This is a genomic window from Acinetobacter sp. FY683 (assembly GCF_059515885.1).
Genome location: NZ_JCAKNA010000007.1, coordinates 1 through 115343 on the forward strand (window position 1 = coordinate 1; position 115343 = coordinate 115343).

The 115343-nt window shown below is 37.3% G+C and carries 102 protein-coding genes, 6 tRNA genes, 1 other RNA gene and 1 riboswitch; of the genes, 51 read left to right on the top strand and 58 right to left on the bottom strand.

The annotated features are described in order from the left end of the window. The first annotated feature begins 192 nt into the window (after window positions 1–192). The 5 genes from hsdR to AC5YDH_RS05325 are packed head-to-tail and all read left to right on the top strand — an operon-like array spanning window position 193 to window position 8023. Entirely contained in the window at window positions 193–2565 is a 2373-nt protein-coding gene (hsdR, locus tag AC5YDH_RS05305) for an EcoAI/FtnUII family type I restriction enzme subunit R (protein ID WP_496117381.1), read from the top strand. A gap of 56 nt (window positions 2566–2621) precedes the next feature. Next, on the top strand, window positions 2622–4097 hold the full coding sequence (locus AC5YDH_RS05310; RefSeq protein WP_496117382.1) for an N-6 DNA methylase: 1476 nt from the start codon (window positions 2622–2624) through the stop codon (window positions 4095–4097). A gap of 15 nt (window positions 4098–4112) precedes the next feature. Then, window positions 4113–5753 carry a restriction endonuclease subunit S gene (locus tag AC5YDH_RS05315; RefSeq protein ID WP_496117384.1) on the top strand — a complete coding sequence of 547 codons (1641 nt, stop codon included), beginning with the start codon at window positions 4113–4115 and terminating at the stop codon, window positions 5751–5753. Then, the gene (locus tag AC5YDH_RS05320; RefSeq protein WP_496117385.1) at window positions 5753–6658 is read left to right on the top strand and encodes a protein NO VEIN domain-containing protein; all 906 of its coding nucleotides are present in this window, start codon (window positions 5753–5755) and stop codon (window positions 6656–6658) included. Before AC5YDH_RS05315 ends, AC5YDH_RS05320 begins: the two co-directional genes overlap by 1 nt. After that, window positions 6659–8023 carry an AbiJ-related protein gene (locus AC5YDH_RS05325; RefSeq protein WP_496117387.1) on the top strand — a complete coding sequence of 455 codons (1365 nt, stop codon included), beginning with the start codon at window positions 6659–6661 and terminating at the stop codon, window positions 8021–8023. Between the two features lie 460 nt (window positions 8024–8483). Here AC5YDH_RS05325 and AC5YDH_RS05330 read toward each other — a convergent pair whose 3' ends face one another. The 3 genes from AC5YDH_RS05330 to AC5YDH_RS05340 all read right to left on the bottom strand — a co-directional run bounded on the left by AC5YDH_RS05330 (window position 8484) and on the right by AC5YDH_RS05340 (window position 12986). Then, window positions 8484–9767: a ribonucleotide-diphosphate reductase subunit beta gene (locus AC5YDH_RS05330; RefSeq protein WP_496117389.1), complete on the bottom strand. Its 1284-nt coding sequence runs from the start codon at window positions 9765–9767 to the stop codon at window positions 8484–8486. Window positions 9768–9918: 151 nt separating this feature from the next. After that, window positions 9919–10050, bottom strand: a complete 132-nt coding sequence (locus AC5YDH_RS05335; protein ID WP_496117391.1) for a hypothetical protein — start codon at window positions 10048–10050, stop codon at window positions 9919–9921. 104 nt (window positions 10051–10154) lie between these two features. Next, window positions 10155–12986 (bottom strand): ribonucleoside-diphosphate reductase subunit alpha, encoded by a 2832-nt coding sequence (locus tag AC5YDH_RS05340; RefSeq protein WP_496117393.1) that lies wholly within the window; start codon window positions 12984–12986, stop codon window positions 10155–10157. A 593-nt stretch (window positions 12987–13579) separates the two neighbouring features. Between AC5YDH_RS05340 and bfmR the strand changes: the two genes are divergently transcribed. Both bfmR and bfmS read left to right on the top strand, forming a co-directional pair. Further along, window positions 13580–14296: a response regulator transcription factor BfmR gene (gene bfmR, locus AC5YDH_RS05345; protein WP_154772953.1), complete on the top strand. Its 717-nt coding sequence runs from the start codon at window positions 13580–13582 to the stop codon at window positions 14294–14296. A 38-nt stretch (window positions 14297–14334) separates the two neighbouring features. Continuing rightward, window positions 14335–15996, top strand: a complete 1662-nt coding sequence (gene bfmS / locus AC5YDH_RS05350; RefSeq protein WP_496117395.1) for a sensor histidine kinase BfmS — start codon at window positions 14335–14337, stop codon at window positions 15994–15996. A 111-nt stretch (window positions 15997–16107) separates the two neighbouring features. On the opposite strand, the gene putP is transcribed toward bfmS, so the two are convergent. The 5 genes from putP to AC5YDH_RS05375 form a co-directional block, all read right to left on the bottom strand. After that, window positions 16108–17598, bottom strand: coding sequence for a sodium/proline symporter PutP (gene putP / locus AC5YDH_RS05355; protein ID WP_496117397.1), 1491 nt, complete (start codon window positions 17596–17598; stop codon window positions 16108–16110). Window positions 17599–17815: 217 nt separating this feature from the next. Beyond that, on the bottom strand, window positions 17816–18670 hold the full coding sequence (locus AC5YDH_RS05360; protein ID WP_496117399.1) for an SPFH domain-containing protein: 855 nt from the start codon (window positions 18668–18670) through the stop codon (window positions 17816–17818). 1 nt (window position 18671) lies between these two features. Further along, window positions 18672–19157: an NfeD family protein gene (locus AC5YDH_RS05365; RefSeq protein WP_496117401.1), complete on the bottom strand. Its 486-nt coding sequence runs from the start codon at window positions 19155–19157 to the stop codon at window positions 18672–18674. A 112-nt stretch (window positions 19158–19269) separates the two neighbouring features. After that, window positions 19270–20187, bottom strand: coding sequence for a patatin-like phospholipase family protein (locus AC5YDH_RS05370; protein ID WP_496117403.1), 918 nt, complete (start codon window positions 20185–20187; stop codon window positions 19270–19272). A gap of 64 nt (window positions 20188–20251) precedes the next feature. Further along, window positions 20252–20878: a 1-acyl-sn-glycerol-3-phosphate acyltransferase gene (locus tag AC5YDH_RS05375; protein ID WP_496117405.1), complete on the bottom strand. Its 627-nt coding sequence runs from the start codon at window positions 20876–20878 to the stop codon at window positions 20252–20254. 130 nt (window positions 20879–21008) lie between these two features. On the opposite strand from AC5YDH_RS05375, the gene AC5YDH_RS05380 reads away from it, so the two are divergent. From AC5YDH_RS05380 to AC5YDH_RS05395, 4 genes are all read left to right on the top strand, one after another. Beyond that, window positions 21009–22262: an MFS transporter gene (locus tag AC5YDH_RS05380; RefSeq protein ID WP_496117406.1), complete on the top strand. Its 1254-nt coding sequence runs from the start codon at window positions 21009–21011 to the stop codon at window positions 22260–22262. Window positions 22263–22432: 170 nt separating this feature from the next. Continuing rightward, window positions 22433–24112: a phosphoethanolamine transferase gene (locus AC5YDH_RS05385; protein ID WP_496117407.1), complete on the top strand. Its 1680-nt coding sequence runs from the start codon at window positions 22433–22435 to the stop codon at window positions 24110–24112. Window positions 24113–24115: 3 nt separating this feature from the next. Further along, window positions 24116–24793 (top strand): response regulator transcription factor, encoded by a 678-nt coding sequence (locus AC5YDH_RS05390; RefSeq protein ID WP_496117409.1) that lies wholly within the window; start codon window positions 24116–24118, stop codon window positions 24791–24793. 9 nt (window positions 24794–24802) lie between these two features. Beyond that, window positions 24803–26119, top strand: a complete 1317-nt coding sequence (locus AC5YDH_RS05395; RefSeq protein WP_496117411.1) for an ATP-binding protein — start codon at window positions 24803–24805, stop codon at window positions 26117–26119. Between the two features lie 45 nt (window positions 26120–26164). Here AC5YDH_RS05395 and AC5YDH_RS05400 read toward each other — a convergent pair whose 3' ends face one another. From AC5YDH_RS05400 to AC5YDH_RS05435, 8 genes are all read right to left on the bottom strand, one after another. Beyond that, window positions 26165–26956 carry a serine/threonine protein kinase gene (locus AC5YDH_RS05400; RefSeq protein WP_496117413.1) on the bottom strand — a complete coding sequence of 264 codons (792 nt, stop codon included), beginning with the start codon at window positions 26954–26956 and terminating at the stop codon, window positions 26165–26167. Between the two features lie 103 nt (window positions 26957–27059). Continuing rightward, window positions 27060–27755 carry a phosphatase PAP2 family protein gene (locus AC5YDH_RS05405; RefSeq protein WP_496117414.1) on the bottom strand — a complete coding sequence of 232 codons (696 nt, stop codon included), beginning with the start codon at window positions 27753–27755 and terminating at the stop codon, window positions 27060–27062. 147 nt (window positions 27756–27902) lie between these two features. Then, window positions 27903–28631: an amino acid ABC transporter ATP-binding protein gene (locus AC5YDH_RS05410; RefSeq protein ID WP_496117603.1), complete on the bottom strand. Its 729-nt coding sequence runs from the start codon at window positions 28629–28631 to the stop codon at window positions 27903–27905. 14 nt (window positions 28632–28645) lie between these two features. After that, on the bottom strand, window positions 28646–29329 hold the full coding sequence (locus AC5YDH_RS05415) for an ABC transporter permease subunit (RefSeq protein WP_496117416.1): 684 nt from the start codon (window positions 29327–29329) through the stop codon (window positions 28646–28648). Beyond that, entirely contained in the window at window positions 29329–30072 is a 744-nt protein-coding gene (locus AC5YDH_RS05420) for an amino acid ABC transporter permease (protein ID WP_496117418.1), read from the bottom strand. Before AC5YDH_RS05420 ends, AC5YDH_RS05415 begins: the two co-directional genes overlap by 1 nt. Before the next feature lie 71 nt (window positions 30073–30143). Then, a complete protein-coding gene (locus tag AC5YDH_RS05425; protein WP_496117420.1) occupies window positions 30144–31088 on the bottom strand; it encodes a transporter substrate-binding domain-containing protein in 945 nt (314 codons plus the stop codon). A gap of 501 nt (window positions 31089–31589) precedes the next feature. After that, the gene (locus AC5YDH_RS05430; protein ID WP_496117422.1) at window positions 31590–32246 is read right to left on the bottom strand and encodes a YadA family autotransporter adhesin; all 657 of its coding nucleotides are present in this window, start codon (window positions 32244–32246) and stop codon (window positions 31590–31592) included. A 348-nt stretch (window positions 32247–32594) separates the two neighbouring features. Then, window positions 32595–33125, bottom strand: coding sequence for a hypothetical protein (locus AC5YDH_RS05435; RefSeq protein WP_496117423.1), 531 nt, complete (start codon window positions 33123–33125; stop codon window positions 32595–32597). Between the two features lie 161 nt (window positions 33126–33286). Between AC5YDH_RS05435 and AC5YDH_RS05440 the strand changes: the two genes are divergently transcribed. Further along, a complete protein-coding gene (locus tag AC5YDH_RS05440) occupies window positions 33287–34318 on the top strand; it encodes a molecular chaperone DnaJ (protein WP_496117425.1) in 1032 nt (343 codons plus the stop codon). A gap of 197 nt (window positions 34319–34515) precedes the next feature. Then, window positions 34516–34890: an endonuclease domain-containing protein gene (locus AC5YDH_RS05445; RefSeq protein WP_496117427.1), complete on the top strand. Its 375-nt coding sequence runs from the start codon at window positions 34516–34518 to the stop codon at window positions 34888–34890. A 98-nt stretch (window positions 34891–34988) separates the two neighbouring features. Here AC5YDH_RS05445 and AC5YDH_RS05450 read toward each other — a convergent pair whose 3' ends face one another. Both AC5YDH_RS05450 and AC5YDH_RS05455 read right to left on the bottom strand, forming a co-directional pair. Then, window positions 34989–36062, bottom strand: coding sequence for a hypothetical protein (locus AC5YDH_RS05450; protein WP_496117429.1), 1074 nt, complete (start codon window positions 36060–36062; stop codon window positions 34989–34991). Between the two features lie 86 nt (window positions 36063–36148). Next, a complete protein-coding gene (locus AC5YDH_RS05455) occupies window positions 36149–39043 on the bottom strand; it encodes a valine--tRNA ligase (protein WP_496117431.1) in 2895 nt (964 codons plus the stop codon). 183 nt (window positions 39044–39226) lie between these two features. Between AC5YDH_RS05455 and AC5YDH_RS05460 the strand changes: the two genes are divergently transcribed. Together AC5YDH_RS05460 and AC5YDH_RS05465 are read left to right on the top strand one after the other, a co-directional pair. Beyond that, a complete protein-coding gene (locus AC5YDH_RS05460; RefSeq protein ID WP_496117433.1) occupies window positions 39227–39895 on the top strand; it encodes a hypothetical protein in 669 nt (222 codons plus the stop codon). Between the two features lie 17 nt (window positions 39896–39912). Next, window positions 39913–40719: an SDR family NAD(P)-dependent oxidoreductase gene (locus tag AC5YDH_RS05465; protein WP_496117605.1), complete on the top strand. Its 807-nt coding sequence runs from the start codon at window positions 39913–39915 to the stop codon at window positions 40717–40719. A 43-nt stretch (window positions 40720–40762) separates the two neighbouring features. Here AC5YDH_RS05465 and AC5YDH_RS05470 read toward each other — a convergent pair whose 3' ends face one another. Continuing rightward, complete coding sequence (locus AC5YDH_RS05470) at window positions 40763–41203, bottom strand: YbjQ family protein (RefSeq protein ID WP_496117435.1); 441 nt, start codon at window positions 41201–41203, stop codon at window positions 40763–40765. Between the two features lie 6 nt (window positions 41204–41209). After that, on the bottom strand, window positions 41210–41566 hold the full coding sequence (locus tag AC5YDH_RS05475) for a YbjQ family protein (RefSeq protein WP_496117437.1): 357 nt from the start codon (window positions 41564–41566) through the stop codon (window positions 41210–41212). Between the two features lie 107 nt (window positions 41567–41673). Here AC5YDH_RS05475 and AC5YDH_RS05480 point away from each other — a divergent pair, with 107 nt between their 5' ends. Further along, on the top strand, window positions 41674–42957 hold the full coding sequence (locus AC5YDH_RS05480; protein ID WP_496117439.1) for a tetratricopeptide repeat protein: 1284 nt from the start codon (window positions 41674–41676) through the stop codon (window positions 42955–42957). Window positions 42958–42999: 42 nt separating this feature from the next. Here the strand turns inward: AC5YDH_RS05480 and adeK are convergent, their stop codons facing one another. From adeK to sdsA, 5 genes are all read right to left on the bottom strand, one after another. Beyond that, window positions 43000–44463 carry a multidrug efflux RND transporter AdeIJK outer membrane channel subunit AdeK gene (adeK, locus tag AC5YDH_RS05485; RefSeq protein WP_496117607.1) on the bottom strand — a complete coding sequence of 488 codons (1464 nt, stop codon included), beginning with the start codon at window positions 44461–44463 and terminating at the stop codon, window positions 43000–43002. Then, window positions 44463–47642, bottom strand: a complete 3180-nt coding sequence (locus tag AC5YDH_RS05490; protein WP_496117441.1) for an efflux RND transporter permease subunit — start codon at window positions 47640–47642, stop codon at window positions 44463–44465. The genes adeK and AC5YDH_RS05490 overlap by 1 nt, the downstream gene beginning before the upstream one ends. A 12-nt stretch (window positions 47643–47654) precedes the next feature. Then, entirely contained in the window at window positions 47655–48884 is a 1230-nt protein-coding gene (locus tag AC5YDH_RS05495; RefSeq protein WP_496117443.1) for an efflux RND transporter periplasmic adaptor subunit, read from the bottom strand. A 761-nt stretch (window positions 48885–49645) separates the two neighbouring features. Then, the gene (locus AC5YDH_RS05500) at window positions 49646–51691 is read right to left on the bottom strand and encodes a site-specific recombinase (RefSeq protein WP_496117609.1); all 2046 of its coding nucleotides are present in this window, start codon (window positions 51689–51691) and stop codon (window positions 49646–49648) included. Between the two features lie 46 nt (window positions 51692–51737). Continuing rightward, entirely contained in the window at window positions 51738–52715 is a 978-nt protein-coding gene (gene sdsA / locus AC5YDH_RS05505; RefSeq protein WP_496117445.1) for an All-trans-nonaprenyl-diphosphate synthase, read from the bottom strand. 421 nt (window positions 52716–53136) lie between these two features. On the opposite strand from sdsA, the gene rplU reads away from it, so the two are divergent. The 8 genes from rplU to AC5YDH_RS05545 all read left to right on the top strand — a co-directional run bounded on the left by rplU (window position 53137) and on the right by AC5YDH_RS05545 (window position 59531). Continuing rightward, on the top strand, window positions 53137–53448 hold the full coding sequence (gene rplU / locus AC5YDH_RS05510; RefSeq protein ID WP_496117447.1) for a 50S ribosomal protein L21: 312 nt from the start codon (window positions 53137–53139) through the stop codon (window positions 53446–53448). A gap of 19 nt (window positions 53449–53467) precedes the next feature. Next, window positions 53468–53722: a 50S ribosomal protein L27 gene (gene rpmA / locus AC5YDH_RS05515; protein WP_005097774.1), complete on the top strand. Its 255-nt coding sequence runs from the start codon at window positions 53468–53470 to the stop codon at window positions 53720–53722. 232 nt (window positions 53723–53954) lie between these two features. Beyond that, window positions 53955–54653, top strand: coding sequence for an outer membrane lipoprotein periplasmic chaperone LolA (gene lolA / locus AC5YDH_RS05520; protein ID WP_496117450.1), 699 nt, complete (start codon window positions 53955–53957; stop codon window positions 54651–54653). A 159-nt stretch (window positions 54654–54812) separates the two neighbouring features. After that, the gene (locus AC5YDH_RS05525; protein ID WP_496117452.1) at window positions 54813–55595 is read left to right on the top strand and encodes an RsiV family protein; all 783 of its coding nucleotides are present in this window, start codon (window positions 54813–54815) and stop codon (window positions 55593–55595) included. 124 nt (window positions 55596–55719) lie between these two features. Beyond that, a complete protein-coding gene (gene serS / locus AC5YDH_RS05530; protein ID WP_496117454.1) occupies window positions 55720–56991 on the top strand; it encodes a serine--tRNA ligase in 1272 nt (423 codons plus the stop codon). 74 nt (window positions 56992–57065) lie between these two features. Next, window positions 57066–58442, top strand: coding sequence for a siroheme synthase CysG (cysG, locus tag AC5YDH_RS05535; protein ID WP_496117456.1), 1377 nt, complete (start codon window positions 57066–57068; stop codon window positions 58440–58442). A 35-nt stretch (window positions 58443–58477) separates the two neighbouring features. After that, window positions 58478–58957, top strand: a complete 480-nt coding sequence (locus AC5YDH_RS05540) for a tRNA (cytidine(34)-2'-O)-methyltransferase (RefSeq protein WP_496117458.1) — start codon at window positions 58478–58480, stop codon at window positions 58955–58957. A gap of 208 nt (window positions 58958–59165) precedes the next feature. Continuing rightward, complete coding sequence (locus AC5YDH_RS05545; RefSeq protein ID WP_496117460.1) at window positions 59166–59531, top strand: hypothetical protein; 366 nt, start codon at window positions 59166–59168, stop codon at window positions 59529–59531. Window positions 59532–59595: 64 nt separating this feature from the next. On the opposite strand, the gene AC5YDH_RS05550 is transcribed toward AC5YDH_RS05545, so the two are convergent. From AC5YDH_RS05550 to rpoD, 6 genes are all read right to left on the bottom strand, one after another. Continuing rightward, window positions 59596–60984: an APC family permease gene (locus AC5YDH_RS05550; RefSeq protein WP_496117462.1), complete on the bottom strand. Its 1389-nt coding sequence runs from the start codon at window positions 60982–60984 to the stop codon at window positions 59596–59598. Between the two features lie 263 nt (window positions 60985–61247). Then, complete coding sequence (locus AC5YDH_RS05555) at window positions 61248–62432, bottom strand: iron-containing alcohol dehydrogenase (protein ID WP_496117464.1); 1185 nt, start codon at window positions 62430–62432, stop codon at window positions 61248–61250. A 2-nt stretch (window positions 62433–62434) separates the two neighbouring features. Next, a complete protein-coding gene (locus AC5YDH_RS05560; RefSeq protein WP_496117466.1) occupies window positions 62435–62968 on the bottom strand; it encodes a hypothetical protein in 534 nt (177 codons plus the stop codon). Window positions 62969–63049: 81 nt separating this feature from the next. Then, the gene (gene lipB / locus AC5YDH_RS05565) at window positions 63050–63706 is read right to left on the bottom strand and encodes a lipoyl(octanoyl) transferase LipB (RefSeq protein WP_496117611.1); all 657 of its coding nucleotides are present in this window, start codon (window positions 63704–63706) and stop codon (window positions 63050–63052) included. 118 nt (window positions 63707–63824) lie between these two features. After that, a complete protein-coding gene (locus tag AC5YDH_RS05570; protein WP_496117468.1) occupies window positions 63825–64112 on the bottom strand; it encodes a YbeD family protein in 288 nt (95 codons plus the stop codon). A gap of 112 nt (window positions 64113–64224) precedes the next feature. Then, window positions 64225–66111, bottom strand: a complete 1887-nt coding sequence (gene rpoD, locus AC5YDH_RS05575; RefSeq protein ID WP_496117470.1) for an RNA polymerase sigma factor RpoD — start codon at window positions 66109–66111, stop codon at window positions 64225–64227. Window positions 66112–66483: 372 nt separating this feature from the next. Between rpoD and AC5YDH_RS05580 the strand changes: the two genes are divergently transcribed. Together AC5YDH_RS05580 and AC5YDH_RS05585 are read left to right on the top strand one after the other, a co-directional pair. Beyond that, entirely contained in the window at window positions 66484–66687 is a 204-nt protein-coding gene (locus tag AC5YDH_RS05580; RefSeq protein WP_496117472.1) for a PA3496 family putative envelope integrity protein, read from the top strand. Window positions 66688–66753: 66 nt separating this feature from the next. After that, complete coding sequence (locus AC5YDH_RS05585) at window positions 66754–67278, top strand: YecA/YgfB family protein (protein WP_496117474.1); 525 nt, start codon at window positions 66754–66756, stop codon at window positions 67276–67278. Between the two features lie 98 nt (window positions 67279–67376). Here AC5YDH_RS05585 and AC5YDH_RS05590 read toward each other — a convergent pair whose 3' ends face one another. From AC5YDH_RS05590 to trhO, 4 genes are all read right to left on the bottom strand, one after another. Then, a complete protein-coding gene (locus tag AC5YDH_RS05590; RefSeq protein WP_496117476.1) occupies window positions 67377–67790 on the bottom strand; it encodes an ABZJ_00895 family protein in 414 nt (137 codons plus the stop codon). A gap of 35 nt (window positions 67791–67825) precedes the next feature. After that, on the bottom strand, window positions 67826–68443 hold the full coding sequence (locus AC5YDH_RS05595) for a DedA family protein (RefSeq protein WP_496117613.1): 618 nt from the start codon (window positions 68441–68443) through the stop codon (window positions 67826–67828). A 42-nt stretch (window positions 68444–68485) separates the two neighbouring features. Further along, complete coding sequence (locus tag AC5YDH_RS05600) at window positions 68486–68758, bottom strand: FUSC family protein (RefSeq protein ID WP_496117478.1); 273 nt, start codon at window positions 68756–68758, stop codon at window positions 68486–68488. Window positions 68759–69033: 275 nt separating this feature from the next. After that, on the bottom strand, window positions 69034–69966 hold the full coding sequence (gene trhO, locus AC5YDH_RS05605) for an oxygen-dependent tRNA uridine(34) hydroxylase TrhO (protein ID WP_496117480.1): 933 nt from the start codon (window positions 69964–69966) through the stop codon (window positions 69034–69036). 169 nt (window positions 69967–70135) lie between these two features. On the opposite strand from trhO, the gene AC5YDH_RS05610 reads away from it, so the two are divergent. Further along, complete coding sequence (locus tag AC5YDH_RS05610) at window positions 70136–70624, top strand: DUF1289 domain-containing protein (RefSeq protein ID WP_496117482.1); 489 nt, start codon at window positions 70136–70138, stop codon at window positions 70622–70624. Window positions 70625–70671: 47 nt separating this feature from the next. Then, window positions 70672–71283, top strand: coding sequence for a LysE family translocator (locus tag AC5YDH_RS05615; protein ID WP_496117484.1), 612 nt, complete (start codon window positions 70672–70674; stop codon window positions 71281–71283). A gap of 51 nt (window positions 71284–71334) precedes the next feature. On the opposite strand, the gene ribB is transcribed toward AC5YDH_RS05615, so the two are convergent. From ribB to AC5YDH_RS05675, 12 genes are all read right to left on the bottom strand, one after another. After that, the gene (ribB, locus tag AC5YDH_RS05620; RefSeq protein ID WP_496117486.1) at window positions 71335–71994 is read right to left on the bottom strand and encodes a 3,4-dihydroxy-2-butanone-4-phosphate synthase; all 660 of its coding nucleotides are present in this window, start codon (window positions 71992–71994) and stop codon (window positions 71335–71337) included. Between the two features lie 114 nt (window positions 71995–72108). Next, window positions 72109–72266, bottom strand: a riboswitch (FMN riboswitch). 147 nt (window positions 72267–72413) lie between these two features. Continuing rightward, window positions 72414–72794 (bottom strand): aspartate 1-decarboxylase, encoded by a 381-nt coding sequence (panD, locus tag AC5YDH_RS05625; RefSeq protein ID WP_153372096.1) that lies wholly within the window; start codon window positions 72792–72794, stop codon window positions 72414–72416. Between the two features lie 146 nt (window positions 72795–72940). Next, a complete protein-coding gene (gene pth / locus AC5YDH_RS05630; protein ID WP_496117489.1) occupies window positions 72941–73522 on the bottom strand; it encodes an aminoacyl-tRNA hydrolase in 582 nt (193 codons plus the stop codon). Window positions 73523–73541: 19 nt separating this feature from the next. Next, on the bottom strand, window positions 73542–73838 hold the full coding sequence (gene rplY, locus AC5YDH_RS05635) for a 50S ribosomal protein L25 (protein ID WP_496117491.1): 297 nt from the start codon (window positions 73836–73838) through the stop codon (window positions 73542–73544). Window positions 73839–73937: 99 nt separating this feature from the next. Continuing rightward, window positions 73938–74891, bottom strand: coding sequence for a ribose-phosphate pyrophosphokinase (locus AC5YDH_RS05640; protein ID WP_496117493.1), 954 nt, complete (start codon window positions 74889–74891; stop codon window positions 73938–73940). 36 nt (window positions 74892–74927) lie between these two features. Next, a tRNA-Gln gene (locus AC5YDH_RS05645) sits at window positions 74928–75002 on the bottom strand. 91 nt (window positions 75003–75093) lie between these two features. Beyond that, window positions 75094–75168, bottom strand: a tRNA-Gln gene (locus AC5YDH_RS05650). Window positions 75169–75187: 19 nt separating this feature from the next. Further along, a tRNA-Gln gene (locus tag AC5YDH_RS05655) sits at window positions 75188–75262 on the bottom strand. A 28-nt stretch (window positions 75263–75290) separates the two neighbouring features. Then, window positions 75291–75365, bottom strand: a tRNA-Gln gene (locus AC5YDH_RS05660). Continuing rightward, window positions 75364–76194, bottom strand: coding sequence for a 4-(cytidine 5'-diphospho)-2-C-methyl-D-erythritol kinase (gene ispE, locus AC5YDH_RS05665; protein ID WP_496117615.1), 831 nt, complete (start codon window positions 76192–76194; stop codon window positions 75364–75366). The genes AC5YDH_RS05660 and ispE overlap by 2 nt, the downstream gene beginning before the upstream one ends. Window positions 76195–76206: 12 nt before the next feature. Beyond that, on the bottom strand, window positions 76207–76785 hold the full coding sequence (lolB, locus tag AC5YDH_RS05670; RefSeq protein ID WP_496117495.1) for a lipoprotein insertase outer membrane protein LolB: 579 nt from the start codon (window positions 76783–76785) through the stop codon (window positions 76207–76209). A 7-nt stretch (window positions 76786–76792) separates the two neighbouring features. Further along, on the bottom strand, window positions 76793–78505 hold the full coding sequence (locus tag AC5YDH_RS05675; RefSeq protein ID WP_496117617.1) for a tetratricopeptide repeat protein: 1713 nt from the start codon (window positions 78503–78505) through the stop codon (window positions 76793–76795). Window positions 78506–78581: 76 nt separating this feature from the next. On the opposite strand from AC5YDH_RS05675, the gene hemA reads away from it, so the two are divergent. Continuing rightward, window positions 78582–79865: a glutamyl-tRNA reductase gene (hemA, locus tag AC5YDH_RS05680; protein WP_496117497.1), complete on the top strand. Its 1284-nt coding sequence runs from the start codon at window positions 78582–78584 to the stop codon at window positions 79863–79865. A 39-nt stretch (window positions 79866–79904) separates the two neighbouring features. Here hemA and AC5YDH_RS05685 read toward each other — a convergent pair whose 3' ends face one another. Together AC5YDH_RS05685 and AC5YDH_RS05690 are read right to left on the bottom strand one after the other, a co-directional pair. Continuing rightward, window positions 79905–81794, bottom strand: a complete 1890-nt coding sequence (locus AC5YDH_RS05685) for a DNA primase (RefSeq protein WP_496117499.1) — start codon at window positions 81792–81794, stop codon at window positions 79905–79907. 205 nt (window positions 81795–81999) lie between these two features. Beyond that, on the bottom strand, window positions 82000–83016 hold the full coding sequence (locus AC5YDH_RS05690; protein WP_496117501.1) for an outer membrane protein assembly factor BamD: 1017 nt from the start codon (window positions 83014–83016) through the stop codon (window positions 82000–82002). A gap of 71 nt (window positions 83017–83087) precedes the next feature. Between AC5YDH_RS05690 and rluD the strand changes: the two genes are divergently transcribed. The 4 genes from rluD (at window position 83088) to AC5YDH_RS05710 (ending at window position 85815) form a co-directional block, all read left to right on the top strand. Further along, complete coding sequence (gene rluD, locus AC5YDH_RS05695; RefSeq protein ID WP_496117503.1) at window positions 83088–84140, top strand: 23S rRNA pseudouridine(1911/1915/1917) synthase RluD; 1053 nt, start codon at window positions 83088–83090, stop codon at window positions 84138–84140. A 35-nt stretch (window positions 84141–84175) separates the two neighbouring features. Beyond that, window positions 84176–84916 carry a peptidoglycan editing factor PgeF gene (gene pgeF / locus AC5YDH_RS05700; protein ID WP_496117505.1) on the top strand — a complete coding sequence of 247 codons (741 nt, stop codon included), beginning with the start codon at window positions 84176–84178 and terminating at the stop codon, window positions 84914–84916. A gap of 39 nt (window positions 84917–84955) precedes the next feature. Then, window positions 84956–85507 carry a flavodoxin family protein gene (locus tag AC5YDH_RS05705; protein WP_496117507.1) on the top strand — a complete coding sequence of 184 codons (552 nt, stop codon included), beginning with the start codon at window positions 84956–84958 and terminating at the stop codon, window positions 85505–85507. Window positions 85508–85593: 86 nt separating this feature from the next. Then, entirely contained in the window at window positions 85594–85815 is a 222-nt protein-coding gene (locus AC5YDH_RS05710; RefSeq protein ID WP_496117509.1) for a hypothetical protein, read from the top strand. Between the two features lie 102 nt (window positions 85816–85917). Here AC5YDH_RS05710 and smpB read toward each other — a convergent pair whose 3' ends face one another. Continuing rightward, the gene (smpB, locus tag AC5YDH_RS05715) at window positions 85918–86391 is read right to left on the bottom strand and encodes an SsrA-binding protein SmpB (RefSeq protein WP_496117511.1); all 474 of its coding nucleotides are present in this window, start codon (window positions 86389–86391) and stop codon (window positions 85918–85920) included. A 188-nt stretch (window positions 86392–86579) separates the two neighbouring features. Here smpB and coaD point away from each other — a divergent pair, with 188 nt between their 5' ends. The 4 genes from coaD (at window position 86580) to AC5YDH_RS05735 (ending at window position 87889) form a co-directional block, all read left to right on the top strand. Next, window positions 86580–87071 (top strand): pantetheine-phosphate adenylyltransferase, encoded by a 492-nt coding sequence (gene coaD / locus AC5YDH_RS05720; RefSeq protein ID WP_496117513.1) that lies wholly within the window; start codon window positions 86580–86582, stop codon window positions 87069–87071. Window position 87072: 1 nt separating this feature from the next. Continuing rightward, window positions 87073–87336, top strand: a complete 264-nt coding sequence (locus AC5YDH_RS05725) for a YfhL family 4Fe-4S dicluster ferredoxin (protein WP_496117515.1) — start codon at window positions 87073–87075, stop codon at window positions 87334–87336. 26 nt (window positions 87337–87362) lie between these two features. Further along, an RNA gene (gene rnpB, locus AC5YDH_RS05730) (RNase P RNA component class A) lies at window positions 87363–87740 on the top strand. A gap of 72 nt (window positions 87741–87812) precedes the next feature. Continuing rightward, window positions 87813–87889 (top strand) — tRNA-Met (locus AC5YDH_RS05735). A gap of 39 nt (window positions 87890–87928) precedes the next feature. On the opposite strand, the gene AC5YDH_RS05740 is transcribed toward AC5YDH_RS05735, so the two are convergent. Beyond that, window positions 87929–88345, bottom strand: coding sequence for a hypothetical protein (locus AC5YDH_RS05740; protein ID WP_496117517.1), 417 nt, complete (start codon window positions 88343–88345; stop codon window positions 87929–87931). Between the two features lie 178 nt (window positions 88346–88523). On the opposite strand from AC5YDH_RS05740, the gene AC5YDH_RS05745 reads away from it, so the two are divergent. After that, window positions 88524–88600, top strand: a tRNA-Met gene (locus tag AC5YDH_RS05745). Between the two features lie 114 nt (window positions 88601–88714). On the opposite strand, the gene AC5YDH_RS05750 is transcribed toward AC5YDH_RS05745, so the two are convergent. From AC5YDH_RS05750 to gltA, 5 genes are all read right to left on the bottom strand, one after another. Beyond that, window positions 88715–90340: an NAD+ synthase gene (locus AC5YDH_RS05750; protein WP_496117519.1), complete on the bottom strand. Its 1626-nt coding sequence runs from the start codon at window positions 90338–90340 to the stop codon at window positions 88715–88717. Window positions 90341–90613: 273 nt separating this feature from the next. Next, the gene (locus AC5YDH_RS05755) at window positions 90614–91081 is read right to left on the bottom strand and encodes a hypothetical protein (protein WP_496117524.1); all 468 of its coding nucleotides are present in this window, start codon (window positions 91079–91081) and stop codon (window positions 90614–90616) included. A gap of 202 nt (window positions 91082–91283) precedes the next feature. Continuing rightward, on the bottom strand, window positions 91284–93077 hold the full coding sequence (locus AC5YDH_RS05760; protein WP_496117528.1) for an aminopeptidase P family protein: 1794 nt from the start codon (window positions 93075–93077) through the stop codon (window positions 91284–91286). After that, window positions 93077–94621, bottom strand: a complete 1545-nt coding sequence (locus AC5YDH_RS05765; protein WP_496117529.1) for a peptide MFS transporter — start codon at window positions 94619–94621, stop codon at window positions 93077–93079. The genes AC5YDH_RS05760 and AC5YDH_RS05765 overlap by 1 nt, the downstream gene beginning before the upstream one ends. A gap of 243 nt (window positions 94622–94864) precedes the next feature. Next, window positions 94865–96139: a citrate synthase gene (gltA, locus tag AC5YDH_RS05770; RefSeq protein WP_496117531.1), complete on the bottom strand. Its 1275-nt coding sequence runs from the start codon at window positions 96137–96139 to the stop codon at window positions 94865–94867. A gap of 1010 nt (window positions 96140–97149) precedes the next feature. Here gltA and sdhC point away from each other — a divergent pair. From sdhC to sucD, 9 genes are all read left to right on the top strand, one after another. After that, window positions 97150–97548, top strand: coding sequence for a succinate dehydrogenase, cytochrome b556 subunit (sdhC, locus tag AC5YDH_RS05775; RefSeq protein ID WP_496117533.1), 399 nt, complete (start codon window positions 97150–97152; stop codon window positions 97546–97548). Then, window positions 97548–97910: a succinate dehydrogenase, hydrophobic membrane anchor protein gene (sdhD, locus tag AC5YDH_RS05780; RefSeq protein ID WP_496117619.1), complete on the top strand. Its 363-nt coding sequence runs from the start codon at window positions 97548–97550 to the stop codon at window positions 97908–97910. Before sdhC ends, sdhD begins: the two co-directional genes overlap by 1 nt. A gap of 12 nt (window positions 97911–97922) precedes the next feature. After that, the gene (gene sdhA, locus AC5YDH_RS05785) at window positions 97923–99821 is read left to right on the top strand and encodes a succinate dehydrogenase flavoprotein subunit (protein ID WP_496117535.1); all 1899 of its coding nucleotides are present in this window, start codon (window positions 97923–97925) and stop codon (window positions 99819–99821) included. Between the two features lie 14 nt (window positions 99822–99835). Further along, the gene (locus tag AC5YDH_RS05790; protein WP_496117537.1) at window positions 99836–100546 is read left to right on the top strand and encodes a succinate dehydrogenase iron-sulfur subunit; all 711 of its coding nucleotides are present in this window, start codon (window positions 99836–99838) and stop codon (window positions 100544–100546) included. A gap of 721 nt (window positions 100547–101267) precedes the next feature. Next, window positions 101268–104087: a 2-oxoglutarate dehydrogenase E1 component gene (locus AC5YDH_RS05795; RefSeq protein WP_496117539.1), complete on the top strand. Its 2820-nt coding sequence runs from the start codon at window positions 101268–101270 to the stop codon at window positions 104085–104087. Between the two features lie 18 nt (window positions 104088–104105). Further along, window positions 104106–105314 carry a 2-oxoglutarate dehydrogenase complex dihydrolipoyllysine-residue succinyltransferase gene (gene odhB, locus AC5YDH_RS05800; RefSeq protein WP_496117541.1) on the top strand — a complete coding sequence of 403 codons (1209 nt, stop codon included), beginning with the start codon at window positions 104106–104108 and terminating at the stop codon, window positions 105312–105314. Between the two features lie 68 nt (window positions 105315–105382). Then, complete coding sequence (gene lpdA / locus AC5YDH_RS05805; RefSeq protein WP_496117543.1) at window positions 105383–106813, top strand: dihydrolipoyl dehydrogenase; 1431 nt, start codon at window positions 105383–105385, stop codon at window positions 106811–106813. Window positions 106814–106982: 169 nt separating this feature from the next. Next, window positions 106983–108149 carry an ADP-forming succinate--CoA ligase subunit beta gene (gene sucC, locus AC5YDH_RS05810; protein ID WP_496117545.1) on the top strand — a complete coding sequence of 389 codons (1167 nt, stop codon included), beginning with the start codon at window positions 106983–106985 and terminating at the stop codon, window positions 108147–108149. Between the two features lie 12 nt (window positions 108150–108161). Continuing rightward, the gene (sucD, locus tag AC5YDH_RS05815; protein ID WP_496117547.1) at window positions 108162–109052 is read left to right on the top strand and encodes a succinate--CoA ligase subunit alpha; all 891 of its coding nucleotides are present in this window, start codon (window positions 108162–108164) and stop codon (window positions 109050–109052) included. A gap of 476 nt (window positions 109053–109528) precedes the next feature. On the opposite strand, the gene trpS is transcribed toward sucD, so the two are convergent. Next, a complete protein-coding gene (gene trpS / locus AC5YDH_RS05820; protein ID WP_496117549.1) occupies window positions 109529–110542 on the bottom strand; it encodes a tryptophan--tRNA ligase in 1014 nt (337 codons plus the stop codon). Between the two features lie 279 nt (window positions 110543–110821). On the opposite strand from trpS, the gene AC5YDH_RS05825 reads away from it, so the two are divergent. From AC5YDH_RS05825 to AC5YDH_RS05840, 4 genes are all read left to right on the top strand, one after another. After that, entirely contained in the window at window positions 110822–111745 is a 924-nt protein-coding gene (locus AC5YDH_RS05825) for a DUF808 domain-containing protein (protein WP_496117551.1), read from the top strand. Between the two features lie 68 nt (window positions 111746–111813). After that, a complete protein-coding gene (gene ypfJ, locus AC5YDH_RS05830) occupies window positions 111814–112719 on the top strand; it encodes a KPN_02809 family neutral zinc metallopeptidase (RefSeq protein WP_496117553.1) in 906 nt (301 codons plus the stop codon). 200 nt (window positions 112720–112919) lie between these two features. Then, on the top strand, window positions 112920–114419 hold the full coding sequence (locus tag AC5YDH_RS05835) for a cation:proton antiporter (RefSeq protein ID WP_496117554.1): 1500 nt from the start codon (window positions 112920–112922) through the stop codon (window positions 114417–114419). Window positions 114420–114425: 6 nt separating this feature from the next. Further along, entirely contained in the window at window positions 114426–114734 is a 309-nt protein-coding gene (locus tag AC5YDH_RS05840; RefSeq protein ID WP_496117556.1) for an MGMT family protein, read from the top strand. Window positions 114735–114779: 45 nt separating this feature from the next. Here AC5YDH_RS05840 and AC5YDH_RS05845 read toward each other — a convergent pair whose 3' ends face one another. After that, window positions 114780–115220, bottom strand: a complete 441-nt coding sequence (locus tag AC5YDH_RS05845; protein WP_496117557.1) for a universal stress protein — start codon at window positions 115218–115220, stop codon at window positions 114780–114782. Window positions 115221–115343: the final 123 nt, after the last annotated feature.

Below are 115343 nucleotides of genomic sequence, written 5' to 3' on the forward strand. Positions count from 1 at the left end.
TTTTATTGGTTGAGTTTTTAAATTAAAAAAGAAAAGAAATACTAGTTTTTTAATTGATTTATTGTTTATTTGTTATTAATGGTTTGGGAAATTTATGTATATTTTTTATTTATGAAGAAATTTTATTAAATCTTTGATTAATATTGAAAATTTTATTATTCTAATGATAATAATTAAATGTGTGGCTTTAAAATGGATAAAAAGAAACTTTCCGAGCGAGATATATGCAGTAAATTTATTAATCCAGCATTAGAGTTAGCTGGTTGGAGTGCACATCAAATTCGTGAAGAAGTCACTTTTACCAAAGGTCAAATCATGGTTCGTGGCAAATTGCATACACGTGGTGAAACCAAACGAGCTGATTATATTCTTTACTATAAAAAGAACATACCGATTGCTGTGATTGAAGCCAAAGACAATAAACATACTTTAGGTGCAGGTATGCAGCAGGCTTTGGGTTATGCTGATGCCTTGCAAACACCATTTGTATTTTCAAGTAATGGCGATGGTTTTTTACTGCATGATCACACAGGCTTATTTCAGCCAAAACAAGTTGAAACTGAGTTAGGTTTAGACCAGTTTCCATCACCTGAGTGTTTATGGACACTCTATCAACAGCATCACGGGATTGTGAGCGAAGAAGCAAAAGAAATTATTGAATATCCTTATTATGATGATGGTTCAGACCGTACGCCACGCTATTATCAAACCAACGCCATTAACAAAACATTAGAAGCCATTGCACGTGGTCAAGACCGTGTTTTATTGGTCATGGCGACAGGCACAGGTAAGACATATACCGCCTTCCAAATTATTTGGCGCTTATGGAAATCAGGTGCGAAGAAGCGCATTTTATTTTTAGCCGATCGTAATATTCTGGTTGATCAAACTAAAAATAATGACTTTAAGCCCTTTGGTGACAAGATGACAAAAATCACCAAACGCTCGATTGATAAAAGTTATGAAATCTATTTGTCGCTGTATCAGGCGGTCACAGGTTCAGAAGAAGAAAAGAATATTTATAAGCAGTTTAGCCCTGAGTTCTTTGATCTGATTGTGATTGATGAATGTCATCGTGGCAGTGCCAAGGAAGATTCGGCTTGGCGTGAGATCTTAGAATATTTTAGTGCTGCGACTCATGTGGGTTTAACCGCAACACCTAAAGAAACAAAAGACACCTCTAACATCACTTACTTTGGTGAGCCTGTATATACATACACCTTAAAACAAGGGATTCAAGATGGTTTTCTTGCACCTTATAAAGTGATTCGTATTGATATAGATAAGGATTTGCAAGGGTGGCGACCAGCTAAAGGGCAAAAAGATAAACACGGTAATGAAATCGAAGATCGTATCTTTAACCTAAAAGATATGGATAAAACACTTGTCCTCGAAAAGCGTACAGAGTTAGTCGCTAGAAAAATTACAGAGTATTTGAGCAGTACTGACCCGTATTCCAAAACCATTGTATTTTGTGACAATATCGACCATGCAGAACGGATGCGTCAGGCATTGGTCAACCTGAATCCTGACAAAATCAAAGAAAACCGTAAATATGTGATGCGGATTACAGGCGATGATGAAGAAGGCAAGGCTGAGTTAGATAGCTTTATTAATCCTGAAGAACGTTATCCTGTGATTACGACGACATCCAAGCTTATGACCACAGGTGTTGATGCACAAACCTGTAAATTGATCGTGTTGGATCAACACATTCAATCCATGACTGAGTTTAAACAGATCATTGGTCGTGGTACTCGTGTCAATGAAGATTTCGGTAAGTCGTGGTTTACCATCATGGACTTTAAAAAAGCCACTGAGCTGTTTAGCGACCCTGCATTTGATGGTGAGCCTGTAGTGATCTATGAACCGAAAGGTGATGATCCTATCGTACCACCAGAAGAAACAGAGGATTCTGAAGGCGGTGATGACACAGCGCCAAAACCTTTTGATCCACCATCAGGTGGGGATGAGGACGATGATACTGAAGGTGAACCACCGAAAAAATATGTCGTGAACAATGTGCCTGTCAAAGTCATAGGCGAGCGTGTTCAGTTCTATGATAATGATGGCAAGCTTGTTACCGAATCCCTGAAAGATTACACCCGTGAGCATATTTTGAAGGATTATGAATCCTTAGATACCTTCTTGAGAAAATGGAAAGGTGCAGAAAAGAAATCACTGATTATTGACGAATTTCAAAAGCAGGGTGTGATTTTTGAAGCATTGGAAGATGAAGTCGGCAAGGACTTCGATGCGTTTGATTTAATTTGCCATATTGCCTTTGATCAGCCAGCATTGACCAAAAAAGAACGTGCTAACAATGTCCGTAAGCGCAATTACTTTACCAAATATAATGAGCAAGCCCGTCAAGTCTTAGATGCACTACTTGACAAGTTTGCTGACCAAGGCATTAAACCAATTGAAGATGTACAGATTTTAAAAGTGCCACCGTTTAATCAGATGGGGTCATTGATAGAGATTATTCAATCGTTTGGCTCGGTTGAAGAATATACAAAAGCACTGAAAGAACTGGGTAATCAACTTTATGATGATGTGTCTTAAGGACGCATTCTGCTACACTCATCTGCAAATTTAATCTAATGATTTGAAGTCGAATTATGAGCATTTCGGGAACAATTAAGTCTATTCAAGATACCATGCGTGAAGATGTGGGCGTGGATGGTGATGTACAACGTCTAGGTCAGTTGGTGTGGATGTTGTTCCTGAAAGTGGTGGATGACCGTGAGACTGAAGCAGAAACTTTGGCGCTCTTAGAGGGTCAGACCTTTAAGTCTCCAATTCCTGTAGAATTTCGCTGGCGCAATTGGGCAGCCAACGATGAAGGCATCACAGGCGATGCTTTAAAAGACTTTATTGATAATCAACTGTTTCCACGCTTACAAAATCTAGCACAAGAAAGTGATGACCCACGTGCCCGTGTGGTTCAAGCAGTCTTTGCCGATGCCTATAACTATATGAAGTCAGGTGGTTTAATCCGTAAAGTGATTAACCAAATCCAAAAGGGTTTTGACTTTAATAAATCATCTGAACGTCACGCTTTTGGTGATATTTACGAGCAATTGTTGCGTGATCTGCAAAATGCCAAAAACTCAGGCGAGTTTTATACCCCTCGTGCAGTCACCACGTTTATGGCACAGATTATTGATCCAAAATTAGATGAATCTGTGCTTGATCCTGCATGTGGTACAGGGGGATTTTTAACCTCTGCTATTGAGCATAAGCGTGAGCAATATGTAAAAAATGCCGATGATGAAAAAGTCTTACATGACAGCATTTACGGCATTGAGAAAAAACCTTTACCGCATTTGCTTTGCACCACCAATATGATTTTGCACGGCATTGATGTGCCTGTAAAAATCCGTCGTGACAATACCTTATCTTATCCATTGATTTCATGGACAGCAGATAAGCGTGTGGATGTAATTCTGACTAACCCACCATTTGGGGGGACGGAAGAACAAGGCATTGAGAAGAATTTCCCGTCTAAGTTCCAAACCCGTGAAACAGCCGATTTGTTTATGGTGCTGTTGATTCAGCTTTTAAAAGCCAATGGTCGTGCAGCCGTGGTTTTACCTGATGGCTTTATGTTTGGTGAGGGGATTAAAACTGCCATTAAAGAAGAGCTGATGGAGAAATGTAATCTGCATACGATTGTACGTTTACCGAAATCTGTTTTTGCACCGTACACTTCCATCAGTACCAATATTTTACTCTTCACCAAAGGCAAAAAGACCGAAGATATTTGGTTCTATGAGCATCAACTACCACAAGGCGTAAAAGCGTATAACAAGACCAAGCCGATTCAACTCAAAGAATTTGATTCATTAAAAGCATGGTGGGGCAATGAGGCTGACGGTTTTGCCAGTCGTGTTGAAAATGAACAGGCGTGGAAAGTTTCTAAGCAAGAGATTTTAGATCGTAACTACAACTTAGATATTAAGAATCCGCATCAAGCGGAAGAGGAAGTCAAAGACCCTGAGGAATTGTTGGCGCAGTATGCGGATTTACAGGCTGAGATCAGCAAAATCCGTAATCAGCTAAAAACGATTTTAGATGAAGCGTTAAGCCAATAATTTAGGGTGAATGAGATGACCAATGTAAAACAGCTCATTACAGAGCATTTGGATATTTGGCTGACTGCGGAAACAGAGAAAAAGTCAGGGCGTGGGCGTAGTTCGGGTTCGAGTGATACGATTTATGGTGTGCAGAAATTAAGAAATTTGATAGTAAACTTAGCAACAAATGGCAGATTAGACACTCATAATGTTAATGAAAATGCAGTTCGTCTTGATTCTTTAAATTTGGATTTTTCTTCTAAAAACAAGTATAAAAAAACGAAAGATGCAAAAGTTACTCCACCACATAAAAATTGGATAACAGCTTCTTTAGGTGAAGTTATAAAAATAAGTTCAGGAGATGGCTTAACAGCCAAGCAAATGAACCAAGAAGGTAAAATTCCTGTATATGGTGGCAATGGTATCACTGGATATCATGATCATTATAATGTTTGCAAACCGACTCTAGTCATTGGTCGTGTAGGTTACTATTGTGGTTCTATTCATATAACTCAAGATCAAGCTTGGGTAACTGATAACGCCTTTATTACGCAGTTTTCAGAAGAATGTTTTACTATTAGTTATCTAGATCTTTTACTAAAATCAATTGATCTGCAAGAAAATTCTAGTGCTACTGCTCAACCTGTAATTTCAGGCTCAAAGATTTATCCACTTGTGATCCTTATACCACCAATCGAAGAACAACACCGTATCGTTGAAAAAGTTGATGAACTGATGCAACTGTGCGATCAGCTTGAGCAACAACAAACTTTAAGCAGTGATGCCCATGCCACATTGGTCGATACTTTGCTTAAAGCCTTAACCGAATCGAGCGATGCCGATGAGTTTCAAGACAACTGGCAACGCATTGTGGCAAATTTTGATGTGCTATTTACCACGGAATACAGCATTGAGCAGTTAAAACAAACTGTTTTACAGCTTGCTGTGATGGGTAAATTGGTGAAGCAAGACCCAAGCGATGAGCCTGCAAGCGAGTTACTTAAAAAAATTGCTGATGAAAAAGCCAAACTGATTAAAGAAGGGAAAATTAAGAAGTCGAAGCCTTTGCCTGAGATTGCTGAGGATGAAAAGCCTTTTGAATTGCCTTGCTCTTGGTTATTCAGCCGTTTTGTAGAGATTAATGACATTCGTTCGGAGTTAGTGAAATCTACTGAGTTTTTGAGTAGTTATCAAATTGCTCCTGATATTATTGAAAAAAATACAGGAAAACTATTAGCTACTCGTACAGTAAAAGAAGCAAAAGTTACTGGACCAAATAATAAATTCTATAAAGGGCAAATCATCTACTCTAAAATTCGTCCTTCTTTAAATAAGGTGGTGATTGCACCATATGATGGTTTATGTAGTGCAGATATGTATCCAGTCAATACATTTATTAATAATGATTTTATGTTGTTATCTATTCTATCTGCACCATTTTTAGAACAAGTCAAACAGCATGAAAATCGATTGAAAATGCCAAAACTTAACTTGGACAGCCTTAATTCTTTTGTTGTGCCTATTCCACCATTAAATGAGCAAAAACGTATTGTAGAAAAAGTAAATCAACTTTTTTCTATGATTGAACAGCTTCAAGCTTTACAAAGTAAATTACAGAAAACCAAGCTCCATTTAGCAGATGCTTTGGTGGTGAATGCAGTGGAGGGAGTGTGATGAGCTGTCCTTCTAGCTATACACAATTTAAACGTGAAATGCCTGAATCAAAAGACGTGATAACATTGCTAAATTACGTTGAAGATGAATTAAAGGGAAAGGTAATCCATCATAGTGGGCATGGTGATGAAACGAATAAATTTGAAGGTGCTTTGACTTATCTATTTCCTAATGATACTGCGGTCATGATTGCTTTAAATAAAGGTTTACCAAGCCTTTATGTAAATAAGATTTTGCCGAACAAAGAATTGTTGCTAAACCAACTTACTTTTACTTTAGAACCGAAAAAGGAATACGTAAAACGAATTTCAAGTAAAAATAAAGGTTATCATGAACATTTAGATCATCCCGATAATCGTGATCTATTAACACCTTCGGAGAAAAATCCTGTATTGCTCCTTAGTAATTTGTCTGTAGTACAAGCAAAGCAAATCGTCGATGTCATTGCGAACGGTAAAGTGATAAAGCCTATTTCACCTAAAGATTTAGAAAAAATTCTGGATGAAAAAAATAGAATTGGACTTGATGGTGAACTCTTTGCACGTGAATGGGAAATTCAACGATTAATGAAAGATGAAGGTGCAACACGTGAAGAAGCAGAGACTGCTGTTGAGCATGTTGCCTTAGAAGATTCTAGTTTGGGCTATGATCTCAAGTCAGGGTACAAAGGCAAAAAAAGATTCATTGAAGTTAAAACAACGGAACGAAACAAAGAAGCTGATTTCTTTTTTACGATTAATGAATTCAATGTTCTTAAAGACTTGAATGCTAACGCATACATTTATCGTGTGACGCTCGGTGAAAAAGAGCCTGAAATCATCCGAAATCCTTTCGGTTCAAAAAAGACAGATGCTTTTGAAGCGATTGCATTTAAAGCCAGTTTGAAAGATTTTGAGAAAAAATAAATGGAACGTGGCGAACTTATAAAATCTGCTGCTCATTGGTTAAATTGGTTTGAAGATGAGGCAAGTACAGTTGAAAATTTAAGAAAGTTCCTTTGGAATACAGGTTACCTCGACCAATGGCTTATAGTAGATAAGCATAAAAAAGGGATTTCTAGTAATAAGATTAATCGTATTCTTAGCTCTTTAAAATGGGAACATTGTCTTAAGTTTTGTCTAGAAATGTCTAGAAAAATGCCTGAGCCAGCTCTATATAACAATGTTATGTTTTTTTATGATGAGGATATTCCAGCAATTAGTATCGATTCGCGTAAAGAAATTATAGCGAATTTACCTGAAGAGTTTTGTGGATCCAATTCTAAGATCAATTTTTTAAGAAAGTACTTTTTTATCTCTCCTTATCAAAACTACATGGTTAAAGATCCTGAGCCATCAGTTTTCGATAAATTGATAGAAATTGTAGATGAAAAAAATGAATGGTCCTATGAAAAATTATTTGAACGTATAGGAGCTTTTAATTGTGCGACTCGAACTTTTAGAAAAGTGATTTTAGGTATTCTAGATCCTAATTTTAGAACAGAAGAAGAAAACACTAAATTAGTCAAAGTGTTCAATGAAATATTGAGTAAAGATAGTTGTGCATTAGTACCAGATAAAGAGAAATCAAAATATCGTACTCGATATAAATTTACTGAAGTTAGAAAAACTACAAGTAAAGCTCCACAACGCTTAATTTTTGGTGCAAAAGGTGTAAAGCCAAATTTTGGCATAACCGATGTAATTGATGGAGACATTAATCTAGTAGTTAATGATGGCGAAGCACTTATTTATGATCAAAAAATTGAAGATCGTTTAAATTGGTCTGAACTGTTGGAATGGTGGGAAGATTACAACTTAGATTCCAAACTTTCTCTTAAAAAACGTTTAATTGAATCGTTGGATTCTGAGCCTGAAATTCTGTTTTTTAAATCATATTTCCAAAATTTTTATTCCCAACTCGGTGAAGAACTACCTGCGCTAATACCACAAGTCTATGTGGCGTATGACCCAATTTCAGCGAAAGAACTTCCAAATGGGAAAACACGGATTCGTCAGCGTATCGATTTTCTTATGATCTTACCGAATCTTAAACGTGTGATTATTGAAATTGATGGCAAGCATCATTATGCACGTGACGATGGTCGTGCAGATACTAAACGATATGCTGAAATGGTGAGGGTTGACCGTGACTTACGTTTAAGAGGTTATGAAGTTTATCGCTTCGGTGGTGCAGAGTTCTATAACGATCAAAATACACCCGAAGATAATGCGGTATCTGTTGTAAAAGACTTCTTTACCGCATTGTTTAAACAACATGAAATTTTATAATTTTAAAAAAATGAAAGCTATATAGATGTATCTATATGATTTTTAAATACTATTTTTTCTTCCTAGGCATTGGTAGGCTAAATGCAGTTCAATGCTTGTAGGAGTTTAATAAATTGATTAAGCTAGATTTTATAGCGTTAGCAGTTGTGAAATAGTTGTTTGCGTAGATCTGGTATATGTCGGTTAAACTTGCTTAGTTTCGGAGCAGGAGAGACAGCCTAAGAATTTAGGCAAGTAAAATATACAAGTCATAAATCCTTTTCGATAGTGTTTCTCTTGTACACAGGCGATACAAGAACAATCAGTCCAGTTTAACTGGGCTGATTTTTTTTCTAAGAGAACAATAAAAAATAGAGCCTAATGGCTCTATTTTTATTGAACAGTTGAGTAAATTTGTAACAATCTCGTAATATGTGTCAAAAATCTCATATCAACTGTCATTTAACGTCTTGTTCTTTTATTACCAGCTTAACGCGCCACCAGTTTGGTAATCCGTTACGCGAGTTTCGAAGAAATTCTTCTCTTTACGTAAATCCATCATCTCAGACATCCACTGGAATGGGTTATTCACACCAGCAAACTGCTCAGGTAAGCCCAATTGGCTTAAACGACGGTTACAAATAAATTTCAAGTATTCTTCCATCATCGCAGCATTCATGCCCAATACACCACGTGGCATAGTGTCACGCGCATATTCGATTTCAAGCATAGTACCTTCAAGAATCATTTGAATGATTTCTTCTTGGAACTCAGCAGTCCAAAGGTGAGGGTTCTCAATCTTGATTTGGTTAATCATATCGATACCAAAGTTCAAGTGCATAGACTCATCACGTAAGATGTATTGGAATTGCTCAGCAACACCGTTCATCTTATTACGACGACCCATAGACAAGATCTGGCTGAAACCACAGTAGAAGAAAATACCTTCAAGTACGCAATAGAATGCAATCAAGTTACGAAGTAAGATTTGATCGTTTTCAGGTGTACCCGTTTGGAAAGTAGGATCACTTAAAGACTGAGTATATTTCAAGCCCCAAGCCGCTTTACGAGCTACTGACGGTACTTCACGGTACATGTTGAAGACTTCGCCTTCATCCATACCTAAAGATTCGATACAGTATTGGTAAGCGTGAGTATGAATTGCTTCTTCAAATGCTTGACGAAGAATATACTGACGGCATTCAGGGTTTGTAATATGACGATAAATTGCAAGAACCAAGTTGTTTGCAACCAAAGAATCGGCAGTAGAGAAGAAACCTAAAGAACGCATTACGATAGTACGCTCATCTTCAGTTAAGCCATTTTCAGACTTCCAAAGTGCGATATCGTGGTTCATGTTAACTTCTTGAGGCATCCAATGGTTTGCACAACCGTCTAGATACTTTTGCCAAGCCCATTCGTATTTGAATGGTACAAGCTGGTTCAAGTCAGCACGACAGTTAATCATTGCTTTATCATCAACTTGTACACGCTGAGCACCCATTTCAAGCTCTTCTAAGCCAGGTGCAACATCTAAAGTTTCTAGAGCGTTAGATGCTCTTGCCAACGGATCGGCTGGATCTGTTGATCGGCTTGCAACGGTTCGAGTGAGTTGTGGAGCTGCCACACTCGACGATTTGTTGCTTGCATGAGATACCACTTGCGAATCAGTCGCTTTTTGCGGTTCGACGGGCGCAGACTGCTGTGTTGATGCAGTTTGTTTCGGTTCATCATCTTCGAAATCGTCCCAACTAAGGATAGACATATTAATTCTCTCTTCGTTGCTTTATATCTTTTATTTAGACATCTAACTTACGAAGTTCAGATGTCCCTACTATACGCTTAATTTGTGTAAGCAAAATTAAGTTTTACCAAACTTTGTTTTAATCTTGTTCGAAAACAAGCAAAGTTCCACACTACTTATTTTGATTACGCTGTTGTTTTCTTACTTTTACCCAAATGTAACCTAGTGGGATGTAAAACAAGACAATAAAGGAAACAACCAAGGCAACGAGCCCTAACATGTAGTTATGCGTCATATGTTCCATGAGTGTTTCCTTTGTTTGTATTTTTTAATCTCCCTAAATCCCTCTTTAAGAAAGAGGGACTTTTCTCCCTCCGTTAAAAAGGAGGGTCGGGGAGGATTATCTAATTATTGACAAGCCTCACAATCAGGATTGTCAATTGAACAAGCCATCGGTACTGGAGCTGCTTGACCAAAACCTTCTTCTTCGACAGCTTCAGGTTTTGTTGCTTCTACTACAGGTGCTGCAACAACAGGAGCCGCAGTTGCAGTTGCTTTAACAGCATTCAACGCGCCAGTGTTAATTGTAGATTTCTCTGCAGAAGTTGCACCCAATGCACGAAGGTAATAAGTTGTCTTAAGACCACGTAACCACGCCATTTTGTACGTCATATCCAATTTCTTACCATTTGCACCAGAGATGTAAAGGTTAAGAGATTGTGCTTGATCGATCCATTTTTGACGACGTGATGCAGCATCAACAATCCAACGTGGCTCAACTTCAAATGCAGTTGCGAAGATTGCTTTTAATTCGTCAGGAATACGAGAAATCTTCTGAACAGAACCTTCGAAGTGTTTAAGATCGTTCACCATTACAGAATCCCAAAGACCACGATCTTTTAACGCACGTACTAAGTACGGGTTGATCACTGTAAATTCACCTGAAAGGTTAGATTTTACATAAAGGTTTTGGAAAGTCGGTTCGATAGACTGAGAAACACCACAAATGTTAGAGATTGTCGCAGTAGGAGCAATCGCCATTACGTTTGAGTTACGCATACCATCTTTTTGAACTTTAGTACGTAAAGTATCCCAGTCCAAACGAGTTGTACGGTCAACCTCGAACATACGTTCAGGACGTGATTTAGCAACAAGGTCTAAAGAATCAATTGGTAAGATCCCTTGATCCCACAATGAACCTTTAAATGTTTCATAAGCACCACGTTCAACAGCTAAATCGCTAGATGTTGAAATTGCGTAGTAAGAAATCACTTCCATAGACTCATCGGCAAAATCTACCGCTTCATCTGAACCGTAAGCAATTTGCATTTCGTATAAAGCATCTTGGAAGCCCATGATACCCATACCAACTGGACGATGTTTCAAGTTCGAGTTACGAGCTTGTTCAACAGCGTAGTAGTTGATGTCAATTACGTTATCTAGCATGCGAACAGCAGTTTTTACTGTGCGAGCAAGTTTTTCACGGTCTAAAACACCGCCTTGAACGTGTTGTACAAGGTTAATCGAACCTAAGTTACAAACTGCGATTTCGTCTTGGTTTGTGTTTAACGTAATTTCTGTACATAAGTTAGATGAGTGAACTACGCCAACATGTTGTTGCGGTGAACGTAAGTTACAAACGTCTTTGAATGTGATCCATGGGTGACCTGTTTCAAACAACATAGAAAGCATTTTGCGCCATAAATCTTTAGCACGTACTTTCTTATGAAGCATGTCAGTTTCTTTAGCAATTGCTTCGTAGTGTGCATAACGCTCAGCAAACTCAGCACCTGTTAAATCATGAAGATCAGGCGTTTCAGATGGTGTGAATAAAGTCCATTCAGCATCTTCAAATACACGTTGCATGAATAAGTCAGGAACCCAGTTCGCTGTGTTCATGTCATGTGTACGACGACGATCATCACCAGTGTTCTTACGAAGCTCTAGGAATTCTTCGATGTCTAAGTGCCAAGTTTCTAAGTATGCACAAACTGCACCTTTACGCTTACCACCTTGGTTAACAGCAACAGCAGTATCGTTTGCCACTTTAAGGAATGGAACAACACCTTGTGATTTACCGTTTGTACCTTTGATGTACGAGTTCAATGCACGAACAGGCGTCCAGTCATTACCTAAACCACCTGCCCATTTAGAAAGAAGGGCATTGTCACGCATAGAACCATAAATGTTGTAAAGGTCATCTGCGATGGTTGTTAAGTAGCAGCTAGAAAGCTGTGGACGTAAAGTACCTGAGTTGAACAACGTAGGCGTAGAAGCCATGTAATCAAAGCTAGACAATAAGTTATAGAACTCAATTGCACGTTCTTCACGGTTTTCTTCATTTAATGACAAGCCCATTGAAACGCGCATGAAGAATAATTGCGGTAATTCAAAACGAACGCCATCAGAGTGAATGAAGTAACGGTCAAATAAAGTTTGAAGACCTAAGTATGTAAATTGGTTTGAGCGTTCTGGTTGAATCGCTGCAGCCAATTTAGCAAGATCAAATTTTAATAATTCTGGAGAAAGAAGCTCAAGTTCAACACCTTTTTTTAAGAATGTTTCTAAAGCATCACTTTCTAAAGTTTCTGTCGAAAGACCTAAGAACTCAAGACCTGTTGCAACTAAGTTGTCACGTAATAAACGAGCTGTTACATAGGTATAGTTTGGCTCTTGTTCAATACGAGTACGCGTTGCCATCATCATTGTTGTAGAGATGTCAGTCGCTTTTACACCGTTATAAAGGTTTTTAACTGTTTCATCGATAATCGCTTGAACGTCAATACCTTCTAAACCTTCACTTGCTTTTTCGATAGTCGCTTGAAGACGGCTTAAATCTAAAGGTGCAAGCTGACCATCTGTTCCCGTAATTTGTAATGTAGGATGGTGATGTGCATTTGTTTGCTTACGTGCTTCAGCGCGTTGTTCGCGATAAATAACATAAGAACGTGCAACTTTTTGTTCCCCAGTACGCATAAGCGCAAGTTCTACTTGGTCTTGAATCTCTTCAATATGAATAGTACCGCCAGAAGGCAAACGACGCTTGAAGGTATTTAATACCATTTCTGTAAGCTGAGAAATACGATCATGAATGCGGCTAGAGTCTGTGCTCTGTTGACCTTCAACTGCTAAAAAAGCTTTACCAATCGCAACGGCAATTTTTTCTGCATCAAAAGCAGCAACATCGCCAGTGCGTTTAATCACCTGAATTTGACCGGGTGTTGATGTGATTACGCTCATTGTCAGCATAGCTCCATATGTCATCTATTTTTATGTTTATGGACCATTTGAACTGGGCAGAAAATAGGCCACAGTGTATGAGGGATAAACACAAGACTTAGTGGTTTAGATTTGATTTACACACAAGATACGGGAAAAAATAGCTTAGATCAATATTGACATTTCTCTTTTTTCTTTCTTGCTTTTCTAATCTTTATTTACAAAAAAATTCCATAATTTTTGTATTGCTTAATGATGCCTTATGGCACAAGGGCATAGCATAGCAAAGCTGAGATTAAGTGCTTATAGATAAACTTGTGGATAACTAAAAAAGGTTTAGAACAAGCAGACAGTTTCTGATCAAACAATGAAATAGATCAAATTTAATACTAATTGTAACTTTTTGTGTTATTTTTTGAGGCGAAAAATTGTCGTAAAATGAAAATTTCAAATAATTCAATACGTAAAAAAATATAACAAATTGCTACTTTGATGTATCTGTTTCGTGAACAGAATCTTGTTTACAATGTAAACGTGTGTATATTGCAGTGATATATTTAAGCGTATCTCTTGGATTTATAAAGAATACGTTATGACTAATAAAGGGGCATCTAATGAGCCAAGAAGAAAAGTTACCTAAAATTTTGATTGTTGAAGACGATGAGCGTCTTGCGCGTCTGACTCAAGAATACTTAATCCGTAATGGACTAGAAGTTGGGGTAGAACCAGATGGCAACCGTGCCATTCGTCGAATTATTGCAGAGCAACCAGATATGGTTGTGCTTGATGTGATGTTACCTGGTGCAGATGGTTTAACCATTTGTCGTGAAGTACGTCCGCATTATCATCAACCTATTTTAATGCTTACAGCACGTACAGAAGATATGGATCAAGTTCTTGGTCTAGAAATGGGCGCAGACGATTACGTTGCTAAGCCTGTTCAACCACGTGTGCTTTTAGCGCGCATTCGTGCATTACTTCGTCGTACAGACAAAGCACCAGAAGATGAAGTTGCTCAACGCATCGAATTTGACGACTTAGTCATAGATAATGGTGGTCGTTCAGTGACATTACATGGTGAACTTGTTGACTTCACAAGTGCTGAATATGATTTGCTATGGTTATTGGCTTCAAATGCAGGTCGTATCTTATCTCGTGAAGATATTTTCGAACGTTTACGTGGTATTGAGTACGATGGTCAAGACCGTTCAATTGATGTTCGTATTTCACGTATTCGTCCAAAAATTGGTGATGATCCTGAAAATCCTAAACGTATTAAAACAGTACGTAGTAAAGGATATTTATTCGTAAAAGAAACAAATGGTATGTAAGTAAATGAGCTTTATCTGGTCTAGCATAGGACGCTCTCGTGTTTAAACACCGTATATTTTTGCGCATATATGGCGGTTTAGTCGTATTGGTAGTTTTGGTCGCACTCTTTGGTTATCTATTGGTGCAGATCATTAACTATCAACGTGCGCAAGAATATCGAGAGTCTTTAACTGATGGTCTTTCTTACATTATTACCGAAGGTATTGATCGACAGGCTAATCAGCAACAAAAGTTAGACTGGATTTCTGATGCATCTGATTTATTGCAACTACCGATATATTTTGTAGATGCAGATAAAATTAGCTTAACTCGAACAGAGAAAAAGCGAATAGATGAGCAAAAAGCAGTTGTCCGTTATGATGCAAGTAATGCTGTTACTTATGTCATATTAGGTGTTAAAGATAATCCAGATCATTATATTTATATCCGTATAGATAGTTTTAATGAGCGCCAAATGAAAGCTTTACCCGTTTTCATTATGGATTATCTTGTGTATTACCCTGGACAAGAAAAAGAATATCTACAAAAGCTTCAAACTAGATTTTCATATCCTGTAAGTATTGAAAATATTCAAAACTTGCCTCTAGATTCTGAACAGATTGGGCGTTTACGTTTAGATCATAGTATTGTGCTGTATCGTGATAATGCGAGTACACGTGGTACCAATGTTTCAATTGTATCGCCTATGACCAACTCGCATTCACAAGTTTTAGTTTTAGGACCTATTCCGCTGTTTAACTGGATGCCATTCCAATTGGCGGCTGGTATTACCTTGCTAAGTTTGTTTGTTTTAAGTCTGGGTGTTTATGGCTTACTTATACCTATGCAGCGTAAAGTGAGACAAGTAAATCAGGCTTTAAATGGAATGAAAGCAGGGGATATGAGCATTCGACTTCCTGTGGAAGGTTCAGATGAAATGGCAAGTTTGGCTTCTAGCTATAACAATATGTCAGATCATATTCAGCGCTTAATTGAATCACAACGTGAATTGATGCGTGCTGTATCACATGAGTTAAGAACGCCCGTTGCTCGAATTCGTTTTGGTCTAGAAATGCTTGCAGAAGACGATGATTATAATAGTCGTCTGCAACAAGTAGACATGATTGATAAAGACATTGAAGCACTCAATAATCTTATTGATGAAATTATGACCTATGCTAAATTGGAGCAGGGTACACCATCATTTGATTTTGAAAAGATTGTTCTGCTTGAAGTTTTAGAGCAAGTGGTGACAGAAACAGAAGCGTTAAAAACGAAAAAAGAAATTGTGTTACAAGCACCAGCCGAGTCTTTAGTGGTAGATGCAGAGCATCGCTATTTACATCGTGTAGTACAAAACTTAGTGGGCAATGCTGTTCGTTATTGTGACGATAAGGTTGTGCTAAGCGGTGGTATTAATAGTGATGGTAAAGCATATATTTGTGTTGAAGATGATGGTGCGGGTATTGCCGAGCAAGATCGAGCACGAGTTTTCGAAGCATTTTCGCGTTTAGATGACAGCCGTACACGTGCATCGGGTGGATATGGTTTGGGGCTTTCAATTGTCAGCCGTATTGCATACTGGTTTGGTGGAGAGGTTAAGGTAGATTCAAGCCCATCACTAGGTGGTGCAAGGTTTATTATGACATGGCCTGCAAGACGCTTTAAGAAAGCCAGAAAAAATTATTTAAAAGGTATGATAGAACATAAATCTGAATAGTTTAACTTTAAGCGTTTACCTATTGAGGCGTGCAATAGAGTGCATTTGAATAGAGTATAAAAAAGCCAGTTTTAAAACTGGCTTTTTTATGTCTGAATAATGGATGCTGAATTATTTCATTGCATCAGTATATAACTGATCAGCTTCATTGAAGCGATCTGTAATATCTTGGCTAGGTTCTTTATCTAATAAACTCACGACAATAATGGCAATGAATGAGAAGATAAAGCCTGGAATAATTTCGTAAAGACCCGTGTCTCCGAAGAAGTTTTTCCAGATAATAACAATAGCAGCACCTGAGACCATACCAACTAAAGCACCATTTAAAGTCATGCGTTTCCAGAACAACGATAAAATAATGAGTGGACCAAATGCAGCACCAAAACCAGCCCAAGCATAAGCAACTAAACCAAGTACTTTAGATTCAGGGTTGCCTGCTAACCAAATTGCAAGAATAGCAATAAGTAGAACCATTAAGCGGCCCACCCAAACTAATTCTTTTTGAGATGCCGTTTTACGAATAAAGGTTTTGTAGAAGTCTTCGGTTAAGGTACTTGAACATACAAGTAATTGGCAACTTAAAGTACTCATAACAGCTGCTAAAATTGCAGCTAACACAACACCTGCAATCCATGGATTAAATAAAATTTTTGTTAATTCCATGAATACAGTTTCAGGGTTTGCATTTACAACTGCTGCCAATTCAGGGTTTTGTTGGAAGTAAGCAATACCAATGAAACCTGCAGCAACTGCACCACCTAAACATAAAATCATCCATGTCATACCAATACGACGTGCATTTGGAATAGATTTTACAGAGTCAGCTGCCATAAAGCGGACAAGAATATGTGGTTGACCGAAGTAGCCTAAACCCCAAGCAAGTAATGAAATAATAGCGACAAAGCTTAAATCACCCATAATGTTCATTGCTTGTGGGCGCGCAGCTTCAAGCGCTAAAGTCACTTGAGAAAGGTCGGAGAATGTTAATAATGCAACAATTGGAGTAAGTAATAGTGCAAAAATCATTAAGCCTGCTTGAATTGTATCAGTCCAGCTTACTGCTAAGAAGCCTCCAATAAATACATAACTAATGGTTGCAATTGCACTGATCCATAAAGCTGTACTATAAGACATGTCAAACATGCTTTCGAATAAACGAGCACCTGCTACCATGCCAGAAGCACAGTAAATAGCAAAGAAAATAAGAATGATGATTGCTGATGCAATACGCAAAATTTTCTTATTGTCATTAAAACGGTTGGCAAAGTAATCTGGTAACGTTAAAGCGTTATATTGTACTTCGGTATGTACGCGTAAGCGTCCTGCAACTAAGTACCAGTTGATCCAAGCACCAATAATTAGACCAATAGCAATCCAAGCTTCTGAAAGACCTGAAAGGTAAATAGCACCTGGCAAACCCATAAGTAGCCAGCCACTCATGTCAGATGCACCTGCTGAAAGCGCGGTAACAAAACTACCTAAACGTCTACCACCCAGAATGTAGTCAGAGAAATTGCTTGTTGCGCGGTATGCCATTAAGCCAATGAAAACCATGGCGACAATGTAAAATAAGAAGGTAATAACTGTGGGATTTAAATTCATAACTATGTCCATGTCAGGATGAATTGAAACATTGCTTTAAGATGAATTTTGTAAGGCTTTTAGTTAAGTTCACTTAAAACTTGCTTCTTAGTCATATATAAAACAAAAAATAAAGCGTTATTTTATACGTAATTTATTAATAATTGCTGTTTTATCGTAAGTAAAAAAAATATGGGTAGCAAATTTGCTACCCATATTGTGTGAAAAATCTTTGAATTTAGTTACTACGACCCATAATTCCACGAATCGTATTTAATACATCGGCAGGAAGAACAACAGTTTTAGCATTGTTCGACTTCGCCATGTCTTGCATTGCTTTTACATACTGTTCACCTAAAAGGTAAGCAACAGGAATCTCTTTATCACCCACAGCTGAAGACACCATTTCAATTGCACGTTGTGATGATTCTGCTAATACAACTTGAGCTTCTGCATCACGACGAGATGCTTCTAAACGACCATCTGCTTCAAGAATTGCTGCTTGTTTTTCACCGTCTGCTTTCGTTACTGTTGCACGACGTTGACGTTCTGCAGCCGCTTGTTCTTCCATGGCAGATTGCATAGTGTGAGATGGTTTAATATCTTGAATTTCTACAGTTTTAAGCGTAATACCCCAGTCTGCAATATCATCTGAAATAGCAGCTTTAAGTTTCGCTTTAATATGATCACGTGAAGATAGGGCATCATCTAAGTCCATTTCACCTACAATTGAACGTAGTGACGTTTGAACCATGTTTTGAATTGCCCATGTGTAGTTTTCAATACCATAAACCGCTTTTTCAGGTGTGGTTAAGTTGATATATGCTACGGCATTCATTAATAAAACAGCATTATCACGTGTAATCACTTCTTGTGATGGAATATCAAGTACGATGTCTTTTGTTGTTACTTTATATGCAACTTCATCAATATAAGGAATAACAAAGTTTAGACCAGGACCAAGTGTTGTGTGGTATTTACCTAAACGCTGTACAATCCATTTATAACCTTGCGGAACAATGCGAACACCTTTAAAAATTGTTACTGCAACAAAGGCTAAAAATGCTAAAACAATAATAGAACCAGCTGCCATTTTATTTACTCACTTTTTCATTTTCATAATTGCTAGTGTGTACTTGAACAACTAAATCGTTACCCAAAATATCGATCACACGAACACGGTCACCCACTTGTACATAAGATTGAGTGCGGCAATTCCACTCATCTGCACCTAAAATAGGCATAGGGAATCGGACTTTAATTTGGTCATGCTCTAAATTAGTTTGAATAACCATTCCAACTTGACCAATGGTGGCTTCACGAGATAACCCAGCTTTGGTTTTATCTGTAGAAAGAGGTTTGATGTATTTAAACCAAAACACGGTTGCAAGAACAGAAAGAATAATCCATGTAATTAGTTGAGCAACTTGCCCCATAGATGGAAATAGCCAAAGCAAGATACCAACTAAAACTGCACCAATGCCAAACCAAAGTGCAGCAAATGCTGGAAGCAATAATTCGGAGAGAATTAAAGCTACACCTAATACGAACCAATGCCACGGTTCCAAGATAAATTCCATACATTTTCTCTTTGTATTAGTAATGAATAAGGAAATGTTTGATATAGATGAAAAATCATCTATATCAATTTAACAGATGAAAACCTATGTGGATATAACAAATTTCTTGATTTTAAAATTTCGCTTTAGGTGCAGGTTTTAATGCAGCAGGTGACTTTTTGAAATCTGCAATGGCTTTATTAATTGCATGAATTTTAAATTGAGTCGCTTTCTCTCCAGCCATAATGGTTTCATGACTTGCTTTTAGGTCGAGTGTACCTATATGTCCAACTTTGGGTTGAATAACAATATTGGCTTGTTTGAGTTCTTCATTAATACTTTGTTGCCCCATAATATTGATGGTTTGATCAAGTAAACCAAACATACTTGTGGCTTTACCCCCTTCAGGGCGTGCAGAAATATCAACTGCAATAATAATATCGGCACCCATATCGCGAGCTGTTTTTACAGGGATCGGGCTAACCAATCCACCATCAACATACTTTACGCCTGCAATAGTGGCAGGTACAAATACGTTTGGAATACTGCAAGATGCGCGAACAGCTTGACCTGCATTACCTTTAATAAACTCAACTTTTTTACCATTATCTAAACGTGTAGCTACGGCAGCAAAGCGAATTGGAAATTGTTGCATAGGTTTGTTGGCAACATTTTTATTGACATAGTCTTGCAGCTTTTGACCTAATAGAATGCCTTGTCGATTCAGTGTTAAGTCACGAATATCAGATTCTTTGAAGTTTAATGCGATTTGCTGTAATTGATATGGAGATTTTCCACTTGCATATAAGCTACCAACAAAGCTACCTGCACTGGTACCCGTTACAATTTTGGCTTTAATACCATGAGATTCAAGTACTTTTATGACACCAATATGAGCAAAGCCTTTTGCACCACCACCGCCAAGCGCAAGTGCAATAACGGGTTCACGAGCTTTGATTGCTGTGGTTTGAGTTGGTGTTTTGGTTGCTTTATCACAACCTAATAGGCTTAAGCCAAGTACAGCAAGGAGAGGGAGATGTAATAACTTCATAAATTGAATATAAAATAAATTAAACAAATAATGAGCACATATCACCAAAAAGTAGACTATTTTGCTAGTCTTTTTTCCAATGCTTTTGTAACGGCTTTGCTAACCATTTTTCATGTTTAGGTGAAAAATTACCTTCGTAAGCGTTTAATATGCTTTCTAAGTCTTTTTTATATTCGCCTGTTGTTTCAAATGTGCCTAAAATTTTAATTATTTTATTTTGATAATCAAATGCAAACATAACAATTGGAATTTGCGCTGCATGAGTAATATGATAAAAACCACTCCGAATTTTTTCAGCTTCTTTACGAGTCCCTTCAGGCGCCATGCCGATCCATATTTGCTCTTTAGCTGCAATAATATTGGCAATTTGTTGCGTTTGTCCCTGAGGGGTGTTTCGTACAACGGGAATAACCCCAATCCATTTTAAAATTGGCTTGAGGGGTGTTTTAAAAAGTGTATTTTTCCCGAAAATTGTAATTTTTATATTTAATCCTAATAAAGCTAAAAAACCATGCCATGCATCAATATTCGATGTATGAGGGGAAATGATTGCAACAGCTTTGGCTAGGTTTGGAAACTCACCATGCATTTCCCAGCCTTGAGCAAGAAAGACTTTTTTAAAGAAACTCTGTGTATAAGTGCTTGAATTTCTGTGTGGCACTAAAGGCGGTAAAGTTGGAAATTTTTTCATATTATTTTTGTCTAGAATAGAAAATGAATGTTAATAAAAAATATTAAGCTTTAATATCAGGATGATCATTGGCAAAATAATATATGTCATACGGATATAAGTACAAAAATATCATTTGCTTAGGAAGTTTATGTCTAATTTACGTAATGTTTATCTTATTTTGTTTTCATTATATTGGGCACAAGGTTTACCTGTAGGTTTTATGACACATGCTTTACCTGTTATTTTACGAGCACAAGGTGTGTCACTCGCTCATATTGGTGGTTTTGGATTATTGATGTTGCCATGGTCAATTAAAATATTTTGGGCACCTTTGGTCGATAAATTTGGATATCAAAAATTTGGGCATTACAAAACGTGGATTATTCCAACACAGCTACTTACTGTTTTTGTACTCATTGCACTTTCATTTATTCCAATAGAGTCTTTAAATCAGCCTACATATTTATTGGCATTTTTTGTTGTTTTGCTCAGTATGAATTTAATTGGAGCAACACAAGATATCGCAACCGATGGCTTGGCAGTCAATGTTTTAAAAAATGAACAGCAGCATTGGGGGAATACATTTCAAGTTGTAGGTTCTAGATTGGGCTTTATTGTCGGTGGTGGGGCTATTTTGTGGGCTTTGGACTGGCTGAATTGGCAAATGACATTTTGGGTTTTGGCGGGTTTAGTGGCTTTAAATACGCTCCCTATTTTATTCACCAAAGAATCAAAGCATTTAGATAAGTTAACTCAAAACAATAAAACCAAACTTGAATGGGGCAATATAAAAGTATATTTATCATATTTTACAAAAACGCCAGTGTTGATGTCATGGCTGATTGTTTTAATTACTTTTAAAATTGCAGATGGACTGTCAGGACCATTATTAAAACCATTAATGGTTGATATCGGTTTAAGTTTTTCACAAATTGGTATTTATGTCACGATGCTAGGTGCTTGCGCTGCGTTGATGGGTGCGGGATTAGCAGGACTATGTTTAAAGTATATTTCTAGGGTGCAGGCATTACTGGGCTTTTCGGTTTTAAAGGTAGTTAGTTTATTGGCATACGTATGGTTAGCGCACTTATTTGAAGCAAATATAAATATTCCTCCATGGGTAATTTATAGTGTGAATGCGATAGAAGATATGGCGTCTTCCATGCTTTTAGTGGTGATGCTGACGCTGATTATGCAATATAGTCGTAAAGAGTTTGCAGGGACTGACTTCACCTTCCAAGTTGCTATTATGGCAACTGTCAGTGGTGCTCTATATAGTTTGAGTGGTTTATTGGGGGATGAATTAGGTTATAAATTATATCTATGTATAATATGTGGTATTGCAGTATTTGCAATAATTCCTATTATAAAATGGTCAAAATTAGAAAAATTATATGATTAATAATTTAATTCTGTGATTGTAAATTTTATAAAAAATAATATTTATCAAAAAATTAAACTTAAAAATACGATTAATGACTTAAATAAAAATAAATACATTTCAAATTTAAGTGTTTTTTAAGTTTCAACTTTTACTTTAAAGGCATTGGGTTTCCCCGTGATTGAATTTTTATGCAAAATTTAAAGTCAAAATTATGTCAGCTAAGAAATAAAATTAAACCTATAAGCTTAGGTACTTTCAATTTGTTGGTTGCTGTATGGCTAGGTATTGTTCTCAATACTGGCTTTTATGAAAAAATCAGCGAGCTTACGCCGTATAGCGGTTTTAAAGCAGTTTTGTTTATGGCTGCAACAGTTTGTATTGTGATTGCATTTTATAGCTTAATCATGCAAATTTTTTCTTGGAAATGGACAGCCAAGATATTTGCAATTATTTTGATTGTGATTGGTGGATTTAGTTCATATTTTGTGAATAGTCTGGGTGTTATTATTACTTCAGATCAAGTCCAAAACATGATGCAGACCGATGTAAAAGAAGTGAAGGATTTATTGTCACTTCACCTTTTAACATGGGTTATTGGTGTAATTGTTTTCCCTATTTTTGTGATCTGTTTTATTCGATTAAAGAAAGAAGCGACCAACTTTAAAGTACTTCTAAAAAAGCTCATATACAGCATTGCATCTTTGGCTGTTGTTGGTGGATTAGTATTTAGTTTTTATATCGATTTTGCATCTATATTCCGTGAAAATCGTGACTTAAAAGGAATGATTTCACCTCAGAATGCTATCGCATCAACGACATCATATTTTCATAAAAAGGCACCTAAAAAGAATTTACCATTGGTGACTTATGGTGAAGATGCACATTTGACAGAAAAAGTAGGTGGTACCAAACAACCAAAATTGATGGTTCTTGTTGTGGGTGAAACAGCACGTGCAGAAAGCTTTTCACTTAATGGTTATGCAAAAAATACCAATCCAAATTTATCTAAACAAGATATTGTTAATTTTAGTCAAGTGAGTTCATGTGGTACGGCAACAGCAGTTTCGGTGCCTTGTATGTTCTCTGGTATGCCAAGAGAATCGTATGATGAGGAATTGGCAAGTCATCGTGAAGGATTATTGGATATTGCTAAACGCGCAGGATATAAAGTGACATGGATTGATAATAATTCAGGGTGTAAAGGTGCGTGTGATCGGGTTGAACAATATGAAATTCCAAAAGAATTGAAACAAAAATGGTGTGATGATTCTGGTGAATGTTTAGATGGAATATTAGTTGATAGCTTGAATCAGTTTATAGCTCAAATTCCTGCGGATGATAAAACACCACGCTTGATCGTGTTACATCAAATGGGAAGCCATGGTCCAGCATATTTTAAACGTACGACAGATGAGTTTAAAAAATTTACACCAACGTGTGAAACGAATGCGATTCAAGGGTGTAAGCCTGAGGCTTTAGTTAACTCTTATGACAATACAATTTTATATACAGATCATGTGTTAAGTGAATTAATTGATACACTTAAACAAAATGATAAATATGAAACTGGTTTTTGGTATTTATCTGATCATGGTGAATCTACAGGTGAAAAAGGGTTGTATTTGCATGGTGCTCCATATGCGATTGCACCAAGTCAACAGACACATATTTCGATGTTAATGTGGTTTTCACCGCAATGGAAAAAATCAATTTCTGGTGAGTTGAATTGTTTAAATCAGCAAAAAGATCAACCATTTAGTCAAGATAATTTATTCCCAACAATGTTATCTTTACTTGGAATTAATACAAAAGTATTAAATCCTAATCTAAATATGTTTAATGAATGTAGTGCGAAACCTAGAGCATAAATTATGAGCAAGATTCTCATCATTGAAGATGATTTTATGATTGCAGAATCCACTCAAACTTTATTGAGATATCATCAACATGAAGTGGAGTGGGTAAATAATGGTATTGATGGATTAAAATATCTGCAACAGTGCAAATTTGATATTGTTTTGCTTGATCTGGGTTTACCAATGATGGATGGAATGCAGGTTTTAAAACAAATACGACAAAACTTTGCTCAATTGCCTGTGCTCATTATCTCTGCAAGAGATCAACTACATAATCGGGTAGAGGGTTTAAATCAAGGAGCAGATGATTATTTGATTAAACCGTATGAGTTTGATGAGTTACTTGCTCGAATTTCTGCATTATTACGTCGAGCTGGTAGTTTAAATTCTACTTTAGAAAATAGTCATATTCTAAAATATGGTGATTTAGTTTTAGATGTTGAACAGCATTTGGTGAAGTTTAAAGGAGAGTATCTTGAACTCTCAAATCGTGAGTGGGCGATTCTTTTACCTTTGGTGACTCATCCGAATAAAATTTTTTCTAAAAGTAATTTAGAAGATAAGTTGTATGATTTTGATACGGAAATTAGTAGTAATACTATAGAAGTTTATATTCATCATTTGCGTAATAAGTTGGGTAAGGATTTTATTCGTACAATTCGTGGTTTAGGTTATAGATTGGGACAACTTTAGGAATCATAAATGCAAGGTCATTACTCTTTAAAAAAGCGCCTAATCGTTTATGTATCTGTATTTAGTGTAGTTCTCGGATGCTTGTTAATTTACTCTGCTTATCGAATTGCACTTGAAGAAATTGATGAAATTATAGATGCCCAAATGCAAAATTTGGCTGAGCGTGTGGCAGATCATGAGCCTCAACCAATACGAAGCGATTTTGATGTGCATAAGCATTATCATGAGGAAGATTTATTTGTTGATGTGTGGGCTTATGATCAACAAGACAACGTGAATGATAAGCTTAATTTATTGGTAGGACCTGTTAAGGAAAAAGGGTTTTATTCACATAATACGGAAAAAGATGAATGGCATACTTATATTTTGCCATTAGATAAGCTTCAAATTCAGGTGAGTCAGCAAAATTCTGTACGTCAAAGTTTGGCTTTTGAGCTTGCGCTGAGTATGTTTATTCCTTACGTATTATTTTTACCCTTTGCTTTATGGGGATTAATTTGGCTCATTCGTAGAAATCTTAAACCTTTAGATGACTTTAAGGATGAATTAATTAAGCGGGGAGCTTATGAGTTAACGCCTATTCAAGCAACTCAATATCCTGTAGAAATTACGCCCACTATTCAAGAAATGAATCATCTTTTTGAGCGAATTTTATTATCACAACAAGAGCAAAAGCAGTTTACAGCCGATGCCGCACATGAATTAAGAACACCTATTACTGCGTTAAATTTGCAGACAGAAATTTTATTGCAACAATTTCCTCATGACCCATCCATTAAAAACCTAAGTAAGGGACTTATTCGAGTACAGCATTTAGTCAGTCAGTTGTTGAGTTTAGCAAGGCAAGATGCGTCTGTTTATAATGTAGATGAATCACGATTATTTGATCTAAATGAGCTTGTTGTTAGTTGTGTTGAGCAACTCATTCAGTTTGCGTTGCAAAAAGAAATTGATTTAGGCATGGATGAACAACAGAAAATTGAAATTTTTGCACAAGAGCATGCGGTACATTCAATTGTTTATAATTTAATTGATAATGCGATTAAATATACCCCTCCAAAAGGCATTATTAATGTTTCGGTTTCAATAGCTGGAGATAACGCTGTCATTATTGTTGAAGATAGTGGAGCAGGGATTGATCCATCAAAATTCAATGATATAAAGAAAAGGTTTTACAGAATTCATAATCATGCTGAAATTGGAAGTGGTTTAGGTTTATCTATTGTTGATAAAGCCATTCAGCATTTGCGCGGTCATTTAGATTTTTGTAGAAGTGAAACTTTGGGTGGGCTTAAAGTTGTGGTTGTATTACCAATTAAGCGATAAAAAACGGGTATTTTGCCCGTTTTAAAATTTAAACATATATTTAAATTAGTGCTTTTTATTGAGTATTTTTAGTAGATAAATACATTTTTTTAGACGTTTACCATCATTGCCCAATTTTTCTGGTTTTATTGCCAATAGCCATATCAGTTTGCGTCCAACACGACAAATATCTTGGAAAGCTTGCGGATGTAATCTTAAAGCATCTACCAGTAATTCCGCTGCTTGATCTAATTCATGCTCTTCAAAGCGATGAGAGGTAGAAAAAATAAAGCACAGCCAATCGCGTGTATGGCAGTCCTCTAAGCTCAAATATTGTCCAGGATCTGTTTCAAAATCGATAAAAGAAAAGTTTTGTTCACTGTCTACTAAAATATTTCGTGCGAATGCTTCACTTAAATAACTTTTTTGTAGGTGGATATCTTCAAGTGCATCAATTGCTTTATGAAATAAGGCTAAGCGTTGCTCTGTGGTTGGTTGAATGGAAAGAGCACTTTCAAGCTGAATGACTGCTTTGCCATTTGGTGAAGCATCTTTTAATAAAAATGCATTATTTTGAGATGCAAGAAGGTCAGGTACGGCTACCCCTAGCTTTTTTAAAGTTTGAATGCGGTTTATTTCACATGCGATTGCATCCTCTCCACCTTTGTTGGGTACAGGTGCGAGCATACTGAGACCAAGTAATTTAGAGAACCATTGTAAAGGGAGATAAATCCAAGTTGAATGGCGTTGAGCTGCTTTTTTTAACCAAACTTTTTGATTATTAATATTATAAGATTGGACAGGTTCTACTTGTTTTAAAGCATTTTCCTGCAAAAAATCAGCATAAATATCAGACACTATTTCGCTCTATGTATATTCAATTAAATTGTATTCTAACTAAAATATGCGTATAGGTCACAGAAATATACATAAGCTCATAATTTGAGTGAATAGCATTCCTTTATATATTTGAAGCCATACTTTTTTGTTTAAGCGTGTAATAGCACTGAATGAACATATAGACTATACAATTAATAAACCAAGTAATCCAAGCGGTCCATAAGTTGTGGCTAAGGAAATGTGCACCACGCATCATTTGAGCCCACCCCATAGCAAAACCAAGAATAAGTCCTGAAATTAGAAAAAAATATGCACGTTTAGTATTTGATTTTAAATAGACAAAATAGCCTGTCATTAAAGCAAAACCTGTTGATGCGTGACCACCAGGAAAACAATGACCATCTGTTGCTGTAAAATTCCATGTAAAACCTGAGGTTGTGGGCGTTGTCATATCCCAAGGGCAGGCATGTGCTGAATGTGCTTTTATTAAGCCAATTAAAATAGTACATAACATAGATGCAAAGAAGAAGTAGGCATATTCATGGCGTAGAGGCTTTAATTTTTGAAATTTGAAAGATGCAATCCATGTAAAAAAGTAGAAGCAGTAGATTAAGATAATAATATTTTTAACATAGCGATGATTGAGGGTTGCTAAAGACCAAGAATCTTTAAAAGGGAATTGTCCCGTTGAGTCAATCCAAGGTGAAATAAGTGTTAAATCTAAAGTGCCACCTACAGGTATATAAAGCCATAGAATGAAAAAACTTGTAATTAAAATAGCACTTTGTAATAAAGAAAATTGTCTCAGATTTTTCATAACATCAATGAAAATAAATAAGATGTATTAAATAAAAACAGCCTTAAAGAATACTTAAAAAGGTGAATTAAAAAACATAAAGCAATAGATAAATTTAAGAGTAAAAAAAGCAGATCATTTGATCTGCTTTTTTTTGCTTAGATTCAATTAGTGAAGAATTTTATCTAGGAACTGTTGAGCACGATCACTACGTTTTGTGGTGAAAAACTCATCTTTTGTACAGTCTTCTACAATTTTTCCTTGATCCATGAAAATGACACGATTTGCAACTTGACGAGCAAAGCCCATTTCATGAGTTACACACATCATAGTCATGCCTTCTTTAGCAAGCTCGACCATTACATCAAGTACTTCATTGATCATTTCAGGATCTAGAGCAGACGTTGGTTCATCGAATAACATCGCAATAGGGTCCATACTTAAAGCACGTGCAATAGCAACACGCTGTTGTTGACCACCTGAAAGTTGAGAAGGAAATTTATGGGCATGTGCACTTAAACCAACGCGGTCTAAGTAAGCTAAGCCCTTTTTCTTTGCTTCATCTTCAGAGCGACCAAGTACTTTAATTTGAGCAATGGTTAAGTTTTCCGTAATGCTAAGGTGAGGGAACAACTCGAAATGTTGGAACACCATGCCTACGCGACTACGCAATTTAGTTAAGTCCGTTTTAGGGTCATTGATGGCAACACCATCGACCAAAATTTGACCTTGTTGAAATGGTTCTAAGCCATTTACTGTTTTAATGAGTGTCGATTTACCTGAGCCAGATGGACCACAAACAACGACAACCTCACCTTGGTGAATTTGAGTCGTGCAATCAGACAATACCTGAAAGTCTTTGTTGTACCATTTGCTCACATTTTGGAGGTCAATCATTACTTTACTATCTGTCATACACTTAACCTCCTTTGTAATTTTTTAACGGCATAAGTTGCGATCATACTTACAGTGAAATAAACCAAGCCCGCAAATAAAATGTATTGCGTAAGAAGTGCCATAAGGTCACCACGGACATAGTTTGTACGGAAGAAATCAAGCAAGCCAATGGCATAAACCATCGTTGAATCTTGGAATAAAATGATGGTTTGCTGTAATAGCAAAGGAGTCATTTTACGGAATGCTTGAGGGAGGATAATTAATCGCATAGATTGCCCATAAGTCATTCCTAATGCTTGAGCTGCGGCTGTTTGTCCACGTGGGATAGATTGGATACCTGCACGAACAATTTCAGAGAAATATGCAGCTTCAAAGAGCATGAATGCGACAATACTTGATACCAAAGCAGTATCGATTGCTAAATAATTTCCTGTAATTGCAGTATAGAAAAACGGTACTGCAAAATAGAACCACATCAATACTAAAAGTAGAGGAATGGAACGGAATAAATTTACATAACTTTGGGCAATGAAATTTAATACTTTATTTGAAGATAGTCGCATTAACGCAAGGATTGTACCAATAGCGATACCCCCCACAGTTGCAATAACAACAACTTTTAAAGTAATTGAAAAACCATGCCACAACGCTGGTGCTGATAATTGAAGGTCAGTTAAAAATGCAGTGAGCCATTCCATTATTTATCTCCTGCAATTAAACCTGGAACACGCAAGCGTTTTTCAAGTATTAACATTCCTTTTAATAGGCAAACGTTAACGACAATGAAAATGAGGGTGATGAAGGTGTAAATTTCGATGGTGTTTTGAGTATATTCACTGATTGTTTTCATTTGAGAAATAATTTCAGATACACCCACCAAAGAAGCAACCGAAGTATTTTTTACGCAGTTAGTTAGTTCAGAACTTAAAGGCGGTAAAATAGTACGAAACGATTGAGGGAGAATAACGTAACGGTACAACTGGAATGTGCTAAAGCCCATCGCATAACCCGCATTAATCTGACCTTGAGGTAATGCTTCAATACCTGTACGAACTTGCTCACATACACGAGCAGCCGTAAACAAACCAAGACCAATACTTGCAGAAATAAGGGCAGTAGTATTTGCACCTAAGTCACTGACCCACCAAGTGTGGATTGGACCTGGTAAAAAATTTGGCACAACATAGAACCAAATAAATAATTGTATTAACAATGGTACGTTACGAAAAAGCGTAACATACGCCGCACCAATGTTTCGTGCAGTTTTATTGGGTAAAGTACGCATAATCCCTAGGATGCTACCAAGCACCATAGCAATAGACCATGCAACAATGGCAATTACAACTAACCAGCCAAGTCCTGTAAGAACCCAATCTAAGTAGGTTGTACTACCAATGCCAGTGGACTGAAATAAAACTCCCCAGTTCCAACTATAATTCATAATGACTCCGCAAATAGTCAGGCAAAAATTACTTTTTGCCTGATGTATTTATTCATTTATTATTTTAAAACTTATTCGTCTCGGTCATGTGGATTGCTAATCAATGATTTTAATTGATCAGACATTTGGAAATTCAAGTTGATATTTTTTGGTGGAACAGCTGACTGGAACCATTTTTTGTACATATCGTTGATTTCGCCAGATTTGTAAGTTTCAGTGATTGCACCATCAACAATTTTCTTGAAGCCTGTGTCGCCTTTACGCAGCATACAACCATAAATTTCTTGAATTGGAGCAGTACCTACAATTTCCCATTTTTCAGGATTAATTGCTTTAGATTTTTCACCAGCAAGCAAGATATCATCCATCATGAATGCAGCAGCACGACCGTTTTGAAGCATTAAGAATGATTCTGCATGGTCTTTAGCAGAAATAATTTCGCCAATGCCTAATTCTTTTTCATGTTGACGGATATAGCGTTCAGATGTAGTACCTGCAGTTGTTACAAGCTTTTTACCTTTAAGATCAGAGAAATCTTTAATGCCTGAATCTTTAGCTGTAAGTAAGCGTGAACCTACTTGGAAGAAACCTACAGAGAAGTCAACTTGTTGTTGGCGTTCTTTATTGTTTGTAGTTGAACCACATTCTAAGTCAACAGTACCATTTGAAACCAATGGAATACGGTTTTGACTTGTTACCAAGTTATAGCGAACTTTAAGATCTGGCATGTTTAGATCTTTTTTAAGCGCTTCTACAACTTTTAATTGTAAGTCATGTGCATAACCAACAGGTTGTGTTGGGTTGTCTGCGATATAAGAGAATGGGATAGATGAGTCACGGTAGCCAAGAACAACTGTTCCTGATTTTTTAATTTTTTCTAATGTGCCTGAAGTAGCAGTAGCATCTGAAGAAGCAGATTCTGTTGATGCAGGAGCTTTGTCATTGCTACATGCGCTTAAACCAAGCATTAATGCGCCTGTACAAAGAACCGATAGGGTAGTGTGTTTGAACTTCATGTATAAACTCCGTTTCTATAATTATTGCTATTTTGGTTTTGCTTTATTAAATACACAGTTTGTATTAAATATGTATTTAATATTGTCAAAAAGTAACCCGTATTTATCTTATGCGAGATTTACTACTTTGCTCAAGAAAAATAATTTCAAGGATTTTTGGGGGCTAAATAGTGATCAAGTTATCATTTTTTTTTGCAATAACCCTTAACTTATATGCCTTCCATGACAATTATTTTTCAAAGATCATTGTTTGAATATACATAAAATTGTGTACAAATACACCATTACAGAGGGGGTGTTACATTTTGTAACCATTATATTTGGGCTAAAATACAGTTAAAATAGGTACGAATTTGTATATTTTGACTTTAAATGAACAACATAGTTTGAATTAAATAAATATTCTTATCGTTTTTTTGTATTAATAAATTATTTAGAAGTATAGAAAATATTCACTATTTTTACTAATTCTGTCAATTTTGTCTGTTTTATTTAGCTGGATTACCATTGATAGCCCATTGATACAGCTCCACCTGAGTTTCGGTTACTATCGAAAGATGCACCTATTTTCCAGATTATTTTGTCATTTTCACTTACTGAACTAAACCCAAATGCTGCCGCTGAATGTCCTTTATATGTCCCCATACCACCACTAATCATATTTTTTCCAGGTGACGAAGGTTGTGGCAGATTCCCAACAGCAAGTGCACCAGCAATACCAGCATATGCGCCTTCTTTTAGATCATTCATGTTTTGATTAATTTGTTTTATTTCCGAATCGTACCCAGCCATTTGTCTTTTGTACATAGAGTTAATTGCATCGTAGGCTGCATAAAGTTGAGAGCCATTAACAGCATCTGTAGATGTTGCTGAAACTTGACCTGCTGCAACAGATTGAATAATACGTTCTTTACCCGACTCACCGACAGCGACAGCACTCGTTGGATTATTGCCAGCATGATTATAAGTATTTCCTGCAACTGTCGAAGATGCTGTTGCTAGTACGGCAGTGGTTTTCGAATTATTACCTAATGCAACATCATTTGAATTTAATGTTTGTGAGTTTTTGCCAAGAACAATTGAATCGCTAGCCGCATTATTGATAGCTGTATCTAATTTGGTTGAATCTGGATAACCATTTGATTCTGCAGTATTCATGATAATAAAAGCATTATTGTTGGTAGCGATTATACAATTATAATTTTTTGATGTAGTCGATGTAGTCGATCTCCCCGTGTTAAGTGTGCAAATAGTACCATCGCCTGAAGTTGTCATTTGACTAGAACCACCGATTAAAGATCCTGCGATAGCAATGGAAAAAAAGTGTGTGTATATAATTAATGGAATAATTATTTTTAAGATGTAGTTAATCATAATTCACCGTATTTTAATTTTATGTGATGTATTTATTGTTTTATTAGTACTATGAAATATATAACACATGCAATAGTTAAAATGAAAAATATTTAACTGATTTGTAAAATGAAAAATCAAATATTGTAAAAATTAATCGGTATAAATATTTTCGACAAATTGAATTAATTTTGAACTGATGAGCTGAATGTTCTGACTATTTTTGAGTAACTGATCTTGATGAGTGACTAATTTTAGATCTTGTGGTAGCAATAAATGTTGTTCCAAAATTTCTTCTGAATGAAAAAGTTCAAAAGCCAATTGATTGAGATTTGCATCATAAATTTGGCTATGAACAAATAAATGCAGTTCTTGAGAGAACACAGGAATTAGTTCTAGATATTCTGTTTCTAATGTGTGGAGTATATTTTTACTATTTTCAGGATGTTGCTGAATTTGCTTGCTGAATTCTTCGCTATAGCGTTGCATGCGATACAAGCTTGGTAATAAAGTGACAAAGTATTTTTGTTTTTGTTGATTTTGCTGAGTTTTACTTTGCTTTTGTTCTAGGTGTTTTAGATAAAGGGGAATACTAATCGCTACAAAAATGGCAAATACCGATCCAACAGCTTGAACCCATGCGGCCAGTTCTTGATTAAAAATTAAGTCAGACTGTGTCAGCATTTTAGAAATTCCAAGTATTATTATTAGACTAGTCTAGTGTGAATAATGGTCAAATTGAAGTGTAAATCGTAAATTTTAATATAAAAATAATACAAGTATTAGCATGAATTGAAACGGTTTTATTATAATTATTTTATATACATTTTATGTTGTGCATTCTTATGTCTTTTGCTTTAAAACCAGCTACTCAAACTGTGCTTGAAGTGTCGCCACAGCATAAAAAGCTAAACTGTTTGATTGATGAAATTGAACAACAAAAGTTATTGTTAAATGCTTGGCAAAATGCAAAAGATGAAATTCGTGCATATAGTCAAAAGGCTTTGATGCCTGCGTATCGTGATTTATATATGACGTTGTTTGAGCAAATGCAGGCACTTTGGAATAGCCTAAGCACATATAATTTAACTAAGTCAGATTCTGCACAAGTTGAAATTAAAATTCAGGCTTTGATAAAGCTTTTAAAAGATTCCAAAATGCTTGAGCAAATGCAGTTAGATAAAGTGAATGAGTTGTTTACCTATTATGAGCAGGCGGAAGCACATGCAAAAGATAAGAAAAATAAAAAGAAAACTCAGGAATGCGAGGCTGATATAACACAATATTTAGATATTTCTGATGATGTTGAAGAATGGAATACCAATGAATATGCTCAAGCTCGTGAGCAAGCCAAACTCAAACGTCAGCAAGATAAACAAGCACAAGCTGAAAAATTAGTAAACCAATCGCTGAAAACCGTATATTTAAAAGTCGCATCCATCATTCACCCTGATCGTGAACCTGATGAATCAAAAAAAGCCGAAAAAACCGAGCTGTTACAACGTGCCAATGAAGCCTATGAACAGGAAGATTTATTCTTTTTACTCAAACTGCAACTTGAAGTCGAACAAAGTAAACAAGGTTCAAATAAAGGTTTAAGCACCGAGCAAGTGAAGTTTTATCAACAGGCTTTAGAAGCGCAAAGCCAAGCCTTAAAAAAGCAGATTCAGGAATTGATTGATTCATTGGTTTGGTCAAATAAAGCCAAAATTGCGGTGCAAAAGTCGAAAGGGCAACTCAATATTGAGCAGTTGTATAAGCAGATTGATGCGGATGTGTCGGCGGTGAAGCAACAGTTAAAAGCTGAAAAGCAACGTTTGATGTATATGGGGAAAGAGAGTGGGCTGGAGATGTTGTTGGAGCATCAAGTGCTGTAATTTTTTAAAAGCACCTCTCCCTAATTTTCCTCCCCCTTGCGAAGCAGTGCTTCTCATTCTAGAGGGAGAAGGAGTTGCATCTGATTAGATACCATCACGTAATTTAATAATGAACGTTCCCTCTCCTTGTAGGAGAGGGCTAGGGAGAGGTGATAAAATTTGATAATCTAAAGAAAATAATAAAAATTAAATCCAAAATGAACAAAAAGCTCGATCCCCAGCTATTAACCTTCGCCAAATCCATGCGCCACACCGCCACCGATGCTGAAAACCTCATGTGGCAAGTTCTACGTGCTAAGCAGTTTATGAATCTTAAATTTCGTCGTCAGCATGTGATCAAACCTTATATTGTGGATTTTTACTGTCATGAAATTGGTTTAGTGATTGAGTTAGATGGTAGTCAGCATGGAGCGGATGATGCTGTTGAATATGATGCTGAACGGACGAAGTTTTTAGAGGCTTTGGGTTTAACCGTTGTGCGGTATTGGAATCATGATGTGTTAGGGCGGACGGATGTGGTGTTGGGGGATTTATGGCGAAAATGCACGGAATTAAAACATACCTCTCCCTAACCCTCTCCTAAAAGGAGAGGGAACTCCATTGCGAAATTCACCAAGGTATTCAATCAAATGACGCTCCCTCTCCCTATGGGAGAGGGTTGGGGTGAGGGCTATTTAATAGGTGATGTATAACTTCTTAAGACATAACCTTCTAAAACTTCGTCACTAATCTCTGTTCGTACTTTTAACCAAGATTTATGTAAGTCAGGATCATGGACAATTTCTAAAAATTTATATTGCTCTAACTCTTCTATAATTTCACTTTTTAAACTGGGATTTATGTATATAAATGAGGTTCTTGTCGTAATACGAGAGTTTTTAAATTCATTTTTATCAATACTATTCGGAGAGTTTTTAGCTACTTCATATTTGGATTGCAAGTAAAAAAATAATGCACTATTTAAAAAATTTTGAGCTAGTGTTACAAGGAGTTGATCCAAAGGAACTTGAGCATGAATAACTAAAATATAAATTGAAAGCAAAATTGTATTGATAAACAGCGATTCATCATTTATTTGAGTAGGTTTTTCGAGATTATGGTTGTTTAAATTCTCATCTGCAATATTGATACTATCTTCAATAATATCAATGGAGTGGTTTTCTTTTTGAATTTTCTCAAAAGTTGATACAGATAAGCTCTCAGCTAATAAGCCTAAACTTGAATGTGAAGAAGCTAAAGTAGTTAACTGTTCTACTGTATTTGCTGATTTCCAAGAGTTAATAAGAGCGATTTCAGTGTGATTTAATAAATTATTCAAACTAAAAAATTCTTGAGTATTAAGTAATTTTTCAATAGGTGTGGTTAATGCTACTAACTTAGCAATTTGAGCCATTGCTGAATTTTCGTAAAGCTTAGAAACTTGAGCCATTGCCGAACTTTCATAAAGCTTAGAAGCCTGAGCCATTGCCGAACTTTCATAAAGCTTAGAAGCCTGAGCCATTGCTGAACTTTCATAAAGCTTAGAAGCTTGAGCCATTGCTGAATTTTCGTAAAGTTTAGAAACTTGAGCCATTGCTGAATTTTCGTAAAGTTTAGAAACTTGAGCCATTGCTGAATTTTCATAAAGCTTAGAAGCTTGAGCTATTGCTGAGTTATCGGATAATTTAGCAGTCTGAGCTAAAGTAGAATAATCTGTTAAAGCTTTAATTTTTTCTAACGTTAATCTTCCCAAGCTTGTTTTCATGTTATAAAGTTCTTATGACTTAATTAACTGTTATTATAAATAAAAACCCCCTCATTCGAGGGGATTTTTTGAATCAAATTACAGCATTAAAGCGCCGCAATCTGCTCCATATTCGCTTTAATCTTCGCTAACTGATCAGCAAACTCAGCAAGTTTCACTTTCTCGCCCTCAACCACAGCCGCAGGTGCTTTTGCCACAAAACCTTCGTTAGAAAGTTTAGTTGCAATTTGGTCATGCTGTTTTTGAACCTTGTCTAAGTCTTTTTGTAGACGACCCAATTCCGCTTTAGGGTCAATTAAACCCTTCATTGGAACGAATACAGACACATGACCTACAACACTTGAAGAAGACAATGGCGGTTGTTCAGCATCTGCAAGGAAAGTAATGCTTTCAACTTTTGCCAATGCTTTAAACAATGGTTCAATACGTGCGATTTGAGCTTTTTCAGCATCAGTCGTGTTTTGAAGAAGAACAGGCAACAAACGAGCATTACCTAAGCCCATCTCACCACGAATGTTACGTACTGCACCAATCAAACCTTGAAGCCATTGCATATCTGCTTCAGCTTGGTCGTTGATGAGCGCTTGGTCAGCAACAGGGTATTGTGCAAGCATAATCGTTTCGCCAACGATGTTCAGTTTTGGCGCAAGTGTTTGCCAGATTTCTTCTGTAAGGTACGGCATCAAAGGATGAGCCAAACGTAAAGATGCTTCCATCACAGAAAGAAGAACACGACGTACTTCAGCTTTACGCTCAACCGATACGTTGTCATCATTTAGAACAGGCTTAGTCAGCTCTACATACCAGTCACAGTATTCATTCCAAATAAACTCGTAAATCGCTTGTGCAGCCAAGTCTAAACGATAGGTTGCAAATGCAGTTTGCACTGCTTGTTCCGCTTTTTGTAGACGGCTCACGATCCATTGTTCAGGTAATTCCCAAAGATCTTGGCGAACTTCTTGACCAATCACTTGCTCTTCGCAGTTCATCATCACGAAACGGGTTGCGTTCCAGATTTTGTTGGCAAAGTTACGGTAACCTTCAACACGTTTCATGTCGAACTTGATGTCACGACCAGTGTTCGCAAGCGCACAGAATGTGAAACGAACCGCATCTGTACCGTAAGATTGAATGCCTTCAGGGAATTCTTTACGGGTTGATTTTTCAATCTTCGCCGCTTGTTTCGGGTTCATGAGTCCTGTAGTACGTTTTTGTACTAGAGTTTCAAGGTCAACACCGTCAATCAAGTCTAATGGGTCAAGCACGTTCCCCTTAGATTTAGACATTTTCTGACCTTCGCCATCACGTACCAAACCGTGTACATATACAGTTTTGAACGGAACTTGCGGTGTGCCATCTTCATTTTTCATGAAGTGCATGGTCATCATAATCATGCGGGCAACCCAGAAGAAGATGATGTCGAAACCTGTAACCAACACATCAGTCGGGTGGAAGGTATTTAAGAAATAGTTTTCTTTATCTTTCGCTTCATCGCCAGTCCAACCTAAAGTTGAGAATGTCCAAAGACCTGATGAGAACCATGTATCCAATACGTCTTCGTCTTGGTTCAATTCAACTTCAGGCGCAATGCCGTTTTTCGCACGAACTTCGTCTTCATTACGACCAACGTAAACATTGCCTTCCGCATCGTACCAAGCAGGAATGCGGTGACCCCACCACAATTGACGAGAGATACACCAGTCTTGAATGTTGTTCATCCAAGCCATGTACATATTGCTGTATTGTTCAGGAACGAATTTGATGTCGCCATCTTTAACCGCTTTAATTGCAGGTTCAGCAAGCGGTGCAATCTTCACATACCATTGGTCTGTAAGAAGTGGCTCAACGATCACGCCTGAACGGTCACCGCGAGGTGGTTTAAGCGTATATGGTTGAATTTGGTCTAACCAACCTTCAGATTCCGCTTGTTCGACTAACTTTTTACGTGCTTCAAAACGTTCTAAACCAACATAGTCTGCAGGGGCAGGAATGGTTTTAGAAATTTGTTCGCCAGCTTTGGCGATGTATTCAAACTCAGCAAGCACTTCAGCATTTTTGTTGAAGATATTGATGATTGGCAATTCGCAACGTTTACCCACTTCATAGTCATTGAAGTCATGCGCAGGGGTAATTTTTACACAGCCTGTACCGAATTCTTTGTCTACATATTCATCTTTAACGATAGGAACTGCACGACCTGTAATTGGCAGGATAATGTTCTTACCAACTAAATCAGCATAACGCTCATCATCAAGGGCAACCGCAACTGCTGTATCACCTAATAATGTTTCAGGACGAGTTGTCGCAACTACGATGTGATCTTTACCATCGTGAGTGCGAAGTGACTTATCTTCAAAGAAATATTTGAAGTGCCACAGTGAACCTGCTTCTTCTTTATCAGACTCAACTTCTAAGTCAGAAAGTGCCGTTTGTAATTTTGGATCCCAGTTTACAAGGCGTTTACCACGGTAAATCAAACCATCTTCGTGAAGTTTTACAAACACTTCTTTCACAGCATTTGATAAACCTTCATCCATGGTGAAGCGTTCACGTGACCAGTCTACAGATGAACCTAAACGACGGATTTGACGGGTAATTGTACCGCCTGATTGTTCTTTCCATTCCCAGATTTTGTCGATGAACTTTTCACGACCTAAATCATGACGGCTAATACCTTGTGCACCCAACTGACGCTCTACAACCATTTGCGTTGCAATACCTGCGTGGTCAGTACCCGGTTGCCAAAGCGTGTTAAAACCAGACATACGTTTATGGCGAGTCAACGCATCCATAATGGCATTGTTAAAACCATGACCCATGTGCAAGCTACCAGTGACGTTTGGTGGCGGAATCATGATACAGAAAGACTCGCCTTTTTCAGACGGTTTGAAGTAACCACGCTCTTCCCAAGTTTGGTACCATTTTTTCTCGATCTCAGTCGGATCGTAGGTTGTCGCGATATTTTGCGCTGAATCAGTCATAGTTCGAACAGTTCAAAAGTGGATAAAAAATTGCGTCTATTGTAGCAAAAAAAAATGCAACTGAGGGGGCTTAACCAAATGCAAACTGTATGCAATTGGAATAGTGTTGTAATCAGCACAAGATGTTGTACATTCTATAAGTGAAGGGACATCATAATTATTAAGAAATGAAGGGAAAGTTTTATGCAGAATGTGGTTTTTCTAGGTGTGGAAAACAGTACGTTTGCTCAGTTTGAAAATATTGCTCACCGCTTGAAACAAGGCGATTCAGCAAGTGTTGCTCAAGAATTAGGTCAAGTTCTTGCAGATATGTCTTGTTATGTGGTTGATCAGGTTTTTGGGGAAATAGCAAAAATACGTGCACATTCAGATCTTGAGTCGGAAAATACGTTGCAACAAATAAAAGAAAATTTAAAAAAATATATGCCTTGGGCAATCGCCTTTTTTAGTAACGAGCGCTTAGTGGCTTTAGTGAAATATTTACAAAATAATATGTGTCGTATCAATAGCAGGCATTTCTTAACGTATAGCGTAAGTCCTGAACTGGTGTCACAGGCAAAGCATATAATGAGTCGCATTGAATCTGGTGATACTTTTAGTGTTGCTGTTGCGTTTGAAATTTTTATCCAGATTGTTGATTTGGGAATTGATCAACTTATTTTTACACCGAAAAAACTACTTAAATTTAATTTTGTGGTCGATAAAACTTTAACGGGTGTTATTCGGTTAACTAGTCAGTTAGGGTATAAGCGAATTGAAAAAATTTCGACACAGTTCGATTTTGACAATGCACAAAAATCGTTAAGACATTTTTTTAGTTTTTTAGAACATCCCGATCAGCCATCTATATAAGATAAGGAGAATTGATGATGACAATTTCACAAGAATTAGAGCAAAAAGTTGTTTGGATTACAGGTGCATCTTCAGGTTTAGGGCAAGCTCTTGCTATTGAGTGCGCGAATCGTGGTGCACAGGTTATTTTATCTGCACGTCGCTTAGCAGAATTAGAAAAAGTACGTTTAACTCTTGCAGAGCCCAATCGACATTTATCTGTTGTGATGGATGTGACCGATGATGCTCAAGTGAAAACTGCGTATGACATGGTATTAAAAGAAAAAGGGAAAATTGATTGGCTTATTAATAATGCGGGCTTGAGTCAGCGCGCGTTAATTGCGGATACAACTATGGAAACTGAGCGAAAAATCATGGAAATTGATTATTTTTCGCAAGTCAATTTAACCAAGACTGTTCTTCCTACATTTTTAACGCAAAAAGTAGGTCGAATTGTATTTGTTTCGAGTGTTGCAGGTTTATTGGGTACGCAATATCGTGCAACTTATTCAGCTGCAAAAGGTGCAATTCATATGTGGGCAAATAGCTTACGTGCGGAAGTTGCAGATGAAGGGGTTGATGTTTCTGTTATTTTCCCAGGTTTTGTCAAAACGAATGTGTCATTTAATGCCTTAAATGGAGCAGGGCAGCCGCAACAACATCAAGATGAAGTCATCGAAAATGGGTTAGAGCCAGATCATTTTGCCAAAATTGCTGTAAATGCTTTGTTAAAAGGACAAGAATATATTGTGATTGGTGGGCAAAAGGAAGTGCTAGGAACATGGGTGTCACGTTTATCACCAAGCACACTTTATAAAATGATTCGTAAAACCAAAGTGAAATAAAACAATAAAAATCCTCTCCTTGTAGGAGAGGGTTTGGGTGAGCTTAAGCTTTACTTTTTACCGCTGTCCCATAAGCAAAGACTTCGACCATACCGCCTTGCATGCCAAGTTCAGTCGTACTTAAACGAAGTCCTAAAATTGTCGTTGCACCCATTTTTTCTGCTTCAAGTTTAAGACGGACAATGGCTTCACGCCGTGCTCGTTCAACAATGCTTTCATAACTTGTAAGTCTGCCACCAAAGAAATTTTGGATATTTGCAATCACATATTTAAAGTAATCATGTGAGATCACAACATTGCTACTGATGAGTTGCCCCATAGCATCGCAAGTTTTAAAGCGACTATTTTCCATAAGAATGTATGCTAAGCGTGCTTCTTGCTGCTCAAGTTCTCTAAAATGTTTGCGTTCTATATGACGACCAACGCCCCAACCAATTGAAAATAAAACAACAAAGATCGCAATTTTTAAGAAAATAGCATCCATGTCAATTTAACCTTGTGTTGGAAATGGGTTAGGTATAGCAGGGGTATCTGTTTGAACCACAACAGCTGTACCATATACAAAAAGTTCAGATGCACCTTGTGCAATATTAGACGTGGAAAAACGAATACCAACAACCGCATTTGCACCTAAAGATTGTGCTTTGTCTATCATGCGTTGCATTGCTTCTTGGCGTGATTCTTCCAAAAGTTCTGTGTAACCTTTAAGTTCACCACCCACAATATTTTTTAAGCCAGCCATTAAATCACGACCGACATGTTTACTACGAACGGTACTGCCATATACAACATCTATTTGGCGAATAATCTGATGACCTGGAACGGATTCTAAATTGCTTAACAACATAATAATTCTGTTAGAATAATGAAAAATAAGTATGCGTAACTTTATATACTAAAAATTAGTGAAAACAAAATTTCTAAAAATATATAGATAAATGAAACGAGTTTAATATGAATAATGGTGTTCCAATAGAACAATTAGAGACCCTTAACAAAGTTCTACTAGATTACTCTCATCAAGCAAGATCAGCATTTGATCGACATGATTATGTGCAAGCAACTCATTTGGTTAGAGAGGTGTTAAATATAGTACCTAATCATCCTATAGCCTTAAGTGATCTTGCGATTGCAGTATTACGGTTGGGCGATTATGAAAGTGCTTATCAATATTTCATGCAAGCACTAGAGGCGAGCGGCAACAATGTAAGCATTAATTTATATGATGGTTTGACTGAAGTCTGTTTCTATTTGAAGAAAGTTCGTGATCAAAAAAAATATGGTCGTTTAGCGGTAGAAGGACGTAAGAAAGAAGTGCTTAATGAGCCTTTTTTAGCTTTACCTAAAAAGAAAGCACCTGCTTTTAATTCAAATAACCCTAAAGAAAATATAATTAGTTATTCCTTATTTGGTAGTCAAGTTCGTTACTGTGAATATGCAGTTTTAAATGCTCAACGTGCTTTAAAAATTTTCCCAGAGTGGCGTTGCCGTTTTTATGTGGATGAGACCGTTCCTAGACATGTGATTAATCGTTTAATAGACCTAAATGCACAAGTTATTTTTGTAACAGAAAGCATGAAGCAATTGCCAGGTCGGTTTTGGCGTTTTTATGTGATGGATGATCCGAATGTAAAGTATTTCTTGATACGAGATGCTGATTCTATTCTATCATATCGAGAAAAGATGGCAGTTGAAGAGTGGATTGATTCTGGGAAGTGGTTTCATACTATGCACGACTCGAAAGATCATGTGGAATTAATACTTGCAGGTATGTGGGGTGGCTGTACGGGTGTTATCCAAAATATTGAACAGCGTATTTTGGAATTTATAAGATCTAAACGGTATATGTCACTTAATGTTATCGATCAGCATTTTTTACGTTTTTGTATCTGGTCAACAGTAAAACAAAGTGTCTTGATACACGATAGCCAAGGTTATGATGCAATAGGTAAAAAGTTTAATACACAAGCAAGTATATTAGATCGTGATTTAGATAAAGATTTTTATGTTGGACGTGTTGAAATTAAACGTCAATTGCTTGTACGTATACAAGATAAAGATGCTCAAATTGATGTTGTGACTTGGGTGCTGACAGATGAAAAGGGAAATGAAATCTGTAATTATGATCAGGTGATAGCAGGTTCATCTGAATTTAATGTGTTATTACCAGATACTTATGTTGAAAATGTTTTACAAGGTAAATGGTCCTTAATCACATTAGCAAAAAAGTATAGTTAATAAAAAGCCCACCGAAGTGGGCTTTTTTATAAGATCAAAAAATTATTTTTGATCTGCTTTGTTGTATTTAAGATCTGAAGAAGAGGGTTGTTTAACCACTTGATCAGATGTATTCGCTTTTACACCGCCACCCAGTGTTTTATACAATTCAACTTGGTTGTTTAGGTTAGCTTGTTCTAATAACAATAAACCTTGTTCTGCGGAATAAGACGAGCGCTGAGCATCTAACACACTTAAATAGCTATCGATACCAGCACGGAAGCGAGCATCAGAAAGTTTATATGTGATGTTTGTTGCATCAACTAAGCGACGTTGAGCATTTAAACGATCGTTAATGTTCTGACGTACAGCCAAAGCATCATTCACTTCACGGAAAGCAGATTGAATTGATTTTTCATAATCAGATAAAGCAATTTCTTGATCTGTTTGTGAAATTTTAATATTTGCTTTACGTGTACCCCAGTCAAAGATTGGAATATCAAGACTTGGACCAATAGACCATGCAAAACTACCAGATTTAAATAAATCACTTAAATCTGTAGATGCATAACCTGCTGTACCTGTAAGAGTGATTGTTGGGAATAAACGAGCTTTAGCAGCACCAATATTTGCACCTGCAGCAGAAAGTTTATATTCCGCAGCACGAACATCAGGACGGTTATTCAATAAATCACTTGGTAAACCTGAGCCAATTGAGCTTGAATTCGTAACGCGAGTTATACGCTGAGTTGGCAACAAGTTTGCTGGAACCGTTTCACCTACAAGTAGGTTTAGTAAGTTCTGCGCTTGAGTAATTTGAGTTTTATAATTTGCAACATCGTTACGCGCAATTTCAACAGAAATCTGAGCCTGACGAACAGGAATTTCACTGTCGATACCAACATCGAAACGTTTTTTGTTGAGATTATAAGACTCTAATTGAGTTTTTAGCGTTTGGTTAGCAAGTTGTAAATTTGCATTGGCAAATGAATAGCTTAACCACGCTTGAGACACTTGACTGATGAGCGCAATTTGAGTTGCATCACGTGCACTTGCTGTAGCAAGGTAAGTATCTAAAGCATTGTCTTTTAAGCTACGAACACGACCCCAAAAATCTAACTCATAGGCAGTAACACCTAAACCCACGTTATATGATGAGTATGGATTGTTTGGGTCACGTGTAGGTGTTACTTGACGTAAAACACTACCACTTGCACCAATGGTTGGAAGCTGGTTGTTTTCAGTAATTTGATACTGTTGTTGCGCACGTTGAATGTTCAATGCAGCAGTACGTAAATCACGGTTATTTGCTAAAGCTAAGTCCAATACTTGTAATAAGCGTTGATCTGAGAAGAAGTTTTTATAACCTTGTTCAGCAACCGAAGTACCAGAAGCATTTGTGTAGCTACTTGGAATATCTGCTTTGACTACGGGTTCTGGGCCACGCATGCTTTGACAAGCAGTCAAAGCAAGCGCAAGTGCAGATACCGCAATGCTACGACCTGTAATAGACCATACATTTTGCATCACGATGATTGCTCCTGATTATTTTGTGGTTTTGGTTTGTACTTAAAGATACTTCGTACCCATACGTAGAATACAGGAATGAAGAAAATACCTAGAAGTGTTGAGCTAATTACCCCACCAAGTACACCGTAACCTACAGAGTGTTGGCTACCAGCACCAGCGCCACTAGAAAGAGCGAGTGGAAGTACACCAAAACCGAAAGCTAAGGTTGTCATAATGATTGGGCGTAAACGCATTTTTGCAGCATGAAGTGTTGCAGCAAAAAGCTCTTCACCTTTTTCTTGGAGTTCTTTTGCAAACTCTACAATCAAGATGGCATTTTTCGCAGATAGACCAATTACGGCAACCATAGCAACTTGGAAGTAGATGTTATTGGATAGGTTTGGATTTTTGAAAACAACCATACCAAGGAAAGTTAAAGCCACAGCACCCAAAATACCTAAAGGAACAACTAAAAGTACAGAGAATGGAATTGACCAACTTTCATAAAGTGCAGCAAGACACAAGAATACAATTAACAATGAAAGAGCATATAAGAATGGAGCTTGAGCACCAGACTCACGTTCTTCTAAAGATAAACCAGTCCACTCATAATCAAAGCCCGATAGTCCCATAGATGGAAGTTTTGCAACAATTTCTTCCATTGCAGCCATAGCATCACCAGAGCTGACACCAGGAGCAGGAGTACCTTGAATGTTCATGGATGCAATGCCGTTATAACGCTCAAGACGTGGAGAACCATACGTCCATTTCCCAGAAGAGAATGCCGAGAATGGAACCATCGTACCTTGGTTATTACGTACATACCATTTATCTAAGTCTTCAGGCATCATGCGTGAATCTGCTTCGCCTTGAACATATACTTTTTTCACACGACCACGATCAACGAAGTCATTAATATATGAACCACCCCATGCCATACCCATAGTCGTGTTGATTTCGGCAGTACTTACGCCCATTGCACCAGCAGCAGCTTGGTCAACAATGATTTGGTATTGAGGTGTATCTTCTTGACCGTTAGGACGCACACCAACGAGGCGTTTATCTTGGGCAGCCATACCTAAAATTGCATTACGCGCATTTAATAATTGTTGATGACCTTTACCACTTGCATCTTTAAGCTGTAAGTTAAAGCCAGCAGATACACCAAGTTCAGGCATTGCAGGAAGCTGTAATGGCATGATGTAAGATGCATCTTTTACAATCATATTAAGTGCCATACCACGTTGGATAATTGCACCCACCTGAGCTTCTGGAGATTTACGATCGCTCCAATCTTTTAGTTTAATAAATGCTAAACCAGCATTTTGACCAACACCTGTAAAAGAGAAACCAGATACGCTGAATACGGATTCCACGTAGTCTTTTTCTTTATTTAGGAAGTAATCGGTCATTGCACCAATGGTTTTGTCTGTACGCTGCAAGGTAGCATTTGGTGGTAATTGAACCAAAGTCATTACAACACCCTGATCTTCCTCTGGTAAGAAAGAAGATGGAAGTTTTGTAAATAACAGACCAAGCACACCTAAAACAACAACATAAAGCACGCCAGAAAAAGCTTTCTTGTGCGTCATGATGTTGACGCCACCTTGGTATTTTTCTGCGAGTTTGTCGAAGCTTGTATTAAACCAACGGAAGAAACGAGCTGGTAAGCTATTGCTTGGCGCAGCATTTTTCTCATGTTGTTTAAGAAGTGTTGCACAAAGGGCAGGCGTAAAGGTTAGTGCTACAATCAATGAAAGAATCATTGCTGTTACAAGTGTAATTGAGAACTGACGATAAATTACACCTGTTGTACCACTCATAAATGCCATTGGTACGAATACGGCTGTAAGTACAGAAGTAATACCAATTAAGGCACCAGAAATCTGTTTCATTGAAACTTCTGTAGCAGTAACAGGATCAAGGTGTTCTTCTACCATGACACGTTCAACGTTTTCGACTACAACAATCGCATCATCTACCAATAGACCAATGGCAAGTACCATTGCGAACATTGTAAGCGTGTTGATTGAGAAGCCAAATAAGTTAATAACCGCAAATGTACCTAATACAACAACAGGAACTGCCATTGTAGGAATAATAGTTGCACGCCAGTTTTGAAGGAACAAGAACATCACAAAGAATACAAGGATGATCGCTTCAATAAGCGTGTGAACTACAGATTCAATAGAGAGTTTAATAAATGGCGTGGTATCGAATGCAAGTTGGTCTTTCATACCAGTAGGGTAGTTTGGACGTAACTCTGCAAGACGTGCTTCAACTGCTTTTGCTGTATCTAAAGCATTTGCGCCTGTTGCAAGTTTAATTGCAACACCACCAGCGGCTTTACCATTAAATTTAGAGTCGAACTGATAGTTGTCTGCACCTAATTCAATACGAGCAACATCACCTAAACGAACTTGAGCGCCGTTCGTGGTGTTTTTAAGGAAGATGTCTTTGAATTGTTCAGGTGTTTGTAAAAGGCTTTGGGCATTGACTGTTGCGTTTAGTACTTGACCTTCAACAGAAGGAGCACCACCTAATTGACCTACAGCAACTTGCGCATTTTGTGTGCGTAAAGCTGTTGCAACATCACTAGGTGTGACTTGCAAACTTGTCATTTTAGATGGATCCATCCAAATACGCATTGCATAAGAACCACCAAATACCTGTACTTCACCAACACCAGATACACGGCTAAGTGGCTCTGAAATGTTCGAATTTACATAGTCTTTAATGTCATCTGCAGATAGTGATGGATCTTCTGAGAAGAATGCCAGTACTTGTAAGAAACTAGCACCAGACTTTGTTACTTTTATACCTTGACGTTGAACGTCTTCAGGTAGAAGAGCAGTAGCAGATTGAAGTTTGTTTTGAACTTGAACTTGTGCAATATCAGGATCGACACCTTGTTCAAAGTTCAATGCAATAGATGCTTGACCATTACCAGCACTATTAGAAGAAATATAACGTAAACCATCTAGACCATTCATTTGTTGTTCAATGATCTGAGTTACGGTGTTTTCTACAGTTTCAGCAGACGCACCAGGGTATGTCGCAGAAATAGTGACAGTTGGTGGTGCAATGGTTGGATACTGTGCAATAGGCATTTTTGTTAGCGTGATAATACCCGCCAACATAATGACTAATGAAATCACCCAAGCAAAAATTGGGCGATGGATAAAGAATTGAGCCATTCAGTCTACCCCTTATTTGTTTGAAGTAGCTTTTTGTTCAGTTTGAGCTTTTGCTTGAGGTTGCGCACCTTGCGGAGCAGTCGCTTGAGGCTGATATGGTTTAGCAACAACTTGTTGTTCTGGTTTTACTTTCGCAATACCATCAACAATAACTTTTTCACCCGTTTTTAGGCCTTCAGTAACAATCCAATCTTTACCTTGAGTTCCTGCAGTCGTTACTGGACGTGATTCAACTTGTCCTTTTGCATTTACTAACATTGCAATAGCTTGACCTGTTGGGGTGCGAGTAATAGCAACTTGTGGAATAAGGTAAGCATTTGGCACGATACCTTGTACAATTTGCGCGTTAACAAACATACCAGGAAGTAATAAATGATTTGGATTTGGGAATACAGCACGTAAAGTAACGGTACCTGTATCTGGATTTACGCTTGCATTAGAAAATGCTAAACGTCCTTCAACGCCGTACTCACTGCCATCTTCAAGTTTTAACTTCACTTTTGTGTTGTTACTACTATCGAGGCTACCTTTGCTTAACTGTTGGCGTAAGCGTAACAGCTCTGCACTAGATTGGTTGATGTCTACATAAATTGGATCTAGACGTTGTACTGTAACCAAAGGTTCAGCTTGGCTTGCTGTTACTAAAGCACCAACAGTAACAGTTGAACGGTTTGTCTGACCTGAAATAGGTGAGCGAACAGTTGAATAGCCTAAATTGATTTCAGCATTTTGAACTTCTGCACGAGATGCAGCAACATCTGCTTCAGCCAATTTTACTTGAGCAACAATGTCATCATATTCTTGTTTAGAAACAGCATTACTGCCTACAAGTTGACGGTAACGACCTTCTTTAACACGCAAAACACCTAAGTTGGCTTGTTGACGAGTTAATGCAGCACGAGCGCTATCCGCATTTGCACGGTTAGTACGTGGGTCAATTTCATAGAGTGCTTGACCTTCACGGACATAGCTACCTTCAGTAAATAGACGTTTCAGAATAACGCCACTTGTTTGTGGGCGAACTTCTGAAATTTCAAACGCATTTGTACGACCTGAGAGTTCTACGGACTGTTCTACGCTTTGAGGTTGTGCAACGATAACACCAACTTCAGTAGGTGGCATTTGTTGAGCTGCAGCAGCTTGCTGAGCATCCTTGGGATCTTTGCTACAACCAACAAGTGCAATACTTGTTGCTAATGCGCAAGCAGACAGGGCGGGTGCCCAAAGCTTTGCCGACATCATTATTCCACCTCAATTAGATTTTCTATCTAAATTATAAATTTTTTGCACCACTATATTTGATGAAAATCAGATAAAGCAGTAACTTCCAAATCAATTTTGTTCCAATCGAATTAGATTCTCGAAGGGAAGAGCACACCTAAATGCAGTCTATATACACCAATTATCGGTATCTATAATAAAGTAAATAAAATAAATACTTTATATTTTGGATGTTGCAAATAGATGTATGTCATAAGTAGTCAATTGCCTATGTGCTTAGGTAAGAACATCAAAGCTTTTAACCATATTTAAATGTACAAAAAGTGTGAAATAGAAATGATGTATTTCAGAGTCACATAAAGACATTGCTACCCATAATGTTGAGTAGCAATGACATTGTTTGTTTGAGAACAAACAATGTATATAACATATAATATGGTTATAAATAACACAGAAATTGTATTGCTTATAACGAAAAAACCAACAGAAATCATGTTTAGGAACGCTACTCTTGAATTAACTAAACATTTGTTGTAGTTGGGGATTAAAGAGTTTGCGATTTTATTATTTAAAAGTAAGGTACTGATAAGTAATAACAAACAGATCTATTTGTTTAGTTTTTTATGAGTATAAATCCTTCATACATTAAAAAAATTAATGCGCAATTAATAAGAAAAACAAAGTGTACTCGTCAGTACACTTTTTTTCAAGTGCATAGACTTTGTGCATATTTCATTGAATTTTTAGACATCTTAAAAACTAAAGCCATAAATAAAGAGAGATTACTTTTTGTGCCCCTCGTGTTTGTCTTCAATTTCTAAATTATTTTTAGATGGCCAGAAGAAATCTATAGGACGTGTTAGAAAGTGAGTGAGTACAAGTTTTGCTAAAGGTTTCCATTGCTCAAAATGAACACGACGAGCACGTAGAGCTACGATAATAGTTAGTGTAAAGCTTACAAATAAGTTGGTTAAGCCAATTAATAACACGCCAAGAAAAGACACAATAATTAAGCCTATATCGGGTGTGCCATTAATTAGCATTAAGCCTTGAATAAAGTTTGCAGAGGCAAAGGCAATATGACGAATATCTAAAGGTAGCCCTAAAATATAGCCTAGGGTTCCCATACTTCCTAGCATGATACCAAACAGGAAATTACCAGCTAAAGCACCTAAGTTACGTTCTATGTATTGAGCAAACTTATCTAAGCGCTCTTGTTTTATGTATTTGCGAAGTTGAGGGTGTGCTTGAATGCGAGGTCCAATTTTACGATAGACCGCCATATTGTCGAAATAACCAGCCAGTAGACCAGATAAGAAAAGACAAACTCCGGCAATTGCTGCATGAAGAATAGCTAAAGAAGTGAATGGGTTTAAATCATGCAATGTTTTTGTAGCTTTGTAGTGATTCATTAATGGCTCATGTAGGGTGACATCCCAAAGCATGACAATTAGTGCTGCAACAGGAATTGCAATAGAAATGTTACCTAAAATGGCTACAAATTGAGTTCGAATAATATTGATAATAAGTGCAGCTAGTTCAGCAATTTGAGCTGTTCTAGAACCTTTTTGCTGTTGAACTGTAGATGCAAGTGCAGCAGCCGTCATCGCAGGTTGTTTTGTTGCGACCGTAAAATGCAAAACATGAATGAGCATAAAGCCAAGAGAGTAGTTCATGCTATATGAAAATGCCTGCATTAACGGAGCTAAAGAGGCACGTGCCATTAGTACTTTTAATGTTGCCATGATCGCAATGATCACACCTGCACCAGCAGCAGACTTATACATTCCGAAAAAGCCTGCTTTATCTGTACTTACATAGTGCTCACCAGTTTTACTTGCATTTTCCGTTACTTGTAAGGCAATAAGTTCACTATTGGTGACGAGCAATGAACGAACACTGCGTTCACTATAAATAGCTGTAGTGACATCATTCAGAAGCCAGCCTAAAGAGGTATAGCGAACTTCATTTTTTTCAACAATGAGGTTAATTAAAATTTCTATACGTTCTAAGCATTGCTCTAGTAAAGAAAGTAAATAAGTTAAACTAATACTCACGCCAATGCGTTTGGTTGATCTACGGATTTTTGTAGCTACATTTTTACATTGCTCAAGCATGACCAATGCTTGAGCTGCATCGGGTGGGGTAATGGCAACTAGATTATTATCATCTAAATGTAAGTGCTTGTATTGCTGTATAAAATCATTTACTTCACGGTTTTGAACGAGAAAAGGTGATTCATATTCCGTTAACTCTGGGTGAGCATTAATAAATTCAGGATATAAACCAATACCACTCACGCGGTAAGATAAAACGGTAATAGCTTTAATGATTTCGCTACGAATAAGACGTTTTTCTTCTTGGTTGCTGTGTCCTTGGTTGAGCAATCTGAAAAGCTGTTGCCATTGTTTATCTTGAATGCTGTCTAACCAATATTGGTCTGAATACTGATGAAAGACCTTACGAACAAGTTCTTGAAGCTGACTCTCATCATTAATTAATGGAAGAAAGTGTGAACCTAGACGTTGAAAAATTTGGTTCCAAAAACCTTCTAAAGACAAAATGCCGGTATCGGCATAAAGACTAGTTTGTTTGTATTGACTAATTAATTTTAAAACAAAACTTTGTAAGGTTGATGCTGCATCAGGCGTAATTAAAATTGCTTGAATAAAAGCGTTAAATTTTGCGTGAACTTCATCTTGATTGCGAGTGTCGTTGGGGCGAATGCGGTTTACTAATTCAATGAGCAAACTATCATTTAAAACAGCTTGATCAAGATCAAGCTGTTCTTGCATTTTTAGGAATAAGTCATTGAGTTTTATGTACATAAGCAAGTAATAAATCTTTCTTTAATGTGTAAGATTTGGCAATGCTTTATTGAATGCGGTTTAAAGCGAGTTTAGCCAAGTTTTCAAGTGCTTGACGATATTGTGTATCTGGTAATATCGCTAAAGCTTTAATTGCTGCGTCAGTTTCTTCGGTTGCACGTTGACGGCAATAATCTAATGCGCCAGAAGACTGAACAATAGAAATGACACGTTCTAAGTTGTCTGTTCCACCTGTTGCAATGCTTTTTCTCACAATTTCACGTTCTTCACCAGAAGTGTTCGCTAATGCTGAGATTAAAGGTAAAGTCGGTTTACCTTCCATTAAATCATCACCAATATTTTTACCTAATGTTTCGGCATCTGAAGTGTAATCCAAAATATCATCAATAATTTGGAAAGCATTACCAAAGTGACCTGCGTATTGACGTAGTGGTTCACGGAATTGGTTTTGCCCACTCAAAATGGCAGAGCCTTCGGTTGCAAGTTCAAATAAGCGTGAAGTTTTGCCGTGGATAATACTTAAATATGTTTCTTCTGTTGTATCTGGTTGGTGTTGTGATTGTAACTGTAGAACTTCACCTTCAGCAATTTCACATGTTCCTGTAGAAAAATCCTTTAATAAGGTCATGTTGTTTAAATCGACTAAAAGATCAAATGAACGTGAAATAAGAAAATCACCAACAAGTACAGCTGTTTGGTTGTTCCATGTTGCATTTGCAGTAGGGCGTCCGCGACGTAAGCCTGATTCATCAACGACATCATCATGTACTAAAGTTGCGGTATGAAGCATTTCAATAATAGCGGCAAGTTTTCTATGTTGTTCTAAATTTTCTTCACCACATGCTTTTGCTGCAAGTAAACACATAATTGGACGCATGCGTTTGCCGCCAGCTTCCACAACATGTTTACTAACAGCCATCACTAATGCAACTTTTGAAGTAATCCCTTCGTTAATAAACTTGTCCATCGCGGCAAAATCAGAAGCAACAGGAGCGAGAATGTCTTGCTTAAAATCGATGGTCATGTGAAGAGAAACCTCATTTTTGAAATTGGATCTTAGTTTAACAAATATCTTGTTGTTTAAAGTTATCATTGCAGCTTAACTAAGCTAAATCATACAATTTTTAATGATAACTTGAGAATAGTAACAGGTGTTGTCAGGGGAATTAAGTCTCTCAACATGAAACACTGTATTTCTTCTGTTTTTTATATCAAAATTAACGTAATTGTAGTGTGTTTAATTTGAGCAAAATGCAGACAAAACCAAATAAAAATAGGTGTTTATAAAATAAACAGTAAACTTGGGTATTATTTACAGCAAATTGCTTGTTGTTTAGCTCAATATCTATTAAAATCCTTGCCCTTGTATAACCCCCAGTGGCGGTCGTATTAAGATCGGTATATTCCTTTATCGGCACGACGACACGGGCATGTTGGAGTACATTATGTACGCAGTAATCCAAAGCGGTGGTAAACAGAACCGTGTAGTTGAGGGTGAAACCCTTAAAGTAGAATTATTGAAAGCTGAAACTGGCGCTACAATTACGTTTGATGACGTATTAATGTTAGTGAACGGCGAAAGCATTCAAATCGGTGCTCCAGTTGTTGCTGGTGCTACTGTAACTGCTGAAGTAGTTAGTCATGGTCGTCACGACAAAATCCGTATTGTTAAAATGCGTCGTCGTAAACACTATCGTAAACAACAAGGTCACCGTCAATGGTTCACTGAGTTGAAAATTACAGCTATTTCAGGCTAATTACGAGGAGTAAATAGACATGGCAACTAAAAAAGCCGGTGGTTCGACTAAAAACGGTCGTGACTCGAATCCTAAAATGTTAGGTGTTAAAATGTACGGTGGTCAATCTGTGACTGCTGGTAACATTATCGTTCGTCAACGTGGTACAGAATTCCACGCTGGTCAAAACGTAGGTATGGGCCGTGACCATACTTTGTTCGCGACTGCTGACGGCGTGATCAAATTCGAAGTGAAAGGCCAATTCGGTCGTCGCTACGTATCTGTTGAAGCGTAAGTTTTAATAGAAAAAGACCCGCTTTATTGCGGGTTTTTTTATGTTTTAAATTTGTAAAAAGTAACCTTTTATCTTCATCATGATGGATAAAATGCAGGTTTTAATATTAATAACAATACAAAACTTCTTATTATCTCTAAATTTAGCGATATGTTTTGGTTTAAGATAAAAGTAATAAATGAATTGCGTTTCGCAAATATAAAGGTGAATGTATGAATATAAAGGTGAATGTATGAACATGCTTCGTAAAACAATCTGTGCTGCAACTATTGGGGTTGCGACTTTAGCACCTGTTATGAGTACAGCAGTTTTTGCTGCAACACCTGTGGCAGCATCGGAGCAACAAGCAGCAGCAAGTTTGGTTAAACAGTTAGAAAGCTTAAAAAATATTTCAGCTAATTTTGAACAAAAAACAACTGTCGATAATGCAAAGGCTGTAAAAAATAAAGGTCTTTCATCTCAACACATGAATCAAACCTTTAAGGGGGTTATGAAAGTTGCAACCCCAGGTAAATTCTATTGGGAAATTACATCACCTGTAAAACAAACGATTGTGACTTCGGGTAAAACGATTTGGATTTATGATCCTGACCTGCAACAGGCTGTGCGTCAAAGCTTAGATGAACAAGTTTCGAATACGCCTGCGTTGTTGTTATCTGGAAATACCAGTCAAATTATGAAAACTTACCGTGTTACTCAACCCAATAAGGCAAAAACGTATTACACGTTATATCCAAAACAAAAAGATGGTGCATTTCAAAGCTTAACCATTAGTTTTGGTGCTAAAAGCGCTCCAACACTAATGATTTTGCAAGATTCGTTGGGACAAACGACTTATGTGCGTTTTAGTGATGTGAAAGTGAATGCTGGGGTTTCATCATCTATATTTAATTTCACTCCGCCAAAAGGCACAGATATTATTGATCAATAAGTATTTTTGAATAAAAAAGGCAACGGAAACGTTGCTTTTTTTATGTGGTTTGTTAAAGCGCTGTTTATTAATGCAAACAATCCTATTTCGTTATTCCATGTGAGGCATTGAGTTTGTATAGTGTAGTAAATAACGAATGAAATAAAAGTTGGGGGAAAAATGCTGAATTCGCAATTTAAAGTAATTGGACTTATAACGGCGATGATGCTTGTTGGTGGTATTTATGGCTGTAAGCCAGTAAATGAACCAGTAGTAGATGAGTCTGTACAAAAGACTGAAAGTGTTGATACAGCCATCCCAACAGTTCTTTCTAAAGTTGTTGTTATGCCGTTGCCTAGTGCTGAAGTATGTCATCCGGAAGGCTGTACGCAATATAATATTCAGACTGTTGAAACCAATGTTGCATGGATTAATGATTATTTTGCAGACCGAATTCGTAAAGCAGACCCTGTTGCTTTTGAGGAGAAACCTGCGGAGAAAGTTGTATTTAATGATCCTGAAAATGTAGGCTTAAGTCAAAGTACTACAACGGTTCGTTTTATTAGTCAATTTGGTCATATCGTAACATTCACTATAGATAGTTATATTTATAGTGCAGGTGCGGCACATGGCATGTCACATACAGAATATGTGAATTTTGATTTAAAAACAAAAAAACGCTTAGCTCTTGAAGATATTGTGATGAAAGATGCACAGCCTAAAATTTTGAATGCTTTATATGATGCAAATTCAATTTGGTTGGAAAATCATATGATTGAACGCTCAAAGCTTCAATTGAGTGATAATTTTTATTATGGCGTTCACGGTATTGTGTTTGTTTATCCGTTATATGAATTAGCAAGTTATGCTGAGGGAATGAGTGAGCTCACACTACCTTATCGATCTGCCAAGGCTTTATTTAAACCTGAATTTATGCCAAGTTTGCCAAAGTACGCAAATTGATATGATTTCAAGTGGATCTGTAGTTTATTGTTCTAATAAGGTGCATGTGTAAGCTCTTTCACTATATTTTTAAGCATGAAAAGCTTACACTATAGGCAGTTTTTTTCTTTCAAAAAGATTGGCTATGATCGACCCGAAATTACTCAGAAATAATATTGAGGCTGTAAATTTAGCCTTAGCTAAACGTGGTGTCCAACTCAATGTAGAAGAGTGGGCATCTTTAGAAGCTCGTCGTAAAGAAATTCAATCGAAGACAGAATCATTACAAGCAGAACGTAATGCGGGTGCAAAACAAGTCGGTCAAATTAAAAAATCCGGTGGTGATGCCTCTGAAATTATGGCGCGCATGTCTGCAATTGGTGATGAAATCAAAGCAGCAGAAGTTGCATTGAATGAATTACAAGCAGAAATTGAAGCTAAATCACTTTCTATTCCTAACTTACCGCATGAGTCTGTTCCTGAAGGTAAAGATGAAAACGATAACGTTGAAGTCTTGAAATGGGGCACACCACGTCAATTCGATTTTGATGTAAAAGATCATACTGATCTTGGCGAAATGATGGGCGGCCTGGAATTTGAAACAGCAACTAAACTTACAGGTTCACGTTTCAGTGTTTTAAAAGGTCCATTGGCTCGTTTACAACGTGCATTGACTCAATTTATGTTAGATACACATACGCTGAAAAATGGTTATACAGAAGCTTATGTACCATACCTTGTAAATGCAGATTCTTTGCGTGGCACAGGTCAATTACCTAAATTTGAAGAAGATTTATTCAAATTACAAGGCGAAAAAGAATTTTATTTAATTCCAACTGCTGAAGTGCCTGTAACAAACTTTGTGCGTGATGAAATTATTGATGCAGATCGTTTACCGTTAAAATATGCAGCACATACTCCATGTTTCCGTAGTGAAGCAGGTTCTTATGGTCGTGATACGCGTGGTTTGATCCGTCAGCACCAATTCGATAAAGTTGAAATGGTTCAAATTGTGAAGCCTGAAACTTCAATGGAAGCTTTAGAGCAATTGACAGGTCATGCTGAAGGTATTTTGCAAGCGTTAGGTTTACCATATCGTAAAGTTGTACTTTGTGGTGGCGATATGGGCTTTGGTGCAATCAAAACTTATGATTTAGAAGTTTGGGTACCAAGTCAAAATACTTACCGTGAAATTTCATCTTGTTCATGCATGGGTGATTTCCAAGCACGTCGAATGAAAGCTCGTTACCGTGTAGACCAAAAGAAAACTGAGTTTATTCATACATTGAATGGTTCAGGTTTGGCTGTTGGTCGTACATTGCTTGCGGTAATGGAAAACTACCAACGTGCAGATGGTTCAATTGAAATTCCTGAAGTGTTGCGTCCTTACATGGGCGGTTTAACATTTATCGACTAAGTTAAGTCGTTCGAAAAAGTGCACAATTATGTGCACTTTTGTTTTTACAGTCAGATAAAGATTTGAGGTCATTCGTGGATATTTTTCCAATCTCTTTAAAGTTGCAAGAGCAATCTTGTCTGATTGTTGGTGGTGGACATATTGCTTACCGCAAAGCTGTTTTACTTGCGAAAGCTGGGGCAGTAATTGATGTTGTTGCACCTGAAATTGATGATGCTTTATTGGATTTGCTACAGCAAACACAAGGTCATTATGTTCAAGCGCCATTCAATTTAGATATTCCATTAGAAAATTACCGACTTGTTATTGCTGCTACAAATGATAAAGCTGTAAATATTGCAGTTTTTGAAGCATGTGAGGCTGAAAACATTCTGGTAAATAGTGTGGATGATCCGCCGCATTGTCGTTTTATGGTTCCTGCAATTGTAGATCGTTCACCTTTGATCGTTTCTATTGCAACGAATGGAACATCACCTGTATTGTCTCGTCAAATTCGAACTCAATTAGAAAGTACAATTCCACATGGAATGGGCAAGCTCGCTGAGTTTTCAGGTAAATGGCGTAATGCTGTAAAAGCAAAAATTATAAATCCTGATGAACGCCGTATTTTTTGGGAAGACTTATATGCTAGTCCACTCAAAGAGAATGTGTTTAATGACAATATTGCAGAAGCAGATCGTTTAATTGAGCAAGCTTTAGTTGAATGGAAAAAGCCTAAGGGTGAAGTGTATTTAGTCGGTGCAGGGCCGGGTGATCCTGAACTGTTAACCTTAAAAGCTTTACGCTTAATGCAACAAGCGGATGTTGTGATTTACGATCGTTTAGTGTCGCAACCGATTATGGATTTATGTCGCCGTGATGCAGATAAAATCTATGTGGGTAAAGCGCGATCAAATCATGCCGTACCTCAAGAAGGTATTAATGCACTATTGGTTAAATATGCGAGTGAAGGTAAACGTGTTTGTCGCTTAAAGGGTGGTGATCCATTTATTTTTGGTCGTGGTGGTGAAGAGATTCAAGAATTATTTGATGCTGGTGTTGCATTTCAAGTAGTTCCGGGAATTACTGCAGCATCGGGTTGTTCTGCGTATGCAGGTATTCCACTGACACATCGTGATTATGCACAAAGTGTTCGTTTCTTAACAGGTCATTTAAAAGAAGGTTCTCCGGAACTACCTTGGAAAGAGCTGGTTTATGAAAATCAAACACTTGTGTTGTATATGGGATTGGTTGGATTGGAAAAAATATGTGAAAAGCTAATATCACATGGTCAACGCTCGAACATGCCAGTTGCATTAATTTCTAAAGGTACGACACCTGAACAAAAAGTAGTGGTTGGCACTTTGGCAGATATTGCATCTAAAGTTGCTGAACATCAAATTCAAGCACCTACACTCACTATTATTGGTGAAGTAGTGAGCTTGCGTGAACAATTACAGTGGCAAGGCTAAAAGCTAAACCACATTGAAAAGAGTAGAGAAAGCCTGTGATTCATGTAGTGTTATACGAGCCTGAAATTCCGAGTAATACGGGGAATATCATTCGTTTATGTGCGAATACAGGTGCACAATTGCATTTGGTTAAGCCTTTGGGTTTTGAGCTAGATGACAAAAAATTAAAACGTGCAGGTTTGGATTATCACGAATATGCTCGTATGCAAATTTGGGAAAATTTTGATGAATGTCTTGCAAACTTAAAGTCACAAGGCATTGATGCGGATGCTATTTATCCTTTAACAACGAAGGGTTTTGAAACACCACATACGTCAAATTTAAACCGTCCTGTAGCATTGTTGATGGGGCCTGAAACTCGCGGTTTACCTGAAAATGTTCGAATGATGTTTCCAGAAAAACATTGGATTCGTTTACCAATGGCGGCGAATTCACGTAGTTTAAACTTGTCTAATGCAACCGCTGTGATTTTATATGAAGCATGGCGTCAGCAAGAGTTTAAAGCATTAATTTAAATTATATTGAGTAAAATGAAGCTATCGTAAGATAGCTTTTTTTATATTTAAAAATTAAGATTTATGTAACGCTTTTTTAAAATTTCATAAAAACAAGTAGATTTAGTGTATAAGGACGCAAGTTCATGCATGAATGGAGGGTGTTAACGTGATAAAAAAATTAAAAAAACTAAATATAGCTTTGTGTGTAGTTTTAGGTTTATTTGCGATGTCAGCAAATGCAAACGAATCTGAGGTTACACCATTGACGAAAGAAGAAGTACAGCAAGGTATTGCAAATATGAAACAGAGTTTGCATACACGTATTGAAGCATGGGGAGCCACATTGGGACCCAATGATTTTGAAAAAAGTTTTTTTTCGGGGCGTCAGTTAAATAAGCAAAAACGCCAAGAGGTTTGTGCAATATTTCAAAGTGTAGTTGATGATACATATAAACTTGCAGTAGAGAATAGAGCTCGTTTAAAAGTAAGTGATCAGCCTATTGTGGGTGATCGTAATACCTTTATTGAACATTTAGGTTATCCAAATAATATTGTAGATACGCAGATGGGCTTTAATTGTCGTTTGCGTTAAAGTTATTGTAAATGTAAAAAAAGGCGCATGAAGCGCCTTTTTTAATGAGTCATTTCGGAAGAAATTACTCAAATTCGTTATGTTGTGGAGCAGGGTGTTTGAAACCTTTAGTTTTATAACCAAGGTATAAAATACCGAACATTGCCCACCATAAACCGTATTTCAATGCAGTTTCTTCAATCTCAAGCCACATCGCGAAAATACTGATGAAGCCTAGAAGAGGAATAATGACGAAGCTAATAATATCCTTCGCATTTTTAGTACGACCATCACGTAAAGCATAACGTGAAATTACAGACAAGTTCACGAATGTGAATGCTGTTAACGCACCAAAACTAATCATTGAAATTACAATATCTAGATCCATGAAGCCTGCTGTTAAAGCAACTGCACCAACAATCATAATGTTGTATGACGGTGTGAAGTTTTTAGGGCTAATATGACCAAAGATTTTTTTGTTAATAACGCCATCACGACCCATTACATACATTAAGCGTGATACGCCTGCATGCGCTGAAATACCAGATGCCATTACAGTAACAATAGCAAATGCAAGAACATAAGATTGGAATAATGATCCACCTACCAATAATAAGATTTCTGGTTGGGTTTCAGCAATATTTGTAAAGTATGTTCCTGGTGCATTCGGGAAGAACACCTGCATAAAGTAAGTGCTGACAATGAAAATAATACCTGCAATTAAAGCTGTTAAGAAAATTGCTTTTGGTAAAGTTTTTTCGGTGTCTTTTGTTTCTTCAGCAAGCGAACTTAAAGAGTCAAAGCCTGTAAATGAGAAACACAGTAGTGTTGCACCTGTAATAAGTGGGGCAACAGCAGTAAGCTCATTCCAGAAAGGATCTAGACTCCATAGCTGATAACGTGTTTCTGATGTAATAGGACCATCAGCGTTAAAGCCGGCCTGCAATTTAGTGTATACAAGATATACAAATGCAGCGATTACAATGAGCTGAATTAGTACAATTAAGCTGTTAAAGTTTGCAACAAAACGAGCACCACGAAGGTTAATCCCTGTCATAAATGCTGTAAGTACAATTACCCATACCCAGTGGTTAACGTCTGGGAATAAAGCTTCAAGGTAAATTACCGCAAGGATAATGTTGACCATTGGAGAGAGTAGATAATCTAACCAAGAAGACCAACCCACCATAAAACCAACATTAGGGTGAATTGATTTTTGTGCATAGGTATATGCCGAACCTGACGATGGGTAACGGCGAATCATATGACCGTAACTAATCGAGGTAAATAGAATTGCAATAAGTGCAACAATGTATGAAGTTGGCACATGGAAGTGACTTTCTTCAGATACTAAACCAAACGTATCAAACAACGTCATTGGTTGGATATATGCCAAACCAATAATGATGATGTGCCAAAGACCCAAAGTCTTTTGCAACTTAACTGTCGATTGAGTCCCAGAGATATTTGTCAACGGCGTTATCCTCTTAATCGTTGATCAAGGATCAGTCATGTTTATAAGGATCGTTTGAGACGAACGATCCCCCCTACATTTAAAACAAAAGTGCGCCAATTTACTCTAAATTGATGCAGTTTCCTAGTAACTTTTTAAGTTTTTTAGCAATTTTTTTGCCAATTATTCTTAAAAATATTAAATATTTGATAACATAATGAAAAGCCTGATGTTTAAAAAATCATCAGGCTAATTTTTCGTTATATTGTCTTATTTTTTTGAAATTACCAAGCGTTTTTTAGAATAGTTTTGAGCTCTTCTAAGTTTGCTTCTTTAGGGTTGTAAATAATTGATCCATCATTGAGTGCTTTTTCAGCGACTTCATCTAATTGTGCTTCAGACACTTTAGCGGTTTCACTTAAGGTGCGTGGAAGTTTTGTGAGTGCATAAAGTCTGTCTCGAATAGCAAGAATACTCGAAATAGTTTTTTCGGCACGTAAGTGAGCAGGCGTTTGTGCATAAATATCAGCACCAGCAAGTGGTAATAATAAATCTGCAATTTTATCGCCATTAATGTCTTTATTATATTCAAGCACGTAAGGTAAGAATAAGTTCATGCATAAGCCATGTGGTAAGTGCGCAACAGCACCTAAAGCATGACCAAGTGAATGTATAAGCCCAACCATTGAATTTGAAAATGCAATGCCAGCCATAGTCGATGCTTGTGCAAGTTCAAGACGTCCTTCAGCATCTGATGGATTATCTAAAACATTAAATAAGTTTTTACTAATTTTTTGAATGGCTGCTGTTGCATAAGCATCTGAAATTGGATTGGCTGCCATACATGTATAGGCCTCAATAGCATGAGTCATTGCATCCATAGCCGTCATTGCTGTTAAATGTGCAGGCAATGTTTGTGTCATGCGTGGGTCTAAAATGGCAGCGTGTGGCATGAGGTAATATGAAGCAAATGCAAGTTTTACATTTTTTTCAGGATCAGATACAACTGCAACCATAGTAACTTCAGAACCAGTGCCTGAAGTTGTAGGAATAACAAAAAATGGTTTTAATGGTTTTGGTAAATTATGAGCACCAGAATATTTAAGTAAATCATCACCACCTTCGGAAACTAAAATATTCGTTGCTTTAGATGTGTCAATTACAGATCCTCCGCCAACGGCAATAATCGCATCACAATTGTTGTCACGATAAAATTGTGCGGCTTGACGTACTGTTTCAAGGCTTGAGTCTGGTGGTACATCATCAAAAATATAGCCAATACGTGTATCTGTAGACTCAAAAGCAGTTTCGATAGGTGTAAGTAAATTATTGCTGCGGACGCCTTTGTCGGTAATAATCATTGGGCGTTTTGCACCCAATGTAGAAAGCTCAAAAGGGATGTGCTCTAGTGCTGCATGACCAGCAATGACTTTTACAGGACAGAAAAACTCATAATAAGATTTGGTCACGATTAAGCACTCCGTTTAAAATATGATTGAGCAACTTTGAGGTAAATATTGGCTGCGGCTGTTAATTTATCTTTTAAAGTTAAGTTTGTTGGATATTCTTTTACTGCAAGTTCAGCAAGAAGTTTTGGTAAAATAAGAGATTCCATTTTATTTAGACAACGAACTAAACGAATGGCATAAGATAAATCGCCATCGGCAATCATTCGGTCATTGGCAAAAGCTTGTGCTGTACTTTCTTGAAATGAAAAAACAAGATAGGCATGGCTTAAGTGCTTAAATGTGATCGTAAGGTCTGGTTTGGTTTCACTAGAAGAAAGTAAGATAAGTTGTTGGTTATCTGTGACTTTTGCGATAAAAGCAGGGCCATGCGGAAAAACATTCATTGAAAGCACAAAGTTCGCAGGAAATTTTGCGACTTCTTGTTTTATTTCTTGATCAACTTGACTGGCCATAACTAAGCCACGTCCAATCACATCCATCATGAGTTTGACATAGGCTTGTTGAAAAGCGGGCTTTACGGATTTTGTAGAAATCACAACTGCATCCCATTTAACAATAATTATTTATTTAGAGTAAATACTCTAATTTATTTTTGGGCGAAATGCAAAGCCATTCAATCAATATTGAATGATTTCTACGTCATTAAAGTAACCACTGTTCTGGAAAGTTTCAATTACATCTGTACTTAATTGTGTAAAGCTTGGGTAATCTTGCATTAAGTCCACCATGCGAACCATTTCTAAGCCCGCATAACCGCAAGGGTTAATGGTATGAAAGCCCATTAAATCACAATCAATATTGAGTGCTAAACCATGATAACTACGACCTTTACGAATTTTAAATCCTAAAGAACCAATTTTTTGATCATTAACATAAACGCCGGGAGCATCTGGTTTAGCGTATGCAGTAATGTTGTATTTTTTTGCGAGATCAATCATCAGGTTTTCTGCATAAGATACGAGTGTTCTTACATTCCAACCTAAACGATTTAAATCGAACATAAAGTAAATAACCATTTGTCCTGGGCCATGCCATGTGACTTGACCACCTCGGTCTGTTTGCACAACAGGAATATTGGATGGAACTAGAATATGTTCTGGTTTTCCTGCTTGACCTTGAGTAAGAACATCATGGTGTTGCAAAATCCATAATTCATCAGGAGTTGATTCATCACGATTTTCAGTCAAGCTTTTCATTTCATGAAAGCGAGCTTCATAATCTGTTAAGTCATTGTACTGACGTATAACAAGATTGGGTTTTGAAACAGCATTCAATGTTAATGTGTCCTTAGTATGCAAAATACGTTTCTATTATAATAAATTCATTGTCCCAAGAGGGCATATTCTTTGTTTTTTAGAGATAAAAAAACACGCTCTTTGGCGTGTTTTTTTATTAAAGTGCAGTTCTAATAAGTGGACAAGCAGCTAAATCTGCATAAAGCTGATGTACTTGTTCTAACTCTTCAAAGCGTAATTGTGCTGTGATTGAGTGGTATTTACCTGTGCGTGATGGTTGTGTATTAAGACTATTTGCATCGAAATCAGGGAAGTGCTTAACCAAAATTTCGAGAACAGCAGTACGTAAATCATCACCTGCCAAACCAATGAGTTTGATAGGGTAGTCCATTGGAAAAACCCAAAGATGCTCTTGTAATTCGCGAGATGGTGTGCGGTCTAACATTGTAGTCCCCCTTAATATCAAACGCCTGCAAGAGTGCAGGCGTTGTGTTTCTCTTCACTACATAATGGAGATGAAAATATAACTTTTCAAGTCTCCATGATGTAATTATAAATTAGTCATTTTCTAAGAATGAGCGAAGGTGCTCAGAACGAGAAGGGTGACGTAATTTACGTAAAGCTTTTGCTTCAATCTGACGAATACGTTCACGTGTTACATCAAACTGTTTACCTACTTCTTCCAAAGTATGGTCGGTTGGCATATCAATACCAAATCGCATTTTTAAGACTTTCGCTTCACGCTCAGTTAAGTTTTCAAGAACTTCGCGAGTTGCTTCTTTTAAGCCTTCAGAAGTTGCGGCATCAATTGGAGATGTGATGTTACCATCTTCAATGAAGTCACCAAGATGCGAATCTTCATCATCACCAATTGGTGTTTCCATTGAAATAGGTTCTTTCGCAATTTTCAGTACTTTACGAACCTTAACTTCATCCATTTCCAGACGTTCGCCTAATTCTTCAGGAGTAGGTTCACGCCCCATTTCTTGAAGGAGTTGACGAGATACACGGTTGATCTTGTTGATTGTTTCGATCATGTGTACTGGAATACGAATAGTACGCGCTTGGTCGGCAATAGAACGTGTAATTGCTTGACGAATCCACCAAGTTGCATAAGTTGAGAACTTATAACCACGACGGTATTCAAACTTGTCTACAGCTTTCATCAAGCCGATGTTACCTTCTTGAATTAAGTCGAGGAACTGTAAACCACGGTTGGTATATTTTTTCGCAATCGAAATTACCAAACGTAAGTTAGCTTCAACCATTTCTTTCTTAGCGCGACGAGCTTTCGCTTCACCTACAGCCATGCGTTTAGAAATTTCTTTAATTTCTTTAACGCTTAAATTTAAGTCTTTTTCAATATCAGCAATCTTTTGTTGGAAAGCTAATACATCAGGACGAACTTTTTCTAAGTAAGGGCGCAATTCAGCAGGTGTTTTTGCGATTTGCTCATCTAACCAAGCAGGGTTCGACTCTTGACCTGGGAATGATGTACGGAATTGAGTACGATCCATACGACCACGACGAACTGCATAACGCATTGTTTCACGTTCTGAAGTACGAATGCTTTCGTGAGTACCACGAATCATTTCTGAAATAATGTCAAATAAACGAGGTGTGAATTTAAACATCATGAATACACTTGCAAGTGATTCAAGTGCTTCAGCACCTTCTTTACTGTTGCGACCATGTTTTTCAAAAACAGTACGTGTGTTTTTCCAAACGGTTTCTAATTCAGTAAAACGTGCTTTTGCAATTTCAGGATCTGGACCAGATTCGCCTTCAGACTCATCATCACTTTCAGATTCTTCGTCTTCGTCTTCATCATCAAGTTTTGCAGCTTTAGAAGATTTAGAGGTTGTTTCCTCTTCTTTTTCAAGGTCAGCTTCTTCTTCTAGAACTTCAGGAATTTCTTCGTCACTTTCAGGGTCTAAATAACCTGAAAGAATATCGGCAAGACGACGTTCGCCTGTTTCGTAATCTTTGTATTCTTGAAGTACAACTTCAACAGCGTTTGGCCAGTAAGCGATTGAATGAAGGACATCTCGAATACCTTCTTCAATACGTTTAGCAATACTAATTTCGCCTTCACGTGTTAAAAGTTCAACAGTACCCATTTCGCGCATATACATGCGAACAGGGTCAGTTGTACGACCTGGCTCATTTTCTACAGAGGCAAGTACTGCAGCAGCTTCTTCTTCAGCAACTTCATCGGTAGCTTCGCTGTTGCCTTCAAACATCGTATCATCAGATTCAGGCGCGCGCTCATGTACAGGAATACCAACGTCTTGAAGCATTTGAATAATGTCTTCAATCTGCTCGCTCTCTGTAATTGAGTCGGGTAGATGATCGTTAACCTCAGCATAAGTTAAGTAACCTTGCTCTTTGCCTCGGCTAATCAGAGCCGCTACTTGCGAAGTAGGGGAAGTCATATCGCTCATCTTTGCTTACTCTTCGTTGAATCTGTGGCGTGGAAAAACCGTGCATAATAGCACAATTTGCTTTAAATAGCTTTCGAATTGATCGGTCAAACTAAATTTTGTGAAAGTGTTTGAATTACCAGTTGTATATAAATATGGGGCTAGACTGAAATTTTTCAAGTCTTTGCTCCTTTTAAGCTAAAAATATTTTTGTAATTTTACCATATCAATAATAGCAAACTAACTCGCTAATAAATACACGAATTTACGAAATTATTACAAGTATAAACTCGTGAATAAGAGAGGAAAATATAAATAAAACTTGACAAGATTTCGAAAGGACGATAAATAGCGCCTAGACCCATTCACTTTTTTCATTCAGAGGTAGTTTTAGTGTCTTCTACAGATTTTGAACTAGATGATAGCTACAGTAATGATGATGATGTTAATTTTGATGAATCATCAAGTAAAATTAGTGCAAAAGAGTCATTAGAGAAACGTCGTTTAATTGATGAACTACTTGCACAACGTCGCTTAGAGCGAGAATTAAAAGATTTTGATTACGACTTCGACGACGATGACGATTTAGATGACTAAAATCTACAGTAAAGCAAAAGTTAAATGCTATGCTATACATCTTGAATATCTAAGTTTGGATTTGAAATGAGTGCTTTAGATTTAGACCTGTTGAGTGAATATCTAGATGGTGACCAAAACGAACATGGTCTAGATTTCGCAGCAACTCATGGTTTTTTGTGTGCTGTTGCCGTTGGTCCTCAATTTAGCAAATGGCTAGATGAGCTTTTTGATAACAATCAAAAGAAAGTACCTGCAGAAATTATTGCGCAAGTAAAAGCTTGGTTGGAATCACTTCGTCAAAATTTGGCAAATGAAGAAGGGATTGAATTTCCTTTTGAAATTGAAGAAGCAGACGTTGAATCGAGCCTTGGTGATTGGAGCGTAGGTTTTGTTGATGCAATGTTCTTGAATGAAGATGCATGGTTTACTCCTGAATTTGAAGAGCAGTTAATCGATTTAACATTGCCGATGATGGTTTTTAGTGGTGTAGATGAAGAAGATCCACAAATGGAATCTTTCCGTCGCAATGGTCAGTTAATGGATGAAATTGCAGAAGAAATTCCTGACAATTTAAATGAATTGTATTTGATGTATCACACACCAGCTTAATGTTGCATTTTTCATTGTAATAATAGTGATACATTTATTTTTGAGTGTATTGTTAGATTTAAAAAAGCACCTGTAAAGGTGCTTTTTTATGATATGTATTATTTTAAATTTCGATAAGTGTATTGTGCATACCAACCATATGCAATATGAAAAATTGCACCATGTAGAGCAACTAGACACAACATAACAACAGCTGCTAGCGCTAAACCTGAATGATCTGCCGATTTTAAAATTTCTTCTGCATTTGGGTTCATTAAGATTAAAAAGAAAACAAAGAAACTACCAATAATTAAGCCAACTGCACTTGAACCCCAAACGAGTTGAACTTTTTCTTCAGGTAAAGGAAGGCGTATTTCTTTTTTTACAAAATGCCTTGCACTAATGAATGCGGATGCAACTAATGCAGGAAGGAGAGTAATTCCACCAAGATTAAGCATAAAAATAAGGATAGTGGTGACAAGTACTAGAGCAATGCTATAAACAGCAGCAAAGTACTTTAAATAATGTGCCATAAGTTCCCCAAACAGTGTTTTAAAAGTTCTAAATTTTATACAACATGCGATTTACGCTTATTACGACGATACCATATCCACAGAAAAATAATGAGGACGATGCCAATAATAAGATATCCAACTTGGCTAAATATTTGATGCATGAGTGCTTTATTTGCGCCAAAATAGAAGCCGACATAAGCGAGAAATGTTGTCCAAATAATAGTTCCTAGACTGCTATAAAACATAAACTTCCAGAAGGGCATTCTACTCATTCCTGCTGGTATACTAATGAGTGATCGAACAGCGGGAATCATTCGACCAAAAAATACAATTCTATGTCCGTATTTTTCAAACCAAATCAGTGATTTTTTTACATCTTGAGATTTAATAAATAAAAACTTTCCGTAGCGATCTACAAAATTGAATATTGTTTCATGCTTGAATTTATAGCCAATCCAATAAAGCAGTGCAGCTGCAAGTAAAGAACCTATACAGCCGGAAATAATTACACCTAAGAGCATAAGCTGATGTTGTGAGGCTGCATAACCGGCTGAAGGCATAATGATTTCAGAGGGAATCGGGGGGAAGATATTATCGAGGAACATAAGAATGGCTATTCCTAAATAGCCAAGTTGTTCCATAATAGAAAGTACCCATTCATTTAAAGTCATCATGTTTTATAAATATTGAGAATTGATTTAATTCCTAATATTTTAATCAATTTTGAGAATTGTGTTGATATAAACTTTTCGTAAAATGTAAGCAAAACAAATGGGGAAAATACTCAAAAATACAAAAAATAGAGTGGTTGTATTAAGCTGATAGGAGATAAATAAAGATAATATTCCACCAATTAACGCACCTAGAAAAACAATAAATAGATGTGATTTTTGTTCAAGAATATTTTTTAATTCAACGTCTAAATTTGAAAGTTCATAATTTGAGTGTGCGATAGGATGAGATGAATTTTTAATTGAATTTGACATTTCGAGCACCTATTCTTATTAGATATTTAAGCGATTGAATGTGGTTCAAAATTAAATTAGCAAACTAGAACAGGCGAAATGGTATATTTTTGTGTGATTTTAATCACACCTTTGTTGTTAAGAAGCACAATTTGTTATTTTTAGTTAAGTTATTGATTTTATTGATTGAGTGTTGGAAAGTTGATGTGGTTTATGTTTGGTGTAGTCTTTTTTATGCGATTTTAAAATTGTGTTAATGAAAAAAGGGTCAAAATTTTGACCCTTTTTATATTTAATTAAAGACGCTTACGTTTTGCTGCCAAAATTTGCGATTGGCGCATACGGAAACCATCTTTTTGTTTTTCAGTAGTTTTATCAATACAATAAACACAAGAAACACCATGTTCATAGCTAGGAAGTTCAACTTCTTTAGGAAGTAAAGGCCATCCGCAAGCGTGGCACTTAATATTTGCACCTTCTTCCATACCGTGAGTTACGGCAGTACGACCATCAAATACGAAGCATTCACCTTCCCACATGCTTTCCTCAGCAGGTGTTTCTTCTAGGTATTTGAGAACGCCACCTTTAAGGTGATAAACCTCATTAAAGCCTTCTTGTAAAAGTAGTGAAGTTGATTTTTCACAACGAATACCACCAGTACAGAACATCGCAATTTTTTTATCTTTATGCTGTTCTAGGTTTTGCTTAACATATTCAGGAAACTCACGGAAAGTTTCAGTTTTTGGGTCAATTGCACCCTTAAATGTACCTGCTTTATATTCGTAGTCATTACGTGTATCAATAAGAATTACATCATCGCGGGCAATGAGTTCATTCCATTCTTTAGGATCTAAGTAATGGCCTACTAAATCACGTGGTTTAACTTCAACGCCTAAAGTTACAATTTCTTTTTTTAGTTTGATTTTCATTTTGCGGAATGGTTTTTCAGAGCTGATAGACTCTTTATATTCCATTGTCACAAATCCTTCATTTAGAAGGAATTGATGAATTGTATCAACTGCTTGACGGTCACCAGCAACAGTACCGTTAATGCCTTCACCTGCAACAATTAGAGTACCGCAAAGATTGATTGTTTTTACCAAATCTAATAAACGTTGTTGAAGATCGGCAGGATCTTGAACTTCTTTAAATTGGTAAAGTGCTGCAACAACCCAATCAGTGGTCGCTTGCTGTTCTACAGGTGCAAGCTGTTCTACAGTAGCGTTCATGGAATACTCCAAAATATGTAGGATAAAAAATAAGGCGCATATTCTAACCTGAAAAGTTGGAATTGGCGAGAAAACCCATTCGTATTTATGGTTTTTAAATCTGCATTCAACAGGTATGATGCATAATTAAAATCATTCAAACATTAGTGTATTTGTATTGGAGTAAATTTTGAGTACTGATCGTCGAATCGCATCATTAACACCTTGTGCGGGGCGTTGCTCTACGGTATTTGGGGATTCGGTATGTCGTGGTTGTCGTCGCTTTAACCATGAAGTAATTAAATGGAATACGTACTCATTAGAGCAACAAAGTTCAGTTTGGCATCGCTTAGATGCTCAACTTGATCAGATTTTAGTACCCATGTTGCCTTTGGCAAATGTAGAGCAAGCTGAAAAATTTGTATTGTCTAAGCGCGTGCGTTTACGTGAAGATGCATCTAAAGGTCGTAAGCTTTATCATGCTTTAAAGATTTGTGAAAAAAATAAAAATTTTGCCGATGAAAGTGGTTTGGGTATTCAAGAGAAGCAAGTTAAATCTGTCTGGCAGGAGTTTGAACGACGTGTTTTAGCTTTGGCTACAGCAAGTTTTGAGATGGCATTTTTACGAGCAGATGTTATAAGTTTAAGTTTATTAAAAGATATGGAAGAGAGCGATTAAGCTCTCTTTTTTATTTTCATGATTAAAAGCTAAAAGAGGAGGGAAGTGTGAATTGGACTGAATATTTTCTATATTGTTTTGCTGTTGTTGTGATGATTGCAACACCTGGCCCAGTTATGTTGCTCGTCGCAAGTGCAGGGTTAAAAGGTGGATATAGAAAAGCCTTACAAACGATTTTTGGAACAAATTTAGCATCTTTAATTTTAATTGCATTATCCGTACTTATTTTAAAAGGTTTATTAGATGTCAGTGAGTTTTGGTTTAATACAGTCAAAATTTTAGGATGTTTGTATATTGCCTACTTAGGTATTAGTATTATTCGAGAAGCTTTTGCTGAAAAAGGCTTAAATGCTGAGGTGAAACTAGAATCATCGGCAGGTGGTTTTAAGCAAGGTTTTTTGGTGGGTATTTCAAATCCGAAAGATATTATTTTCTTTGCATCCTTTTTCCCTCAATTTGTCGGTATTACATCGAACTTAGACTTGAGTTTAATCGTACTAACGCTAAGTTGGATTGTTTTAGATTTTGCAACATTAAGTTTGGTGTATTTAGGATTCAATAAACTCTCTAAGTCTAAGATTTATCATCATATATTGATGCTATGTGGTCTTGTTTTAGTCTTTGTTGCACTCTACGGAATACTCAGTATTTTTATTTAAATTATTAAAAATAGAGTGTCAAAAAAGCTCCCTTTATTGGGAGCTTTTACTTTAAATATTATGCGTTAAGCGATATTGCACAATTTCTTCAATGGTGATCACTGTTAAGTGGTGTGTTTGAGCATAAGCTAAAACTTGAATACCTGATGCCATTGTTCCATCTGGGTTAGTAAGTTCACATAACACACCAGACGGTTTTAAGCCTGCTAAACGTGCTAAATCGATAGTACCTTCTGTATGTCCACGGCGCTCAAGTACACCACCTTTACGTGCACGTAAGGGGAATACATGTCCTGGCCGGTTTAAGTCAGAAGCGATAGCACCATCTTTAATTGCAGCTTTTACTGTTGTTGTGCGGTCTTTAGCCGACACACCTGTAGTCACGCCTTCAGCTGCTTCTATAGTGATTGTAAAAGCGGTTTTAAATTGACTTGAGTTATCTGCAACCATTGGTGGTAGTTCTAAATGATCTGCTAATTCATCTGTTAAGCATAAACATACAATTCCTGAACCATCACGAATCATACGTGCCATTGTTTCAGTGGTGAGTGTTTCGGCAGCAACAATTAAATCAGCTTCATTTTCACGATCAAAATCATCCATTACCAAAACAGGTTTGCCTTGGCGGATGTCTTCAAGTGCTTGTTGAATGCGCTCTTCTGCTGGAGTTAAAGCGGAAAAGAAAATTTCGGGTTGAATTAAACTAGACATTGAAACGCTCTCGTAAATTTTAAGTACGGTTGAACATTCCAGGACATGTGAAAATAGGCTCGTAGCGAATTCACCTCTCAATTTATAAAAGAGAGAAAGTGAATATGTGAATGCTGTCGTCTTCTTTCATCCGGACTATACCGTCGGCTTTGGAATTTCACCAAATCTGCGAATTGTGATTTCACAATAAGCTCGTGGGCTGTTTTAGTTGTATATGCGGTATACCCTAAAATTACCACCGGTGGGGAATTACACCCCGCCCTGAAGCGATAAGATCTATTATAGACCTCTTTCAGGTAATGAAGGAGTTGTTTTTATAGAACGATCAGTGCTATCAATAGAATAAAAAATGAGAAGAAAAATTTATGGCAATAAAAAAGCCCGCATTTTGCGAGCTTTTTATATTTGTGAGCTGCGTATTAAGCAACTTGAACTGGAATACAGTTCGCTGTGTGGTTCACAGTATTATTTGGGTTGGCATAAACTAAACGTGGTTTATGTGCATCTGCTTCAGCTTCGGTAAAATCACCAAATGTTGCAATAATCATTAAATCGCCAACATCTGCTTGAAGGGCAGCACCACCATTTACAGAGATAATTCCTGAGCCTTCTTCACCACGAATTGCATAGGTTGTAAAACGTTTGCCATTTGTTACGTTCCACATATGAATTTCTTCATATTCACGGATACCAGCTAAATCTAATAATATACCGTCAATTGCGCATGAACCTTCATAATGTAATTCTGCTTGAGTCACTACGCAACGGTGGATTTTGGCTTTTAATAAACGAGATAGCATAGCTAGCGTCCCCTTAGTCGACCTAAGATTTTATCGGATGGTTAATCAAATATGTATGGCTTACTGAATTAATCATCAGTTGAGGCGCATTTTGCTCTTAAAAAGGCAACAAGGCAAGCAGCATTGATTAACAATTTGTGGATTTATCAGTTCGGTTTATACGCATTAATTTGGTTCATAGCTTGTTGTACATCGCCATCTACCAAAAGTTTAATACGTGATAATGCATGTGAAATTGCATTATCCATTAAATTTTGCTCACTACTTGGTGCTTTACCAAGAACATGACCAGATACACGCTCTTTAGAACCCGGATGACCAACACCAATTCTTAAACGATGGAAGTTGGGACCTGTATGCGGAACAATGTCACGTAAACCATTATGACCACCATGACCACCGCCTGTTTTTAAGCGAATGACACCTGGGTTCATATCGAGTTCATCGTGTGCAATGAGCATTGATTCAGGAGCAATATTGTAGAATTTTGCGAAAGGAACAACACTTTTACCTGAAAGGTTCATGAATGTTGTGGGTAAAAGTAGACGAACGTCTTGACCTTCGATATTACCACGACCACTAATTCCGTGGAATTTAGGATCAGTTTTGAGGGAAATGCCATATTGATCTGCAAGGCGTTCAACGAACCAAAAACCTGCATTATGGCGGGTTTGGGCATACTCTTTACCAGGGTTGCCCAAACCTACAATCAGTGAAATATTAGACACTAATTTACACCATTAACACTTATGCGCGTTTGAAGTCAGCGTGCATTGGAGTGTTTTTAGCTGGGTGACGTTGTAAAGCTTGGATTTTAACGCTTTCAACTTTACCGTCGATGTTGATTTCAACAACTTCTTCAAAGAAAGCGTTGTTTTCAAGCGCTTTAACAAGTTCACGAAGCTCTAAAGTAACTGCTACAGGAGCTGCTTCGCCACCGTAGATGATAGCTGGAACTTTAGCTTGAAGACGAAGGCGGCGGCTCGCACCTTTCCCTTGTACTGCTTCTTCACGTGCTGCTGCGTTTAATACGAAGTTTGCCATGATAGACATCCTATTTAAGTTTAATTGGACTAAATCTGCGACCGACTTAGTACTAGAAAAGCCCTGCAAAAAGCAGGGCTTTGAAATTTTAGCGCTCTATTATAGATAAGAATCGAACATTGCGCTAATAGATTCTTCGTTATTAATACGACGAATTGTTTCAGCAACCATACTTGCTACTGAAACTTGGCGAATCTTACCAAGTGCTAAAGCTTCTTCTGAAAGAGGAATAGTGTCTGTAACAACTAATTCATCAATAACAGAATTCTTTAAGTTTTCAATCGCTTTACCAGATAAAACTGGGTGAGTTGCATAAGCGACAACTTTGCGAGCACCAAAAGTTTTTAATGCATCAGCGGCTTTACAAAGAGTACCTGCAGTATCCACCATGTCATCAACAATGACACAGTCACGATCTTTAACATCACCAATCAAATGCATCACTTGTGATTCATTTGCTTTTTGACGACGTTTATCAATGATCGCAAGATCGATATCACCCATTTGTTTAGCAACAGCACGAGCACGTACTACACCACCAACGTCAGGCGAAACAACCATAAGGTTGTGATGCGACTGTTGGCGTAAGTCAGCTAAAAGCGCTGGCGTACCGTAAATGTTGTCAACAGGAATGTCGAAGAAACCTTGGATTTGGTCGGCGTGAAGGTCGATCATAACAACACGGTCAACACCTACAGTTGTAAGCATATCTGCTACAACTTTTGCAGTAATTGGAACACGAGCTGAACGAGGACGACGATCTTGACGAGCATAACCGAAGTAAGGAATAACTGCAGTAATACGACCAGCACTTGCACGGCGTAACGCGTCAGCCATAACTAAGATTTCCATAAGGTTATCATTAGTTGGTGCACAAGTTGGTTGTACGATGAATACGTCTTTACCACGAACATTTTCAGTAATTTCGACAGCAATTTCGCCATCAGAGAACTGACCTACAGAGGCAGCGCCTAGAGGAATATGTAAGTGACTTACGACTTTTTGAGCGAATTGTGGATGCGCGGTTCCACTAAAAACGACAAGATTGGGCATGAAGCACCCTTGGCGGTTGGAATATATGGAAATAGATGGCAGGGGTAGCTGGATTCGAACCAACGGATGCCGAGATCAAAACCCGGTGCCTTACCACTTGGCGATACCCCTAATGCGGCAGAACTTTAATATTTTTACAGCGTCATGTCAAGGTTAATTAACATTTGAACAGTAAACTATTGCTCTGTCTTTTTTGAGAAAATGGCAGGGGTAGCTGGATTCGAACCAACGGATGCCGAGATCAAAACCCGGTGCCTTACCACTTGGCGATACCCCTAAATTCGATGACTGTAAGATGGCAGGGGTAGCTGGATTCGAACCAACGGATGCCGAGATCAAAACCCGGTGCCTTACCACTTGGCGATACCCCTAATACAGTACATCTACAGGTGAGTTAAATGGCAGGGGTAGCTGGATTCGAACCAACGGATGCCGAGATCAAAACCCGGTGCCTTACCACTTGGCGATACCCCTAACAAACTTCAAAATGGCGTAATGGAGATTCTTTTAAACTACAAACCAAGTAAGATTTACATGGTGAATTTTCAAGAATGTCATTAACATTCATTTCTTTAGTTACCTCAATAAACACACAAGCACCTGTACCTGTAAGTTTTGCTTTACCGAACTGATCTAAGTATTGCATTGCTTCATTTACTTCTGGATATAAACTTCTTGCCAAAGGCTCAAAATTATTTCCAAAATTAGATGGCGTTAACTGATAGGCGCAAAATTTAGTGGGCTTTGTGTCTCTTGTCAATGATTTTTGCGAAAAAAGCAGTTGAGTGCTGATAAAACAATCAGGTTTTAAGACAATGAATTTTTTTTGATCTAAGTCTATGAATGTTAAGTGTTCGCCAATGCCTTCTGCCCAAGCATTTAAACCATGTACAAAAATAGGAACATCTGCTCCTAGCTTTACACCTAAATATGCAAGTTGCTCAATAGATAAACCACATTTCCATAGTTGATTAACCACAATGAGTGTTGTTGCTGCGTTGGATGATCCTCCGCCTAAACCAGCACCCATTGGAATATTTTTTTCAATAGAAATATTTAAACCTGTTGGCTTTTTCGCATAAGGTTTTAGAATTTCTGTGGCTTTGAAAATTAAATTTTGCTGTAAATCTACGTTATTTAAACCATCAATTTGAATTTTATGAGATTCATTGGGATTAAATTCCAACCAATCATATAAATCAATGAGTTGGAAGATACTTTGCAATTCATGGTAGCCATTTTCACGGCGTCCAGTAATGTGCAAAAACAGGTTAAGTTTGGCAGGTGAGGGAACACGAATCATAGACATACAAAATTAACGGTTTTGAATAATCATTGTAATACGATTTTCTTGCCCAGACTCAAGTGCTTGCTTCAAAATTAGTTTATTTGGAAGTGTTGCTTGGTCGTTGTAAGTTAAATCGACAGTCCAATCGTCTTCAATAAATTGAATTGGACGATTATTCTCATCTTTTTGAATTTTTGCAGTTGATGAAGCTGGTCGTGCTTGAATCCAACTGACTAAATTTGTGATGGGTGCTTTCCATCCTGTTGCTTGTTCTAGAAGTTCTTCTGGGCTACTGGCTGTTACTAAACCAGTATTTGAGCTGTTTAGTGTCACATGCCCTGGTTTGCCTGAAATTTGTGTTTTTCCTATACCCAACATACCACTGAGTTCAATATCAAACTCTTGCTGTTCTTGAACCCATCGAAAGAATGCACTTCCAGATTGTTGTGGTGTTCGTACACCAATTTTTCCTTGTAAATTAAATTGATTATTGGCTTCTACCAATTGTATTGAAGCACTACCAAGGGGTTGAGTGAATTGCTGACAACCTGTTAAGAAAATTGTGCTTGTGATAAGACTTAAACTTAACTTTTTAAAAGTTCCCATGGTATGTTTAGCTCTTTTTTGTAGACTGCGGTAATAGTAAGGAATTCAGGGGTTCCAATTGAGGATCATTTTGGTGGTTTGCTTGTAATTCTTGTAACACGTGTTCAAATTGCGGCATTTTTCCTTGCATATAAAGCGCCATTGCGTAGCGCACACCAATTTTTACGCTTGCACTAAGCTCATACGCTTTTTTGAGTGCTTTTGCAGATGCAGCAAAGTCATTTTGCAAGTACGTGATATAGCCCAATGTATCTAAAATTGATGCTTGTTCTGGTGCCAGATCTGCTGCGTGTTCAGCAATTTCACGCGCTTCTTTAAGATTTCGATTTTGCAATGCAAGCGTATACGCGTATGCGTTTAAATATGCAGGATTGTTTGGTTCTAACTCTAATAAGTCTTTGAGTAACTTATCTAATTTTTCTTTATCAACATGTGCATTAAGTAAAAGAACTTCTGCATAAATAAGCTCTGGATCATCTGGAATATTTTTAATGGCTTCATCAAGTAGGCGTAAAGCCGCCTTTTTGTTGTTCATCATGATTAAAATTTCAGCTTGAGCTTGGTACAAAAAGCTTGATTGATGTGGATAGTTCACACGTTCTTGAGTTAAGAATCTGAGAGCATCATTAAGCTGATTTTGTTTTGCAAAAATAGAGATCATGCTACGACGAGAAATAGAGTACAAACTGCCATCTACTAAACGGTAATATGCCTTTGCGGTTTCATAATGTTCTTTGCGTTCGGCATTAACCGCCAAATAATAATAAGCTTCGTTCTGATATTGATTGGAAGACCGTAATTCAACTAAATATTTTTCAGCTTTTTCATATTCATGCAAATCAATACTGGTTAGACCTGCGATAAATAGAGCTTCTTCTTGTGTGGGCCATTTTTTAATGATGTGCTCAAGTTTATTTAATGCGTCTACATTTCTATTTTGTTTGACTAGAAATTTTGCTTCGGCAATATGAATATCATAGTTATTTTTGTGTTTTTTGCTTGATTTTTCATACCAGTCTAAAGTTGCTTTTTGGTCGCCAAGTGCATTTAATAGATTGGCTTTCATTAAGATATAACTTGTTGCCTTTGAACGTTTTTTTAAAGCTTGGTTGATTGTATTTAAGGCAGCTTCTAGTTGATTATTTTGTGCTTGAAGACCAGCAATAAGGACCAAAATGGATGGATTGGCTTTTTCATTGCTAGATTGCAAGGCTTGAATAAGATTTTCCCGATCGGAAACTAGTTCTGGAGAAATACTTGCTAGAATTTCTTCAAGTTCAGCATTGGGATCAATTTTTAAAATTTTATCGAGTGTTTCTGCAGCAAGCTCATATTCATGTGATTTGAGTGCAATATGAGATAAATAGAATAAAGCAGGGACATCTTTAGGTTCTTGTACAACCCAATGTGTTGCAATTTCTAGAGCTGCACTTAAATCTTCTTGTTCAATCGCAATATTTAAAGCGCGTTGCTTAACGGCAGTAGAGTTACCTTTAATTGCAAGCACTGTATAATTATGTAAAGCTGTTGGAATATCGTGGTATGCCATAGCAAATTCCGCAATCATACTTTGTTGTATTGCGTTGTATTTTGAATTTGCATGGTATATTTCTCCAGCTGCATGAAGTTGTGCAACAGAGAACATGCTACCAACGAGTAAGATTGTGGTAGAATATTGTTTGATTCTTATGCCGTTTATTCGGCTATTTATTTGACGAATTTTTCTTAACCCAAGTAATGTTTTTATGACACCAATATTGCACAATAGCATAAATTTAAGGAAATGATGACCTGATATGTCTTTCTTTGCATTGGGTGTCAACCATCAAACCGCCTCTGTAGAGTTGCGAGAGAAAGTTGCATTTAATCCTGAAAAGTTAAGTGCTTTACTTGAAAGTCAAAGCCAACATCAAGATCTTAATGAAATGGTGGTGGTTTCGACATGTAATCGTACTGAAGTTTACGCTATGTCGGATAATGTTGACATGGTGTTGAATTGGCTCGCTCAAGTAAATGGTATCGATGTAAAGCAACTTGCAAATCATGTTTATCGTTATGAAGATACTCAGGCTGTTACACACTTAATGCGTGTAGCAAGTGGGCTTGATTCTTTAATGCTTGGTGAACCTCAAATTTTAGGGCAAGTTAAAACTGCACTAGCTTTAGCAAAAGACTCCGAAACCGTCTCTCCTGAACTCAATCAAATTTTTGAATATGCTTTTTATGCGGCTAAACGCGTGCGTTCAGAAACAGCTGTGGGTAGCCATGCTGTTTCTATGGGTTATGCTGTAGCACAATTGGCATTACAAGTTTTTAGCAAACCTGAAGAATTAACTGTCATGGTGGTTGCAGCAGGTGAAATGAATAGCTTAGTTGCTAAACATTTGGCTGAAATGGGGGTAGGGAAAGTCATTATATGCAATAGAACGCGTGCTAGAGCAGAGAGTTTGGCACAGGAAATTGCACATCGTGTACAAGTGGAAATTATAGAGTTTGATCAACTTGCAGAGAATTTACATCGAGCTGATGTAATTTCAAGTTGTACTGGTAGTTTGCATCAAGTTATTCATTTTAATGATGTAAAAAGGGCATTGAAAAAGCGTCGCTATCAACAAATGTTATTGGTCGATTTAGCGGTGCCTCGCGATATCGATGCGAAAGTTGAAACACTTGATGGTGTTTATTTGTATGGTGTAGATGACCTACAAAGTGTGATTGAGGAAAATTTATCACAGCGTAGACAAGCTGCGGTTGAAGCTGAAGTTATGGTGAATCAGCTTGCGACAGAATTAATTACACAGCAAAAAATTAAAGGTGCTGGTAGTACCATTCAGCAGTATCGTGAGCATGGCGATGTTTTGCGTCAAGAAGAATTAGCACATGCGTTGTTCTTATTACAAAAAGGTGAGAGTGCTGAAAAAGTTTTAGAAGATTTTTCTGTGCGTTTAACACAAAAGCTATTACATCCAACATCAATTTTATTGCGTGAAGCGGCGAAAGCAGAAGATCCTGAAGGATTGGAAGTGCTGCAAAATAGTTTAAATGATGTGATTGAAAAGCGACGTAAGCCAAAACACTAAAATTAAGCTGATAAATTAAGTTAGAAAATTAAGGATCGTTTATTCATCAATAAGAGTAAGCGATCTTTTTTTATCAATCATATAAATTTGATGTTTTAAGTTTTTCATTTCGGCAATGCTCGTAAATTTTTTCGAGCGAATTTTTTGTTGCAAATATTGATGCTGTAATTTTGTTGAAAAATCGGCAGCAAGTTTATCTGCTTGTTCTGGAGATGTGGTGTAATCACTGACATTTGCTTGTTGTAAAATTCTTTGTAAATCAAAGTGATGATTTGCACATGAGCCTAATACATAATATTTTGCTTGTTCGGTATCATCAGGTAACTCATCAAAAATAATATTAAATATATTCAATATCTTATAAAGCAGTTGATCTTGCGGAATCAGTGCACGTAAAGGTTCAAAATGAATATATAAATATGGATGATTCATTAAAATGGCAGCAACATATTCTTCAGCATCAATTTTGGTGCTAAAGCTTAGAGCGGCATCATTATTAACTTGGGGCTGCCATTTACGATTGAAGCCTAGCTTTTCACGAAAATATTGTTGTAATAAATAACGATATGAGCCAACTTTAGGCAGTAGTTCTGTGAGTTGTTTGAGTTCTGCCATCACCTGACTTTTACCTTCAGGTGTTGTGACATTATGGTTTTGAGATAAATGACTAAAAATAAACTCAGACATGAGTGGTGAGTGTTCAAGCAAGCGCTTGAAGTTTTCAACACCTTCACGTCGAATTAATGAATCTGGGTCGTGATCGTTCGGTAATACGAAGAACTTAAGTTCACGACCATCATTTAAGAGAGGAAGTGCTATTTCTAAGGTTCTACGTGCTGCTTTTTGACCTGCGGCATCACCATCAAAAGCAATGGTAATGCGGTTATTTTGCTTAAATAAGATATTTAAGTGTTCTGTATTACTTGCTGTACCTAATGTCGCAACTGCGCCATGAATGCCGTATTGCTGTAAAGCAATAACATCCATGTAACCTTCAACCATTAAATAGTCATGGGCTTTTTCTTTACGTCCCTCATATAAACCATACAAGAGTTGGTTTTTATGAAAGACCTCAGAATCGGGCGAGTTGATATATTTGGGCTTTATTTCATCATTGAGTGCACGACCACCAAAACCGACAACACGACCTTTTGTATCGCGAATAGGGAAAATAACGCGATCACGTAAGAGGTCAAAATCGCGTCCACTATCGCTAGTACGAATAAGACCTAAAAGTTTTAATCCTTCAATATCTTGAGGAAATGCTTTTTCTAAATGTTGCCAATCTTCAGGTGCATAGCCTAAACGCCAAAACTGAAGCGTTTTTTCAGTTAAACCACGTTTTTTGAAATATTGTTGTGCAGATTGGCTGTTGGGGAGTTGGCGTTCGTAAAACTGCGCGATATTTTCCAATAAATCGAAAAGATTACCTTCTTGCGCGGGTGCTTCATCTTCAATGTGAAACTGTTCAAAGCCTGCAAAAGGGTCGCTTGGTGTTTGAAAGTCCTCGAAAGGGTCGAAGGCAACAGGAGCGCTGTTTTCTGCAGTATTGGGTGTTGTTTGTTGTTCCGCTGTTTTGGGTGGTGTTGGCTTTTTCGTTTCTCGTTTATAGAGAATTTTTTTAGATTCTTGATTATCTTTTGGAAGATCAATGCCTGTTTGGCTAGATAGATCTTTCATGACCTCAACAAAGTTACGTCCATCAATATCCATTAAGAAGCGAATAGCATTGCCATTGGCTTGGCAACCAAAGCAGTGGTAATACTGTTTGTCTGCATATACGTGGAAAGATGGTGATTTTTCTTGATGGAAAGGGCAACAGCCTGAATATGTACGACCAGACTTTTTTAATTTCACACGTTGACCAATTAAATCGACAATATCTGTGCGATCTAAAATTTGATCTATCGTGTGCTGAGGAATTGCCATAAGTCTTCTATCGTTTCTGTGTCGGTCTAAATAGGTTTTGTGTCGATACGAATATTTTCAGTATGTGATTCATCTATAATCACAATTTAGCGACTGAACTTAAATTTGTCTAGCTTTTAATCATGTCTAAAATGTTGATACATGCAAAAGCAAAAGGGCAAGTATGATAACTTGCCCTTGCTGAAAATGCGATGCTTAATCAGGCTTATTTGCGATGACTGTCGTATAAGCTTTCACCTACTGGTGTGTAACCTTCGGGTGTTTTACGAGTATCAGGACGATCTAATAAACCAAAACTTGCACGGTTTAATAAGCTAGGTTTGTTTTCGTCTTGAGGTGCTTGAATTTCAGTTTCAGCAGATGTTGTTGCTTCACGACCAAATAACCCTAGAGTTGCACGGTTTAGTAAGCTACCTTGATTGCGCGCAGCACGCATATTTACCGTACCATCAGCTTTAACAAGCTTTGGTGAGTTAAGTTTTAGAACATCTGCATATTGCTGAGCAAGTTGTTTGTCACCAAGTTGTGCATAACCATTTGAGATCATTGCAAGCGCTTCAGGAACTTGAGGTGTGTTTGGATAGTGTTCTACCACCCATTGTGCACGTTCAATAGAAGCAACCCAAGCTTTACGTTTTTCGTTAAAACGAGCGGCATTCATTTCTGATTCAGCAAGTTCATTACCAATAAACTTCATACGTTGTGCAGCATCTACTGCATAAGTGCTAGAAGGGTAACGACGAATAAAGTCAACAAAGTTTTGATAAGAAACTTTTAAATAGCTTACATCACGATGCGATTGCTTGAGCGAAGTAAAACGAATAAGACCATCGTAGTTTTGCTCCATGTTCGCTACACCACGAACATAGTAGGCATAATCAACATTTGGATGTTGTGGATTCATTTTAATAAAACGTTCAGCGAGAGCAATTGTACCTTCGTAATCTTTTTGCTGAAATTTTGCATAAATTGATTCTAGTTGCGCTTGTTCTGCATATTCACCTGTTGGATAATATGTTTCAATCGCTTCTAAGCTTTTTAATGCATCAGAATATTGACCACGTTCAAGTGCTTTTTCTGCTTTTTGAATATAAACTTGTTCGCTAGACTGCGGACCTGTATCGACCACTTCTTTTTTTGGATTACTGCTACAGCCTACGATTGACGCAGTTAAACCAATCGTTAAAGCAAGCATTGTAATTTTATAACGTGGTAGCGACATAAAAATTCCTCTGTTATTCCGGGCAATGAGCTACAATTGCACAATTAAACCACTTTTTTCTGAATGATCCAATGAGCCAAGCACAATCTTCCAATTCAAATGCCCCTGAAACTGACTTCCATATATTTGATGATTCTGAGGAAGCAGATAACCATACTTCCGAAGTAACTGCAACACGTTTATCGTTGCAATTTCAACTGGATGAAAGCTATTTAGGGCAACGTATCGACCAAGTTGCAGCCTTGATTTGGAATGATTATTCCAGAGAAAGACTAAAACAGTGGCTGAAAGATGGTCATTTATTGGTTAATGGTAACAGTGTTAAGCCAAAGTACAAGTGTGAAGGTGATGAAGTTTTAACATTAAATGTTGAGCTTGAAGCCCAAACTCGCAGCTTACCAGAAGATATTCCTTTGAATATTGTGTATGAAGATGACGATATATTGGTGATTAATAAACCTGTTGGCATGGTTGTTCATCCTGGTGCGGGTAATTCAACAGGAACTTTAGTAAATGCGTTGCTTCATCATTATCCAAGATCTTCTGAACTTGCACGTGCAGGTTTAGTGCATCGTATCGATAAAGATACAAGTGGTTTATTGGTTGTTGCTAAAAATCTTGAAGCTCAATTTTCTTTAAGTAAGCAATTGGCTAAAAAATCGGTTTATCGTATTTATGATGTTGTTGTATATGGCAACATTATTGCGGGTGGCACGATTGATGAACCTATTAAACGTCATCCTGTAGACCGTGTAAAAATGACCGTTCTACCTGGCGGTAAAGATGCTGTTACGCATTACAACGTAAAGGAGCGTTTCCAGCACTTTACGCGTGTTCAAGCACGTTTAGAAACAGGTCGTACGCATCAAATTCGTGTACATTTTAGCTATATTGGCTATGGCTTAATTGGCGACCCTGTTTATATGCCTCGTGTGCGTTTACCTGCGGGTTCATCAGAGCTTCTTGCAGAGACTTTACGTGGCTTTAAACGCCAAGCGCTACATGCAGCAAAATTAGGTTTAGTACATCCTAAAACAGGTGAAGACATGATGTTTGAAGCGCCATGGCCTGAAGATTTTGCACAATTGGTTGAAGTGCTTCGTACGGAAAATAAAGCGTACTAATTTTTAAGTATTGACGATTTTATAAGGATATTGACATGCAATTTGTTCAAGGCTTACCACAAGGTGTTTTTGTGGGGCAAACAAGAGTGCATCATGACAAAACATTAAGTGCTGATCAGCCTGAATTGGCGGGTTTTAATGTTGCATTGCATGTCAATGATCAAGCTGATCGAGTTCAGCAGCATCGTATGATGTTATTGGAAGACTTTGCCCAATTTGGTGTGAATAAAATTACATGGATGACGCAAACACATAGCACCATTTGCCACACTGTAAATGATCAAATAACCTTTGATGCCTTGGTTGGAGATGGATTGGTGACTCAATCTAAGTCTCATGCATTGATGATGATGACTGCAGATTGTTTACCTGTTGTTTTAGGCAATGCTGAAGGTACAGAAGTTGCAAATTTACATGCAGGTTGGCGTGGTTTAGCAAACGGCATTATTGAAAATACAATAGTGGCTATGGAAACCAAACCAACATGGGCATGGTTAGGTGCTGCTATTAGCCAACCTTGTTTTGAAATTGGTACAGAAGTTAAAGATGCTTTTTGTTCAAAATATCCAGCATTGGATAGCGCATTTATTGCAGGAAAAGTTGATGGAAAATTCTATGCAGATTTATATGCAATTGCGCGTTATATTTTAAACTTACATGGCATTGAAACTGTGCTTGGTGGCGATCAATGTTCATATACGCAAGATGATGAATATTTTTCATATCGCCGTGAATCGAAAACAGGGCGTATGACAACATTCGTCTTTATCCAATGAAAATGCTAAACTTTCTCCAAATTTCTTGTTTTGATCGATATGTCCGTATCTTCTAAATCTCTCGCTATTGTTTATCACAGTCCTTATGGGCATACAGCTAAAGTTGCTTGTTATATTGAACAAGGCGCTTTAGAGGCTGGTGTTTGTGTTTCTGTAATGAATGTAGAACAAATTGATTGGGATGTATTGGATACAGTAGATGCAATTATTTTCGGTTGCCCAACTTATATGGGAAGTATAAGTGCAGCCATGAAATTGTTTATGGAGCAATCATCTAGGCGATGGTTGGCACGTACTTGGCAGGGAAAATTGGCAGCGGCATTTACCAATGGCGGTGGCTTGAGTGGCGACAAATTAGCGGTGTTACAGCAAATTAATTTATTTGCTATGCAACACGGCATGCTTTGGTCTGGTTTGCCTTTAATGGCAACAGGACGCACTGTTGAAGATGTAAATCGTATGTCGAGCTTTTTGGGTTTAATGACGCAATCGGATAATGCACCAGTCGATGTAACACCACCCAAAGGCGATTTAGATACAGCAATTTGGTTTGGAAAGCATATTGCTGCACAAACTTTACGCTTAAATTAAAAATACCGTAGCCAACAATTTTGTTGGTGTATTCGATGTTTTCTAAGTTATATTGAGTTAATACATAGGCTTACTAGAATATAAGAATGAATAATAATGATCGTTTAATCGCGGCACTATATTACTCTATAGGTGGGGTTTTTCTTGGCTTAGGATTAGCACTTTTTTCATCGCTATATCTTGGACTTGAAACAAGTTCTATTAAAATTGTTATTTTTACGATTATCGCATGTGCTGTTATCGGCTATTTATTTCCTAATATGGTTGCTCATATTTTTAAGTGGGTTTGGAAAGTTTTCGTAAATTAATTTTTGATTTTAAGAATAATTTTGTAGGTCTTTATATTTCTTTGAAATAAACATATTTTTATAGATGTAAAAAAACCTCCAAGTGGAGGTTTTTTTAATGTTTTATTTATGGAAAATTCGAGCTTTATCACGTTGCCAATCGCGGTCTTTTTCAGTGGCGCGTTTGTCATGCAGCTGTTTTCCTTTTACTAAGGCAATTTCCAGTTTGGCATTTCTACCTTTCCAGTAGCACGCTAAAGGTACGCAAGAGTAACCTTTTTGGTTAATTGCACCTTGTAATTTTTCAATTTCACGACGATTAAGCAAAAGCTTACGTGTACGTGTTGCTTCAGGAACAACATGTGTTGATGCACTAAGTAAAGGCTGAACCTGCGCACCAAATAGGAAAGCTTCACCATTTTTAAATGTAATATAGCTTTCTACAATGGTCATACGACCAGCACGCATAGATTTAACTTCCCAGCCTTGTAGTGAAAGACCAGCTTCAAATTTTTCTTCAATAAAATAATCGTGGCGGGCACGCTTGTTTAGCGCAATTGTTCCACTCGAATTTTTTTTAACTTCTACCTTCGCCATAATCAGTTACTTCCAAACTTATGTCTATTGTGCCCCAAACATAGGCTTAAAGACAATTGATAAATGTAAAGCTATTCAATGAATTTTAGAAGTTTGTATGAGATATTTAATAAAAATAACAGGTTTATTCACCTAAAAAATTACTTTTTGATAAAATAGCCATCTGTCATTGAAACAGAGCAAAATGGATGTCTAAAACTCGCGTAATTTATCCAGGGACTTTTGATCCAATTACCAATGGTCATATCGACTTAGTTTCACGAGCAGCTAAAATGTTCGATGAAGTGGTTGTTGCAATTGCAATTGGTCACCATAAAAACCCCGTATTCACTCTGGAAGAGCGTGTGGCATTGGCAAGAGAGTCTTTAAAACATTTGCCGAATGTTGAATTTATTGGTTTTGATGGTTTACTTGTGAATTTTTTTCGCGAGCAAAAAGCCACTGCTGTGTTGCGCGGTTTGCGTGCTGTTTCTGACTTTGAGTACGAATTTCAATTGGCAAATATGAATCGTCGTTTAGATTCTAGTTTTGAAGCTGTATTTTTAACACCATCGGAACAGTATTCATTTATTTCATCGACACTTGTACGTGAAATTGCACGTTTACAAGGTGATGTAACCCAGTTTGTACCACATGCTGTGGTAGAAGCATTTGAGCGAAAGCATAAACAAGGTTGGTAAAGTGTCTTTATATATAACTGATGAGTGCATTAACTGTGATGTGTGCGAGCCTGTATGCCCAAACGAGGCTATTTTTATGGGGGAGATCATTTATGAAATTCACCCAGATTTATGTACAGAGTGCGTGGGACATCATGATGAACCGCAGTGTCAGTTGTTCTGCCCAGTCGATTGTATTCCGCTAGATCCGAATCATGTGGAAACACAAGAACAGCTTCAAGCGAAGTATGAAAAACTAACTGATCAAAAAACATCAAGCAATTAGTCTGTATATTTGTTAATATGCGCCTCGAAGTGAGCCAGACGATCGCTGCTGTGGAAATCTCCGTGATTGAAGCAGGGGAGGAAAGTCCGGGCTTCATAGGGCAAGGTGCCAGGTAACGCCTGGGCGGTGTAAACCGACGGCAAGTGCAGCAGAGAGAAGACCGCCTTCATTATGTTTCTAAGCAATTAGAATCGAAGGTAAGGGTGAAAGGGTGCGGTAAGAGCGCACCGCATGGCTGGTAACAGTTCATGGCGAGGTAAACCCCACCGGAAGCAAGACCAAATAGGAATCCATTAGGCATGGCCCATGCTGGATTCGGGTAGGTCGCTTGAGCGCATGAGTGATTGTGCGCCTAGAGGAATGATCGTTCACGACAGAACCCGGCTTATCGGCTCACTTCACTATTTTTTGTACAATTAGCACGGTTAGTGCTTGACGTGCATATCATATCAGAAGATAATGCGCGCACAGTTTACGGCTATGTAGCTCAGTTGGTTAGAGCACCGCACTCATAATGCGGGGGTCACAAGTTCAAGTCTCGTCATAGCCACCATTTTTATAGACCACGTTCCAAAACGTGGTCTTTTTTTATCTAAAATTTATTTGTACAGTCAATTGCAGATGTGTTTAATCGAATAGTGTTTTGCAAAGCTTGGTTGTGTCTTAATTTTTCCTGTTGTTCAGGCAAAATAAATATTTTTGAATCTACCCAGTTTAATTTTTTAGCAGATACTTTTTGTTGTGCGCAATATGTGCCAACGGCTCTTTCTTTTGCAAGCAGTTTTTGTTGTTCTTCACTTTGATATTGAGAACTTAAAATTTTCTGTTGTTCTTTGGCGTAAGCAACGAGCACTTGTCTGCTTGAAATACTCAGAAGTGAGTTTTGATTGATGGCTGTTGCCACATCACGTCTAACTCCATTGTAATCGACTACCAAAGGGGAAATGACAGAACATGCACTTAATAATGATATTGCTGTGTATGTTGTGAGTATTTTCCAAGTTTTCATATTTTTAGAAAAATCTTAATGCATATATTGAATACCTTAATCTTATTTTTTTGGTTAAAAAAGGAAAATTAAATTAAAAATTAATAAAAAAGTATTATTTCGTATAAAGTCTGAACATTTGAGAGGATAAGTGCTTGACGGTAGACTTTGAAATCTAGATAATGCGTCCACAGTTTACGGCTATGTAGCTCAGTTGGTTAGAGCACCGCACTCATAATGCGGGGGTCACAAGTTCAAGTCTCGTCATAGCCACCATTTTTATAGACCACGTTCCAAAACGTGGTCTTTTTTTATCTGTAATTTAAGTTATTTAAAAGTATTGATATAAAAAAAGCCCAAACTTTTATTTGGGCTTTTTTTATTGGAAAATTAAATTCCAGGTTTCCAACCATTCACAATTGGGTATCTGCGTTCACGTGAAAATGCACGTGAGGTGATACGTGGACCAATTGCACCTTGGCGGCGTTTGTATTCGTTACGATCTACAAGTTTAATGACTTTCTCTACAACGTCTTTATCGAAGCCTTTAGCGATAATATCGTCTTGGCTTACATCTTCTTCAATGTAGGCATAAAGAATAGCGTCTAGAACATCGTAAGCAGGTAAAGAGTCTTGATCTTTTTGGTCTGGACGCAATTCTGCTGATGGTGGGCGAGTAATTACACGTTCAGGAATAACAGGTGTTTCTGAAAGGCTGTTACGGTATTTCGCAAGTTCAAATACAATTGTTTTGTACACGTCTTTAAGGACAGCAAAACCGCCAACCATATCGCCGTAAAGCGTGCAGTAGCCAACAGCAAGTTCAGATTTGTTGCCTGTAGAAAGGACAAGATTACCAAACTTGTTTGAAAGACCCATAAGCAATGTACCACGTGCACGTGCTTGTAAGTTTTCTTCCGTAGCATCTGCAGGACTGTTACCAAAGAATGGGTAAAGCGTTTGCATAAAGCTATTTACGATAGGGTTGATTTCGGCAATACCGAAAGTAACACCCATGTTTTTCGCTTGTTCGGCTGCATCTTCAACACTAATTTGTGCCGTGTATGTATAAGGCATCATTACAGCTTGTACTTTATCTGCACCAATTGCATCTACAGCAATAGCAAGTGTTAGTGCTGAGTCGATACCACCAGATAGACCTAGAATAACGCCAGGGAAGCCAGAGCGAGTCACATAGTCACGTGTTGCTAGAACAAGGCTTTGATAAATTTCAGCCATAGTGTCTAAAGCAGGTGCAATAGAAGCTTGTTTGAAGGCTTTATTTTCAATTTCGTATTCAGCAATAAGAAGCGCTTCTTTGAATGTTTCTGCTTGAAGTGCAACTGAACCACTATTGTTAATAACAAAGCTTGTGCCATCAAAGACTAAATCGTCTTGACCACCGACTTGGTTGGTATAAACCAAGTTAATGTTGAGCTGTTTAGCAAGCTCAGACATTGTTGCTACACGGTGTTGTGGTTTACCTACTTCGTATGGAGATGCATTGAGTACAAGTGCGGTTTCAACATTAAGTTTGGCAAGTTGTTGTACGGTTGGTAGAGACCAAACATCTTCACAAATTAATACACCAAACTTATGACCTAAGTATTCAAATACAAGATGTTGATGACCTTCGCTGAAATAGCGTTTTTCATCAAAAATACTATAGTTTGGTAGATTCTGTTTGTTGTAAATACCTAAGATTTGACCATCTTTCATAACTGCAGCTGAGTTATAACGTTGACCATCTTCAGTTTGGTTTACAAAACCAAAAACCATCACAATATTTTGAACGGCACTTAGTGCTTTAAACGCGTTTTCAGTGCGTTTTGTTAAACTTGGACGAAGTAAAAGATCTTCTGCTGGGTAACCGATTGTAGAAAGTTCTGGAAAAACGATTAAATCAGCGTTTTGTTTTTTTGCTTCATTTACTTGTTCAATCATTTTTTGAACATTAGCGTCAATGTTGCCAATTTCTGGAGAGAACTGAGCTAGGGCAATTTTAAAAGATTTCATTTAAATTTAATCCTATTCCTTATAGGTTTAAACACATTTAACCATTTAATATTTATTATATTTTTAATCTGGTGTGATGTGTTTGATGCTAAAAAAATACTGCCAAAGGGCAAAACCATAATTATTTCACTGTAAAGTATTGAATTTAGCAGTGCAAAACAGCGCTTTATCATTTTATAGTAAATTGGCAGAGAAGCTAGGGGGTAATGATGTTTATTGGTGATTAAATAAAATTGACTGATAAAATAATAAATTAGATCTCTTTTATGGCTTTTAGTTTTTTAAAATAATATTGGGAATTTTCTTTAAAAAAATATCTCGAGCGATATCACCTTGTTGTTCTATGTTATACGACCAAAAAGATTTGTCTTTAATAAGTTGGTATTTATATGGATTGTAGTTTTTAAAACTGAGGTAATAAGCACTTTGTAATATAGCACCTTGTAATAGCACATTAATTTTACGTTGGTATTGCAGAACGTGCGTCATTTCATGAATGAAAACTGCTTGAAAATTGATATTTTCTTTTGAGTAATCATCTCTATAAATTGAATCTTTACTGTGAATATTGCCTTTGGGTGCCATAAATACATAGGTATGTTGCCACGGTAAATAGGGTTGATTCATAATTTTGACTTGTTTGTAATCAATTAAATCTCCAAAAACGGAACGACATAAAGCGACTTCACCTGTGGTTAAAGGTCGAGCTTTAAATAGGTTTAGTTTTAGTACTTGAATCATTAAGGAGAGAAGCTTTGGGGAAAGATTCATGGGTTTAAGTGTGTTTATTGATTCTTTTACTATAAAAGCTTTGAGAAAAACATCAAGTCTAGTGATTTAAAAGTAAATATAAAAAGACCAAGCCATTAGGCTTGGTCTTTTATTAAGTGATTAAGATTAATTTAAGATGTTTCAATTGTCTTTCGCATGTCGTCACATTTCTTTAAATATTACGTGTGTTGTAAATTAGCCAATCTAAAACCTCACCTGATAGATAGGGTGAAAGTGTTTCTCGAACAGTAGTGTGGTATTGATTTAACCAAGCTTTTTCTTCAATAGTTAAAAGGCTTTGATCAATAACATCCAAATGCATTGGGCAGAGAGTTAATGTTTCAAACTCTAAGAAATCACCATAAATGGTTTCCTTATTTTCTTTGAGTCGATTAACGACTAAGTTTTCAAGACGGATGCCATATTTCCCTTCATGGTATAAGCCAGGCTCATTGGAAATAATCATGCCTTCACGTAGTTTTGAGTAGGTGTGAATAGGTGCGTAGTATGATAATACTTGTGGTCCTTCATGCACATTCAGTGCAAAGCCAACGCCGTGCCCCGTACCATGTCTATAATCTAGCTGATGTTGCCATAAATGTTGGCGTGCAATTGAGTCAAGTAGAGGAGCTGCTAAGCCTTCTGGGTAAACCACTTGAGCTAATGCAATATGGCATTTTAAAACAAGGGTGTAATCTCGTTTTTGAGCTTCTGATGGTGTGCCTACAGGAACAACACGCGTAATGTCTGTTGTACCATCCTGATATTGCCCACCTGAGTCAATTAGGAGTAATCCATCACCTTGAATGTCACTATAGCTTTCAGGTGTAGCTCGGTAATGAGGTAATGCACCATTGGCATTGAAGCCTGCAATAGTAGAAAAACTTAACCCAAGGAAACCATCTTGTTCAGCACGATACGCTGTAATTTTTTCATCGATGGTGAGTTCATTAATTACTTCTTTATTTTTTAAAGCATTTTCTAACCAATAGAAGAAATGACAGAGCGCAACACCATCTTTTTGCATAGCATGGCGAATATGTGCAATCTCGCTTTCATGTTTTTGTGATTTAAATAGCGTACTCGGGTTAATGTCATGATGGATATGAATTTGTGGAGATAATGCACTTTGATGATAAAACGATACTTTTGCAGGATCAATTAATACACTAGGAACCTGTAATTCATTTAAGAATTTATCGCTTTCTGTGTAACCTGAAATGGTGATTTTTTCGTTTTTGAATCGATTAAGTAATACATCATCAAATTTGTTTTGATCGCAAAATAAGACAACTTGATTTTCATCAATATATAGGTGAGATAGAAATACGGGGTTGTATTCAACATCGGTACCACGGCAATTTAATATCCATGCAATATCATCTACTGCTGAAATGAAATGACCTGTAATTTTTTTACTGCTCAGAACGTCTCTCATTTTTGCAATTTTTTCAGTGCGAGATAAGGTATTTATACCTTTTTGCATTTCATAAATTGCATGTGTTGGTAGAGCAGGACGGTCTTGCCAAATTTCAGTTATTAAGTCGATGTTTTCAACAACGGTAAATTGATTTTGAGTTGCAATATTTTGTAGTATTTCAAATTGCTGAACAGAAATGGTTTGTGTGTTTACAGAAACACGCGCATTCTTTTTAAGATTCTGCTTTAGCCAAGCCCAATGAGTTGAATTTTCATCACTTGTTAGTTTTTGAAGACTAAATCTAGTATTTTGTAATTGAGTTTCAGCTTGTACCCAATAGCGACCATCAACCCATAATCCTGCTATATCTTGGGTAATGAGTAGCGTTCCAACGGAGCCTGTAAATCCTGTTAACCATTGTCGAATTTTCCAATAATCAGGCAGGTATTCTGACATGTGTGGATCGGCACTTAGCGCAATGAAAGCGTCAATATTGTGTTGTTGCATGTGCTCGCGTAAGCACTTAAGTTTTGTTGAAGCATTCATTATATTGTTTCCGCTGTTTTGGGTTTGTCGTCACAATCTGAAATAAGTTTAAGAATAGGTTTTTTGATAATAAGTAGAACAATAGCACCAATCATCAAAGCAACTACACAACGTATGAATAAGGTGGGTAAATCTTGTAGTGAGTCTTGAGATACATGACCACCAATTAAACCTGCCATTAAGTTGCCAAGAGCAGATGCTGTAAACCATAGTCCCATCACCTGACCACGAATAATACTTGGTGCTAACTTAGTCATAGTTGAAAGACCAACTGGACTTAAACAAAGCTCACCCATGGTTAATAAGAAGAAGGTTGAAATCAGCCACCAAGGTGAAACCAAAGCCCCATCACTTGCAATAACAGAATAGCTTGCCAAAGCCATAAGTCCAAAGCCTGAAGCAGCAAGAACTAAAGCAATAATAAATTTAGAAATATAACTAGGATCTTTGTTGGATTTACCAAGCTTTACCCAAAGCCAAGCCATAATAGGAGCGCATATAATGACAAAGAGAGGGTTGATTGATTGAAACCAAACTGCTGGGATTTCATATCCAAAGACATATTTATTTGTGAAATCTTGTGCAAAAAGGTTGAAAGATGTTGGTGTTTGTTCAAATGCAGACCAAAATAAAGCAGCAATAATGAGTAAAATAAAGCAAATAACGAGTTGTTTTTTCTCTTTATTTGTGGTTTTTGAAAATAATAGAAGATAGGCAAAGTAAGCAACAATTGTAATGCAGATCGTAATTGTTAAATAAGTAACAAGTAAAATAGGGTTGATTGTAATAACGGCCATTGTTGTTAATGCAATAACAACTGCACAAATAGCTAAAAAGCCCATGACAATTTTAGGTGCATGAGGATTTTTATTGGTTGCTTGTTTCCAAGAATTATCTAGTGCTCTAGCTTTGCTGAACTCGGTAAGTTCGGGAACGGTCATTGAGCGAAATAAAAAAAGTGCAACAAGCATGCCTAATCCGCCTGCACCAAAGCCTAAATGCCAGCCATAATCCTTAACAAGGAAGCCTGTTATGAGTGGGGCAATAAAAGAGCCTAAATTAATTCCCATATAAAAAATGGAAAAGCCAGCATCTCGGCGTGAGTCTTTAGCTTCATAGAGCGTGCCTACAATGACAGAGATGCATGTTTTGAATAAACCTGACCCAAGTACAATGAGTACAAGACCGAAATAGAAAAAGAAATTGCTTGAAATAGCAGTTAGCGCAATAGATAAATGCCCTAAAGCCATAATGATTGAGCCATACCAGACAGCACGTGCTTGACCAAGCCAATTATCGGCAATCCAACCACCAAAAACCGTCATTAAATACATAGAGCCTGCAAATAAGCCAACAATTGCAGAAGCCGTTGGTAAATCTAAACCTAGACCACCTTGTGACACCATGGCAGCCATATACAGAACTAATAATGGGCGAACGCCATAAAAGGAAAAACGTTCCCAAAGTTCGGTAAAAAATAAACCTCTTAGGGGTTTTGGGTGTCCGTAAAATGCCTGATCGTAATTATTCAAATCATTTTTCATAAAAAATCCATTTTTATTTAGGGATAAAACCTACATTTGAATATATGGATTTTTTAATGGGTAATTTGATGCTGAATAGTAATGAAGTGATGTGTATTTAATACGAATTATTGCAGTTATGTTTCAAGGGGTAGAATTCATTTGACAAAGGAATGAGTTGTATAAATAAAAAGAATCAATTGTCTTGATCATAAAAAAAACCACCCTAAAGGGTGGTTTTTTTATCGACTCACGCCGTTCGAATTAACGAACGATATCGCGTTGAGTTTCGCCAGTGTAAAGCTGACGAGGACGACCGATTTTGTAAGGACCGCTGTGCATTTCTAACCAGTGGCTGATCCAACCAACTGTACGTGCAAGAGCGAAAATTACAGTAAACATTTCTGTTGGGATACCAATCGCTTTAAGGATGATACCTGAGTAGAAGTCTACGTTAGGGTATAAGTTACGTTTGATGAAGTATTCATCAGAAAGCGCAATGCGTTCAAGTTCCATAGCTAAAGCTAATTGAGGATCATTGATACCAAGTGCACTTAACACTTCGTCACAAGTTTCTTTCATTACTTTCGCACGTGGATCGAAGTTTTTGTAAACTCGGTGACCGAAGCCCATAAGTTTAACTTCTTTAGTTTTCACTTTTTCCATGAACTCAGCAACGTTTTCTACAGAGCCGATTTCATCAAGCATAGTAAGAACAGCTTCGTTCGCACCGCCGTGAGCAGGTCCCCATAGAGCAGCGATACCAGCAGCAATACATGCATACGGGTTAGCGCCAGTAGAACCAGCTAAACGTACTGTAGAAGTAGACGCATTTTGTTCGTGGTCAGCATGAAGCGTAAAAATACGATCCATTGCTTTAGCAAGAATAGGGTTAACTTTGTAATCACGGTCTGCAGGAGTAGCAAACATCATGTACAAGAAGTTTTCTGCGTAGTTTAAGTCGTTACGTGGGTAAACAAACGGTTGACCGATTGTGTACTTGTAAGTCCAAGCAGCTAAAGTAGGAACTTTTGCGATTAAACGGATTGCAGTAATTTCACGGTGGTCAACATTTTCAACGTCAAAACCATTGTGATAGAACGCAGAAAGCGCACCAACAACACCACACATAACAGCCATTGGGTGAGCATCACGACGGAAACCGTTGAAGAAACGGCTTACTTGGTCATGAACCATAGTGTGGCTGTGAACTTTAGAATCAAATTCTGCTTTTTGTTCAGCAGTTGGAAGCTCACCATTTAATAATAAATAGCAAGTTTCAAGGTAATCAGCTTGAGTTGCTAATTGGTCGATAGGGTAGCCACGATGTAAAAGGATACCTTTACCACCATCGATGAAAGTGATTTTAGACTCGCACGCAGCAGTAGCCATAAAACCAGGATCAAAAGTGAAGTGACCAGCGGTCAACACATCTTTAACGTCAATTACATCTGGGCCCAATGTACCACTGTAAATTGGTAACTCAATTTCTTTGCCATCAAGTTTTAAAACGGCTTTTTTGCCAGTTGCTTCAGACATTCAATTGATCTCCTGTCCTGGTGAATATTAGTCTGATTCAAAGCGTTCATCTTTTAATGTGCGAATCAGACGGATCAAAATTTGCTATAAGATTAGTAGCTACTGAAAATTTGTCAATTATACTTAGGGCTAAAAAATGACTGACAAAGACTTGTTTTGTCAAAAGCCTAATTTATAAAAAACATAATAGAATCACAGTATCGGGACGATATAATATGTCAAATAAACAAAAAAATGCAGAAAAAAATATACAGATTTATTTTAATTGTAAGTAATTATAAGTATTAAGCCATTAAAAAAATCTAGTGTTGTAAATGGCAAAACCATGTAAATGATTATATTTTTCGTAACTTACATTAAATTCCAATTCAAAAATAGAAGATAGATCACTATAAATGAAATGATATAAGCATCCTGTTTTACTGTGCTGTTTGGTTAAAAAATAGATACTTGAGTGGAGCTAAAAACATCTAAAGTATAAAAAATAATCATAAATTTAATGTATTTACTTAATATTTTGCTGAAATTACAGCGTAATGAGATGGTTGGTTGGATTAAGTTGTTATTAATATGGAAGATATTAAATATTTCTCTGGTTTTTAATTAATCAGTATTTAGTTTCGAAATAAAGGGTTGATTATATTTCTGACGTGGCTTATGGGAAAAATCAATCCTACTCTATTTACATTCATCTTTAGTCGTAGGCTAAGAATGAGACAATGTTACGGAAAAATACTGTAAAAGTTGGTTTCTTGCATATAAATGTAGGGAAATAGGTGCTTTGGGTATTTTTCATATTTTAATAGATGAATTTTATAGGATTGTTAATTTTGTTAATGATTCTTATTTAAGGTTTTTTAATGAAAATGGGCTTGTGAGCCGTTTGTAATTTGAAACTTGACGTTTTATAATTCAGTGTCGTTTTGAATTTAGGCAAAAGCTTGCCTATATAAGCCAGCTTTCCTTCGAACTAATTCCAACAAACTCCGGATGGAGTTTTTACTTACAGGATGCCCGCTGTGAAAAGCAACAGACCTGTCAATTTGTCCATGGGTCAAGTTTTAGAAGTAAACTTAAAATCCCCTGTGGCTATTGCATCAATTCTACACCGTCTTTCAGGTGTCATCGTATTTTTACTCGTACCGGTACTTTTATGGATTTTAGACAAGTCATTGTCTTCTCCAGAAGGTTTTGCACAAGTTCAAGCCATCTTTGATAGCTTTATTGTGCGTTTCATCGTGTGGGTATTTGTAGCTGGTTTAATTTTCCACTTTATTGCTGGTGTTAAGCATTTACTTGCTGACCAAGGTATTGCAGAAGAACTGCAAAGTGGTCGTGTTGCAGCTACTATTTCATTAATCTTGTCTGCAATTGGTATTGTTGCAGCATTTGTATGGATCGTACTCTAATGAAAAGTGCTACAGGTTTTACGGGCTCAGGTTCTCGTGATTGGTTTATCCAACGCGTAAGTGCTGTTGTATTAGCTGTTTATACCGTAGTGGTATTGGGTTGGATTTTATGTAATGGTGGATTCAACTTTGAACAGTGGTACGGCTTTATGATGACAACACCAATGAAGATTTTATCTTTGTTGGCAGTCTTATCTCTTGTTGCGCATGCATGGATCGGTATGTGGCAAGTATTCACTGACTATGTGACTACTCGTCAAATGGGTCCATCAGCATCAGGTTTACGCATTGTATTGACTTCAGCAGTGATTATCGCTGTATTGGCATACGCAATCTGGGCAATCCAGATTTTCTGGGCTTGATAGGAAGAGATCATGGGCGCTATAACCCCTAAAGAAGATTACACAAATATTCCACACGAAACTTTCGATGCTGTCATCGTTGGTGGTGGTGGTTCAGGTATGCGTGCATCTTACCAACTTGCTCAAGCTGGTTTAAAAGTTGCTGTACTGACTAAAGTATTCCCAACACGTTCACATACTGTGGCTGCACAGGGTGGTATTGGTGCATCTCTTGGTAATATGCAAGAAGATAACTGGCACTACCACTTCTATGACACAGTTAAAGGTTCTGACTGGTTAGGTGACCAAGACGCAATCGAGTTTATGACTCGCGAAGCGCCACAAGTTGTATATGAACTTGAACACCTAGGTATGCCATTTGACCGTAACGCTGACGGTACAATTTACCAACGTCCATTCGGTGGTCACTCTGCGAACTACGGCGAAAAAGCTGTTCCTCGTGCATGTGCTGCTGCCGACCGTACAGGTCACGCACTTCTTCATACGCTTTATCAAAGCAACGTGAAAATGGGTACTCAATTCTTCGTAGAATGGATCGCTCTTGATCTTATTCGTAACGAAGCTGGTGATGTACTTGGCGTAACAGCAATTGATCAAGAAACGGGTAAAATTGCAGTATTCCAAGCGAAAGCGACATTGTTTGCTACAGGTGGTGCTGGTCGTGTTTACCGTGCATCTACAAACGCTTATATCAACACTGGTGACGGTCTTGGTATGGCAGCGCGTGCAGGTATTCCATTGCAAGATATGGAATTCTGGCAATTCCACCCAACGGGTGTTGCGGGCGCAGGCGTATTGTTAACTGAAGGTTGTCGTGGTGAAGGTGCAATCCTTCGTAATGACGCTGGCGAGCCATTCATGGAACGCTATGCACCAACTTTAAAAGATTTGGCTCCACGTGATTTCGTATCTCGCTCTATGGACCAAGAAATTAAAGAAGGTCGTGGTTGTGGTCCTAAGAAAGATTACATCTTGCTTGATATGACGCACTTGGGTGCTGAAACGATCATGAAACGTCTTCCATCTGTATTTGAAATTGGTAAGAAATTCGCGAACGTAGATATCACTAAAGAGCCAATTCCTGTAGTGCCTACAATCCATTATCAAATGGGTGGTATTCCTACGAATATTCATGGTCAAGTTGTTGTTCCTGAGTCTCGTGAAACTGAAGCGCTTGTTGCTAACTACAACAAAGACACAGATGTTTATTCTACAAATGTAGAAACTCGTAACTTCACTAAACCAGTGAAAGGCTTCTATGCAATTGGTGAGTGTTCATGTGTATCTGTACATGGTGCAAACCGTTTGGGTACGAACTCACTTCTTGACTTGGTTGTATTTGGTAAAGCAGCTGGTGAACACATCATCGATTACGTGACTAAACATCACGGTGATGAATACGCTCCGCTTCCAACTACTGTACTTGAGCAAACTGTTGCACGTATTCGTAAATTAGATGAATCTGCTACAGGTGAAAACGCTCAAGAAGTTGCTGATGCAATTCGTGACATCGTTCAAGATCATGCTGGTGTATTCCGTACTTCAGAACTTCTTGAGAAAGGTGTTAAAGAAATTCTTGCAATTGAACCACGTGTTCGCAACATTCATTTAAAAGACAAATCTAAAGTATTCAACACAGCACGTATTGAAGCTTTAGAGGTTGAAAACTTATACGAAGTTGCTAAAGCTACATTGGTTTCTGCTGCTGCGCGTAAAGAGTGTCGTGGTGCGCATACAGTGGTTGACTTTGAGTTACCACCTGATCATGCCGACTACCCATACGGCCGTCGTGATGATGAGTGGATGAAGCATACTTTATGGTTCTCTAGTGATAACCGTCTTGAGTATAAGCCAGTGCGTTACCGTCCATTGTCGGTAGATGCTATTCCACCGAAACCACGTACATTCTAATTGGGAGAAGTAAGATGAGTAGAGGTACTCGTACATTTAATATCTACCGCTACGATCCTGATAAGGATGCAGCACCGTACATGCAAACTTTTAAGCTTGAGTTGACTGATAAGCATCGTATGTTGCTTGATGCACTTCTTGCGCTAAAAGTTCAGGATGAATCATTAACATTCCGTCGTTCATGCCGTGAAGGTATTTGTGGTTCTGATGGTGTGAATATTAATGGTAAAAATGGTTTAGCTTGTCTTTGGAATCTAAACGATTTACCAGAAGTGATTACAATTCGTCCTTTACCTGGTTTGCCAGTGGTTAAAGATTTAGTTGTGGATATGAATCAGTTCTACGAACAGTACAATAAAATTCATCCATTCCTAATCAATAATCAACCTGCGCCACCAAAAGAGCGTTTACAGTCTCCAGAAGAACGTGAACACTTAGATGGTTTGTACGAATGTATTCTTTGTGCATGTTGTTCAACTTCATGCCCATCATTCTGGTGGAACCCTGATAAATTCTTAGGTCCATCAGCATTGTTGAATGCGTACCGCTTTATTATTGATTCACGTGATACTGCAACTCAAGAGCGTTTGGCTCGTCTTGACGACCCATTCTCGTTGTTCCGTTGTAAGGGTATTATGAACTGTGTATCTGTTTGTCCTAAAGGTTTGAATCCAACTAAAGCTATTGGTCATATCCGTAGCATGATGTTTGATCAAGCGGGCTAATATATCGCACTAAAAAAAGCACACCTTAGGGTGTGCTTTTTTTATAAATAATAAAAAGATACAAAAGTTTTATTGGTCTTATAGTAATTTAGTCATGTTGTATGGATAAGATTAGATTTTTCTTTATTTGTGTATGGAAGAATGAAATTTAACATTATGCTGAAATTTTAGGTGTGAAATGTTAAGATGTGCGGGTTCTAAAGAAAAAATCTAATAAAATTTATAATCAAATTTTAATAATTTAAGGCTTGATTTGCAAAACATAAAACCCCATATACTAAGAGGAATTATATGTATTGTATTTAGCCAATTTATGAAAGGTATGTGTCAAAAAAATCAATTCACTTTGAAAGTTCGTGTTAAAATAGTTTGTATCACTATATTTGAAAAAAACACGCATTATTTGTTTAAAAAACAAACAAAATGTAGTTGATTAATCGTTATTAAATATAGTCGCTTTAGAAAAAGTAAGTTAAGTCGTTATTTTTTCTAAGTCGATTTGCAGAAAATTGCTCGGTACTGCCGGGTATATGTGAGTGATGATGCCGCTGAGGGCGTTATGATTCATTGCCTATATTAAGGTTTCTTAATGTAGCGATAACGCCTCAAAGGTTACGCCTAAAGGGGAGTAATGTGGTGTCCCAATTTGACATTACTAGTCATGGGTTTTGCTTTTAAAAGCATCCTGTAAATATTTTTGCAATAGGAAGTGGGTCCAAAAATGCAAGAAGTTGTTGACGCGTCGCGTCTAGACACTGAACTTTCCGCTGATAGTGCAGCGTATATTGAAGAAATTTATGAGCAGTATTTAACGGCTCCAGATTCAGTTGGAGATGATTGGCGTAAATACTTCGATAAATTTCCAAAAGGTGATCAACCACATAGTAATGTGCGTGAGCAATTTCTATTGTTAGGTCGTAATTCAAATCGTATTCAATCTGTTGTGCAAAGTGCGGTAAGTTCTGAGCATGGCCAACGTCAAGTTGGTGTATTACAGCTTATTGCAGCGTACCGTAACCGTGGTCATCAAAAAGCGAAGTTGGATCCATTAGGTTTAGCAAAACGTGAAGATGCTTATGACTTAGAGCTAAGTGCACACGGTTTAACTAAATCTGATTTAGATACAGTATTCAACACAGGTAACTTGGCGATTGATAAAGCAGAAGCTACGCTAGGTGAAATGGTTGATGCAATGGAAAACATCTATTGCAGCTCAATCGGTGCTGAATATATGCACATTGTTGACACGAAAGAAAAGCGTTGGATTCAACAACGTCTTGAAAGTGCTCGTGGGCAATATGGACTTAACGCAGAACAGAAAAAGCACGTTTTAGAGCGTTTAACTGCTGCTGAAGGTTTGGAAAAATTCCTAGGTAATAAATACGTTGGTGCTAAACGCTTTGGTGTTGAAGGTGGTGAATCTTTCATTCCAATGGTAAACGAACTTATTCAACGTGCAGGTGCTGTAGGTTGTAAAGAAGTTGTTATCGGGATGCCACACCGTGGTCGTTTGAACCTTCTTGTTAATATTATGGGTAAAAACCCAGCTGACCTATTTGGTGAGTTTGAAGGTAAATCACTTCATAAGAAAGGTTCTGGTGACGTTAAGTATCACCAAGGTTTCTCATCTAACGTAATGACTCCAGGTGGCGAAGTTCACTTAGCATTAGCGTTTAACCCATCACACTTAGAAATCGTTGGACCTGTAGTTGAAGGTTCTGTACGTGCTCGTCAAGTGCGTCGTAAAGACATTGGTGGTGATGATGTATTACCAATCATTGTTCATGGTGATGCTGCTTTTGCTGGTCAAGGCGTAAACCAAGAAACATTCCAAATGTCACAAACTCGTGGTTATACAGTTGGTGGTACAGTTCACATTGTTGTAAACAACCAAGTGGGCTTCACAACTTCTGATCCACGTGATGCACGTTCTACAGAATACTGTACTGATATTGCAAAAATGATCCAAGCGCCGATCTTCCATGTAAATGGTGATGATCCTGAAGCTGTAATTTTTGTTACTCAGTTAGCACATGATTTCCGTCATACATTCCGTAAAGATGTTGTGATTGATATGTTCTGTTACCGTCGTCGTGGTCATAACGAAGCGGATGAGCCTGCTGCAACTCAACCTATGATGTACCAAGTCATCAACAAAAAAACGACTACTCGTGCTTTGTATGCTGATCAATTGGTTCAGGAAAAAGTATTAGATCGTAAGTCTGCAGATCAAATGATCGAAGATTATCGTTCAGATCTTGAAGCAGGTCGTCATGTTGCGAATGCGTTGGTATTAGAGCCAAATACAAAAATGTTTGTAGATTGGTCTCCATACGTAGGTCATGAATACACAGACGTTTGGGATACAACTTTCCCAATCGAACGCTTAAAAGAACTTGGTAAAAAAATGCGTGAGCTTCCAGAAGGCTTCGTAATGCAACGTCAAGTATCTAAAGTGATCGATGATCGTTTGAAAATGCAAACTGGTGAAATGCCGTTGAACTGGGGTGCTGCTGAAACTCTAGCTTATGCCTCTATTTTAGATGATGGTTTCCTAGTTCGTTTAACTGGTGAAGATGTTGGTCGTGGTACGTTCTCACACCGTCATGCAAAATTGCATAACCAAGTAGATGGTTCTACTTACATCCCACTTTGTAACTTAAAAGAAAACCAACCTCGTACTGCAATTTATGACTCATTATTGTCAGAAATGGCTGTACTTGCATTTGAATATGGTTATTCAACAACTCTTCCTAAGAGCTTAGTAATTTGGGAAGCGCAGTTTGGTGACTTCGCTAACTGTGCACAAGTTGTAATTGACCAGTTCATTTCATCTGGTGAAACGAAGTGGGAGCGCGCATGTGGTTTAACAATGCTTCTTCCTCATGGTTTTGAAGGTCAAGGTCCAGAGCATTCTTCAGCACGTTTAGAGCGTTTCTTACAGCTTTGTGCAGAAGACAACATGCAAGTGATTACACCGACTACACCAGCACAGATTTATCATGCTTTACGTCGTCAAGCACTTCGTCCTATTCGTAAACCGTTGATCGTGACTTCACCTAAGTCATTACTTCGTCACAAGTTAGCAACTTCTACTTTAGATGAGCTTGCTACTGGTACATTCCAAACTGTGATTGATGAAGTCGATAACATCAACAAAGCTGACGTAACTCGTTTAGTTCTTTGTGGTGGTAAGGTTTACTACGACTTAGTTGAAAAACGTCGTGAAAAAGAATTGAACAATACGGCAATCGTTCGTATTGAACAATTATATCCATACCCAGAAGCACGTCTTGCTGAAGTTCTTGCACAATATCCAAATGTGACAGAGCTTGTTTGGGCTCAAGAAGAGCCGAAAAACCAAGGTGCTTGGTTATTCATTGCTCCACGTCTATATGATGATGTAATGAATGCTGGTAAACAAGTACGTATTAGCTATGCGGGCCGTGAAGCATCTGCTGCACCAGCGTGTGGTTCACCATATTTACATGCAAAACAACAAGCTCAGCTCGTAAATGATGCTTTAGCGATCGTAGAATAATCAGGAGATTCTAAAATCATGGCAACCGAAATTAAAGCACCTGTATTCCCAGAATCAGTTGCGGATGGAACAATCGCAACTTGGCACAAACAACCAGGTGAAGCAGTATCACGTGACGAAGTTATTTGTGATATTGAAACAGATAAAGTTGTTTTAGAAGTTGTAGCTCCTGCTGATGGCACAATCGCGTCAATTATCAAAAATGAAGGCGATACAGTTCTTTCAAATGAAGTGATTGCTCAGTTTGAAGAGGGTGCTGTTTCTGGCGCTGCTCAAACTGAAGCTGTTCAGTCTGAAACTAAAGTAGAGGCTGCTGCTGCTCAAACTCAAGCAGGTGCTGCACCTGTTGTTGAGCGTGCACAAGCTGTTACTGATCAAGCTCCAGCTGTACGTAAAGCATTAACAGAATCTGGTATTGCTGCTTCTGACGTTGCGGGTTCTGGTCGTGGTGGTCGCATCACTAAAGAAGATGTTGCAAATCATCAAGCTAAACCAGCTGTTGCACCTTTAAGTGTTGCTGTTGGTGAGCGTATCGAAAAACGTGTTCCTATGACTCGTCTTCGTAAACGTGTTGCTGAACGTCTTCTTGCGGCAACTCAAGAAACTGCAATGTTAACGACTTTCAATGAAGTTAACATGAAGCCAATTATGGAAATGCGTGCTCAGTATAAAGATGCATTCGAAAAACGTCATGGCGCTCGTTTAGGCTTCATGTCATTCTTCGTTAAGGCAGCAACTGAAGCGCTTAAACGCTACCCAGCTGTAAATGCTTCAATTGATGGTGAAGATATCGTTTATCACGGTTTCTATGACATCGGTGTAGCTGTATCTTCTGAGCGTGGTTTAGTTGTTCCTGTATTACGTGATACAGATCGTATGAACTATGCTGAAGTTGAAAACGGTATCCGTGCTTACGCTGCGAAAGCGCGTGACGGCAAATTGGGTATTGAAGATATGACTGGCGGTACTTTCACTATTACTAATGGTGGTACTTTCGGTTCATTATTATCTACTCCAATTTTGAATACACCACAAACTGCTATTTTGGGTATGCATAAAATCCAAGATCGTCCTATGGCAGTAAATGGTCAAGTAGAAATCTTGCCAATGATGTACTTAGCACTTTCTTATGATCACCGTTTAATTGATGGTAAAGAAGCTGTAGGTTTCCTTGTAGCAATTAAAGAATTGTTAGAAGAGCCAGCGCGTCTTATCCTTGATCTATAATTTTTAGTTCTTAAGAATAATCAAAACGAGTTTAAAGCGATCCTTTAAACTCGTTCTTGGAGATACAAATGTCTCAATTCGATTTAGTTGTAATCGGTGGTGGCCCAGGTGGCTACGAAGCGGCAATTCGTGCAGCTCAACTTGGTTTTAAAGTTGCGTGTATTGAAAAGCGTATTCATAAAGGTAAACCGTCTTTAGGTGGTACTTGCTTAAACGTAGGTTGTATTCCATCTAAAGCTTTGCTTGATTCTTCTCATCGCTATGAAGATACAGTTCATCATTTAGATGATCACGGTATTACGACTGGTGAAGTTAAGTTTGATCTTGCTAAACTTTTAGCACGTAAAGACAAAATCGTTGACCAATTAACTGGCGGTATCGATCAGTTATTAAAAGGTAACGGTATTGAGTGGTTAAAAGGTACTGGTAAATTGCTTGCTGGTAAAAAAGTTGAGTTTGTATCTCACGAAGGTGAAACTCAAATTTTAGAACCTAAATACGTGATTCTTGCGACTGGTTCTGTACCTGTAAATATTCCAGTAGCTCCTGTAGATCAAGATATTATTGTTGATTCTACTGGTGCATTAGAATTCCAAGAAGTACCTAAGCGTTTAGGTGTAATTGGTGCTGGTGTAATTGGTCTTGAACTTGGTTCAGTTTGGCGTCGTCTTGGTGCAGAAGTTGTTGTATTTGAAGCAATGGATGCATTCTTACCAATGGCTGATAAAGCTTTGGCAAAAGACTATCAAAAGCTTTTAACTAAGCAAGGTCTAGATATTCGTGTTGGCGCTAAAGTTGCTGGTACAGAAGTTAATGGTTCTGAAGTAACTGTTAAGTACACGCAAGGTGGCGAAGACAAAACTCAAACTTTCGACAAATTAATCGTATGTGTAGGCCGTCGTGCTTATGCTGAAGGTTTATTGGCGGATGATTGTGGTATTAAACTTACTGAACGTGGTTTAGTTGAAGTTAACGATTGGTGTGCAACTTCTGTTGAAGGCGTATATGCAATTGGTGACTTAGTACGTGGTCCAATGCTTGCTCATAAAGCAATGGAAGAAGGCGTAATGGCTGTTGAACGTATTCATGGCCATGCTGCACAAGTTAACTATGACACAATCATTTCTGTAATTTACACACACCCAGAAGCGGCGTGGGTAGGTTTAACGGAAGAGCAAGCGAAAGAAAAAGGTCATGAAGTTAAAACTGGTCAATTCGGTTTTGCTGTAAATGGTCGTGCTTTAGCTGCTGGTGAGGGTGCAGGTTTTGTTAAGTTTGTAGCTGATGCGAAAACTGATCGTTTACTTGGTATGCACGTAATTGGACCTGCTGCGTCTGATATCGTTCACCAAGGTATGATTGCACTTGAATTTGTTTCATCTGTTGAAGATCTTCAATTGATGACATTTGGTCATCCAACATTCTCTGAAGTAGTTCATGAAGCTGCTTTGGCTGTTGATGGTCGCGCGATTCACGCAATTCAACGTAAGCGTAAATAATTTAAAAGAGCGGCTTCGGCCGCTCTTTTAACATTTGATGGTTGTTTTTATATGAACAATCATCTAAAAATAAAAGAATAAATTTTGATAAATGCTAATGCTAACTGCATCAGCAGTATAAGTATTAGTAACCATAAAAACGTGAAAAGTAGTAAAAGGTAATAACTAGATGAATTTACATGAGTATCAAGCGAAGGCTCTTTTAAAAAAATATGGTATGCCTGTTCAAGAGGGTATTGTTGCATCTAATGCTGATGAAGCGGTGCAAGCATTTGAACAGTTAGGCGGTAAATTTGCCGTAATGAAAGCCCAAGTACATGCTGGTGGTCGTGGTAAAGCTGGTGGTGTTAAGGTTGTAAAATCTGCACAAGAAGCACGCGATTATGCAAATAGCATTATTGGCACACGCCTTGTCACTTATCAAACAGATGCAGATGGTCAGCCAGTAAACAGTGTGCTTGTTGCTGAAGATGTTTACCCTGTCGAGCGTGAATTATATCTTGGTGCTGTAGTAGACCGCTCAAGCCGTCGCGTAACTTTTATGGCATCTACTGAGGGTGGTGTTGAAATTGAGAAAGTTGCAGAAGAAACACCTGAAAAAATTATTAAAGTAGAGGTTGATCCTTTGGTTGGGTTATTGCCATTTCAAGCGCGTGAAGTAGCATTTTCACTTAATCTAAAAGATAAGCAAATCAATCAATTTGTAAAAATAATGACAGCTGCCTACCAAGCATTTATCGAAAATGATTTTGCACTATTTGAAATTAACCCACTTTCAGTTCGTGAAAATGGTGAAATTCTATGTGTAGATGCTAAAGTGGGAATCGATTCGAACGCTCTTTATCGTTTACCTGAAGTTGCTGCATTACGTGATAAATCTCAAGAAAATGAGCGTGAGCTTAAAGCATCTGAGTTTGAACTTAACTATGTTGCTCTAGAAGGTAATATTGGTTGTATGGTGAATGGTGCTGGTCTTGCAATGGCAACCATGGACATTATTAAGCTGTATGGTGGTCAACCTGCGAACTTCCTAGATGTAGGTGGTGGTGCAACAAAAGATCGTGTAATTGAAGCATTTAAAATTATTCTTGCAGATAGCTCTGTTCAAGGCGTATTAATTAATATCTTTGGTGGTATTGTGCGTTGTGACATGATTGCTGAAGCAATTATTGCAGCGGTTCAAGAAGTAAATGTAACGGTTCCTGTTGTTGTTCGCTTGGAAGGGAACAATGCCGAACTTGGTGCTAAATTACTTGATGAATCAGGTTTAAAACTTATTTCTGCAAATGGCTTAGCCGATGCTGCAGAAAAAATTGTTGCTGCAGTAAAAGCTTAAGGAGTATCAATCATGAGCGTATTAGTTAATAAAGACACAAAAGTATTGGTACAAGGCTTTACTGGTAAAAATGGTACTTTCCATTCAGCTCAAGCTTTAGAGTATGGTACAAAAGTTGTTGGTGGTGTAACCCCAGGTAAAGGTGGTTCTATACACTTAGATCTTCCTGTATTTAATACAATGAAAGAAGCTGTACGTGAAACTAAAGCAGATGCTTCCGTTATTTATGTGCCTGCACCATTTGTTTTAGACTCTATTGTTGAAGCGGTAGATTCGGGTGTTGAATTGATTGTTGTGATTACAGAAGGTGTGCCGACACTTGATATGTTAAAAGCAAAACGTTACCTAGAAACTTGTGGTAATAACACGCGCTTAATTGGACCAAACTGTCCAGGTATTATCACACCGGGTGAATGTAAGATTGGTATTATGCCTGGTCACATTCATCAACCTGGTAAAATTGGTATTATTTCACGTTCAGGTACTTTGACTTACGAAGCTGTTGCGCAAACAACAAAATTGGGCTTAGGTCAGTCTACATGTATTGGTATTGGCGGTGATCCAATTCCAGGTATGAACCAGATTGATTGTTTGAAATTGTTCCAAGAAGATCCACAAACAGAAGCCATTATCATGATTGGTGAAATTGGTGGCTCTGCGGAAGAAGAAGCTGCTGAATATATTCAATCACATGTGACTAAACCTGTTGTTGGTTATATTGCAGGTGTGACAGCACCTAAAGGTAAGCGTATGGGTCATGCTGGTGCCATTATTTCAGGTGGTAAAGGTACTGCTGAAGAGAAGTTCGCTGCATTTGAAAAAGCGGGTATGGCTTATACACGTAGTCCAGCAGAGCTTGGTTCTACAATGTATCAAGTGCTAAAAGAGAAAGGTTTAGTTTAATCTAAATGTTAAAAAAGCCCTCAATTGAGGGCTTTTTTAATGTGCCTAAAATTAGTAAGCAAAGACGAATACTAAAAAATACTGAAGGAGTAATTGAATTTTATATAAATGATTTTATTTGATTTTTTTTAAATTGAATTGAAGTATTTTAAATAGCCTATATAAAGATATATTTATGATTTTGGAATGAAAATGCTAAATTTTAGGCAAAAAAATGCGTAATACTTGGGGTAAGTATTACGCAGAAAATCGAACTGTTTTCACAGGTTCGGGGGTAACTGTTGAAATTAAATAGTTCATTAATTTCTATATAAGAATAATAGTTTAGAAATACAATTAGGTCTTTTACTCTATTGTATGTCGCATGTTAAACACTGTAATTAGTGTTATTTTTAGGTGATCATTTCACATTTTATGAATAAAAAGCAAAAAAAGCTCAATGAATGAGCTTTTTTGTTGAAATGTCATGTTTTGTATTAGAAGTGGAAGACACCTAAACCAGACTTAACTTCATCTAATGTTTGTTGTGTAATGTCACGGCATTTATCTGTGCCAGACTTTAAGATATCCATGATGTAGTCAGGATCTTTAGCAAGCTCCATACGACGTTCACGAATAGGTGTGATTAATTCTTTAAGTACACCTTCTAAACGTTTTTTGACAGTACCATCACCTAAACCACCGCGACGATAATGCGCTTTAAGTTCTTCAACTTCTTCTTTATTTGGGTCGAAAGCATCTAAGTAAGTAAATACAACATTACCTTCCACTTGACCTGGATCTTCAACACGTAAGTGATTTGGATCTGTGTACATTGCATTTACTGCTTTTTTAATGTCTTTATCAGATGCATCTAACACAATGGTATTGCCTAAAGATTTAGACATTTTCGCTTTACCATCAAAACCAGGTAAACGACCTACATTTGAAAGTAATGCTTGGCATTCAGGAAGTAAGTCTTGACCTATTTGACGATTCAAACGACGAACAATTTCATTGGTTTGTTCAATCATTGGAATTTGGTCTTCACCCACAGGAACTACAGTTGCTTTGAATGCTGTAATATCAGCTGCTTGAGCAACTGGGTAGCATAAAAACCCTGCTGGAATGTCACGCTCGAATCCACGCATCTGAATTTCAGATTTAATGGTTGGGTTACGTTCTAAACGAGATACAGTCACAAAGTTTAAATACAACATTGTTAATTCGTTTAGTGCAGGTAAACTTGATTGGACGCAAATTGTTGTTTTAGTTGGATCGATACCAACGGCTAAATAGTCTGTCGCTACTTCAATAATATTACGACGAACTTTTTCAAAGTTGTCTGCATTATCTGTGAATGCTTGAGCATCAGCCAATAAAAGATGTTGGTGATGTGAATCTTGTAAACCTACGCGTGAACGTAAAGAACCTACAAAGTGACCTAAGTGAAGTTGGCCAGTAGGGCGGTCGCCAGTCAAAATCACTGGACGATTATCTTGATTACTCATTATGAATTCCAGAACAGTAGCCAGCGCTACTCATATATACAAAGAATACAGTTATTGTACGGTAAATTTTTTTTTAATGTCAGCAAGATTAAATATTGAAATTGAAAAATCAACAATTTTTTTACATATGAATAAAGGATTACAGACTTTAAATTAAGATCTTATTAAAAGTTCGTCGTAGAAATCTATGAGCATTTGATATTGAAATACCAATATGTTTTTCTTTTTAGAGATAAATATTAAAGATAGAATGTAAAAAACGCATAGGATAAGAAAAAAATGGCGAGCAGTTTATTATTACTATTAGATGATATAGCGACTGTACTGGATGATGTTGCTGTAATGAGCAAAATGGCAGCAAAAAAGACAGCAGGCGTTTTAGGGGATGATTTGGCTTTAAATGCACAACAAGTTAGTGGTGTTAAAGCAGATCGCGAGCTTCCTGTTGTGTGGGCGGTTGCGAAAGGTTCATTTGTAAATAAGCTTATTTTAGTTCCACTTGCGTTACTTATTAGTGTGGTTGCACCTTGGTTGATTAATCCGCTTTTAATGATGGGTGGTTTGTTCTTATGTTATGAAGGTGTTGAAAAAGTTATACATTCATTACATCAGAAAAAATCGATTAATAAGCTAGAGCCTGAAACAGAAAATTTAGAACAGATAGATTTAGTAAAGTTTGAAAAAGACAAAATTAGAGGTGCAATTCGAACTGATTTTATTTTATCTGCTGAAATTGTCGTGATTTCACTTGGTACAGTTGCAGCAGCAACATTTATAACCAAATTAAGTGTATTGGCTGTTATTGCTATAGCGATGACGGTTGGTGTTTATGGTTTTGTTGCAATGATTGTGAAAATTGATGATTTGGGGTTGTATTTGGTTGAGCAGACATCTTCATTTAAACAACATATTGGTCGGGCTCTACTTATATTTGCACCAAAGTTAATGAAAGCATTAACAATTGTAGGTACTGTCGCGATGTTTTTAGTGGGAGGAGGGATTATTAATCATGCTATTCCACTTTTTCATCATTGGATGGAAGATGCTGTAGATTATATGGAACTCATTCCAAGTGTTGGAAATATTGTAGGAGCATTTACACCTACAATGATTAATTTAGTGACAGGTTTTATTGCTGGGCTTATTGTATTGGTGATTATTGGATTAACACAAAATGCTATTTTAAGAGTAAAAAAAGCATAAGCTATTGAAGTAGAAGTAATTAAAGATCGATAAAATAAAGTATATATAATGAATTAAGGAATATGACTATGCGTTGGAAAGGTCGTAGAGTTAGTACAAATATAGAAGATCGCCGTGGTGGTGGTGCAGGTAAGGCAGGTGGAATTAGTATTCTAGGTTTAGTTGTTGCTTTTGTTGCGTGGAAGTTCTTTGAGGTAGATCCTCAACAAGCGTATCAGGCAACTAAACAAGTGACAGCGCAAGTTCAACCTGCAGAAACGAGTGGTTTAAATGATCCTACGCCCGATCAGCAAGAGGCGATTGATTTTGTTGGAACAGTTTTAGCTGATACAGAAGATACATGGACTCAGGTTTTTAAAGAACAATTAAATGCACAGTATCAGCCACCTAAGCTAGTTATGTTTAACGGTGTTGTGAAGTCTGGTTGTGGTACAGCGCAAGCTGCGATGGGACCTTTTTATTGTCCAAGCGACCGTAAAGTTTATATAGATACTTCTTTCTTTAAAGATATGAAATCACAAATGGGGATTTCTGGAGAGAAGAATCAAACGGAATTATCACGTAATGACCAAGCAGGAGATTTTGCACAGGCTTACGTAGTTGCACATGAGGTTGGACATCACATTCAAACGCTTTTGGGGATTTCAGAACAAGTTCATAAGGCACGTTCTCAAGTAACGAAAACGGAAGGAAATCAGCTTTCTGTACGTCAAGAGCTACAAGCAGATTGTTTTGCTGGTATTTGGGCACATCACAATCAACAACGTACTCAGTTTTTAGAGCAAGGTGATATTGAAGAAGCAATGGATGCTGCACATAAAATTGGGGATGATTACTTACAGAAAAGTGCAACAGGTCAGGTTGTTCCTGATAGTTTTACACATGGTACAAGTGAACAACGCATGAAGTGGTTTCAAACGGGTTTAAAAAGTGGAAACATGAGTAATTGTGATACTTTTAATCAAAATATTTAAAGTTGAATAAGATATATAAAGGGGAGATTTCTCCCTTTTTTTTGTATTAGTTATATATGTAAAAATAATGTTAAAAAAAATTGATTAAATTTAAGTGTAATTTTGAAAAAACGGTACACTATTAAAATAATAAATCTCACATTGTTTTCTATTTACAATAGAAATGCTATGAGATTCAGATTGCAGAATATAGGATACTAATGGGTAATTATTTTTTTCTCCAAGTTTTTACGGTAATTTTTGCACTTTCAATTGCCACAACTATGTTTAACAAACGTGTTTTGGGTTTTCCTCAAGCCATTGGTGTGCCTTTAGTATCTGCAATTTTTGTTTTTATTTTACAATGGGGTGCAAGCTTATTAAATGGTAATCAATTTATTACCATTAATATTCATAATATTGAGAGTGCTGTTCGTCATATTAATTTTTATGACTTTTTAATTAATGGTGTGATCTGTTTTATCCTGACCTCATCTGCACTTAAGTTTAAAGTCTCTGATTTAAAAAGTTATTGGAGGCCGATTAGTATTCTTGCTAGTACAGCTTTAGTACTTTGTGCTGTTTTCTTTGGTGTTGTGCTTTATGGCTATCAAATTTTAATTGGTCATCATGTAGATTTATTAGTACTACTTTTATTGGGTTCGGCATTAGGTGCAACTGACCCTATTGGTATTAAAGGTGTATTAAGTTCGGTTCGTGCACCACATCATTTAATAGTCAAATTAGAAGGTGAGTCTTTATTTAATGATGCGATGTGTATTGCATTATTCATGACCTTATTACATGTGCTACAAGGTGAACATTTCACATTAATAGGTGTGCTTGAAACACTACTTTATGAAATTGTTGTTGCTGTCATTATTGGTTGGGGATTTGGTTTCGCGATATTACGTATATTACGTGGTAAACATGAAATGGAATCTTTAATTTTAACTACAGCATTGCTCGCTTGTGGTTCATATTTGGTTGCACTATTTGCCCATGCTTCAGCACCTATTGCCTGTGTTATTGGTGGTTTAATTGTTGGTAATAAATGGAAAGAAATTTTACAAGAGCGAGAAATTCGTGAAGTAAATCATTTTTGGCATACTGTTGAAGGGATTATTAATTCGTTCTTATTCACCTTAATTGGTTTGGAACTGTTTATTTTAGATTTAAGTGTAAGCTTGATTTTAGGTGGTATGGTTGCCTTTATCATCCTACATGCTTCTCGATTTGCAGCAAACTTCTTATCTTTTTCATTTTTCCCAAGCTTTAGGAAAAAAAGTTATAACGGTAGTTTAGCGATTTTGTCTTGGGGTGGGGTGCGTGGTGGTATTTCACTTGCTTTAATTTTAGCAGTAGCCAACATTCCACAATTAAGTGAATACAGCAGTATTCTTATTGGTTATACCTTTATTTCTGTGTTGTTATCTGGTTTGGTTTGTGGTTTAGGTTTGCCTGCTGTTATGAATGCCTTTTATTACAATCCTGAGGAAGAAAAAACAGGATTTAAAGGATGGTATCAACGCATGTGCCACAAAATGAATAGAAAGGGTTTTCAATACGTTGTGGAGGAAGATGAGCAAGGTAATGAAGTTATTAGCGTACATAGACCTGATAAAATTGTGGACCAAAAAACGGAAGATGGTGTAGCAAAACTTCATCACCCAGATAAATTGCAAGAAGTTAAACGCCTTGAAAGTCCTGGTAACTTCTAAACGACAATGCAAAATTATGTCAGCGAGTTTTATGGAATTATTCAGTTAATTCCTAAAGGGAAAGTCGCAACCTATGGTCAAATTGCAAAGCTTGCAGGTTTACCTAAACATGCTCGTCACGTTGGTTTTGCTTTAAAAAATATGGCTGATGATTCGATTGTACCTTGGCATAGAGTGATTAATTCTCAAGGAAAAATTAGCCTAAGCAAAGAAGATGGCTTTGGTGAAAATATCCAAATTGCGAAATTACAGGCTGAAGGGATTGTCGTTATGGCAGGAAAGGTGAATTTGAAACAATTCCAATGGGTTCCATAAATAAAAAAAGCTTCAGATATGAAGCTTTTTTTATGCATTTAATGCTTATTTGCGAACAATCATAACTGGGATAGTACCTTCAGCAAGTACGCTTTGCGCTACGCTACCCAGTACTAGTTTTTTGATACCTGTACGACCATGCGATGCAATCACAATAAGATCTGCTGAAAGCTCTTCTGCTGCTTTTACAATTTCACGTTGAATAACTTGTCCTTCTAAAAGTTTGGTTTCAACAGTTACGCCGTGTTCTGCAAATTTAGTTTTTGCTTCTTCTAATGTTTGTAGTAAAGATCTACGTGCACGTTCAATAAGTTCATTTGTATGTGATGCAGAAATATATTCTGCAGCAATATAAGGATCTAAAGTAAGTACTTGAACAACAGTGACTTTACTATTAAATGCTTTTGCTAAATCTGCTGCTTTTTCAATTGCAGCATATGAAGTTTCTGAACCATCTACAGGGACTAAAATATTATTAAAAGACATTTTATTACTCCTTATTTTTGAAACAAATAAACTATTTAGAATTTAAAATTACTTCTCAATATGTTTATAATATATTGATTTTTAAAAGAATAAAACCTAGTAAAACACTTAGATTTATTTTAC

What these genes read in the sequence shown, in the direction of transcription:
- trhO (WP_496117480.1), bottom strand. Translation starts at nt 69,966, where the DNA reads ATGAACGCTACTGTAGAACAGCTTGCACCTGTAGAACAGCAAGCGACC.
- adeK (WP_496117607.1), bottom strand. Translation starts at nt 44,463, where the DNA reads ATGCAAAATGTATGGTCTATTACAGGTCGTAGCATTGCGGTATCTGCA.
- rplY (WP_496117491.1), bottom strand. Translation starts at nt 73,838, where the DNA reads ATGGCAAACTTCGTATTAAACGCAGCAGCACGTGAAGAAGCAGTACAA.
- AC5YDH_RS05405 (WP_496117414.1), bottom strand. Translation starts at nt 27,755, where the DNA reads ATGAAAAATCTGAGACAATTTTCTTTATTACAAAGTGCTATTTTAATT.
- rplU (WP_496117447.1), top strand. Translation starts at nt 53,137, where the DNA reads ATGTACGCAGTAATCCAAAGCGGTGGTAAACAGAACCGTGTAGTTGAG.
- AC5YDH_RS05335 (WP_496117391.1), bottom strand. Translation starts at nt 10,050, where the DNA reads ATGGAACATATGACGCATAACTACATGTTAGGGCTCGTTGCCTTGGTT.
- sucD (WP_496117547.1), top strand. Translation starts at nt 108,162, where the DNA reads ATGAGCGTATTAGTTAATAAAGACACAAAAGTATTGGTACAAGGCTTT.
- lpdA (WP_496117543.1), top strand. Translation starts at nt 105,383, where the DNA reads ATGTCTCAATTCGATTTAGTTGTAATCGGTGGTGGCCCAGGTGGCTAC.
- AC5YDH_RS05570 (WP_496117468.1), bottom strand. Translation starts at nt 64,112, where the DNA reads ATGTTAGACCGCACACCATCTCGCGAATTACAAGAGCATCTTTGGGTT.
- sdhC (WP_496117533.1), top strand. Translation starts at nt 97,150, where the DNA reads ATGCCCGCTGTGAAAAGCAACAGACCTGTCAATTTGTCCATGGGTCAA.
- serS (WP_496117454.1), top strand. Translation starts at nt 55,720, where the DNA reads ATGATCGACCCGAAATTACTCAGAAATAATATTGAGGCTGTAAATTTA.
- rpmA (WP_005097774.1), top strand. Translation starts at nt 53,468, where the DNA reads ATGGCAACTAAAAAAGCCGGTGGTTCGACTAAAAACGGTCGTGACTCG.
- AC5YDH_RS05375 (WP_496117405.1), bottom strand. Translation starts at nt 20,878, where the DNA reads ATGAAAAAATTTCCAACTTTACCGCCTTTAGTGCCACACAGAAATTCA.
- AC5YDH_RS05315 (WP_496117384.1), top strand. Translation starts at nt 4,113, where the DNA reads ATGACCAATGTAAAACAGCTCATTACAGAGCATTTGGATATTTGGCTG.
- lolA (WP_496117450.1), top strand. Translation starts at nt 53,955, where the DNA reads ATGAACATGCTTCGTAAAACAATCTGTGCTGCAACTATTGGGGTTGCG.
- AC5YDH_RS05325 (WP_496117387.1), top strand. Translation starts at nt 6,659, where the DNA reads ATGGAACGTGGCGAACTTATAAAATCTGCTGCTCATTGGTTAAATTGG.
- ispE (WP_496117615.1), bottom strand. Translation starts at nt 76,194, where the DNA reads ATGATTCGTGTTCCCTCACCTGCCAAACTTAACCTGTTTTTGCACATT.
- coaD (WP_496117513.1), top strand. Translation starts at nt 86,580, where the DNA reads ATGTCTAAAACTCGCGTAATTTATCCAGGGACTTTTGATCCAATTACC.
- panD (WP_153372096.1), bottom strand. Translation starts at nt 72,794, where the DNA reads ATGCTATCTCGTTTATTAAAAGCCAAAATCCACCGTTGCGTAGTGACT.
- AC5YDH_RS05845 (WP_496117557.1), bottom strand. Translation starts at nt 115,220, where the DNA reads ATGTCTTTTAATAATATTTTAGTCCCTGTAGATGGTTCAGAAACTTCA.
- AC5YDH_RS05445 (WP_496117427.1), top strand. Translation starts at nt 34,516, where the DNA reads ATGAACAAAAAGCTCGATCCCCAGCTATTAACCTTCGCCAAATCCATG.
- AC5YDH_RS05370 (WP_496117403.1), bottom strand. Translation starts at nt 20,187, where the DNA reads ATGAAGTTATTACATCTCCCTCTCCTTGCTGTACTTGGCTTAAGCCTA.
- rpoD (WP_496117470.1), bottom strand. Translation starts at nt 66,111, where the DNA reads ATGAGCGATATGACTTCCCCTACTTCGCAAGTAGCGGCTCTGATTAGC.
- AC5YDH_RS05750 (WP_496117519.1), bottom strand. Translation starts at nt 90,340, where the DNA reads ATGAAATCTTTTAAAATTGCCCTAGCTCAGTTCTCTCCAGAAATTGGC.
- sucC (WP_496117545.1), top strand. Translation starts at nt 106,983, where the DNA reads ATGAATTTACATGAGTATCAAGCGAAGGCTCTTTTAAAAAAATATGGT.
- AC5YDH_RS05435 (WP_496117423.1), bottom strand. Translation starts at nt 33,125, where the DNA reads ATGCTGACACAGTCTGACTTAATTTTTAATCAAGAACTGGCCGCATGG.
- AC5YDH_RS05310 (WP_496117382.1), top strand. Translation starts at nt 2,622, where the DNA reads ATGAGCATTTCGGGAACAATTAAGTCTATTCAAGATACCATGCGTGAA.
- ypfJ (WP_496117553.1), top strand. Translation starts at nt 111,814, where the DNA reads ATGCGTTGGAAAGGTCGTAGAGTTAGTACAAATATAGAAGATCGCCGT.
- AC5YDH_RS05690 (WP_496117501.1), bottom strand. Translation starts at nt 83,016, where the DNA reads ATGTCGCTACCACGTTATAAAATTACAATGCTTGCTTTAACGATTGGT.
- AC5YDH_RS05765 (WP_496117529.1), bottom strand. Translation starts at nt 94,621, where the DNA reads ATGAAAAATGATTTGAATAATTACGATCAGGCATTTTACGGACACCCA.
- AC5YDH_RS05585 (WP_496117474.1), top strand. Translation starts at nt 66,754, where the DNA reads ATGAGTGCTTTAGATTTAGACCTGTTGAGTGAATATCTAGATGGTGAC.
- lolB (WP_496117495.1), bottom strand. Translation starts at nt 76,785, where the DNA reads ATGGGAACTTTTAAAAAGTTAAGTTTAAGTCTTATCACAAGCACAATT.
- AC5YDH_RS05755 (WP_496117524.1), bottom strand. Translation starts at nt 91,081, where the DNA reads ATGATTCAAGTACTAAAACTAAACCTATTTAAAGCTCGACCTTTAACC.
- bfmR (WP_154772953.1), top strand. Translation starts at nt 13,580, where the DNA reads ATGAGCCAAGAAGAAAAGTTACCTAAAATTTTGATTGTTGAAGACGAT.
- AC5YDH_RS05460 (WP_496117433.1), top strand. Translation starts at nt 39,227, where the DNA reads ATGCAGAATGTGGTTTTTCTAGGTGTGGAAAACAGTACGTTTGCTCAG.
- AC5YDH_RS05395 (WP_496117411.1), top strand. Translation starts at nt 24,803, where the DNA reads ATGCAAGGTCATTACTCTTTAAAAAAGCGCCTAATCGTTTATGTATCT.
- AC5YDH_RS05525 (WP_496117452.1), top strand. Translation starts at nt 54,813, where the DNA reads ATGCTGAATTCGCAATTTAAAGTAATTGGACTTATAACGGCGATGATG.
- sdsA (WP_496117445.1), bottom strand. Translation starts at nt 52,715, where the DNA reads ATGACCATCGATTTTAAGCAAGACATTCTCGCTCCTGTTGCTTCTGAT.
- AC5YDH_RS05440 (WP_496117425.1), top strand. Translation starts at nt 33,287, where the DNA reads ATGTCTTTTGCTTTAAAACCAGCTACTCAAACTGTGCTTGAAGTGTCG.
- AC5YDH_RS05320 (WP_496117385.1), top strand. Translation starts at nt 5,753, where the DNA reads ATGAGCTGTCCTTCTAGCTATACACAATTTAAACGTGAAATGCCTGAA.
- AC5YDH_RS05420 (WP_496117418.1), bottom strand. Translation starts at nt 30,072, where the DNA reads ATGAATTATAGTTGGAACTGGGGAGTTTTATTTCAGTCCACTGGCATT.
- odhB (WP_496117541.1), top strand. Translation starts at nt 104,106, where the DNA reads ATGGCAACCGAAATTAAAGCACCTGTATTCCCAGAATCAGTTGCGGAT.
- AC5YDH_RS05455 (WP_496117431.1), bottom strand. Translation starts at nt 39,043, where the DNA reads ATGACTGATTCAGCGCAAAATATCGCGACAACCTACGATCCGACTGAG.
- AC5YDH_RS05470 (WP_496117435.1), bottom strand. Translation starts at nt 41,203, where the DNA reads ATGGATGCTATTTTCTTAAAAATTGCGATCTTTGTTGTTTTATTTTCA.
- pgeF (WP_496117505.1), top strand. Translation starts at nt 84,176, where the DNA reads ATGCAATTTGTTCAAGGCTTACCACAAGGTGTTTTTGTGGGGCAAACA.
- hemA (WP_496117497.1), top strand. Translation starts at nt 78,582, where the DNA reads ATGTCTTTCTTTGCATTGGGTGTCAACCATCAAACCGCCTCTGTAGAG.
- AC5YDH_RS05480 (WP_496117439.1), top strand. Translation starts at nt 41,674, where the DNA reads ATGAATAATGGTGTTCCAATAGAACAATTAGAGACCCTTAACAAAGTT.
- AC5YDH_RS05760 (WP_496117528.1), bottom strand. Translation starts at nt 93,077, where the DNA reads ATGAATGCTTCAACAAAACTTAAGTGCTTACGCGAGCACATGCAACAA.
- AC5YDH_RS05590 (WP_496117476.1), bottom strand. Translation starts at nt 67,790, where the DNA reads ATGGCACATTATTTAAAGTACTTTGCTGCTGTTTATAGCATTGCTCTA.
- ribB (WP_496117486.1), bottom strand. Translation starts at nt 71,994, where the DNA reads ATGTCTAGTTTAATTCAACCCGAAATTTTCTTTTCCGCTTTAACTCCA.
- AC5YDH_RS05415 (WP_496117416.1), bottom strand. Translation starts at nt 29,329, where the DNA reads ATGGAATGGCTCACTGCATTTTTAACTGACCTTCAATTATCAGCACCA.
- AC5YDH_RS05840 (WP_496117556.1), top strand. Translation starts at nt 114,426, where the DNA reads ATGCAAAATTATGTCAGCGAGTTTTATGGAATTATTCAGTTAATTCCT.
- AC5YDH_RS05500 (WP_496117609.1), bottom strand. Translation starts at nt 51,691, where the DNA reads ATGTACATAAAACTCAATGACTTATTCCTAAAAATGCAAGAACAGCTT.
- AC5YDH_RS05340 (WP_496117393.1), bottom strand. Translation starts at nt 12,986, where the DNA reads ATGAGCGTAATCACATCAACACCCGGTCAAATTCAGGTGATTAAACGC.
- AC5YDH_RS05600 (WP_496117478.1), bottom strand. Translation starts at nt 68,758, where the DNA reads ATGTCAAATTCAATTAAAAATTCATCTCATCCTATCGCACACTCAAAT.
- sdhA (WP_496117535.1), top strand. Translation starts at nt 97,923, where the DNA reads ATGGGCGCTATAACCCCTAAAGAAGATTACACAAATATTCCACACGAA.
- AC5YDH_RS05365 (WP_496117401.1), bottom strand. Translation starts at nt 19,157, where the DNA reads ATGGAATTTATCTTGGAACCGTGGCATTGGTTCGTATTAGGTGTAGCT.
- AC5YDH_RS05425 (WP_496117420.1), bottom strand. Translation starts at nt 31,088, where the DNA reads ATGAAGTTCAAACACACTACCCTATCGGTTCTTTGTACAGGCGCATTA.
- AC5YDH_RS05595 (WP_496117613.1), bottom strand. Translation starts at nt 68,443, where the DNA reads ATGACTTTAAATGAATGGGTACTTTCTATTATGGAACAACTTGGCTAT.
- AC5YDH_RS05795 (WP_496117539.1), top strand. Translation starts at nt 101,268, where the DNA reads ATGCAAGAAGTTGTTGACGCGTCGCGTCTAGACACTGAACTTTCCGCT.
- AC5YDH_RS05685 (WP_496117499.1), bottom strand. Translation starts at nt 81,794, where the DNA reads ATGGCAATTCCTCAGCACACGATAGATCAAATTTTAGATCGCACAGAT.
- rluD (WP_496117503.1), top strand. Translation starts at nt 83,088, where the DNA reads ATGAGCCAAGCACAATCTTCCAATTCAAATGCCCCTGAAACTGACTTC.
- AC5YDH_RS05430 (WP_496117422.1), bottom strand. Translation starts at nt 32,246, where the DNA reads ATGAATACTGCAGAATCAAATGGTTATCCAGATTCAACCAAATTAGAT.
- AC5YDH_RS05490 (WP_496117441.1), bottom strand. Translation starts at nt 47,642, where the DNA reads ATGGCTCAATTCTTTATCCATCGCCCAATTTTTGCTTGGGTGATTTCA.
- AC5YDH_RS05790 (WP_496117537.1), top strand. Translation starts at nt 99,836, where the DNA reads ATGAGTAGAGGTACTCGTACATTTAATATCTACCGCTACGATCCTGAT.
- smpB (WP_496117511.1), bottom strand. Translation starts at nt 86,391, where the DNA reads ATGGCGAAGGTAGAAGTTAAAAAAAATTCGAGTGGAACAATTGCGCTA.
- AC5YDH_RS05410 (WP_496117603.1), bottom strand. Translation starts at nt 28,631, where the DNA reads ATGATTGACCTCCAAAATGTGAGCAAATGGTACAACAAAGACTTTCAG.
- trpS (WP_496117549.1), bottom strand. Translation starts at nt 110,542, where the DNA reads ATGAGTAATCAAGATAATCGTCCAGTGATTTTGACTGGCGACCGCCCT.
- AC5YDH_RS05360 (WP_496117399.1), bottom strand. Translation starts at nt 18,670, where the DNA reads ATGGCAGCTGGTTCTATTATTGTTTTAGCATTTTTAGCCTTTGTTGCA.
- AC5YDH_RS05545 (WP_496117460.1), top strand. Translation starts at nt 59,166, where the DNA reads ATGTCAGCAAATGCAAACGAATCTGAGGTTACACCATTGACGAAAGAA.
- AC5YDH_RS05475 (WP_496117437.1), bottom strand. Translation starts at nt 41,566, where the DNA reads ATGTTGTTAAGCAATTTAGAATCCGTTCCAGGTCATCAGATTATTCGC.
- putP (WP_496117397.1), bottom strand. Translation starts at nt 17,598, where the DNA reads ATGAATTTAAATCCCACAGTTATTACCTTCTTATTTTACATTGTCGCC.
- AC5YDH_RS05450 (WP_496117429.1), bottom strand. Translation starts at nt 36,062, where the DNA reads ATGAAAACAAGCTTGGGAAGATTAACGTTAGAAAAAATTAAAGCTTTA.
- AC5YDH_RS05390 (WP_496117409.1), top strand. Translation starts at nt 24,116, where the DNA reads ATGAGCAAGATTCTCATCATTGAAGATGATTTTATGATTGCAGAATCC.
- AC5YDH_RS05380 (WP_496117406.1), top strand. Translation starts at nt 21,009, where the DNA reads ATGTCTAATTTACGTAATGTTTATCTTATTTTGTTTTCATTATATTGG.
- AC5YDH_RS05385 (WP_496117407.1), top strand. Translation starts at nt 22,433, where the DNA reads ATGCAAAATTTAAAGTCAAAATTATGTCAGCTAAGAAATAAAATTAAA.
- AC5YDH_RS05495 (WP_496117443.1), bottom strand. Translation starts at nt 48,884, where the DNA reads ATGATGTCGGCAAAGCTTTGGGCACCCGCCCTGTCTGCTTGCGCATTA.
- AC5YDH_RS05465 (WP_496117605.1), top strand. Translation starts at nt 39,913, where the DNA reads ATGACAATTTCACAAGAATTAGAGCAAAAAGTTGTTTGGATTACAGGT.
- AC5YDH_RS05835 (WP_496117554.1), top strand. Translation starts at nt 112,920, where the DNA reads ATGGGTAATTATTTTTTTCTCCAAGTTTTTACGGTAATTTTTGCACTT.
- AC5YDH_RS05740 (WP_496117517.1), bottom strand. Translation starts at nt 88,345, where the DNA reads ATGAAAACTTGGAAAATACTCACAACATACACAGCAATATCATTATTA.
- AC5YDH_RS05330 (WP_496117389.1), bottom strand. Translation starts at nt 9,767, where the DNA reads ATGTCTATCCTTAGTTGGGACGATTTCGAAGATGATGAACCGAAACAA.
- gltA (WP_496117531.1), bottom strand. Translation starts at nt 96,139, where the DNA reads ATGTCTGAAGCAACTGGCAAAAAAGCCGTTTTAAAACTTGATGGCAAA.
- AC5YDH_RS05710 (WP_496117509.1), top strand. Translation starts at nt 85,594, where the DNA reads ATGAATAATAATGATCGTTTAATCGCGGCACTATATTACTCTATAGGT.
- AC5YDH_RS05705 (WP_496117507.1), top strand. Translation starts at nt 84,956, where the DNA reads ATGTCCGTATCTTCTAAATCTCTCGCTATTGTTTATCACAGTCCTTAT.
- AC5YDH_RS05825 (WP_496117551.1), top strand. Translation starts at nt 110,822, where the DNA reads ATGGCGAGCAGTTTATTATTACTATTAGATGATATAGCGACTGTACTG.
- AC5YDH_RS05640 (WP_496117493.1), bottom strand. Translation starts at nt 74,891, where the DNA reads ATGCCCAATCTTGTCGTTTTTAGTGGAACCGCGCATCCACAATTCGCT.
- sdhD (WP_496117619.1), top strand. Translation starts at nt 97,548, where the DNA reads ATGAAAAGTGCTACAGGTTTTACGGGCTCAGGTTCTCGTGATTGGTTT.
- hsdR (WP_496117381.1), top strand. Translation starts at nt 193, where the DNA reads ATGGATAAAAAGAAACTTTCCGAGCGAGATATATGCAGTAAATTTATT.